The 115,343-nt window shown below is 71.0% G+C and carries 99 protein-coding genes and 1 pseudogene (2 of these 100 only partly in view); 46 read left to right on the forward strand and 54 right to left on the reverse strand.

Going from position 1 to position 115,343, the window contains the following annotated elements; genetic code table 11:
- Positions 1-57, reverse strand: the 5' end (the start) of a protein-coding gene (locus WME82_RS39155) for a CPBP family intramembrane glutamic endopeptidase (protein ID WP_438039490.1). It extends 552 nt beyond the left edge of the window; only the first 57 of its 609 coding nucleotides appear in the window; it begins with the start codon at positions 55-57; its stop codon lies off the left edge, out of view.
- Between the two features lie 93 nt (positions 58-150).
- On the opposite strand from WME82_RS39155, the gene purQ reads away from it, so the two are divergent.
- The 4 genes from purQ to WME82_RS39175 all read left to right on the forward strand — a co-directional run bounded on the left by purQ (position 151) and on the right by WME82_RS39175 (position 3,473).
- A complete protein-coding gene (gene purQ / locus WME82_RS39160; RefSeq protein WP_437741618.1) occupies positions 151-876 on the forward strand; it encodes a phosphoribosylformylglycinamidine synthase subunit PurQ in 726 nt (241 codons plus the stop codon).
- Positions 873-1,679, forward strand: a complete 807-nt coding sequence (locus WME82_RS39165) for a zinc ribbon domain-containing protein (RefSeq protein WP_438039491.1) — start codon at positions 873-875, stop codon at positions 1,677-1,679. The genes purQ and WME82_RS39165 overlap by 4 nt, the downstream gene beginning before the upstream one ends.
- Positions 1,657-2,958: a DNA methyltransferase gene (locus WME82_RS39170; RefSeq protein WP_437741620.1), complete on the forward strand. Its 1,302-nt coding sequence runs from the start codon at positions 1,657-1,659 to the stop codon at positions 2,956-2,958. Before WME82_RS39165 ends, WME82_RS39170 begins: the two co-directional genes overlap by 23 nt.
- Positions 2,959-3,161: 203 nt before the next feature.
- Positions 3,162-3,473, forward strand: a complete 312-nt coding sequence (locus WME82_RS39175) for a hypothetical protein (protein WP_438039492.1) — start codon at positions 3,162-3,164, stop codon at positions 3,471-3,473.
- A gap of 69 nt (positions 3,474-3,542) precedes the next feature.
- On the opposite strand, the gene WME82_RS39180 is transcribed toward WME82_RS39175, so the two are convergent.
- Positions 3,543-4,832 (reverse strand): NAD(P)/FAD-dependent oxidoreductase, encoded by a 1,290-nt coding sequence (locus WME82_RS39180; protein WP_438039493.1) that lies wholly within the window; start codon positions 4,830-4,832, stop codon positions 3,543-3,545.
- Positions 4,833-4,916: 84 nt separating this feature from the next.
- Between WME82_RS39180 and WME82_RS39185 the strand changes: the two genes are divergently transcribed.
- From WME82_RS39185 to WME82_RS39205, 5 genes are all read left to right on the forward strand, one after another.
- Positions 4,917-5,228 (forward strand): 2Fe-2S iron-sulfur cluster-binding protein, encoded by a 312-nt coding sequence (locus WME82_RS39185; protein ID WP_438039494.1) that lies wholly within the window; start codon positions 4,917-4,919, stop codon positions 5,226-5,228.
- Between the two features lie 335 nt (positions 5,229-5,563).
- Entirely contained in the window at positions 5,564-7,228 is a 1,665-nt protein-coding gene (locus tag WME82_RS39190) for an isocitrate lyase/phosphoenolpyruvate mutase family protein (RefSeq protein ID WP_437741624.1), read from the forward strand.
- 4 nt (positions 7,229-7,232) lie between these two features.
- Positions 7,233-7,745, forward strand: coding sequence for a thiamine pyrophosphate-binding protein (locus WME82_RS39195; protein WP_012239914.1), 513 nt, complete (start codon positions 7,233-7,235; stop codon positions 7,743-7,745).
- Entirely contained in the window at positions 7,742-8,305 is a 564-nt protein-coding gene (locus tag WME82_RS39200) for a thiamine pyrophosphate-dependent enzyme (RefSeq protein WP_437741625.1), read from the forward strand. The genes WME82_RS39195 and WME82_RS39200 overlap by 4 nt, the downstream gene beginning before the upstream one ends.
- Positions 8,302-9,009, forward strand: coding sequence for an NTP transferase domain-containing protein (locus tag WME82_RS39205; protein ID WP_437853111.1), 708 nt, complete (start codon positions 8,302-8,304; stop codon positions 9,007-9,009). Before WME82_RS39200 ends, WME82_RS39205 begins: the two co-directional genes overlap by 4 nt.
- A 60-nt stretch (positions 9,010-9,069) precedes the next feature.
- Here WME82_RS39205 and WME82_RS39210 read toward each other — a convergent pair whose 3' ends face one another.
- Positions 9,070-10,023: a CDP-alcohol phosphatidyltransferase family protein gene (locus tag WME82_RS39210; RefSeq protein WP_437741627.1), complete on the reverse strand. Its 954-nt coding sequence runs from the start codon at positions 10,021-10,023 to the stop codon at positions 9,070-9,072.
- Between the two features lie 405 nt (positions 10,024-10,428).
- On the opposite strand from WME82_RS39210, the gene WME82_RS39215 reads away from it, so the two are divergent.
- Positions 10,429-10,797 carry a PDZ domain-containing protein gene (locus WME82_RS39215; RefSeq protein ID WP_231864455.1) on the forward strand — a complete coding sequence of 123 codons (369 nt, stop codon included), beginning with the start codon at positions 10,429-10,431 and terminating at the stop codon, positions 10,795-10,797.
- An 18-nt stretch (positions 10,798-10,815) separates the two neighbouring features.
- Here WME82_RS39215 and WME82_RS39220 read toward each other — a convergent pair whose 3' ends face one another.
- Positions 10,816-11,211 (reverse strand): YbjN domain-containing protein, encoded by a 396-nt coding sequence (locus WME82_RS39220; RefSeq protein WP_437741628.1) that lies wholly within the window; start codon positions 11,209-11,211, stop codon positions 10,816-10,818.
- 229 nt (positions 11,212-11,440) lie between these two features.
- On the opposite strand from WME82_RS39220, the gene metK reads away from it, so the two are divergent.
- Both metK and WME82_RS39230 read left to right on the forward strand, forming a co-directional pair.
- Complete coding sequence (gene metK, locus WME82_RS39225; RefSeq protein WP_437741629.1) at positions 11,441-12,691, forward strand: methionine adenosyltransferase; 1,251 nt, start codon at positions 11,441-11,443, stop codon at positions 12,689-12,691.
- Between the two features lie 322 nt (positions 12,692-13,013).
- On the forward strand, positions 13,014-14,315 hold the full coding sequence (locus tag WME82_RS39230) for a hypothetical protein (RefSeq protein WP_438039495.1): 1,302 nt from the start codon (positions 13,014-13,016) through the stop codon (positions 14,313-14,315).
- Positions 14,316-14,379: 64 nt separating this feature from the next.
- Here the strand turns inward: WME82_RS39230 and WME82_RS39235 are convergent, their stop codons facing one another.
- Complete coding sequence (locus WME82_RS39235) at positions 14,380-15,015, reverse strand: phenylalanine--tRNA ligase beta subunit-related protein (RefSeq protein WP_438044974.1); 636 nt, start codon at positions 15,013-15,015, stop codon at positions 14,380-14,382.
- Positions 15,016-15,347: 332 nt separating this feature from the next.
- Here WME82_RS39235 and WME82_RS39240 point away from each other — a divergent pair, with 332 nt between their 5' ends.
- Together WME82_RS39240 and WME82_RS39245 are read left to right on the forward strand one after the other, a co-directional pair.
- Positions 15,348-18,026 (forward strand): O-antigen ligase family protein, encoded by a 2,679-nt coding sequence (locus tag WME82_RS39240; protein ID WP_438039496.1) that lies wholly within the window; start codon positions 15,348-15,350, stop codon positions 18,024-18,026.
- A 58-nt stretch (positions 18,027-18,084) separates the two neighbouring features.
- Positions 18,085-19,347, forward strand: a complete 1,263-nt coding sequence (locus WME82_RS39245) for a hypothetical protein (RefSeq protein ID WP_438039497.1) — start codon at positions 18,085-18,087, stop codon at positions 19,345-19,347.
- Here the strand turns inward: WME82_RS39245 and WME82_RS39250 are convergent.
- Positions 19,313-22,759 carry an FG-GAP repeat domain-containing protein gene (locus WME82_RS39250; RefSeq protein WP_438039498.1) on the reverse strand — a complete coding sequence of 1,149 codons (3,447 nt, stop codon included), beginning with the start codon at positions 22,757-22,759 and terminating at the stop codon, positions 19,313-19,315. The genes WME82_RS39245 and WME82_RS39250 overlap by 35 nt on opposite strands.
- 254 nt (positions 22,760-23,013) lie before the next feature.
- Here WME82_RS39250 and WME82_RS39255 point away from each other — a divergent pair, with 254 nt between their 5' ends.
- The 5 genes from WME82_RS39255 (at position 23,014) to WME82_RS39275 (ending at position 30,737) form a co-directional block, all read left to right on the forward strand.
- On the forward strand, positions 23,014-25,314 hold the full coding sequence (locus tag WME82_RS39255) for a GumC family protein (RefSeq protein ID WP_438039499.1): 2,301 nt from the start codon (positions 23,014-23,016) through the stop codon (positions 25,312-25,314).
- Between the two features lie 12 nt (positions 25,315-25,326).
- Positions 25,327-26,880: a hypothetical protein gene (locus WME82_RS39260; protein ID WP_438039500.1), complete on the forward strand. Its 1,554-nt coding sequence runs from the start codon at positions 25,327-25,329 to the stop codon at positions 26,878-26,880.
- Between the two features lie 169 nt (positions 26,881-27,049).
- Positions 27,050-27,859 carry a hypothetical protein gene (locus WME82_RS39265; RefSeq protein WP_438039501.1) on the forward strand — a complete coding sequence of 270 codons (810 nt, stop codon included), beginning with the start codon at positions 27,050-27,052 and terminating at the stop codon, positions 27,857-27,859.
- A gap of 59 nt (positions 27,860-27,918) precedes the next feature.
- Positions 27,919-29,184, forward strand: coding sequence for a glycosyltransferase family 4 protein (locus WME82_RS39270; RefSeq protein ID WP_438039502.1), 1,266 nt, complete (start codon positions 27,919-27,921; stop codon positions 29,182-29,184).
- Positions 29,181-30,737, forward strand: coding sequence for a heparinase II/III domain-containing protein (locus WME82_RS39275; protein WP_438039503.1), 1,557 nt, complete (start codon positions 29,181-29,183; stop codon positions 30,735-30,737). The genes WME82_RS39270 and WME82_RS39275 overlap by 4 nt, the downstream gene beginning before the upstream one ends.
- Positions 30,738-30,757: 20 nt before the next feature.
- Here WME82_RS39275 and WME82_RS39280 read toward each other — a convergent pair whose 3' ends face one another.
- The 5 genes from WME82_RS39280 to WME82_RS39300 form a co-directional block, all read right to left on the reverse strand.
- Entirely contained in the window at positions 30,758-31,504 is a 747-nt protein-coding gene (locus tag WME82_RS39280) for a class I SAM-dependent methyltransferase (RefSeq protein ID WP_437545233.1), read from the reverse strand.
- A gap of 55 nt (positions 31,505-31,559) precedes the next feature.
- Positions 31,560-33,125, reverse strand: coding sequence for a glycosyltransferase family 4 protein (locus WME82_RS39285; RefSeq protein ID WP_437853130.1), 1,566 nt, complete (start codon positions 33,123-33,125; stop codon positions 31,560-31,562).
- A gap of 405 nt (positions 33,126-33,530) precedes the next feature.
- On the reverse strand, positions 33,531-34,223 hold the full coding sequence (locus tag WME82_RS39290) for an SAM-dependent methyltransferase (RefSeq protein ID WP_438039504.1): 693 nt from the start codon (positions 34,221-34,223) through the stop codon (positions 33,531-33,533).
- A 376-nt stretch (positions 34,224-34,599) separates the two neighbouring features.
- A complete protein-coding gene (locus WME82_RS39295; RefSeq protein ID WP_437741642.1) occupies positions 34,600-35,064 on the reverse strand; it encodes a serine O-acetyltransferase in 465 nt (154 codons plus the stop codon).
- A complete protein-coding gene (locus WME82_RS39300; protein ID WP_437741643.1) occupies positions 35,061-36,167 on the reverse strand; it encodes a glycosyltransferase family 4 protein in 1,107 nt (368 codons plus the stop codon). Before WME82_RS39300 ends, WME82_RS39295 begins: the two co-directional genes overlap by 4 nt.
- 509 nt (positions 36,168-36,676) lie before the next feature.
- Between WME82_RS39300 and WME82_RS39305 the strand changes: the two genes are divergently transcribed.
- The 7 genes from WME82_RS39305 (at position 36,677) to WME82_RS39335 (ending at position 42,455) form a co-directional block, all read left to right on the forward strand.
- Positions 36,677-37,204: a MerR family transcriptional regulator gene (locus tag WME82_RS39305; protein WP_437741644.1), complete on the forward strand. Its 528-nt coding sequence runs from the start codon at positions 36,677-36,679 to the stop codon at positions 37,202-37,204.
- 18 nt (positions 37,205-37,222) lie between these two features.
- Positions 37,223-38,440, forward strand: coding sequence for an IscS subfamily cysteine desulfurase (locus WME82_RS39310; protein ID WP_437719628.1), 1,218 nt, complete (start codon positions 37,223-37,225; stop codon positions 38,438-38,440).
- Positions 38,441-38,512: 72 nt separating this feature from the next.
- Entirely contained in the window at positions 38,513-38,962 is a 450-nt protein-coding gene (gene iscU, locus WME82_RS39315; RefSeq protein WP_437741645.1) for a Fe-S cluster assembly scaffold IscU, read from the forward strand.
- A 67-nt stretch (positions 38,963-39,029) separates the two neighbouring features.
- Positions 39,030-39,506, forward strand: a complete 477-nt coding sequence (locus tag WME82_RS39320; RefSeq protein WP_437741646.1) for a HesB/IscA family protein — start codon at positions 39,030-39,032, stop codon at positions 39,504-39,506.
- Positions 39,507-39,560: 54 nt separating this feature from the next.
- Positions 39,561-40,091 (forward strand): Fe-S protein assembly co-chaperone HscB, encoded by a 531-nt coding sequence (hscB, locus tag WME82_RS39325; protein WP_438039505.1) that lies wholly within the window; start codon positions 39,561-39,563, stop codon positions 40,089-40,091.
- Position 40,092: 1 nt separating this feature from the next.
- Positions 40,093-42,099: a Fe-S protein assembly chaperone HscA gene (hscA, locus tag WME82_RS39330; RefSeq protein ID WP_437741648.1), complete on the forward strand. Its 2,007-nt coding sequence runs from the start codon at positions 40,093-40,095 to the stop codon at positions 42,097-42,099.
- Positions 42,099-42,455: a 2Fe-2S iron-sulfur cluster-binding protein gene (locus tag WME82_RS39335; protein WP_438039506.1), complete on the forward strand. Its 357-nt coding sequence runs from the start codon at positions 42,099-42,101 to the stop codon at positions 42,453-42,455. The genes hscA and WME82_RS39335 overlap by 1 nt, the downstream gene beginning before the upstream one ends.
- A gap of 67 nt (positions 42,456-42,522) precedes the next feature.
- On the opposite strand, the gene WME82_RS39340 is transcribed toward WME82_RS39335, so the two are convergent.
- Entirely contained in the window at positions 42,523-42,798 is a 276-nt protein-coding gene (locus WME82_RS39340) for a hypothetical protein (RefSeq protein ID WP_437741649.1), read from the reverse strand.
- A 231-nt stretch (positions 42,799-43,029) separates the two neighbouring features.
- Here WME82_RS39340 and WME82_RS39345 point away from each other — a divergent pair, with 231 nt between their 5' ends.
- A complete protein-coding gene (locus WME82_RS39345) occupies positions 43,030-43,578 on the forward strand; it encodes a DUF4142 domain-containing protein (RefSeq protein ID WP_438039507.1) in 549 nt (182 codons plus the stop codon).
- 61 nt (positions 43,579-43,639) lie between these two features.
- On the opposite strand, the gene WME82_RS39350 is transcribed toward WME82_RS39345, so the two are convergent.
- The 17 genes and pseudogenes from WME82_RS39350 to trxA all read right to left on the reverse strand — a co-directional run bounded on the left by WME82_RS39350 (position 43,640) and on the right by trxA (position 58,050).
- Positions 43,640-44,266 carry a hypothetical protein gene (locus tag WME82_RS39350; protein WP_437295126.1) on the reverse strand — a complete coding sequence of 209 codons (627 nt, stop codon included), beginning with the start codon at positions 44,264-44,266 and terminating at the stop codon, positions 43,640-43,642.
- Complete coding sequence (locus WME82_RS39355) at positions 44,263-44,901, reverse strand: hypothetical protein (RefSeq protein WP_437741652.1); 639 nt, start codon at positions 44,899-44,901, stop codon at positions 44,263-44,265. The genes WME82_RS39350 and WME82_RS39355 overlap by 4 nt, the downstream gene beginning before the upstream one ends.
- 161 nt (positions 44,902-45,062) lie before the next feature.
- Complete coding sequence (locus WME82_RS39360; protein WP_438039508.1) at positions 45,063-45,527, reverse strand: hypothetical protein; 465 nt, start codon at positions 45,525-45,527, stop codon at positions 45,063-45,065.
- A gap of 118 nt (positions 45,528-45,645) precedes the next feature.
- The gene (gene ychF / locus WME82_RS39365) at positions 45,646-46,737 is read right to left on the reverse strand and encodes a redox-regulated ATPase YchF (protein WP_437741654.1); all 1,092 of its coding nucleotides are present in this window, start codon (positions 46,735-46,737) and stop codon (positions 45,646-45,648) included.
- Positions 46,738-46,848: 111 nt separating this feature from the next.
- Positions 46,849-47,622 carry a LysR substrate-binding domain-containing protein gene (locus WME82_RS39370; RefSeq protein ID WP_438039509.1) on the reverse strand — a complete coding sequence of 258 codons (774 nt, stop codon included), beginning with the start codon at positions 47,620-47,622 and terminating at the stop codon, positions 46,849-46,851.
- A 13-nt stretch (positions 47,623-47,635) separates the two neighbouring features.
- Positions 47,636-47,827, reverse strand: a pseudogene (locus WME82_RS39375) (helix-turn-helix domain-containing protein); the annotation flags it as partial.
- A 129-nt stretch (positions 47,828-47,956) separates the two neighbouring features.
- Positions 47,957-48,721 carry a formyl transferase gene (locus WME82_RS39380; protein WP_438039510.1) on the reverse strand — a complete coding sequence of 255 codons (765 nt, stop codon included), beginning with the start codon at positions 48,719-48,721 and terminating at the stop codon, positions 47,957-47,959.
- A 17-nt stretch (positions 48,722-48,738) separates the two neighbouring features.
- Positions 48,739-49,296, reverse strand: coding sequence for a hypothetical protein (locus tag WME82_RS39385; protein WP_012239950.1), 558 nt, complete (start codon positions 49,294-49,296; stop codon positions 48,739-48,741).
- The gene (locus tag WME82_RS39390; RefSeq protein WP_438039511.1) at positions 49,293-50,423 is read right to left on the reverse strand and encodes a hypothetical protein; all 1,131 of its coding nucleotides are present in this window, start codon (positions 50,421-50,423) and stop codon (positions 49,293-49,295) included. Before WME82_RS39390 ends, WME82_RS39385 begins: the two co-directional genes overlap by 4 nt.
- Before the next feature lie 110 nt (positions 50,424-50,533).
- On the reverse strand, positions 50,534-51,652 hold the full coding sequence (locus tag WME82_RS39395; RefSeq protein WP_438039512.1) for a DegT/DnrJ/EryC1/StrS family aminotransferase: 1,119 nt from the start codon (positions 51,650-51,652) through the stop codon (positions 50,534-50,536).
- The gene (locus WME82_RS39400) at positions 51,649-52,323 is read right to left on the reverse strand and encodes an acyltransferase (RefSeq protein WP_438039513.1); all 675 of its coding nucleotides are present in this window, start codon (positions 52,321-52,323) and stop codon (positions 51,649-51,651) included. Before WME82_RS39400 ends, WME82_RS39395 begins: the two co-directional genes overlap by 4 nt.
- Complete coding sequence (locus WME82_RS39405) at positions 52,320-53,921, reverse strand: hypothetical protein (protein WP_438039514.1); 1,602 nt, start codon at positions 53,919-53,921, stop codon at positions 52,320-52,322. The genes WME82_RS39400 and WME82_RS39405 overlap by 4 nt, the downstream gene beginning before the upstream one ends.
- Positions 53,922-53,990: 69 nt before the next feature.
- The gene (gene secG, locus WME82_RS39410; protein ID WP_437545278.1) at positions 53,991-54,263 is read right to left on the reverse strand and encodes a preprotein translocase subunit SecG; all 273 of its coding nucleotides are present in this window, start codon (positions 54,261-54,263) and stop codon (positions 53,991-53,993) included.
- 98 nt (positions 54,264-54,361) lie between these two features.
- Positions 54,362-55,195 carry a triose-phosphate isomerase gene (gene tpiA, locus WME82_RS39415; protein ID WP_012239956.1) on the reverse strand — a complete coding sequence of 278 codons (834 nt, stop codon included), beginning with the start codon at positions 55,193-55,195 and terminating at the stop codon, positions 54,362-54,364.
- A gap of 5 nt (positions 55,196-55,200) precedes the next feature.
- Complete coding sequence (locus tag WME82_RS39420) at positions 55,201-56,436, reverse strand: phosphoglycerate kinase (RefSeq protein ID WP_438039515.1); 1,236 nt, start codon at positions 56,434-56,436, stop codon at positions 55,201-55,203.
- A gap of 4 nt (positions 56,437-56,440) precedes the next feature.
- The gene (gene gap / locus WME82_RS39425) at positions 56,441-57,466 is read right to left on the reverse strand and encodes a type I glyceraldehyde-3-phosphate dehydrogenase (RefSeq protein WP_272102749.1); all 1,026 of its coding nucleotides are present in this window, start codon (positions 57,464-57,466) and stop codon (positions 56,441-56,443) included.
- Positions 57,467-57,726: 260 nt separating this feature from the next.
- Complete coding sequence (gene trxA, locus WME82_RS39430; protein ID WP_272102748.1) at positions 57,727-58,050, reverse strand: thioredoxin; 324 nt, start codon at positions 58,048-58,050, stop codon at positions 57,727-57,729.
- 362 nt (positions 58,051-58,412) lie between these two features.
- Here trxA and WME82_RS39435 point away from each other — a divergent pair, with 362 nt between their 5' ends.
- Positions 58,413-59,135, forward strand: coding sequence for a polyprenol monophosphomannose synthase (locus tag WME82_RS39435; protein ID WP_438039516.1), 723 nt, complete (start codon positions 58,413-58,415; stop codon positions 59,133-59,135).
- A 37-nt stretch (positions 59,136-59,172) separates the two neighbouring features.
- On the opposite strand, the gene WME82_RS39440 is transcribed toward WME82_RS39435, so the two are convergent.
- Positions 59,173-60,570, reverse strand: coding sequence for a serine/threonine protein kinase (locus WME82_RS39440; RefSeq protein ID WP_438039517.1), 1,398 nt, complete (start codon positions 60,568-60,570; stop codon positions 59,173-59,175).
- A gap of 154 nt (positions 60,571-60,724) precedes the next feature.
- Here WME82_RS39440 and WME82_RS39445 point away from each other — a divergent pair, with 154 nt between their 5' ends.
- Positions 60,725-61,627: an SPFH domain-containing protein gene (locus tag WME82_RS39445; RefSeq protein ID WP_437741665.1), complete on the forward strand. Its 903-nt coding sequence runs from the start codon at positions 60,725-60,727 to the stop codon at positions 61,625-61,627.
- Positions 61,624-62,565, forward strand: coding sequence for a hypothetical protein (locus tag WME82_RS39450; protein WP_438039518.1), 942 nt, complete (start codon positions 61,624-61,626; stop codon positions 62,563-62,565). The genes WME82_RS39445 and WME82_RS39450 overlap by 4 nt, the downstream gene beginning before the upstream one ends.
- 10 nt (positions 62,566-62,575) lie before the next feature.
- Here the strand turns inward: WME82_RS39450 and WME82_RS39455 are convergent, their stop codons facing one another.
- The 4 genes from WME82_RS39455 to WME82_RS39470 all read right to left on the reverse strand — a co-directional run bounded on the left by WME82_RS39455 (position 62,576) and on the right by WME82_RS39470 (position 66,635).
- Complete coding sequence (locus tag WME82_RS39455; RefSeq protein ID WP_437741667.1) at positions 62,576-63,811, reverse strand: STAS domain-containing protein; 1,236 nt, start codon at positions 63,809-63,811, stop codon at positions 62,576-62,578.
- A 146-nt stretch (positions 63,812-63,957) separates the two neighbouring features.
- Positions 63,958-65,166 (reverse strand): STAS domain-containing protein, encoded by a 1,209-nt coding sequence (locus WME82_RS39460; RefSeq protein ID WP_438039519.1) that lies wholly within the window; start codon positions 65,164-65,166, stop codon positions 63,958-63,960.
- Positions 65,167-65,452: 286 nt separating this feature from the next.
- Positions 65,453-66,070, reverse strand: a complete 618-nt coding sequence (locus WME82_RS39465) for a hypothetical protein (protein ID WP_438039520.1) — start codon at positions 66,068-66,070, stop codon at positions 65,453-65,455.
- Between the two features lie 181 nt (positions 66,071-66,251).
- Complete coding sequence (locus WME82_RS39470; RefSeq protein ID WP_438039521.1) at positions 66,252-66,635, reverse strand: hypothetical protein; 384 nt, start codon at positions 66,633-66,635, stop codon at positions 66,252-66,254.
- A 462-nt stretch (positions 66,636-67,097) separates the two neighbouring features.
- Between WME82_RS39470 and WME82_RS39475 the strand changes: the two genes are divergently transcribed.
- Both WME82_RS39475 and WME82_RS39480 read left to right on the forward strand, forming a co-directional pair.
- Positions 67,098-68,615, forward strand: a complete 1,518-nt coding sequence (locus WME82_RS39475) for an APC family permease (protein WP_438039522.1) — start codon at positions 67,098-67,100, stop codon at positions 68,613-68,615.
- Positions 68,572-68,982 carry a hypothetical protein gene (locus WME82_RS39480; RefSeq protein ID WP_438039523.1) on the forward strand — a complete coding sequence of 137 codons (411 nt, stop codon included), beginning with the start codon at positions 68,572-68,574 and terminating at the stop codon, positions 68,980-68,982. Before WME82_RS39475 ends, WME82_RS39480 begins: the two co-directional genes overlap by 44 nt.
- Before the next feature lie 109 nt (positions 68,983-69,091).
- Here the strand turns inward: WME82_RS39480 and WME82_RS39485 are convergent, their stop codons facing one another.
- Positions 69,092-70,051 carry a gluconeogenesis factor YvcK family protein gene (locus WME82_RS39485; protein WP_437741672.1) on the reverse strand — a complete coding sequence of 320 codons (960 nt, stop codon included), beginning with the start codon at positions 70,049-70,051 and terminating at the stop codon, positions 69,092-69,094.
- 45 nt (positions 70,052-70,096) lie between these two features.
- The gene (locus WME82_RS39490) at positions 70,097-70,855 is read right to left on the reverse strand and encodes a DNA methyltransferase (RefSeq protein ID WP_437748092.1); all 759 of its coding nucleotides are present in this window, start codon (positions 70,853-70,855) and stop codon (positions 70,097-70,099) included.
- Between the two features lie 898 nt (positions 70,856-71,753).
- Between WME82_RS39490 and WME82_RS39495 the strand changes: the two genes are divergently transcribed.
- Positions 71,754-72,518 carry a hypothetical protein gene (locus tag WME82_RS39495; RefSeq protein WP_438039524.1) on the forward strand — a complete coding sequence of 255 codons (765 nt, stop codon included), beginning with the start codon at positions 71,754-71,756 and terminating at the stop codon, positions 72,516-72,518.
- Positions 72,519-72,708: 190 nt separating this feature from the next.
- Here WME82_RS39495 and WME82_RS39500 read toward each other — a convergent pair whose 3' ends face one another.
- Positions 72,709-73,629, reverse strand: coding sequence for a transposase (locus WME82_RS39500; protein ID WP_438039525.1), 921 nt, complete (start codon positions 73,627-73,629; stop codon positions 72,709-72,711).
- A gap of 421 nt (positions 73,630-74,050) precedes the next feature.
- Here WME82_RS39500 and WME82_RS39505 point away from each other — a divergent pair, with 421 nt between their 5' ends.
- Entirely contained in the window at positions 74,051-74,563 is a 513-nt protein-coding gene (locus tag WME82_RS39505; protein WP_437741674.1) for a hypothetical protein, read from the forward strand.
- Between the two features lie 206 nt (positions 74,564-74,769).
- A complete protein-coding gene (locus WME82_RS39510; RefSeq protein WP_438039526.1) occupies positions 74,770-76,620 on the forward strand; it encodes a hypothetical protein in 1,851 nt (616 codons plus the stop codon).
- A gap of 39 nt (positions 76,621-76,659) precedes the next feature.
- Here the strand turns inward: WME82_RS39510 and WME82_RS39515 are convergent, their stop codons facing one another.
- The 7 genes from WME82_RS39515 to WME82_RS39545 form a co-directional block, all read right to left on the reverse strand.
- Positions 76,660-77,520 (reverse strand): hypothetical protein, encoded by an 861-nt coding sequence (locus WME82_RS39515; RefSeq protein ID WP_438039527.1) that lies wholly within the window; start codon positions 77,518-77,520, stop codon positions 76,660-76,662.
- A 139-nt stretch (positions 77,521-77,659) separates the two neighbouring features.
- Positions 77,660-78,895 (reverse strand): hypothetical protein, encoded by a 1,236-nt coding sequence (locus WME82_RS39520; RefSeq protein WP_437741677.1) that lies wholly within the window; start codon positions 78,893-78,895, stop codon positions 77,660-77,662.
- 868 nt (positions 78,896-79,763) lie between these two features.
- On the reverse strand, positions 79,764-81,014 hold the full coding sequence (locus WME82_RS39525; RefSeq protein ID WP_438039528.1) for a serine/threonine-protein kinase: 1,251 nt from the start codon (positions 81,012-81,014) through the stop codon (positions 79,764-79,766).
- Positions 81,015-81,252: 238 nt separating this feature from the next.
- Positions 81,253-83,004, reverse strand: a complete 1,752-nt coding sequence (locus WME82_RS39530) for an ABC transporter permease (RefSeq protein WP_438039529.1) — start codon at positions 83,002-83,004, stop codon at positions 81,253-81,255.
- A complete protein-coding gene (locus WME82_RS39535; protein ID WP_437853182.1) occupies positions 83,001-84,239 on the reverse strand; it encodes an ATP-binding cassette domain-containing protein in 1,239 nt (412 codons plus the stop codon). The genes WME82_RS39530 and WME82_RS39535 overlap by 4 nt, the downstream gene beginning before the upstream one ends.
- Entirely contained in the window at positions 84,236-86,374 is a 2,139-nt protein-coding gene (locus WME82_RS39540; RefSeq protein ID WP_438039530.1) for a hypothetical protein, read from the reverse strand. Before WME82_RS39540 ends, WME82_RS39535 begins: the two co-directional genes overlap by 4 nt.
- Positions 86,371-87,435 carry an AAA family ATPase gene (locus tag WME82_RS39545; protein WP_438044975.1) on the reverse strand — a complete coding sequence of 355 codons (1,065 nt, stop codon included), beginning with the start codon at positions 87,433-87,435 and terminating at the stop codon, positions 86,371-86,373. Before WME82_RS39545 ends, WME82_RS39540 begins: the two co-directional genes overlap by 4 nt.
- A gap of 89 nt (positions 87,436-87,524) precedes the next feature.
- Between WME82_RS39545 and WME82_RS39550 the strand changes: the two genes are divergently transcribed.
- A complete protein-coding gene (locus WME82_RS39550; RefSeq protein WP_437741682.1) occupies positions 87,525-88,058 on the forward strand; it encodes a hypothetical protein in 534 nt (177 codons plus the stop codon).
- A 96-nt stretch (positions 88,059-88,154) separates the two neighbouring features.
- Here the strand turns inward: WME82_RS39550 and cysK are convergent, their stop codons facing one another.
- Complete coding sequence (gene cysK, locus WME82_RS39555) at positions 88,155-89,111, reverse strand: cysteine synthase A (RefSeq protein ID WP_438039531.1); 957 nt, start codon at positions 89,109-89,111, stop codon at positions 88,155-88,157.
- Positions 89,112-89,162: 51 nt separating this feature from the next.
- Positions 89,163-90,233, reverse strand: coding sequence for a sulfate/molybdate ABC transporter ATP-binding protein (locus WME82_RS39560; protein ID WP_437741684.1), 1,071 nt, complete (start codon positions 90,231-90,233; stop codon positions 89,163-89,165).
- 681 nt (positions 90,234-90,914) lie between these two features.
- Here WME82_RS39560 and WME82_RS39565 point away from each other — a divergent pair.
- The gene (locus WME82_RS39565) at positions 90,915-91,874 is read left to right on the forward strand and encodes an NAD-dependent epimerase/dehydratase family protein (RefSeq protein WP_438039532.1); all 960 of its coding nucleotides are present in this window, start codon (positions 90,915-90,917) and stop codon (positions 91,872-91,874) included.
- Between the two features lie 16 nt (positions 91,875-91,890).
- Here WME82_RS39565 and WME82_RS39570 read toward each other — a convergent pair whose 3' ends face one another.
- A complete protein-coding gene (locus WME82_RS39570) occupies positions 91,891-92,670 on the reverse strand; it encodes a DUF434 domain-containing protein (RefSeq protein WP_438039533.1) in 780 nt (259 codons plus the stop codon).
- 290 nt (positions 92,671-92,960) lie between these two features.
- On the opposite strand from WME82_RS39570, the gene WME82_RS39575 reads away from it, so the two are divergent.
- The 3 genes from WME82_RS39575 (at position 92,961) to WME82_RS39585 (ending at position 96,137) form a co-directional block, all read left to right on the forward strand.
- Complete coding sequence (locus WME82_RS39575; RefSeq protein WP_438039534.1) at positions 92,961-93,776, forward strand: hypothetical protein; 816 nt, start codon at positions 92,961-92,963, stop codon at positions 93,774-93,776.
- Positions 93,777-94,075: 299 nt separating this feature from the next.
- Complete coding sequence (locus WME82_RS39580; RefSeq protein WP_437748094.1) at positions 94,076-95,041, forward strand: glycosyltransferase family 2 protein; 966 nt, start codon at positions 94,076-94,078, stop codon at positions 95,039-95,041.
- 112 nt (positions 95,042-95,153) lie between these two features.
- Entirely contained in the window at positions 95,154-96,137 is a 984-nt protein-coding gene (locus tag WME82_RS39585; protein WP_438039535.1) for a lysylphosphatidylglycerol synthase transmembrane domain-containing protein, read from the forward strand.
- Between the two features lie 61 nt (positions 96,138-96,198).
- On the opposite strand, the gene WME82_RS39590 is transcribed toward WME82_RS39585, so the two are convergent.
- Positions 96,199-96,837: a hypothetical protein gene (locus WME82_RS39590; protein ID WP_438039536.1), complete on the reverse strand. Its 639-nt coding sequence runs from the start codon at positions 96,835-96,837 to the stop codon at positions 96,199-96,201.
- 147 nt (positions 96,838-96,984) lie between these two features.
- On the opposite strand from WME82_RS39590, the gene WME82_RS39595 reads away from it, so the two are divergent.
- The 4 genes from WME82_RS39595 (at position 96,985) to WME82_RS39610 (ending at position 101,997) form a co-directional block, all read left to right on the forward strand.
- Entirely contained in the window at positions 96,985-99,162 is a 2,178-nt protein-coding gene (locus WME82_RS39595; protein WP_438039537.1) for a DUF2079 domain-containing protein, read from the forward strand.
- On the forward strand, positions 99,137-99,583 hold the full coding sequence (locus WME82_RS39600; protein WP_437741707.1) for a universal stress protein: 447 nt from the start codon (positions 99,137-99,139) through the stop codon (positions 99,581-99,583). The genes WME82_RS39595 and WME82_RS39600 overlap by 26 nt, the downstream gene beginning before the upstream one ends.
- A gap of 141 nt (positions 99,584-99,724) precedes the next feature.
- Positions 99,725-100,939 carry an ammonium transporter gene (locus WME82_RS39605; RefSeq protein WP_437741708.1) on the forward strand — a complete coding sequence of 405 codons (1,215 nt, stop codon included), beginning with the start codon at positions 99,725-99,727 and terminating at the stop codon, positions 100,937-100,939.
- 308 nt (positions 100,940-101,247) lie between these two features.
- Positions 101,248-101,997, forward strand: a complete 750-nt coding sequence (locus tag WME82_RS39610) for a YebC/PmpR family DNA-binding transcriptional regulator (RefSeq protein ID WP_437295193.1) — start codon at positions 101,248-101,250, stop codon at positions 101,995-101,997.
- A gap of 22 nt (positions 101,998-102,019) precedes the next feature.
- Here the strand turns inward: WME82_RS39610 and WME82_RS39615 are convergent, their stop codons facing one another.
- Entirely contained in the window at positions 102,020-102,823 is an 804-nt protein-coding gene (locus WME82_RS39615) for a CPBP family intramembrane glutamic endopeptidase (RefSeq protein ID WP_438039538.1), read from the reverse strand.
- Positions 102,820-104,187: a bifunctional phosphopantothenoylcysteine decarboxylase/phosphopantothenate--cysteine ligase CoaBC gene (gene coaBC / locus WME82_RS39620; protein ID WP_438039539.1), complete on the reverse strand. Its 1,368-nt coding sequence runs from the start codon at positions 104,185-104,187 to the stop codon at positions 102,820-102,822. The genes WME82_RS39615 and coaBC overlap by 4 nt, the downstream gene beginning before the upstream one ends.
- Positions 104,188-104,480: 293 nt before the next feature.
- Between coaBC and WME82_RS39625 the strand changes: the two genes are divergently transcribed.
- Positions 104,481-105,509 carry a tryptophan--tRNA ligase gene (locus WME82_RS39625; protein ID WP_438039540.1) on the forward strand — a complete coding sequence of 343 codons (1,029 nt, stop codon included), beginning with the start codon at positions 104,481-104,483 and terminating at the stop codon, positions 105,507-105,509.
- Positions 105,510-105,605: 96 nt separating this feature from the next.
- Here the strand turns inward: WME82_RS39625 and WME82_RS39630 are convergent, their stop codons facing one another.
- The 3 genes from WME82_RS39630 to uvrC all read right to left on the reverse strand — a co-directional run bounded on the left by WME82_RS39630 (position 105,606) and on the right by uvrC (position 111,287).
- Complete coding sequence (locus WME82_RS39630) at positions 105,606-107,375, reverse strand: VanW family protein (protein ID WP_438039541.1); 1,770 nt, start codon at positions 107,373-107,375, stop codon at positions 105,606-105,608.
- A 64-nt stretch (positions 107,376-107,439) separates the two neighbouring features.
- Entirely contained in the window at positions 107,440-108,777 is a 1,338-nt protein-coding gene (locus WME82_RS39635; protein WP_438039542.1) for a serine/threonine-protein kinase, read from the reverse strand.
- Between the two features lie 281 nt (positions 108,778-109,058).
- Positions 109,059-111,287, reverse strand: coding sequence for an excinuclease ABC subunit UvrC (uvrC, locus tag WME82_RS39640; protein ID WP_438039543.1), 2,229 nt, complete (start codon positions 111,285-111,287; stop codon positions 109,059-109,061).
- Between the two features lie 2,357 nt (positions 111,288-113,644).
- Here uvrC and WME82_RS39645 point away from each other — a divergent pair.
- On the forward strand, positions 113,645-114,097 hold the full coding sequence (locus WME82_RS39645; RefSeq protein WP_272102708.1) for a DNA-binding protein: 453 nt from the start codon (positions 113,645-113,647) through the stop codon (positions 114,095-114,097).
- 1,227 nt (positions 114,098-115,324) lie between these two features.
- Here the strand turns inward: WME82_RS39645 and WME82_RS39650 are convergent.
- Positions 115,325-115,343, reverse strand: the 3' portion of a protein-coding gene (locus WME82_RS39650) for a DUF2062 domain-containing protein (RefSeq protein WP_438039544.1). The gene runs 1,238 nt beyond the window's last position; 19 of the gene's 1,257 nt are visible here — the last part of the coding sequence; its start codon lies off the right edge, out of view — the gene reads right to left on this strand; it ends in the stop codon at positions 115,325-115,327.

Genomic DNA, 115,343 nt, shown 5'->3' on the forward strand with positions numbered 1-115,343 from the left:
GGACGCCGCCTGCACCGTCGCGTCGGTTCGACCGGTCCGCGCCCATCGCGACGCCATGTCCCATCATGGCACGCCGAAAGAAGCCGGTGAAGCCGCGCGCGCCGTCAGGACCCCTGGCCGAGCGCCGGCAACCGGAGTACGTCGACGGCCATGCACGCGACCGTGGTCATCTTCCCGGGCTCCAACGCCGATGCCGAAATGATCCATACGCTCCGCGACGTGCTCCAGGTCCGCACGTCGACCGCCTGGCACCGCGACGCCGAGCTCCCCGCAGGCACCGATCTCGTCGCGATCCCCGGCGGGTTCTCCTACGGGGATTACCTGCGCTGCGGCGCCATCGCGCGCACGAGCCAGATCGTCCCCGCCATCCGGCGGCACGCGGAGCGCGGCGGCCTGGTGATCGGCGTCTGCAACGGCTTCCAGATCCTCACCGAGGCAGGGCTGCTCCCGGGCGCCCTCACCCGCAACGCGCACCTCCGCTTCGAGTGCCGCGACGTCTTCGTGACGCCGCGCGCGGAAGGGCCGTTCACGACCGGCCTGCCGCGGGTACTCCGCCTGCCGATCGCCCACGCCGAAGGGCGCTACCAGGCTGATCCGGAGACGCTCCGCAAGCTCGTCGACGAGCGCGCCATCGCGCTGCAGTACTGCGACCGGGAGGGGCTGGTCGGCGGCGACGCGAACCCCAACGGATCGGCGATGGACATCGCCGGCATCTACGGCGGGCCCCGGCGGAACGTGCTCGGGCTGATGCCGCACCCCGAGCGGATGAGCGAGCCCTTCCAGGGCCACGGCTGCGCGGACGGGCGCGCCCTGTTCGACGCCGTGCTGCGCAGCGTGGGCGGCGCCCGCTCGGCCCCATCCGCGAGCGCGCCGTGAGCGACGCGTCGCCCGGCGCCGCCCGCTGCCGCGTGTGCGACGCGGCGCTCGCGCCGGAGGGCGATCGCTGCCCGCAGTGCGGCGCGGCCGCGCGCGCCGAGGCCTGCCCGCACTGCGGCGGCGTGACCGGCGTCTCGGCGCACCTCGAGCTGCGCTTCGCGTGCGACGCCTGCGGCGGCCCGCGCGTCCCCGTCGTCGACGACCGCGTCGAGCGATCCGGCCGCGAGGTGCCGCTGCTCCAGAAGGCGCGCGCGGCGGCCTCGGCGCGCTCGGTCTGGCGCGCCGCGGGCGTCGCGGCCAGCGCGCTGCTCGGCTTCGAGCTGTTCCTGTTCGCCGTGCTGCTGCTCGTCCTCAGCGCGAGCGTCGGGCTCTTCACCGCCGGCCTCCTCACCATGGCGCCCGTCGGCGCCTTCGCCCTCTGGGCGCTCCGGCGGGCGAAGTCGCGGAGCCGGGACATCTCGCCCGCGCTCGACGCCGCCTGGGTCTCCGTCGCCTCCGACGTCGCCCGCCAGGCCGAGGGCCCGCTCACCGCCGGCGGGCTCGCCTCGACCCTCCGCATCGCCGAGTCCCAGGCCGAGGAGCTCCTCGCCCTGCTGGAGGTCAACGACGTCGTGCGCGGCGCGGTGAGCCCCGCGGGCGAGTTCGGCTATGCGCCGAAGCTGCGCGTCGGCGCGGCGCGCGACGAAGACCGGGGCGAGGCGGGGGCCGAGAGCGTGGCGCACGCCCTCGCCGCCGAAGAGGAAGCCTTCGCTGCCGAGCCCCTGACGCAACGGACCGCCCATGTCGACCCCGCGAAGCGCTGATCCCAAGCCGAAGCCAGGCCCGCCGCAGCAGAAGGCCCGCGCGAGCCGGCCCGCGCCCCAGGAGCGCCGCGCCCTGACCCACATCGGCGGCGCGACGGTGCTCGAGGGTGACCCCGAAAGCGCCGCGAAGCTCGCCCACGCGCTCGACGTGGCCAGCTCGAGCACGGCGGAGGAAGCGGCGCGCGCGCACGTGCACGGGTTCCACAGCTACCCGGCCCGGATGCACCCGGACACCGCCCGCCGGCTGATCGAGGGCCTCTCGAGGCCGGGCGAGCGGGTGCTCGACCCCTTCTGCGGCAGCGGCACCGTCCTCGTCGAGGCCCGGCTCTCGGGCCGGGCGGCGATCGGCGTCGACGCGAACCCGCTGGCCGTGCGCCTCGCCCGCCTCAAGGTGCAGGGCAGCACCCCCGGCGAGCGCGAGCGGCTCGTCGCCGCCGCCCGCGAGGTCGCGGCCGCGGCCGATGAGCGCCGCAAGGCGCGCGCCGGTCCGAGCCGCCGGTACGGCCCCGAGGACGTCGCCCTGTTCGAGCCGCACGTGCTCCTCGAGCTCGACGGGCTCCGCGTCGGCCTCGACCGCCTCGCGGGCCACGGCGCCGACGCGCTCCGCGCCGATCTCGAGCTCGTCCTCTCCGCCATCCTGACGAAGCTCAGCCGCCGCACGTCCGACACGTCGGAGCACGAGCTGCCGCGGCGGATCGCCGCCGGCTATCCGGCGCGGCTCTTCATCCGCAAGGCGGAGGAGCTCGCCCAGCGCCTCGCCGAGGTCGCCGCGCCGCTCGAAGCGAGCCCGCCCGCGCTCGTCGAGGAGGGAGACGCGCGCGTGCTCCGCGGCGTCGAGGCCGGCTCCGTCCACCTCGCGATCACGTCGCCGCCCTACCCGGGCGTGTACGACTACCTCGCCCACCACGAGGCGAGGCTGCGCTGGCTCCGGCTCCGCAGCGCCCGCTTCGAGCAGGACGAGATCGGGGCCCGCCGGCACCTCGACCCGCTCGGCCCCGAGGCGGGCCGCGCGCGCTGGCGCGACGAGCTCGGCGGCGTGCTCACCGCGCTCGCGCGCGTCCTCCGGAGCGGCGCGCCGCTCGTGCTGCTGATCGCCGACAGCGTGGTCGCCGGCGCGCCGGTCTACGCGGTCGACGTGGTCAGGGCCGCCGCGTCCGGCGCGCGCTTCGCGGTCCGCGCGGTCGCGTCGCAGCCGCGCCCCCACTTCCACCGCCCCACGGCGCGCGCCTTCCAGCGCCGCCCGCGCCACGAGCACGCCATCCTGCTGATCCGCGCCTGACCCGCCAGGCTCTCCCCGCGGCGCAGGCGCATGCGCAGGGCGCGCCGCCGCGCCTGAGCCACCGAAAATTGCCCCGCTGCGCGGGCTCATGGCAGGGTGCGCCGGCGTCGGGCAGCGCGCGAGGCGGCCAGCACCGGCCTCCTGCGGCGCGCGGCGCTCCGGCGCGCGCGACGATGGCGAGAGCTCACCTGGCACTTCTTCTCTTGGGCACCTTCGCCCTCGGCTGCGGCAAGGCAGGCGGCGATCCGGGAAAGGCCGACCTCGACAGCACGGGGGTCGACGCCTGCGACAGCACCCTGGCCACGATGACCACCTGCGCCAGCAAGCTGCCCGCGGAGAGCAGGAAGAGCCACGAGGCCGCGATCCGGATCGCGCGCGACGTGCTCGAGGCCAGGGCGGAGGCCGACGACGAGGCGCTGGAGGGCGACGCGAGGGCGGAGGCGCGCGTCGCGCTCGCGGCCGCCTGCAAGCAGATGAGCGACGCGGTCCTGGACCGCGAAGCGTGCGGCCGCTGAGCGCCGGACGGCCGAGCGCCCGGGCGAGCGTGCACGCGGCGAGGCACACGCTCGGCCGCCCGCCGCGCTTCACGCGAAAGCGGGCACCTCCGCCGGATACTGCTGCCGGAGGAACGAGGCCCACTGCGGCCGCCGCTCGGCGTGGAACACGTCGCCCGCGAGCATGCTCGTGATGAGCTTGCGCATCGTGGGCCGCTGGTTCGGCGCGAACAGCGTCTCCCGGAACTGGCCTTTGTAAAAGCCCTGAACGACCCCCAGGAAGAGATCGACGGCGTAGCGGATCTCCGCCTCGTAGGCCGCGAACGCGGCGCGCGAGGTGTCCCCGGCGTCGAGCGCGCGGTGGATGGCCGTGGCGGCCAGATCGGCGCCCTTGATGGCGAGGTGCGCGCCCGTCGAGAAGAGCGGGTCGAGGAACCCGCCCGCGTCGCCCACGAAGAGCCATCCATCTCCGGCGAGCTGGTCGATCCGGTACGAGAAATCGGCGAGCGCCCCCACCGGCCTGATGCGCCGCGCGCTCGCGAGGAATTCCCGCGCCCAGCCGCTCTGCGCGACGGTGCGATCGAAGAGCTCGTCGAGCCGCTCCCCCTTCGCCCGGCTCCGGATCCAGCTCGACGACACCACCGCGCCGACGCTCGTCACCTCGCCGCGGAACGGGATGAACCAGAACCACCCGTGCTCGAAGAGGACAATCTGGATGTCGCCCTGGTGGATCCCCTCCTCGCGGGGCACACCCTCGTAGTGGGTGAACAGCGCGGTCTTGTCGAGCTCGGCCAGCTGCGCCTTCCGCCGCATCCTCGACGCGAGCAGCGTGTCCCGCCCCGTCGCGTCCACGATCACCGGCGCCCGGAGCTCGACGACGTCGCTCGAGTCGGCGCGCGCGGCCGCGGCCTCCTCCGGCCCGGCGCCGTCGGGTCGAGCGCGGGGCCGCGCGCGCACCCCGACGGCGCGGGGGCCCTCGAACACCACCTCGACGGCCTCCCACGACTCGCGCACCTCCGCCCCGCGCTCCGCGGCGTGGCGGAGCAGCAGCTGGTCGAACGCGTCGCGCTGCACCTGGTAGGCGAACTCGAACCTCGGATCGAACGCGTCGGCGAAGCTGTACGTCCGCGTCCGCCCCGTCGACGAGCACAGGAACCGGGCGCCGTATTTGCGGAGGAAGCGCGCGTCCAGCTCCTCGTCCAGCCCGAGCCGCTCGAAGACCTCGCGGGACAGCGGCAGCAGCGACTCGCCGATGTGAAAGCGAGGGAACCTCTCGCGCTCGAGCACGAGGGCCCGGCGGCCGAGGCGGGCCAGCGATGCGGCGAGCGTCGACCCACCCGGCCCTCCGCCGAGGATGATTGCGTCCCAGCGATCCGTCATCGCTCGTCGTATAGTGCGTGCCGACGCCCGAGAAAATGCGCTCTCGGCGTCGCGCGCCAGGTAGGGAGGAGGGAGGGTTCGGCGGTGCCCACGGTCGTGTTCGAGGACGGCGCGCTCGGCCCCGCCGTCACCGCGGAGACGGGAGCCGGCAGGCTCATCGATGTCTGCGACGACGCGCGCGCTCCGATCGTGTTCTCGTGCCGCGACGCGCGCTGCGCCACGTGCCGCGTCGAGGTCGTCGAAGGGGAGCAGCTCCTCGAGCCGCCTGCGCGCGGCGAGCGCGATCTGCTCGAGCGCTTCGGCGCCCCGCCGCGGCTCCGGCTCGCGTGCCAGGTGGTGCTCCGCGCGGGCCCCGGGCTGGTCCGTTTGCGCGGCATCGTCGGCCGCGAGGGCTGAGCGGCCGGGGGAGCCCGCGGCGAGCATCGCGCGCGCCCGCCATCAGGCACCGCCGCAGCGCGCACGTCCCCACGCGGCGGAGCGCGCTCCGTCGCCCTCGCGATCGTCTGCTCCGGTCGTGCCCTGCCATTGGCGGCACTGGCGAACGGTGTTAAGGCAGCCCCCGTTCTGAGGCCCGGCTCCTCGGGGAGGAGAGCGAGATCAGGCGCCCCCCGGAGCTGCCCGCGCGCGGTGACGACGGGATGCCGCTCGCCGGGGACGCGCACCGCGGCGCATGCGGACGCGGTCGCCCGCCAGGCAGGGATGGAAACACCGCGCGAAGGAGTGGAGGAGACGTGACCAAAGCCAGGAAGCTGCGCGAACTCATGGCCCGCCCCGGGCCGATCGTCATCATCGGCGCGCACAACGGGCTCTCCGCAAAGATCGGTGAAGAGGCAGGGTTCGACGGGCTCTGGGCTTCCGGCTTCGAGATCTCCGCGAGCTACGCGGTGCCGGACGCGAACATCCTCACGATGGCGGAGAACCTCCAGGCCGCCAAGATGATGAACAGCACGTCGCTCCCGGTCGTCGCGGACTGCGACAACGGCTACGGCAACGCCGTCAACGTCGTCCGCTGCGTCGAGGAGTACGAGGCGGCGGGCATCGCGGCGATCTGCATGGAAGACAACATCTTCCCGAAGCGCTGCAGCTTCTACGCCGGCGTGAAGCGCGAGCTCGCGGACGTCGAGGAGCACGCGCTCAAGGTCCGCGCGGCGAAGGCGACGCAGAAGGATCGCGACTTCGTGGTCATCGCGCGGACCGAGGCGCTCATCGCCGGCTGGGGGATGGAGGAGGCGCTCCGCCGCGGCCGCGCCTACGCGGACGCGGGCGCCGACATGGTCCTCATCCACTCGAAGAGCAAGGACCCGGACGAGGTGCTCTCCTTCGCCCGCGCGTGGGACCGCCCGAACACGCCGCTCGTCTGCGTGCCGACGATCTACCGCACGACGAGCGTCGACACGCTGCACAAGGCCGGCTTCAAGCTGATCATCTTCGCGAACCACGCGATCCGCTCGTCGATCAAGGCGATGACGGAGACGCTCCAGACGCTGAAGCGCGAGATGTACACCGGCAGCGTCGACGACAAGGTCGTGCCGCTCGAGCGCGTCTACCAGCTCGTGGGCGTCGACAAGATGAAGCAGGAGGAGTCGAGCTTCCTGCCCTCCGGCAGCCCGGGCGTCACCGCCGTCATCCTCGCCGCCGGCCAGAGCCAGGGGCTCCTGCCGCTCACGGAGGAGCTGCCGAAGCCGATGCTCGACCTGAAGGGCAAGAGCATCCTCGAGCGGCAGATCGACGTGCTCAACGCGTGCGGCGTCAAGGACGTCGCCGTCGTGCGCGGGTACAAGAAGGAGGCGATCAAGGTCCCGAACGCCCGCTTCTACGACAACGACGAGTACGCGACGACGAACGAGGTGTTCTCGCTCTTCCGCGCCTCCAAGGAGCTGAGCGGGCCGTTCCTCTTCCTCTACGGCGACATCGTGTTCGAGCGCGGCCACCTCGAGAAGCTCCTCAAGAGCCCGGCGGACATCTCGATCGTCGTCGACCGCGCGTACGCCGAGGGCCAGCGGCCCAAGGACGCGCGCGGCGTGCCCGACCTCGTGGCCCTGAAGGATGCGCAGGAGGCCGGCTACCGCTTCGTCGGCGCCGAGGCGCCGCACCGGGTGGCCCGCGTCGGCCGCGCGATCCCCGCGGGCGAGGCGCACGGCGAGTTCGTGGGCATGGCCCTGTTCACCGCGAAGGGCGCGCGCCTGCTCACCGACTGCTACCACCAGCTGCAGGAGAGCCGCGCGAAGGGCGGCTTCCACGAGGCCGAGTCGCTCCGCAGCGCGACCTTCACCGACCTGCTCCAGGAGCTCGTCGACCGCGGCGCGGACGTGCAGGCGATCGACGTTTACAAGGGGTGGCTCGAGATCGACACGTTCGAGGACTACCGTCGCGCCTGGGCGCTCATCAAGGAGTGAGGCGATGTCCCACGGTTCAGGCAAATCGTATGCGCCCGAGTTCGTCGCCGCGCTCAAGGAGGCGGGGTTCGACTTCTTCGCGGGCGTGCCCTGCTCGCTGTTGAAGGGCCTGGTCTCGCTGCTCGACGCCGACGCGAGCGCCCGTTACATCTCGGCGACCCGCGAGGACAGCGCCATCGGGATGGCGTTCGGCGCCTGGCTCGGCGGCAGGCTGCCGATGGTCCTGATGCAGAACTCCGGGCTCGGCGTCTCCGTGAACGCGCTGGCCTCGCTCAGCACGATGTACGAGGTGCCCGCGCTGCTCGTCATCTCCTGGCGCGGCGAGGGCGGCAACGACGCCCCGGAGCACATCATGATGGGCGAGATCATGCTTCCCATCCTCGATCTGATGAAGATCCAGCACCGCGTCCTCCGCGCCGCCGAGCCGATGGGGCCCCAGGTGCAGTGGGCGAAGGACGTCATGCTCTCCACCAGGCAGCCGGCGGCGCTCATCGTGCCCGCGGGGGTGCTCGAATGAACAAGCTCGAAGCGCTGAAGGTGTTCACGGCGGCGGTCGGCAAGGACGACCTCGTCGTCTGCTGCAACGGCATGATCGGCCGCGAGCTCTACACGACGCAGGACCGGCCCTCGAACTTCTACATGATCGGCTCGATGGGGCTCGGCCTGTCGATCGGCCTGGGGCTCTCGCTCGCGCAGCCGCGCAAGCGGATCTTCGTGCTCGACGGCGACGGCAACGTCCTCATGGGCATGAACGCGCTCGCCAGCGTCGGCAGCGAGCGGCCGGCGAACCTCGTGCATGTCGTCCTCGACAACCGCTCCCACGCCTCGACGGGCGGGCAGCGGACGATCTCGGGCGACGTGAGGCTCGAGTCGGTCGCCAGCGCGGTCGGCTACCGCGCCACGCACCGCGCCGAGTCCGTCGAGTCCTTCGAGGCGTCGCTGCGCGTCGCGCTCGTGCAGCCGGGCCCGGTCATGGTCCTCGCCCTCGTCGACGGCGGCACCGTGAAGGGCATCGGCCGCGTCGCAGAGACCCCGCAGGAGCTGGCCTCCCGCTTCGCGGCCGAGGCGCGCCGATGAGGGCGATCCTGCTCGCCGCCGGCCGCGGCCGGCGCATCGGCCGGGACGCGCCCAAGTGCCTCATCTCGATCGAGGGCAAGACGCTGCTCGAGCGCCACCTCGTGAACCTCACCGAGAGCGGCGTCACCGATCTGACGATCGTCGTCGGCTTCCGGCACGAGATGATCGAGGACGCGCTCGCCTCGCTGCGCCCTTCGCTGAAGATCGAGCTCGTCAAGAACCCGCGGTTCACCCACGGCAGCATCGTCTCGCTCCACGTAGCGGCCGACCGGCTGTCAGGCGGCGGGCTGTGGATGGACGCCGACGTGCTGTATCCCGCCGCGCTGCTGCGGCGCCTCGTGAGCTCGCCCCACGAGAACTGCCTGCTGGTCGACGCGAGCTCGGAGGAGAGCGGCGAAGAGATGATGGTCGGCGTCCGCGCCGGCCGCGTCCTCAAGATCGCGCGCCGCGTGGGCAAGGACTGGGACATCGCCGGCGAGACCGTCGGCTTCGCCAAGGTCGGCCCGCAGGGCGGTCGCACGATGCAGCGCCTCCTCGAGGAGGAGGTCTCCGCCGGACGCCTCGACCAGGAGTACGAGGCCGCGATGGACCGCGCTTTCCAGGAGGTACCGTTCGGTATCGAGCGCGTCGACGACCTGCCCTGGACCGAGATCGACTTCGAAGAAGACGTGGAGAAAGCCCGCCGCCTGGCAAGCGCTCTCTAGGAGCGGGCTCTGAGGGGGACTACGCGGATCTGAGCTCGGCGGCGCAGCCGGGAGCCGAGCTCAGGCCACGGCCAGCTTCGCGCGCCGGGATGCGCCGCGGAGGAACCAGCCGTTCAGCCAGACGACCGCGACGATCCAGACGACCCCGCCCGTCGCGAAGAAGACCTGACCCAGCCAGAGCTGGTTCACGAGGAGCGTCAGCACCACCATCGACAGGAACGCGTCGCCGTTCGATATCGCCCAGAGCGCGCCGATGAGGCGCGTGAGCGGCGACGCCTCCTCCCGGATCAGCTGCTTTACCTGATCCGCGCTGGTCGAGGACTGGCTCCGCCGCGGGTCGAACCACTCGTGCTCGAACGCGAGGTGCCCCATGCGCCCGATGAAGACATCGAAATGGGCAAAGAACGAGGAGGAGGGGCCGAGCGCCTGGATCTTCCGGCGCAGCACGTCCGCCGTCTCGTCGGTGCCCGTCTCGAAGATCGAGCAGTACTTGAGCTTGAAGTAGTCCGCGGAGAAAGAGCGCAGCGCCCCCTGGAGCAGCGCGATCAGCAGGAGTGCGTTCGTGGACACGGTCGCGCTCCACGGGCCCTCCGGCGGCGGGTGAAGGTGAACGTGCCAGAAGATGCCGGCATAAAGAAAGACGACGCCCAGCCAGTCGGCCAGGCCGTCAATGGCGTGCCCGGCGGGGCTCACCATCCGCTTCGCCCGCGCCAGCGCGCCGTCCACGCAGTCCAGGATGGAGCGGAGCTCGAACACGAGCGCCCCGGCGATGAGGTGCCTCGGATCATCGAACGTCACCAGGTAACCGGCCAGCGCGGCGAAGAGCGGCTGAACCAGCGTCACCTGGTTCGGCGTGACCGGCGTCCTCATCAGCGCCCGCACGATCCAGCGCGCGATCGGGTACCGATAGTAGCGATTGAGCGGGTCCTCCATCCGCATCTTCCAGCCGCCGGGCACACCGCCGGACTGGGCGGCAGGTGTCGAGCTCTCGGCAGCAGCGCGCGGTTCAGGCATCGGCGATCCCGGCCCGGACTCTAGGGCAGCCGCCCCCGGAGACCAACTGGATTGCGACCTCTCGATGGACATGACGTGACAGATCGTTGCAAGCCCGCGTCCCGGCGCCACACCGCGCTTTCCAGGGGCGTATCCCGCGCCTCCGGCGACCAGCCGCGTAGTCGTTTGCGCTCCTGAAGCCCCACCGAGAACCGAGTTTCGCACCCCGCGTGCGGACGCGACAGGCACACTCGGGCGCTCCCTTCCTGTAAAATCGCATTCTCTCGCCTGCGGCGCTGCGACGTTCGACGAGCGCGCGCGTCCGCTGGAGCCGGTCTGACGTGGCGGCCGCGTCCCGCCGCGCGCTCCGGGAGCGCCCTGCGAGAATGGCGGCGCGCCGGGGCTCCTCGGCGCTATGGTGCCCCGGTGGCAAACAGGTCCTGGAGCGCGGCGCTCCTGCTCGTGGCCGCGGGGTGCACCGCGAGCGTGGGATCCATCGGGGCTGTCCTTGGGCGAGATAACGAGTCGCTGGCGCTCTACGTGCGCGACGTGCCGCCGGGCCTCGCCGCCGAGCGAGCGGGGCTGATCCCGGGCGACGAGATCATGATGATTGATGGCGTGTATGTCCGGGATCTCTCGTCGGCAGCGGTGCGCGATCGGCTCCGCGGCGCCGTCGGGAGCGCCGTCGAGCTCACCGTCGTCCGCGGGCGCGACGTGCGGCGCGTCCGGGTCGTGCGCACCGAGCTAAGGGCGCACGAGGGGCTCAAGCCCAGAGAAGAGCAGATCCTGCCTTGAAGCGGGGCCGGCGACCGCTCATTGCGCGGCGAGCGCCACGAGCTCGGCATAGTGCTTGTTCGCGTAGAAAGAGAGCACATCGACGGCGTCGCGCACCTCGCTCGGATCGAGGTCCTCGAGGCGGTACTCGACGCTGAGAATCACGTCGCCCTCCTCGTCGGCCGAGAGCTTGGCCATGTTGATCTCGCGGTTCAGCTGGAGCAGGCGCCGCACGATCCCGTCGCCCTCCTCGAGCTCCATCGGGAGCCGCACGAACGGGATCACCGCGAAGACGACGAAGGGGGGCGAGAGCCGCACGAACAGCGGGAAGAGCCGCTCGGCCCCCTGGAAGTCGCTGCGCATGGTGTCGCTGGATACGACCTCCACAGCCCAGCCCTCGCGCTCGAGGCACGCCTTGATCTCGTCGAACGTCATGCGCGGCATCATAGCCTCTGACGGCGCGCCTCCGGGAGCGCGCCGGATCGACGGCCCGACGCCCCCCGCTCGTCCGGTCTCGCGTCCACCTCGCGTCCACACCGACAGCCCGGAGGCAGCTCGTCCGGCCGGCGCTTTTGTCCGCGGAAGGCCGCGGCTCGCGTTGACGGTGCCCCGCGCTCGAACTATGCGTAGAGGTCCGATTTCGAGTCCGCCGAAGGAGCGATTCATGCGCCGTTACCAGTTCACATCCGAGTCCGTCACCGAAGGACACCCCGACAAGGTGTGCGACCAGATCTCCGACGCCATTCTCGACGGGATCCTCGAGAAGGATCCGACGGCCCGCGTCGCGTGCGAGACCCTGGTGAAGACGGGGATGGCCGTCGTGGCCGGCGAGATCACCACCTCGGCGTGGGTCGACATGCCGGTCGTCGTGCGCAACACCATCAAGGACATCGGCTACACCGACGCCGCGATGGGCTTCGACTACGAGACGTGCGCGGTGCTCACGGCGATCGAGAAGCAGTCGCCCGACATCTCCCGCGGCGTCACCGAGGGCGAGGGCCTCTTCAAGGAGCAGGGGGCAGGCGACCAGGGGCTCATGTTCGGATATGCGACGGACGAGACGTCGGAGCTGATGCCCTCCCCCATCAGCTATGCCCACCGCCTCGCCCGGAAGCTCGCCGATCTCCGCAAATCCAAGAAGCTCGACTGGCTGCGCCCCGACGGCAAGACCCAGGTCACGATCGAGTACGAGGATCAGACGCCCGTGCGCGTGAGCGCCGTCGTCGTGTCGACGCAGCACGGCCCCGAGGTCAAGCACAAGACGATCGTCGACGCGGTGCGGAGCCTGATCATCGAGAAGTGCATCCCGGCCAAGCTGATGGATCGGAGCACGAAGATCTACGTGAACCCCACCGGCCGCTTCGTGGTCGGCGGCCCCTTCGGCGACGCCGGCCTCACCGGCCGCAAGATCATCGTCGACACCTACGGCGGCATGGGCCGGCACGGCGGCGGCGCCTTCAGCGGCAAGGACCCGACGAAGGTCGACCGCTCCGCCTGCTACTACGCGCGCTACGTCGCGAAGAACGTCGTCGCGTCCAAGCTCGCGGCGCGCTGCGAGGTGCAGATCGCCTACGCCATCGGCGTCGCCCAGCCGGTCGGCGTCCACGTGAACACCTTCGGCACGGGCCGCGTAGGTGAGGACGTGCTCGAGAAGTACATCATGCAGAACTTCGACATGCGGCCGAAGGCGATCATCGAGCAGCTCGATCTGCTGAAGCCCATCTACCGAAAGACGGCCGCGTACGGCCACTTCGGGCGTGACGAGTTCACCTGGGAGAAGACGGACCGCGCGGCCAAGCTGGCCGAGGACCTGCTGCGCCCGACGCTCGCCGCGGTCCCCGCGACCACGAACGGCTCCGGGAGCAAGAAGGAGCCGAAGCGCAAGGGCAAGAAGGAAGTGGGCGCCCAGGCCTGATCGTTCAGAGCGCTCCGCCCACTGCGTGTGAGCGGGGCGAACCGTGGACGGCCCCTCGGAGAGGCCGAGAGCGCCGGCGCTGTGGAAGCGCCGGCGTTCTGCGTTTTGTCGCCACGACCCGCGTCTCCTGGAACGCGCGTGACGATGGCGCCTGGGTCGGATACGGGTGCCACGATGTGGGCATTCACCTCACAAAAAAGCACCAGCCTTTGCCGGGATGAGCTGACTGCTGCGGCCGCTTCTGCTGATAAAATCATCGACGACTCCCGTATCGCCGGATCGACCGAACCTCCCTGGTTCCATGCGACCTCGAGGAGCACCGATGAAACCTTGGTTGAATTTCTTGAGCCTCATCACTGCGGCAGGGTGTCTGGGCACGGCCTGCACCGGGAACATCGGACCGGTAGGCGGCCTTGATGTCGGGGAGGGCGGCGCCGCGAGCGCCTCCAGCACCGGCGGGATACCGACCACGACAGCCGAAACGACGGCCGACGCGACGACCGTCGCCACGTCCGCGGGGGTGGGTGCGGGGGGCGCGGGCTGCAGCGGCTCGCCGGACGCCGACGACGACGGCGACGGCTTCACGGAGCTCGAAGGCGACTGCGACGATTGCAACGCGCTGATCAATCCGCGAGCGCTCGAGCTCCCGACGGTCGGTGGAGAAGGGGGAGCCTCGCCGCAGCCCGTGGACGACGACTGCGACGGCATCGCCGACAACGTGCCCGAGCCGTGCGACGACGGGATCCCGCTCGACGACCTGGATCCGCTCAACGCTGCGAGGGCGGTCGAGCTGTGCAAGATGTCGTCCGGGCCCCGCGACTGGGGCGTGGTCTCCGCCGCCTGGGTCATGGTCGACGGCGCGCCGCCGCCGCAGGAAGCCGAGCTGCTCGCCAACTTCCACCTCGGGCACGGCATCCTCCCCGCGTTCGGGCGCAACGTCCCGCCGAGGGCGGGCGCGCGGCTGCTCGCCCTCTCGAGCGGCACGGCGCGGCAGGACGGCGACGAGGGGTTCGAGAGCCCGCAAGGCTTCGACAAGAAGTACGAAGGTGATTTCCCCGAAGACTTCCCGAAGGACCCCCGCGGCTGTGACGATCTGGTGCTCGCGAAGCCGTCCGACCCGACCGCCGTCGAGATCACCCTCCGGGTCCCGTCGAACGTCCGCGGCTTCGCGTTCAACGTCAATTACGTCACGTTCGACTGGCCCGTCGTCTGCGACAGCTTCAACGACTACTTCGTCGCGTTCCTCTCGCCGCGGCCGGCCAACCTCCTCGATGGTCACATCCTCTTCGACAGCCAGTGGAACGCGATGAGCGTCAACAGCACCTTCATCGACGTCTGCGCTTGCGAGAGCGGCCCTCCCTGCGATCTCGACGGCAGGGTGTACGCGTGCACCCGCGGGATCCGGGAGCTGCTCGGGACGGGGTTCGAGGGCCGCGCGGGTACGAGCTGGCTGGTCACGTCGGTGCCCGTGGAGCCGAACACGGAGATCAAGATCCGATGGGGGGCGTACGACGCCGGAGACCATCAGCTCGATTCGACCGGGCTCGTCGACAACTGGCGGTGGCTCACCGACAAGGACGAGAGCGTGATCACGCTGCCCGATCCCCCTGCGCCGGCGCCGTAGGGCGCATGGCGGCAGCGGCGGCGCGCCGGCGTGCGTGGGAGGCGATGGCCCGCGCGCCGGGCGCTCAGGCCGCGATCGGCGCGTCCGAGGTCGCCGCGCCGACGCCGGCGAGCAGCTCCTTGTACCAGGCGGCCGCTCCCGCCGCGCGGCCCGGAAGCGCGCGGCTGCCCCAGAGGACCGAGAGCGCGCGCGTCGTCCCCGCGTGCGTCTTCGTCCGCTGCGCGTCCTTCACGGCGTTCGCGCACGGGCCGTCCGCGTCGAAGACGCAGAGGAGCCCCTCGAGGTCGATCTCCTGCCCCGAGGCGTTGAACACGTAGCGGGAGCCAGCGGGCGCGACCTCGATGCGGAGCGGCGGGCGGGCGCGATCGAGATCGAGCACGCTGATGGGCAGGCCCGTGTGCAGCGACACGGCGTTGCACGCGTCCACGGCCGCGTTGATGGCCGCGAGCGATCCCCCCTCGGCGGCGCGGATGAGGTACTCGGAGGCCGGCTTGCCCCGGCCTGTCGGCTTGTAGCCGCCGTGCCGGAGCAGATCGCGGACCGCCGACCGCACGGCGTCGTCCGAGCGGAACGGGGCCGAGGCCTTGTCGGACAGGAGGCCGCGGAGCGCGTCGCTCCCCTGCAGCTCGCCGAGCGGCGCGGGGAACGTCGTGACGAAGGCGGCGACTTCGAGCAGAGGATGCGCCGAGAGCGTGAGCACGCGGCGCACTCTACACGAGCGGCGAGGCTGCGCGAGCGCCTCCTCGGCGCAGGTCGTATCGGCGAGCTGCTCGCCAGAGGCGTGGTTGGGCGCGAGCTCGATCAGCGCCTTGGACGACCCCTTCGTGATCAACCGCTCGGCGTTGAACGCGAAGGAAGGCCCATTGATGCGCGGCGGCGCGCGCCGCCGTGCGCCGCCGCGCGACAGCGCTCCTGGATGGATGCTCGTCATCTCACACTCTCTCGGTCAATCCCGCGAGTGCGCAGGTCGACTCGATGGTGCGGTGAGCGATCCCGTCCCTCTGCGGCGCAGATCGACTACCCTGGCCGGCCGTGACGACGGACTCCACACGCCCGAAGCTGAGGTCGCCCGCCGAGCTCCGGCGCTCGATGGGCGCCGCGGCACGGAGCCGCCCGGGAGGCGCCGCACCACCGCTCGCCGAGCGCATGATCCCGTGGCTGCTCGGGGCCATCGTCGCCGGGTCCGTGCTCGCCATCGGCGCTGTCCATGCGCCGACGCTGGCCCTGGTGTCCGCGGTCGTGGCGATCGCCGCCGCGCTCTCGCTCCGCGCCAGCGCGCTCGCCGGCGAGCCGTCTCCCGTGAAGACGCTGCCGGCGCTCACGCTGCTCGGCTTGACCGCGTACACGCTGCTGCAGGCCGCGCCGCTGCCGCTCGCGTGGCTCGAGCGGCTCTCGCCGGCGAGCGCCGACATCTGGTCGCGCTCCCTGATGCCGCTCGGCGAGGCGGCGCCGCGGTACGCCAGCGTCTCGCTCGACCCCGGCGCCACGCTGGTGGAGGCCGTGAAATGGCTGACCTATACCGGCGTCTTCCTCACGGCCGCGTTCGTCGGCGCGCGGCGCGGCGCGAAGCTCGGGATCACCCTGGTCTTCGGCAGCGCGTTCCTCGCCGCGCTCACGACGATCGCCCACGGGCTGCTCGGCGCGACGACCGTCTTCGGCCTGTATCAACCGCGGTTCTCGGTGGCGTCATGGCACGTCGGGCCGCTGCTCAACCCGAACAACCTCGCCGGTTACCTGAACCTCGGCATCCTCTCGGGGGTCGGGCTGCTGCTCACGAGCAGGCCGCTCCTGCCGCCCTGGGTCGCCGGCGTCGGACTCACCACGATCGTCGGGGTCGGCATCATCGCGTCGTCCCGCGGAGGGCTGCTCGTGCTGCCGCTCGGCCTCGCCCTCTTCGCGTTGCTCTCTCGGCGGCGGCGCGGCAGGCACCGCTCCGGCGCCCGCGGCCGGGGCGCGGCGGCGTGGCTGTTGAGCGTGGCCATCGGCGGCGGCGCGCTGCTGGCCGCGCTCGCCGCGACGAACCGCACGCTCGCGGAGATGGCGGACGACAACCTCGACAAGCTGTCGCTCTTTCGCTCGACGCTCCCGCTGCTCGCGGATCACTGGCTCCTCGGCATCGGGCGCGGCGCGTTCGAGACGGTGTTCCCGGCGTATCGACAGTCGCCGGGGAACATCGTGTTCACACACGCCGAGAACGTCGTGATCCAGTGGGCTGCGGAGTGGGGTGCTCCGGTCGCGGCGGCCTCGCTCGTCGCGTTCGGCGTCGCGTTTCGCCCGGGCAAGATCGCCTTGCGCGCGAGCACGGCGGCGCTGGGCGCCTGGGTCGGCTGCGCGGCGCTCGTCCTCCAGAACCTGTTCGATCTCGGGCTCGAGGTGCCAGGCGTCAGCATCGCGCTCGCGGCGACCCTGGGCTCGCTCTGGGGTGAGGCCCATGGCGAGCGGCCGCGGCACCAGGCTCCGGCAGGCGCGCCCGGCCCGGAGCGGTGGCGGCCGTGGCAGGCGGCGGCTTGCGCCGCGGCCTCCGCGCTCGCGCTCGTCTCCCTGATGGTGCGCTTCGGCTGGCGCGACGTCGACCACGACCGCCGGTCGCTGCGCGCGCAGAGCGACGCCGGCGCGGCGAGCGGCGCCGGCTGGCCACCCTTCCGCGAGGAGCTCCGCGCGGCGATCCTCCGCCACCCCGCGGAGCCGTACTTCCCGCTGCTCGGCGCGGTCGCCGCGCTCCGGGGCAGCGGCGAGAGCCCCATCCCATGGCTCCAGCGCACGCTCGAGCGCTCACGCCGCCACGGGCGCGCCCACCTCCTGCTCGCGGAGGTGCTCGCGTCGCGCGGCGCCAAGGAGCAGGCGCTCCTGAGCCTGCGGCTCGCCGTGGAGGACGACCCCCGCGTGACCGACACGGCCGCGGGGCTCGCCCGGCAGTGGACCCACACGTGGGAGGAGCTGCTGCGGGCCGTGCCGGAAGGCAAGGCCGGGGTCGAGGTGCTCGAGCGCATGGCCACCACGGGCGACCGCCGGGAAGAGGTCGACCTGCGCCTGCGCTGCGCGGAGGAGGCGATCGCGCGCGACCGCGCGCGGGTCGGAGCGCACTGGGCTGCCGGCGATGCGCTGCTCGCGATGCTGGAGGCCCCGGGCTCCGCCCGCTGCGGCGGTGACGACGGGCGGAGGGCCGCCTGCGAGCGGGAGATCGAGGCGCACGCGGCGGCGGTGCAGGGCCTCGACGACGACTCGTTCTTCGCGGTCCAGCTGAGGGCGCGGCTCCTCCTCCTGGGCAAGAAGAGCGCGGAGGCGGAGCAGCTGCTCTCGGGGAGCTGCGAGCGGCTGGACAACCGGGCCGGCTGTCTTCGCCTGCGGGTCGTCGCGGCGGCGCAGATGGCCTCGTCCGAGAAGCTCCTCCCCGCGCTCCGCGAGCTGCTCTCCGCGTCGTGCACCACGCTCGCGGCGTGCGCGGCGACGTCGACCTGGGCCGGCGACCTGCTCGCGGCGCGTGAAGACCATCCGTCGGCCGTGACCTACTACGCGCGGGCAGCGCAGGACGAGCCGACGGAGGAGCGCCTCCTCAAGCTGGCCGACGCCGCCAGCCGCGCGGGCGCGCACATCGAGGCGTCGAAGGCGCTGGAGCGCCTGCTGCAGCGGCGCGGGGGGCAGGACCCTGCGCTGCGCAAGCGGGTCCTCGAGGAGAAAGCGAAGGCGCTGGCGCCTTCGCTCAGCCCGTAGGTAGATTGCGCACGATCGTGGCCATCCTCGCCTTCCTCCCTCTCCTTCGAATCGCCCTGTGAAGCTGTCGTCGCTGCTGCGCGCTGGGATGCACGGCGGCGCCGGGGTCGCCTTCGCGGTCATCCTGCCTCGCGCCGTCTCGCTCGCGGCCCAGTGGGTGCTTGCGCTGTCGGCCGACCCCGCGGCGCTCGCCGCGCTCGCCAACTACACGTCGCGCGGGATGGTCGTCGTCGCGCTGGTCTCCGCCGGCCTCGCGCCGACCCTCGCGCGCCGGGCGCGCGCCTTCGCGACCAGGGGGGGCCGCGCGCTCGTGGGCGGCGCCCTCGCGCTCGTCGCCGTGTTCGCCTTCAGCTGCACGCTCGCCCATGAGCTGACCACCGGGCTGGGCGGGACGGCGGGTCTGGTCACCGCGCTCTTCAGCGCGTGCTCGCTGCTCGCCGCCGCCGCGCCGAGCATCTGGCCGAGCTGGCAGCTCCAGGGGCGGTATCTGCGCGCGCTCGCGGTGCTCCTCGTCTTCTCCCCGGGCGCTTCCATGCTGGCCGCGCTTGCGGGGCGCCCCGATGCCGTCGCCGTCGCGATCGGGATCGCCGGCGCCTCGCCTGCGCTGCTCCTCCTGCGCCCGACCCGGCTCCGGCGCGCCGCGCGTTACGCGATGCTCGTCGTCCGGCGCGCGGTCCCGTACTCCATCGCGAACTTCTCGACCGTCATCGTTTACCCGATCTCGCTCAGCGCCAACCTGAAGCTCATCGGCGACCATCGCGTGGGGCAGCAGGTGCTCTACTGGTCGTTCGCCGCGGTGCTCTCCCAGGCGTCGCAGGCGTTCGCGGCGCGCGCGGTCGCGGGCGCGAGCAGGTCGGGAGACGAGGCGACCTGGCAGGCGCGCGCCGTGCGCGCCTGGCTGCCTCCGGCCGCCCTGCTCTCGCTCCTCGGCGCGGCCATCTATGTGATCTTCACGGTCCGGATCCCCGGCCTGCCGCACTCGGGTGCCGCCCGCGACGCCATGACGATGACGATGCTGGTCTCTGCGGTGGCTCCGCTCGTCACGGACGCCATGTGCATTTACTTCTCCGGCCCGGGTTCGCGCCGCGTGCTCGCGGCGGGCAGCGTGCTGAGCAGCGCGTGCGTGGCCGGATGGCTCCTGCTGGCGCCGGCGCCCCTGGTCCGCCATTTCGGTGTGTTCGGCCCCTCGGTGCTTGTCGGCGTGGCGCGCCTCGCCTTCGTGATCGACGCGCCTGTGCGGCGGTACACGCTCGGCGCGATGCTCCTGCTGATCGCAGCGTTCGCGCTCACGCTGGCGCTCGGCGGGGGCGTGAGCTTCTAACGCGCCGGCCGCACGTCGCGCGGGCCCTGCCGAGCGCGACGAGCGCCAGGGCGATAGCGCCGAGGCCGGCCGTCCACGAGGCCGGGCGCTGCCCCGGCGCCTCGGTGCACACGCAACCACGGCCGTACAGGAGCGTGTCGTCCCATCCGGCCGCGCCGGCTCCGCCAGGACCTGCGCTGCCGGTGCCCCCTGCGCCATCGCCGCCGCCCCCTGCTCCGCCGCCGGCGCCTCCTGCTCCGCCGCCGCCAGCGCCTCCGGCTCCACCGCCGCCTCCCCCTTCGCCCTGCGGCATCCTCACGATCACACCGTCCGACCCTCGGTCCGGCGAGAGCCCGGCGGCAGAGACCGCGCGCACGCCGACGTAGTACTTCGCCCCGTCGAGGAGCGGCAGCCCGCCGACCGAGGCTTCGACGACGTCGCCCACGTCCTGCCACGCAGGCGAGCTCAGGTAATCGCCTTGCCCGCCCACGACCGTCACCTGATACGACGTCGCGCCATCGACCTTCGACCACCTCATGTGGAGCGTGTCCCTGGTCTCGATCTCGTCGATGTCCTCGTCCCGCTCGCCGCTGCCCGGATCGACATCCCAGACGAACTCGGGGGCCGGCAGGATCTCGTGTCGCATGTTGTAGAGGTAGCCATCTGCCACGCTCACGAGGATGTCGTCGTGGCCGTCACCGTCGGTGTCCGCGAGGCTCGGTGAGCCGACGGGGCTGCCGAAAGCATAAGACCACACGAGGCGCGCCGAGCACGCGTCGACCGCATAAAGGAAGCCGTTCGTGGAGCCGACGAGGGCGGTCGGACCGGCGGACGCGCGCCCGGTCAGGTTCCGCGAGATGGCCACATCTCCGAGCTGGCCCATCGGGGCGCCCGCCTGTGCTGCGGCGTCCTCCGCGTCGAACGCGCCGTCGCCCGCGAGGACGATGAAGCTCGATTGCCCACCGCTCGCGGCGTCCAGCACGGAGAACGTCAGCCGCGCCGGATTCATGAACGACCCCTCGACGAGGACGGTCTTGCCGTCGCAGCTCGCGATCGCGCCGTGCGGGTAGGGACGGATGTCCTCCGCGCCCCTCCACAGCGCGGCGCTCAGGTCGTGCGGCAGCGCCCGCGCGGGGGCATACCCCCCCTGCAGGGTCATCTCGAGCCGATGATCTCCCGACACATCGGCGAGGATGGGCATGAAATAGAGCAGCGTCTCCGGGTTCTCGCCGAGGGGGCTGCCGTTCCGACCCGAGAGCACCTTGGCCCTGTTGATCGCGACCGCCACGTCCTCCGCGCCGTCGCCGTTCCAGTCGGCGATCGCGACGGCCTGGGTGCCGGCGGAGGCGTCGATACGGTGTTTCCACCGCTCTCCGCCGCCCCCATCGATCGCGACGACCTCGGTGTGCAGGCTCGGATCCACCGTGACCGCCACGAGCTCGCGCGCGCCGTCTCCGTCGAGATCCCCGTGCAGCACGTCCCACGCGGGGGGCTTCTCGAGCGGAGTTTCGCTCGTTTGCCTGCCGTTCGCGTCGAGCGTCGTGACGGCGTACTTCACCGGGTCGGTGAGCGGGTGCAGCCGCCTGAAGCACGCGAGCGTCGCGGGCGAGCTCCCCTCGGCGGGGGCGATGGACGCGCCAAACGCGTCCCTCACGCGCCAGGCGGGCTTGGCCGGCGCCACGTTGCTCGCGCCGTCGGACGCGACCCGGACGAGGTCGCCCCGGCTGTCGACGACCACGACGCTGGCGGCGGCGTCCTCCGGGGAGAACCTCGCGGCGAGCGGGGCGCGGCCAAAATTGACGAAGGCGCCCGGGCCTGTGTAGAAGCCGCCGACGCGCATCCCGGGCAGGACGTCGCGCCCCTCCCGCACGAGGTTCGAGGGCTCGAACGACGCGTCGAGCAGCGTGAGGAACCCATCGGCCCGGGAGACCACCAGCCGCGGCCACGACGGAGCGCTCGCGACGGGCAGCTCGAGCGCCGCGATGCCGCTTCCGGGCTCGACGGAGTAGACGGCCGCGACCGTCGTCCCGCCCCCCTGCATGTCGACCGCGGTGAGCCCGACGGGCTCCGACGTCGACTCGAGCACGAGCTCGCCGCGTCCGTCGCCCGTGAGATCCGGAGTCACCAGCGAGAAGGCGAGGTTCGTCCTGCGGGATCTCGCCCAGTCGAGCCGCGTGCGCACCCGCTCGCCGTCCAGCGACCAGAGCCGCTCCAGCGAGCCTCCGGCGGCGCGGCTGAACCGGTACGCCGACACGCGCTCTTCGCGCGACGTGACGATCCATTGCTCGGAGCCGGCGTCTCCCTGGACCGCGCCCTGCGCTATCGCGTCGGGAATGGTGGCGAGCGCGGCGCCCGTGGCGGCATCGAGCACGAAGGACGTCCAGGTTTCGCCCACCTTGCCGCTCGCCAGCACCTCGAGCGCGCCGTCTCCGTCGAGATCCCACGCGAGGCGCGTCGGGGCGCGGGCGTCGCCGCCGTCATTGGGGCTGAGGGTCTTTCGCCAGACCACAGCGAGCGACGGGCTCTCGTCCGGCCTGTACGCGAGCAGGGTGACCTCGCGCGCGCCCTGGTTGCCGCGGACCCGATTCTGGAAGCAGAGCGCGTGCTGACCGGGGCTCGCCCGATCGCCCATGGTCACCGCCTCGCAGACGGCCCCGCCGAGGTGGACGCCGATGCTGGCCGACTCCGCGAAGACGTCCCCCGATCCCGAGACGAGGAATAGCTGGTCATAGGAGGACACGAGGAGATCGTCCGCGCCGTCTCCGTTCCAGTCGCCCACCGTGTCGATCGTCGCGTTGCAATGCACGCGCCGCGGAGGAGGAGGCAACCGCTCGACAGCGCCGAACCCCCCCGCGAAGCTGTAGATGACACCCGGGCTGTCCGTGCGCACGGTGCAACAGCCACACTCGTCCAGGAAGAGATCGAGATAACCGTCGCCGTTGAAATCGGCGAGGCGCGCGGCCCCGAGCGTTCCGAGCTCAGAGGCGTCCTCGCGCCACAGGATGGCTCCGCTCGATCCATCGATGACCGCCGCGCCCGCGCCGCTCAGCGCGACGATCTCGACCCGCCCGTCTCCGTCGAGATCGTCGACGGAGTGCAGCGTCTGCATTCCCAGCGATGGGGTGCTCCAGCGGACGAATCCCAGCGGATCGGAGAGGACGACGCGGCCGCCGGACACAAAGAGCAGGTCGATATCGCCGTCCTGGTTCGCGTCCCCAGCGAGCACCCGGCCTGTCGAGAGGACACCGCCGAGGTACGCCCGCCAGTAGGGCGCCGGCTTCACGATATTGCTCGTGGACGACGTGGCGCCCGTGCGCTGCGCGTCGTGACGGGCAGATGGCCAGTCAGCGAAGGCCGAGGCCCCCTCGAGGAGGAGCGCAGAGCAAACCGCGCTCGCGACCGCGCCGCGCGCCATGAAGGACGATCGTTCCATTCTGACTGCCTGAGCGCGTTTTCCGCTTCCGAACGCGCGGCCGGAGTGTACTCCATCGGCGCGAGCGTCGCACCGCGCGAGAATGTGCCGCACCCCGCCTCCCCGCCGCCAGGCCGCGCATTGTCACGATGCGCACATTATGCTACATCGTCCCCCTGTTGAGAACCCCGGCTTGAATTTTGGAGACACCGCGGGCACCTTAGCCCTCCGCGCGGACCTCTACCCTCCACGAAGGCGCTTCGAGCGCATGACTTATGGCCGACGAATCCAGAGCCCCCTCCACGACCGCTCTCCGCGACGACACCGCAGGCGAGCGCGCGTTCGACCTCGTCGTCACCTGGCGAACGGTCAGCAAGCACTGGGCCATCGCGCTGACCACCCTGCTCCTGGTCGCGCTCAGCGTCACGTTCTATACGCTCGGGCAGAAGAAGATCTATCAATCCGCGGCGACGGTGCAGTTCGATCCGAACCCTCCTCGGCCGCTCGGCCGCGGGGTCGACACCGTGGTCGACATGGGCGCCGGCTCGTACTGGAATAACCGCGAGTACTATGAAACCCAGTACAAGGTCATCCGGTCCATCCGGGTGGCGCTGGCGGTCGTCGCCCAGCTCAACCTGCAGAACGATGCCTATTTTCTGAAGGACCTCCCGAAGGACGCGGCCTCGCCCGGGCCGATGTCCGTGACCCCGGAGGAGGCCGCGGAGCTCCTGCGCGAGCGGCTCGTTGTCGAGCCCGTGAAGGACAGCCGCCTCGCGGTGATCCGCTACAACGACGCGGATCGCGAGCGGGCTCAGCGCATCCTCACCACGTTGATGGACATCTACATCGAGCAGAACCTCGATGACGCGGTCGCCTCGACGAACTCAGCAGTCGATTGGCTCCGGGCGCAGCTCGACAAGCTGAAGAACGATCTCGAGACGAGCGAGACGTCGCTCCACGAATACAAGCTCAGCAAGAACATCCTCGACGTCGATTTCGAGGACAAGACGAACCTGCTGCGCGAGGAGATGAAGCAGATCAACGACGCTCTCACGTCCGTGCGCACGAAACGTGAAGAGTTCGCGGCCCGGAGCCACGAGCTGTCGAAGCTCGACCCGAACACCCCGCTCGACCTCCCCGCCTCCGAGCTCATCCAGAGCCCGGTCCTCCAGATGCTGCGCGCGCGCCAGGAGGAGTGCGTCCGTGAGCGCGACGCGCTCATCGGCTCCGGCAAGGGTGAAAACCACCCCGACGTCCGCGCCGCGACCGAGCGGGTCGCCGCCAACAGGAGCGCGCTGGTCGCCGAGATCAAGAACGTTCAGGGCGCGGTCAACCGCGATCTCGCCATCGTGAAGCGCCAGGAGGGGGGCCTCGTGGGGCTGCTCGAGGACGCGAAGAAGCAGGCGTTCGAGCTGAACTCACTCAAGATCGAGTACGATCGACTCCGCAGGACGAAGGACAACACAGAGAAGCTGTACCAGCTCGTCCTGGAGCGCACGAAGGAGAGCGATCTCCAGCGAATGCTGCGGGTGAACAACATCCACGTCCTCGATCGGCCGAACTTCCCGCTCACCGCGCTGCGGCCGCGCGTCGGCGTCAACATCGGGATAGGCATCCTCGCCGGGCTGCTCCTCGGGATCGGCGCCGCGCTGGCGCGGGCGATGCTCGATCGCACGCTGCGGACGCCGGATGAGGTCGAGCGGGAGCTCGGGCTGCCCTTCCTCGGGCTCCTCCCGGAGTTCGACAAGCGGGACCAGAAGGACGCCCAGCGCCGCAGGGCGCGCCACCGCGGCAAGGCCGCGCCCCCGCTGGGCCGGCGCGAGCTCGTCGTGCACGATCAGCCGACGAGCGGGATCGCCGAGGCGGCGCGCGCGATCCGGACCAACCTGCTCTTCATGTCGCCCGACCGGCCTTACAAGACGCTCCTCATCACCAGCGCCGGCCCCAGCGAGGGCAAGACGACCGTGTGCTGCTGCATCGCGGTCGCCATGGCGCAGGCCGGACAGAAGGTCGTCCTCATCGATTGCGATCTCCGCAAGCCGCGCATCCACCAGATCTTCGGCAAGAGCCCGGAGCTCGGCGTCACCAGCGCGTTGCTCGACGACTCCGTGGTGGACGACGAGAGCGCGCTCAAGACCGAGGTGGAGAACCTCTACGTCATCCCGGCAGGCCCGATCCCGCCGAACCCGGCGGAGCTCTTGCACAGCGCTCGCTTCCAGGCGCTGCTCCAGAAGCTCCAGAGCCGCTTCGACCGGGTCATCATCGACAGCCCTCCCATCGTCGCGGTCACCGACGGCGCCGTGCTGTCGACGCTGGTCGACGGCACGGTCCTCGTCGTGCGCGCCTCCTCGACGAGGCACGACTTCGCGCGCTATGGGATCCGCGCGCTGCTCGACGTCGGCGGCAAGACCGTGGGCGTCGTGCTGAACGCCGTCGATCTGAAGCGCCAAGAGTACGGGGTTTACCACTACTATGGCGACAGGAAGGACGGCTATTACCACGCGCCCTCCGAGCCGGCGCCCCCGGCCCCGACGGACGCTCCTCCGCCCCCCTCTCCACCCCCCTTGCCGAACTGAGGAGCGCCGCCGTTGCCCTCGCTGAGACTCCCCCGCGCGCGCGGCGCTGCGCGCCCCCCCGGCGCGGCGCCCGCGCGGCGGGCGAAGACGCCCCTCGGCCGGATGACCGCGACGCTCCTCGTCGGGACGCTGGCGGCCCTCGGCCCGATCCTCGAGGGAGCGCTCGGCGACGGCCGCGGATGGACGATCGGCCTCTTGCTCTTGCTGGCCGCCCCGTCGTTCGCCCGCGCCAGCGGCCCCCGGTTCCATCCGCTGGATCCAGAGACCTACATACCAGCCGCCTATTTCCTCAGCGTCGCCTACTCACCCATCCTGCGCCTCCTCATCTCCCGCGAGTTCTCCCTGTCGAGCCATGAGACGGCAGCCATGCGGGTGGCCTATGCCGGCGCGGTCGGGTGCGCCCTCGCCTGCACCGCGCTGAGCCGGCCCCAGGAAGCACCCGACCTGCAGCGCCTGGTCCCGGCGCACAGGCCCAAGGCGACGCTGGACCAGGACTGGGCCACGATCCTCGTCGGCATGGTGGGCCTGGGGCTCGTGGTCACGTGGATCGCCACGATCGGCGTGGGGCGGTTCTTCTCGATGAACTACGCCTCCAATCACCTCGAGGCGGATGGCAAAGGGCTGCTCACCGGCGGCTGGCATCTCATCGGGGTGGCCGTCGTTTACCTCCTCCTCCGGGTCGTATCGCTCCGCAAGGCGGGGCTGGCCGTGCCGAGGGTGGTCTCGCTCGCGGGGTTCTGCTTCTTCGTGAGCTTCCTGCTCAACACGATCATGGGCCGGCGTGGCCCCCTCGTCTGGACGGTCCTCTCCGTCGCGCTCGCCGTGCATGCCTTCGGCATCCAGATCCGACGCGTATGGCTGGCCATCGGAATGGTGGGCGTCCTCTTCTACGGCATCGTCGTGGAAGGCGCCCGCGCCGAGCAGGGCAGCGGGCTCGACGCGCAGATATCGTCGGCCAGCGCGTACCTCGAGCGGATCGAGAACCCGCTGGAGATCGGAGAGCTCCAGCGCGTCTACGCCAACCTCGTCAGCGTCGTGAACGAGCAGCCGCCCATCATCAGCTACCCAGGCGAGAGCTGGGTGAACGCGTTCCTCATCCTGGTGCCCAAGCCGCTCTGGAGCGAGCGACCGCTCGGCCTCGCGCAGCGATATGCCATGTGGACGGCCCCCGACCTCGCGCGCCGCGGCGCCGGCTTCGCGATGGGCGCCGCCGCCGAAGGGTACCTGAACTTCGGGCTCGCCGGCACGGCCATCGAGATCGCGGTCTTCAGCTCGCTCTTCTTCATGATGCCGCTCCTCGTGGCCGGCGCGCGCGGCTCGCCCCTGCTCGCCCGCGCCGCGGCGGTGAACCTCGCCTCGTTCGCGTACAACCAGTTTCGCGGCGAGCTGACCGCGCTGCTCAAGATCACGGTGTCGCTGGGGATCGCGCTGCTCGCGGCGGTCGTGCTCACCTCGGTGGTCGCGCACCTGCGGCGCGGGCTGGCCGCCCTGGGCCCGACACGCCGGAGCTCCGGGCAGCGCCCGCGCGATCCGCGCCTCGGGCCCTCGTCGGCGCTGGGGCGGTAGCCGCGCCGACCGGGGTTGGCCGGCGCGAGGACAACGCGGGACCGCGCGCCCGCAAGCCGCAGGATGGACCGCGCGGCGCGCGGCGTCGGAACATGAAGAGCGGAGAAGCCAGGTCCCTATCGTCATGAGATTTCCCTTTCGTTTGAACCGTTCAGGCTGGCCGGCGCGCATGCTGCCTCGCAGGGTCTGCTTCCCGGACCCGCGGGCCCTTCTCCGGCCCGAGGAGATCACGTCGCCCGAGGTGTTCTCGGAGCGGATCTCCGTCCTCTTGCTGGGCGGCACCTACAAGACGACGCGGCCGGGCAGGCACCGGCAGAGCGACGCCCTCCTCGTGGGAGCGCTCCGCCAGAAGAGCCCCGTCGTCCTCGATGTCGGTGCCTCCGACGGGAGCACGGCGCTCGATCTGATCACCGCGCTCGGCGACGCCTTCGAGGCGTACTATGTGACGGACAGGGCGCTCTCGCTCCGGGTGCGCGCCGACGACCGCGGGCGCGCGTTCTTCTATGATGCGGACGGCGCCTGCGTCCTCGCCGCCACCCCGCGCTTGCTGTTCTATCCCGTAGCGGCGGGCTCGCGCCGCTGGCCGCGCTGGGTGCTCCCCGGGTGGCGCGGCGCCATCCCGCCGTTCGACCCGGCCTATCCGGAGGTATCGCTCGTCCAGCCGCGGCTCCGCGAGATCGCGCGCCGTGACGCGCGCGTGCGCCTCAGGCCCCACGACATCTTCCAGCCGTGGGACGGCCCCGCGCCGACGGTCGTCAAGGCAGCGAACATCCTGAACCGCGCCTATTTCTCCGACGATCAGATCCGCCGAGCCGCGCGCAATTTCTGGCGCGCGCTCGCGCCTGACGGGCTGCTCCTTGTGATCGACAACCGCGACGCCGAGAAGGCCTCGCTGTTCGCGCGAACGGAGGGCGGCTTCGGGCACATCGACAGCATCCATGGCGGAACCGAGATCAAGGAGCTCATCCTGAGCTGCTGAAGCCCCTCGTTCATCGGCAGCGAAGCTCGCTTCCCACGCACGGACCTCCTGAAGCCCTCATGCGCATCCTCTACGTCTCTCCCTACTTTCCCCCCGAGTCCGGGGCCCCCGCCGCGCGTGTCTCCGAGCTCGCCCGGGCCTGGCGGCGTGCCGGACACGAGGTCACGGTCCTGACGGGCATGCCGAACCACCCGACAGGCGTGATCCCGGCTGCCTATCGAGGTCGGCTCCGCGTGGAGGAGGACTTCCACGGGGTCCGGGTCCTCCGCACCTGGATCTACGCCGCCGCCAACCGGGGCAAGGTGCGCCGCTCGCTCGCGTATGGGTCCTTCGCCCTGTCTGCGCTCTCGCTCGCGCAGCTCGGTTTACCGCAGGCCGACATCCTCATCGCGACGAGCCCCCAGTTCCTCGCGGCCGTGGCCGGCTACGGGCTCTCAAGGCTCCGCGGGCTGCCGTTCGTGTTCGAGGTGCGCGACCTCTGGCCCGAGTCGATCGTGGCCGTGGGCGCGCTGTCGGCCGGGCACGCGGTCGTGCGCGGGCTCACGCGCGTCGAGGAGCACCTCTACGAGGCGTCCGACGGGATCGTGGTCGTCACGCAGAGCTTCCGGGAGCGGCTCATCCAGCGAGGAGTCCGCGCCGACAAGATCGACGTCATCAGGAACGGCGTGGACCTCGGGCGCTTCACCCCCGCCTCGCGCGACACGCCGCTCCGGGAGAAGCTCGGCTTCGGCGACCGCCTCGTCGTGGCGTACGTCGGAACGCACGGCATGGCGCACGGCCTCTCCGCCGTGCTCGATGTGGCGCGCGGCCTGCGCGCCCGCGACGACATTCGCTTCCTGTTCGTCGGCGAGGGGGCGGAGCGGGCCAGCCTGGAGGCGCGCGCCCGGGAGCTCGGGCTCTCCAACGTGACGTTCCTCGGCCCCCTCCCGCGCGATGCGGTCACCGAGGTGTATGCGACCGCCGATATCTGCCTCGTTCCCCTGCGCAAGACCGAGCTCTTTCACACGGTCATCCCGTCCAAGATCTTCGAGATCCTCGCCATGGAGCGGCCCATCGTGATCTCGGTCGACGGAGAAGCGCGGTCCATCGTCGAGGAGGCGAGCGCCGGCGTCTTCGCTCCCCCGGAAGACGTACCGGCCATGACCCGGGCGATCGTCGAGCTCGCCTCTGATCCCGAGCGGCGAAGGCGCATGGGGCCGGCAGGGCGGGCCTACGTGATGCGCTCGTTCGAGCGCGACATGCTCGCGCGCGAGTATGTCGATGTGCTGGAGCGCGTGCTCTCCCGCTCGCGCTCTCGTGAAGGCCGGAGCAGGAGCAAGCGATGAACCTCCCGCGGATCGCCCGCACCCTCGTCCAGCTCCATCCACTGCAGGTCCTCGCCCGCCCGATCGCGCTCGGCCACCGCGCGCTCGGCGGGGGGCCGAGCGCGGCGCTGGCGCCTCGCCTCCGGCCGGGCTTTGCCCCGTCGAGCCCGCGGTTCGCGGCCTTCGCCGACGCGGAGAAGGAGCGCGGGCGCGCGCGGCTGGCCGCCATTCCCGAAGGGTCGCTCCTGCACGCCTACGAGCGCGCCTACGGCTATGAGCTCGGTGCCGAGCCGACCCTCCCCGCCCCTAGCGCGTGGGACGATCCGATCGCGTCACACCCGTTTCCCGCGTCGGTGCGCGCCCGCCGGCTCGCGGCGGCGGCGCGCCTCGGCCGCCCCGGGCTCTCTGCCGAGCTGGCGCGCGCGTGTCGGGCCATCGCGCTTGGCCTCGAGCTTCACCTGCTCGCCAATCACCTCCTGGAGAACGCGATCGGGCTCGTGTGCGGCGGCGCCGTAGCCCAGGGGCCCGAGGCCGAGGCGTGGTGGCGGCTCGGCTCCGCGATCCTGGCGTGGCAGCTGCCGGAGCAATTCCTCGCGGACGGCGGCCATTTCGAGCTCTCCGCGTCGTACCACCTCGCGCTGACGGCCGGGCTGCTCGAAGCCATCGAGCTCGCGCAGGCGGCCGGCCGCGAGGTGCCCGAGCGCTGGAGGACCACGGCGGAGAGGGCGCTCGAGTGGGCCGCCGCCGTGCGCGCGCCGGACGGCTCGTACCCGCTCTTCAACGATGCGTCGCTCGACGCCGCGCCGGAGCTCGACCACGTCCTCGCCCTCGGCGAGGACCTCGGCCTCTTCACGCCGGGCAGGGCCTCCGGTGGCGGGCGGGGAGCGCCCGGCGCGCCGCCGGACGACACGCCGTCGCTCGACCACCTCGCGGCCACCGGCTGGGTGATCCTGCGGTTCGGCGACCGGGCCTGGCTCGCGCTCGACGCGGGGATGGATGGAGCCTCCTATCAGCCCGGGCACGTGCACGCGGACGCGCTCACCTTCGAGCTATGGCTCCGCGGAGAGCGCGCTGTCGTCGACTACGGGGTCTCCAGCTACAAGACCGACGGCGACCGGCAGACCACCCGCTCCACGCGCGTCCACAACACGGTGGAGCTCGGCGACGTGGATTCGAGCGAGGTGTGGAGCGCCTTCCGCGTCGGCCGCCGGGCGCGCGCCGGGGTGCGCAGGCTCGAGCGCGCCTCGGCGCACGTCGCCGTCGAGGCTGAGCACGACGGGTATCGAGCTCTCCCCGGAGCCCCCCGGCATCGCCGGACGGTGGAGCTGTCCGCTCGGGAGCTCGTGGTCCTCGACGACATCCTGGGCGGCAGGACGAGCGCCTGCTCCCGGCTCAGGCTCGACGAGGCCGTCTTGCGACGCCAGCCCATCGAGATCGAGGGCATCCAGCTCACGCCCGAGCGGAGCCCGGGCGTGTGGCACTCCTGCTTTCGGAAGCCCCAGGCGGCCACGGTGTTCTCCGGGCGCGGTGACGTGCGCGACGCCTGGCGCGCCGGCTTTCGCATCCGCTTTTAGACCGGGCGCGTCTTCGTGCGCTACTCGCGGACGAGGCTGCCTGTGAGCGTGATGCGAAAAGGGGCGAGCGCCTCGACCTTGTCGAGCACGAGGTGCAGCGCCAGCGCAGCCTGGTGGAGCCCGGGGATCAACACCGTGTAGCTCGGGTGGTCGACCCCGGTAGCGAGCTTGTCGACGCGGAAGCCCGCGGCCTTCGCGAGGCGCTTCACGGCCCAGACCGTGTTCATGCGGAAGTACGTCGGGTACGGCTTGGCATTGTCGCTGCCGCTCGTCCCGCGCAGCAGCCCGACGTAGAGCGTATGAAACCAGTGCGGCGTGAGGTGGGTCGCGAGGCCCGAATAGGAGAGGAGGTTCGGCGCCGTGAACACGAACCGCCCTCCCGGCCGCAGCAGGCGGTGCGCCTCGCGCAGCACCGCCTCGGGCCGCTCGAGGTGCTCGAGCAGGTGGTCCGCGGCGATCACGTCCGCGCAGCCGTCGGGCAGCGGGATCGACTCGCCGTACGCGCAGATATGCCGCTGCGCCGGGTTGCGCGCGAGCGCCTCCTCATCCGGATCGACCGCGTAGATGGTCTTGCCGTCGAGAGGCACCGTCGCGACCTTGCCGAACCACAGCGGCCCGCAGCCGAGGTGGATGATGTCCGTCGCCGGCGCGACCGCCTCGTCCACGATGCCCTGGTAGACCTTCCAGTAATGCGCATGATCGCTGAAACGATAATAGAGCTCGTTCGTCTTGCAGTTGAGACCAACGATCTTGCGGGCAATATCCACGATATCTCCTCAATCAGTCCGGCGGCACGAACACATCAGCGCGGGATAGCGGCCCTCACACCACCGAGAAGCGCCCGTGCGGGCGCGAATCCCGCGTGCGGGGCGGCGGCCGGCGCAGCAGCAGGCGCTCTGCAGAGTCCACGACGAGCTGCAGCAGCATGTCGGCCTGCGGATTGACCGCGCACTCCTCGCTGTCCCAGCGGAAGCGCAGCTCGACGGTCTCGCCCTCGAGCTGGATCGGGAACACCGCGACCACCGCCTCGCGGAGCTGCTGCGCCGTCGCCGCGTCCTGCTCCCAGCTCCAGGGCTTCACGCGCGCGCTGCCGTTGGCCCCGGCGGAGCTCACCTCGAGCGCGACGAGCTTCGCCTCCTCGGCAAAGCGCTCGAGCACCGGGCGCAGCTTGTCCACGCCGCTCGCGGCCTCGATCTCCATCAGCGCCCACGGCACAGCGCGGCGCAGCGCCTCCACGGTGGCCTCGCGGGCGCGCCGGGGGTCCTGCGGCTGCGCCCCGAAGAGCGGGAGCGAGCCCGCCGTGCGCACCACGATGAAGAGCACCACGCTGCAGGCGACGAGGGCGAACCCGATCTCGAGCGAGCGGCCGACATACGCCACCAGCGCGACAACGGTGAACAGCAGGCTGAGCCCATACAGGATCAGCACCGCGCTGCGATGGGAGTGGCCCTTGTCGAGCAGCTTGTGGTGGATGTGCGAACGATCGGCGGAGAAGATCGGCCGGCGAGCGACATAACGCCGCACCATCGCCGAGATCATGTCGAAGATCGGCAGGCCCAGCGCGAGCAGCGGCACCATGACGGCGAGCGCAGTGCCGCCCTTGTGCGTGCCCACGCCGAAGAGAGGGATCGCGGCCAGCATGAACCCAAGGAACATGCTCCCGGTGTCCCCCATGAAGATCGTCGCGGGGTGAAAGTTGTGAAACAGGAACCCCACGATCGCGCCCGCGAGCGTCGCCGCGAGCAGGCAGATCACCATGTTGCCGGGGTAGCCGCCGAGGTACGCGGTGATGAAGTTCGCGACGCAGGCGAAGAAGCCGACGCCCGCCGCGAGCCCGTCGAGCCCGTCGATCAGGTTGACCGCGTTGATGATGGCGACGAACCACGGAATCGTCACCAGGAACGAGAGCGGCCAGAACGATACATGCCCGAAGTACGGCAGCGTCACGCACTCGAGGCGGAGCCCGAAGGCCCAGGCGATCGACGCGACGAGGACCTGCGCGGCCAGCTTGTGCCGCGCGCGCATTCCCTTCGTATCGTCCCAGGCGCCGACCGCGGCGATCGCCAGCCCTCCAGCCAGCAGCCCCACTACCAGCGAGTGCTGCGAGAACCACATCAGCCCGATTTGCGTCCTCAGCGCGACCAGGATGAACAGCGGCAGCACGAAACCCGCCACGATCGCGAGCCCGCCCAGGCGCGGGACGCGCCGCGTGTGTACGCGTCGCGCGGTCGGTTCATCCACTGCCCCCACCGTCACCGCCAAGCGGCGCGCGAGCGGCGTCGCTGCCCACGAGAGCACCAGCGCCAGAATGACCGCCGTGAGCGTACTTACCATCGCTCGCTCCTCTGGAAATCCCGCACCCCTAAGGTGCGGCGCGGCGGGCGACATTCATAGCTCATCACCATGGCGGACAGCCCGTTGTTGGTGCGCACCTAGTACCCCAAGTCAGCACACGGAACAACCCAGGAGCAGGCTTTGGAATGCGGCGAGCATCTGGAATGTTCCGCTGCCGCTTACAATTTACAGTCACATCGAACAATTTTACCTGTGAGTGTCTACCATGGTGCGTCGACCTGGTGACAATGTCGTTATGCCGGACTCGGCCGTGGCGGGGCTTGCCGTGAAAGCGGAAACGCCTTCATCGGGACAGAGACGTGGCCTCGGCGGGCCCTTTTCGTCCCCGCAGGGCTTGGAGCCCCTCGCGAGGCGCGTGGCGCTCCATAACAGCGATGGAGCCCGCGCCTGGTGTGCGCTTTCTGGCCCGAGACTCCATGGTGTGATGGAGTCGGGCCATCAGCTCTTTTCGGCGACGCAGAAGATGTACGGGGACGTGACGGCGTTCGGTCGGGGAGCCAGGCCGCGTGCGTCGAGCGCCCAGACGAGCTCAGCAACGGCGGAGGCAGCGCCGACCGCCGGCAGGCGGAGCCAGCGTGACCCGATGCTGCCCACGCCGAAGAGGCTGACGTCCAGCGGAAGGATGTAGTCGCTCCGCAGCACATGGAGGCCCGCGTCGCGATGCGCCTTCACCAGCGCCTCGCGATCCAGCGGAACATGAACGTCGTAGGTGGGCCTGTCGGTGACCTTGGCCACCCACCCCACGAGCCCGCGCATGTTCGGGATCTCCGTGACGATGCGCCCGCCTGGGCGCAGGTAGCGCGCGCACGCGCGGAGGCAGCCCGCCGTGTCCTCGAAGTGCTCGACAACGCCGAGCGACACCACCGCGTCGAAGGCGCCCACGAAGCGCTCCGGAGGCTCGAACAGATCGGCGCACACGATCTCGCCAGGGACGCCGGCGCTCGCGAGGATGTCCCGCTCCTGCGCGCAGCCAATCTCGGTATAGTCGAGCCCGCTGACCTGAAAGCCAAACTCACGCGCGAGGTAGGGGAGCCAGGCGGAACGACCACAGCCGATCTCCAGCAGGCGTTGCCCCTTCGTGTCCATGCCCTCGAACGCGCGGACGAACTCCCGATGAAATGCCTGGCGCACGTATTGCCGAAGCCCACGCGCGTGCGGATCCACCGGCTTCGGGAGCGACCGGTTCGACCACACTTGATTCCAATGCGCTTTTCCTGCCTTGTCTCCGGCCGACGACGCCGCGTTGCTCATCACGTCCTCGCTAGGGCAGGGCCGCCGGCGGGGCGGGTGCCTCGCGAAAGGAATCACGGTTTCCCAGCTCGGTCCAGGACAAATCTGGACGGATGTCGCAGCGCGTCGCCCCGGGCGCTCCCCGGCCCGGCGAAGCCAGGGCGCCCGTGGCGATGCAGGCGCGCGCGGGCCACGCGCGCCATGGACGCGCGCCATGGAACAGGGCGCGCGTGGAGATGCGCCCGGTCACGCGGTCCGGCCGACCCGATCCTGCGGATCAGGCGCTCGGGTTATCCAGCTCGTAGTACTTGAGCTTCCTGTCGGACGCGATGATCCTGAACGGATTCCCGGCGACGACGGAGTTGGACGGCACGTCCTTGTTCACGACGCTGTTGGCTCCGATGATCACGTTATCCCCGATGGCGATGTCGCCGAAGATCGCGCTCCCCGCTCCGACATAGACGTCGTTGCCCAGGCGCGGGACGCCCTGGCTGCCGAAGTTTCTCCCTATCGTGACGTTCTGGCAGACGAGGCAGTTGTCGCCGATGACCGTCCTCGTGTGGATCACGACCCCGAGCCCCCAGTAAGCGAGCCTGAAATTCGCCCCGATCGTGGCCGAGGAGGGAACGAAGACCGCGAACACGAACCTGTTCAACCACGTGATGAGCGTGGCGACGAAGGTCAGGTTGTTTCGATAAAAGAAGTTTCCCAGCCGATACAGCAGCACAGAAGGGTTCTTCATAGCGTCGATAACAGGTCTCTGAACTTGGTCACGGCATGACCCATCCTGTTGGTCTGCCTCACCCTCTCGAGCGAGCGCCGCGAGAACTCCTCCAGCAGCGCCGGCTCGCGGAGGACGGTCAGGACCGCCTCGGCGATCTGGCCCGGGCTCCCGACGTCCACCAGGAGCCCATTTCTCCCGGACACCACGAGATCGTTCACGGCGCCCACCCTGCTGGACACGACGGGGACCCCGAGGGCCATGACCTCGAGCAAGGCGTTCGGGAACCCTTCGCTGTGCGAGGTGAACACGCACAGATCGAAAGACGAGATGACCTCGTTCTTGTCCGTCGAGAGCCAGCCCATGTACTCGGTGTTCGCGAGCTGGTTCTCGGCAATGAACCTGCGCACGTTGTCCAGCTCGCTTCCGTCTCCGTAGATCTTGGCGCTGACCGAGGCGTTCGCCCGCTGTAAGAGGAGCATGGCCTCGAGGAAATCGTAAATACCCTTCTGCCGCTCGATCCGGTTGAAATAGAGCAGCCTCAAGGGCCTGTCCATGGCCCGAGGGTATGCCTTGTGTCCCACGTCGCCGAAGCTGGAGTCGGGCAGCCAGTTCTCGATGACGACGAGTTTGTCCCCGTACGCCTCGGGGACCAGGCTCTGGAAGAAGCTCCGCCAGGTTTCGCTCTGGCATATCACGACATCGCAGGATCTCACGACGGCGCTCAGGTACGACCTGTACAGCCTGCTCCTGGCGACGTTGTCGACGATCGGCCCCGAGCGAGGGAAGATGACGACCTTCTTGCCGAGCAGCTTGCCGAGGAGCCCGATCGATCCCTTCTCGACGAAGCTCAGCCCCGAGCTCGAGAACAAGAGGACCGCATCCACCCTAGAGAAGAGCAGCGCCCTGACGCACCTCAGCACCCTCGGCGCGATCCTGTGCAGCCTGCGGCGCGCCGATTGCACCCGGATGCTGTCGAGGGTGGAGTCGACGAGGAGGAAATCGAAATCGTCTTTCAGATCGCTCTCGATCAGAGAGCGACAAGCAAAGTACTGCCCACCCATCTTCCCGTCAGCCGGGGGATTGAACGAGCCCACGAACAGGATTCGTTTCTTGTCTGCCATCGCGTCGCTATCGTCGCGGAGGTGATACCATACCTGTGCGGCGATGGATGGCGGGAACGCCCGTTCGCGGAGCGCCGGGCCGACAGCGCCGGATCGGCGCCGAACGGCCCGCGACCCCAGGAAAGCAGCCAGCCTGCCTCGGCACAGGGCGATGGAGGCGGGCTCTGCAGGCGCGCCCTCCCGCCCCGACCAGCCGCGGCGCAGCCGCCTCTCGCGGCCGCGGCCGGTGGCCCGTGACATTGCCCTCCGGCACCTCGAGCGGCCACCGATTCCGCCTCCTTCCGCTGTTTCACGCTGGCCCCGTACGACCCGGTTGACAGTCTTGGCGCTCCGACCTACAAGGTCCCCAACCCTCACGCGCACGTAAGGGTCATGGTTTCAACCGAGCACGGTTTCGAGCGCGACGGGCCGATGACCATCCGATGACCACCCGCCACCACCTTCCGCTAGCCCACGAGCAAAGCATCGCGGGGCCCGTCACGTCCGGCACGTCCCGAACGGACGACCTGGTGGGGGCTCTCGGTGGCGCCGAGGAGGAGGAGCGCCTCCTTCAGGTGGGGGACATCGCCAAGGCAACCGGGAAAACCGTGCGGGCGATCCACCACTACGAAGAGGTGGGCTTGCTCACGCCGCACGCCCGCTCCAAGGGGCGCTACCGGCTCTACGATCACGCGGCCCTGACCCGCGTCCGGTGGATCGGCAAGCTCCACGACCTCGGCCTGTCGCTGAGCCAGATCCAGCAGATCGTCTCGACCTGGGAGTCGTCCCCCTCGGCCCCCGGCGCGATGGCGCAGATCCGCCACGTCTACCAGCAGAAGCTCGAAGAGGTGCGGGAGCAGGTCGCGCACCTCAAGACCCTCGAGCACGAGCTCGTGGCGAGCCTCGCCTACCTCGACACCTGCGAGGCGTGCGACCCGGCAGAGCTCGTCGCCGCCTGTACGAACTGTAACCTCCACGACAAGAGCACGGCTGAGCCCGAGCTCGTCGCCGGGATCCGCGGCAATGGGCATTGCCGCCACGGCTCGAATCACCGCTGAGCGAGAAACATCATGGCTATCCAGCTTCCGATCTACATGGACTACCACGCGACGACGCCCGTCGATCAGCGTGTCCTCGACGCGATGTTGCCGTATTTCAACGGCAAATTCGGCAACGCCGCGAGCCGGAGCCACGTCTTCGGCTGGACGGCCGAGGAGGCGGTCGGCCACGCTCGCGAGACGCTCGCCAGGTTCATCGGCGCCTCGAACCCCAAGGAGATCGTCTTCACCTCCGGCGCGACCGAGAGCGACAACATCGCCATCAAGGGGGTCGCCGAGTTCTACAAGGACAAGGGCAACCACATCATCACGAGCGTCATCGAGCACAAGGCGGTGCTCGACACCTGCAAGCGGCTCGAGAAGCAGGGCTACGAGGTCACCTACCTCAAGGTCGACAAGTACGGGATGGTCGACCCGGACGACGTCGCCCGGGCGATCACCGACAAGACGATCCTTGTCTCGATCATGCTGGCCAACAACGAGGTCGGCACGGTCCAGCCCATCGCCGAGATCGGAAAGATCACGAAATCGAAGGGCATCCTCCTCCACTCCGACGCGGTGCAGGGGGTCGGGAAGGTCCCGTTCAACGTCGAGCAGATGGGGGTCGACCTCGCGTCGGTGACGGCCCACAAGATCTACGGCCCGAAGGGCATCGGCTTCCTGTACGTGCGCAGGTCGAAGCCGCGCGTCCGCATCACCGCGCAGATGGACGGCGGCGGCCACGAGTTCGGCATGCGGTCCGGCACGCTCAACGTGCCCGGCATCGTCGGGTTCGCCAGGGCAGCCGAGATCCTCATGGAGGAGGGCGAGGCGGAGTCGGCGCGCATCCTGTCGCTGCGCGAGCGGCTCAGGAACCGGCTCTGGAAGGAGCTCGACGCCATCCAGCTGAACGGCTCGCCCGATCGGCGGCTGCCGGGCAACCTCAACGTGTCGTTCAGCTTCGTCGAGGGCGAGGCCATGATGATGGCGATCAAGGACGTGGCGGTCTCGAGCGGCTCGGCGTGCACGAGCGCCAGCCTGGAGCCCTCCTACGTCCTCCACGCGATGGGCATCGGCGACGACCTCGCCCACTCGTCCATCCGGTTCGGGCTCGGGCGCTTCACCACCGAGGAGGAGGTCGACTACGTGGCTGACCTCGTGATCCGGAAGGTGAACAAGCTGCGCGACATGTCGCCCCTCTACGAGATGCACAAAGAGGGGATCGACCTGAACACCGTGCAGTGGGCGGCCCATTGACGAGCGGCGCGGGCGCCGCCGGCCCGACAGAGCAAGGTTTCGAGACGAAAGGAAACGGTCGAGGAGAGAGCCATGGCATACAGCGATAAGGTCATCGAGCACTACGAGAACCCCCATAACGTCGGCACGCTCGACAAGAATGACGAGAGCGTCGGCACCGGGCTCGTCGGCGCTCCGGCCTGCGGCGACGTCATGCGCTTGCAGATCAAGGTCGGCGAGGGCGGCGTCATCGAGGACGCGAAGTTCAAGACGTTCGGCTGCGGGTCGGCCATCGCGTCGTCGTCGCTCGCCACCGAGTGGCTGAAGGGCAAGACGATCGACGAGGCCGAGACGATCAAGAACAGCATGATCGCCGAGGAGCTCCACCTGCCTCCGGTGAAGATCCATTGCTCGGTCCTCGCCGAGGACGCGATCAAGAGCGCCATCGCCGATTTCCGCGCCAAGCAGCAGGCGAAGAGGGAGCTCGCGGGCGCGGCGCCTTCGGTCCCCGCCGCGGCCGCCGCGACGGCGAGCGCGGAGTAACAGCGCCGGGGCTTCGGGGCGGAGGCGGCCCACAGCACCGGAACCGGAACCGGAGAAGGAACGACGCATGCAGAGCAGTGAGCAGACCACGACCAAGGCGGCGGACACCGGGCCGCACGCCGCGCCCGCCGCGACGGCCGACGGCGCGCCCGCGCGCAGCGACGGGGCCTCGGGCGAGCCGGAGGCAAAGTCGAAGCGGACGCTCTCGGTGAGCGACGCCGCGGTGCAGGCCATCCGGGCGCAGCTCGCCAAGCGCGGCACGCCCGAGGGCGCCATCCGGGTCGGGATCCGCGGCGGCGGCTGCTCCGGGTTCTCCTACGTCATCGAGTTCGAGGACAAGCCGCCCCGGTCCGGCGACCTCGTCCTGGAGTTCGCCGAGCCGGACAAGGCGACCGTGCGCGTCTTCTGCGACAAGAAGAGCATCCTCTACCTGGGCGGCTCGGTGCTCGACTGGGAGAAGACGCTCATGTTCCAGGGCTTCAAGTTCAAGAACCCGCACGAGGCGACGCGCTGCGGCTGCGGACACTCGTTCACGGTGGCCTGAGCCGCCGCAGGGAGCGCCCGCCCCGTCTCCGAGGCGCCTTCCCCAGAGCACGCCATGACCGATCCCTTCGATACCCTGGGCGTCGAGCCGCGGTTCGACCTCGACCTGCGCGCGCTGGAGCAGCGCCACCGCGATCTCTCCCGCGCGCTCCACCCCGATCGCTACGCGGGCGCCCCAGCGGCCGAGCGCCGGCTCGCGCTCGGCCGCGCGATCGAGGCGAACGACGCCCTGCGCGTCCTCAAGGATCCGATCCGCCGGGCCGAGGCGCTGCTCCAGCGCGCCGGGGTCGCGCGGGGCGAGGAGGGCGAGCAGAAGGCCTCCCCCGCCCTGCTCATGGAGATGATGGAATCGCGCGAAGAGCTCGCCGAGGCGGCGAAGGGGCACGATCCCGCGCGGATCGCGCGGCTAGGCGAGGCGATGCTCGCGCGCGAGCAGGCGACCCTCACGGCGATCCAGGGCGCCTTCGCCGCCGCAGGGAATGATCCGGAGCAGCTGCAGGGCGTGCTCGCCTTGCTCAGCGAGCTCCGCTACATCCGGCGGTTCCTCGAAGAAGTGAGCGCCATCGAAGAAGAGCTCGCAGATTGAAATGACCCTCCTCGAAATTTTCGACCCCAAGGCAAGGCCCAGCCCGATCGGCATCGATCTCGGGACGACGAACTCGCTCGTCGCCCGCGTGCGCGACGGCCGCCCGGTGGTCATCGACGACTGCAATGGAGAGCGGCTGGTGCCGTCGGTCGTGCACTACGACGAGCGCGGCCGCGCGGTCGTGGGCGACAGCGCGCGGCGGCTCGCGCAGAGCCACCCCCGCGAGACCATCGTCAGCGTGAAGCGCTTCATGGGCCGCGGCGCGAACGATCCGGAGACGCGGCGGCTCGGGCCGTACGAGTTCGCGGAGCCGAAGGGCCCCGACGACGCGAAGAGCGTGCGCTTCAAGGTGCGGGACGCGGTCGTGACGCCCGTCGAGGTGTCGGCGGAGATCTTGAAGGAGCTCCGCACCTCGGCGGAGCGCGAGCTCCGCTCCGTGGGCGGCGCGGTGATCACGGTGCCGGCGTACTTCGACGACGCCCAGCGGCAGGCGACCAAGGACGCCGGCAGGCTGGCCGGGCTGGAGGTGCTGCGCCTGCTCAACGAGCCGACCGCCGCGGCGCTGGCGTACGGGCTCGACAAGCAGCAGAACGGCCTGTTCGCGGTGTACGACCTCGGCGGCGGGACGTTCGACGTCACCGTCCTCCTGCTCGACAACGGGGTCTTCCAGGTGAAGTCCACGGGGGGCGACAGCTCGCTCGGCGGCGACGACATGGACAGGGCGCTCGCGGAGCGGCTGCTCGAGGAGATGGGCGCGACGCGGCGCACGCCCGAGGTGGTGCGGCTCGCGCTCGACACCGCCCGCAGCATCAAGCACGCGCTGACCGACGCGACGCAGATCGAGATCGAGCTGCCCGTGCAGGCGGCCGAGGCGACGGGCGGCCCGGCGTCGAAGCTGGTCACCGTGACCCGCGACGAGCTGAACGCGCTCATCACGCCGCTCCTGGAGCGCACCGGCGTCGCGTGCCGCCGCGCGCTCCGCGACGCGGGCGTCCAGGCCGCGGACCTCGACGGCGTGATCCTCGTGGGCGGCGCGACGCGCGTGCCCCACGTGCGCGACTACGTGGCGCGCCTCTTCGGCAAGGAGCCGCTCAAGGACATCGATCCGGAGGAGGTCGTCGCGCTGGGCGCGGCCATCCAGGCCGACATCCTGGCCGGCTCGATGGATCGCGCGGACGAGGTGCTCCTGCTCGACGTGCTGCCGCTGTCGCTCGGCATCGAGACGATGGGCGGCGTCGCCGAGAAGATCCTGCCGAGGAACACGACGATCCCGGCGGGGGCGCGGCAGGTCTTCACGACCTACGCGGACAACCAGACCGGGTTCGATCTGCACATCGTGCAGGGCGAGCGGGAGCTCGCCGCCGACTGCCGTTCGCTCGCGCGCTTCGTGCTGAAGGGGATCCCGCCGATGCCCGCGGGCATGGCGCGACTCGAGGTGACGTTCCGCGTGGACGCCGACGGCCTGCTCGGCGTGACCGCGCGCGAGCAGACGACGGGGGTCGAGCAGAAGGTCGAGGTCAAGCCGAGCTACGGGCTGACGGACGAGGAGGTCGAGACCATGCTCCTCGCGGCGCTGGACCACGGGGAGGAGGACCTTCTCAAGCGCCGGCTGGTCGAGGCGCGGGTCGAGGGCGAGCGCGTGGCGATGGCGACGCGCAAGGCGCTCTCCGCGGACGCCGATCTGCTGGATCCCGGTGAGCGCGAGGCGATCGAGGGCGCGCTGAAGGGCCTCGACGCGGCGATCCGCGGGGACAAGCCGGGGCTGATCCTGGCGCGCACGGAGGCGCTCGACGAGGCGACGCACGGGTGGGCAGGGCGGCGGATGGACCGCGCCGTGGCCAGGGCGATCGCGGGCAAGCAGGTCGAGGACGTCGAGGCGAAGGTCGCCGCGGCGAAGGGCGTGGACGCGCACCTGGCCGAGCACGGCGGGGACGACGCGAGCCACGCGCAGGTCGAGGCGGGCGGCGCTGGCGCGGCGAAGGCCGGCGTCGAGGCGAGGAGGAGCTGATGGCCAAGGTCCGATTTCTGGCGCACGGACGCGCGTGGGAGGTCGAGGCCCCGGTGGGCTCGTCCGTCCTCCAGGCGTCGAAGTCCGTGGGCGCGCCCGAGGGCGACGCATGCGGCGGCGTCTGCGCGTGCTCCACCTGCCACGTCTACGTCACGAAGGGGCGCGAGCTCCTCAGCGAGGCCGAGGAGGACGAGGAGGACATCCTCGACAAGGCCTTCGACGTCCGGTCGACGAGCCGCCTCGGCTGTCAGGCGAAGATCTTGAGAGACGGCGATATCGAGGCGGAGATCTCCCGCGAGAGCCTCGACGCTTTCTACAACGAGCACCCGAACGTGAAGGATCCGCGCAAGGGCTGAGCCCCCGGCGCGGGCCGAGCAGCGCGAGCCGCCCGGCGCGATCAACCCGCAACGACGGCGGGGACGGCTACGGCGGCGGCCTCACCTTCGCGGTCGCCGGCTTCGGCTCGCGCTGCGAGGGCGGCGGGCGGCGGAGCTTGTCCAGCTCGGTGCTCGCCTCGGTGGCGATGCGCCGAGCGATGTGGGCGAAGGCCGAGGCGGCCTCCCTGGCCGGCGGTGTCGAGACGATCGCGACGAGGTGCTGCGCGGCCGTCTTCCTGCCGATGGGGACGAGGAAGAAGGTCAGGGCGGCGAGGAGGAAGACGACGCCGTTCGTGAGGCGCTTGAAGAACTCGCCGACCACAGGCGCCAACCGTAGATGGAGCGATCGGCCGGGGCCCAGTTCTCGGGAGCCTTTTGCCCTTCCAGTCGGAGGCGATCACCTGCTCGCTGCGCCCCTTGCCAGAGCGCCCCGACCTCACGACAAACGGCGGGCGGCTCGACCGGAGGCGCCGAGCCGTGGAGCGCGGCCGTCGCGGGACGATGGATCGCTCGGCGCGGTCGTGGACGACCGCCAGGACAAGGAGGGAAGGAGATGCTCAAGCCGGTTCTATTCACCATCATGATGGCGGCAGCGTCCTTGCCGGTCTCCACAGCTGCAGAGGGGCAGCGCCCGGCAAGGGAGCAAGCCCGAGCCAACCAGACCAAGCTCAACGAATCGGATCGGGAGTTCGTGGAGGAGGCCGGCCAGGGAGGGCTGCTGGAGGTGCGGCTCGGGCAGCTCGCGCAGCAGCGCGCCGCGAGCCCGGACGTGAAGCGCTTCGCGCAGCGGATGATCGACGACCACGCGGCGATGAACAAGCGGCTCGCGGCGCTCGCGCAGCAGAAGGGCGTGCCCGTGCCGCAGGAGCTCTCTCAGGAACAGCGCGAGGAGGTCGACGAGCTGTCCAGGAAGACAGGGGCCGAGTTCGACCGGAAGTACATGAGCGAGATGGTCGACGACCACGAGGACGACGTCGAGGAGTTCGAGGAGGCCACGAAGGAGGCGAAGGACGCCGACGTGAGGCGCTTCGCCGCCACGGGGCTGCCGCTGCTCCGGGAGCACCTCGCGATGGCGAGGCAGGTCTATGACAAGGTGAAGTAGACGTGGCTGCGCGAGCGCGCCGGCCCTGCGCGGCGTGGCCGGCGCACGGCGGCCGGCGCGCTCAGGCGACGACGCGCGCCGCGCGCTCGGGCCTCTCCGCTGGCGGCGGGGTCGTCCTCGACCTCGCCGCGCCGCGGACGGGCGCGAGCTTGCCCCGGAGCTTCTGATACGCGGCCGTGTCGACGGGCTCGCCCCGGACCCAGGTGCGGATGAACGGCGCCACCCCGGACTCCCAGGCGGCGCCGAGGCGGAGCGCGAGGAACTCGCCGTAGAGCGCGGTGAAGAGCGTCTCGAGCTCCTCGATGAGGTACATGCGCTCGTAGAACTGCTCGTCCGCGGCGTCCTTGACGACGCTCGGGATCTTCACGCCCGAGAGCGAGAACGCGTCGGCGTTGAACAGGAAGGCATACTCGAGCTCTCCGCGCGTGACGCGGACGCGCGCGTGCGACGGGAGCTTGCCCTGGCGCAGCGCCTCGTGGGCCTCGGGGGCGCTGCTCGGCGCCGCGCCCTTGAGCCGGCTCTGCTCCTTCTCCTGGACGAGCGTGATCTGCCCCTCGAGCCAGAGCTCGCAGACGCCGAGGGCGTCCAGGGAGAAGCGGCCCTCGAAGAGCTCGCTCTCGAACCAGAGCCAGACAAGGAATTCGCGGCCGACGAACCGGCGCTGCTCGATCAGCTCAGCGAGGCTCACAGGGCACCTCCAAGGGTCGATTCAGCGTGGAAGACCGTGGGTTTGAGCAGCTCGAACGCGGCCAGCTGCTCGGCCGACAAGCCGAGCTCACGGGCGGCGGTATACGGGCTCTCCGGCACGAGATCGAGCTCGAAGGTCTCTTCGAAGAGCTCCGAGAGCCCCTCGTGCGCGCGCGGTGACTGGTTCCAGAACCGGACGACGCCGGCCTCCAGGTTCCAGGACAGATCCACGACCTTCATCACCGGCATGAGCTGCGCGCGGAGCTTCCTCGACACGACGGCCCGGAGCTCCTCCTTCTCGCGCCGCCCGAGCTTTTCGCGCCCGCGCTTCGCGAGGTGCTCCCGCTCCGCCTCGGCGAAATGCGCCTTGAAGAGCGCCGAGGGCACCTGCCAGCGATCGGTCCTGAGCCCGAGGTTGATGTACGAGTTGAAGAAGATCTTGCCGTGATCGAGCTCGCAATCGAGCGGGTTCTCGATGGAGCACCACCCGGCGCGCTGCTCCGCGTCCTCTTCGACCGTGAGCGGCCGGAACGCGCGGAGCTGGATTCGCTCGACGAACCTGTCGCGGAACCCCTCGGTGAGCTCGCCGCGGACATAGAACTTCGAGAATGAGATGGATCCTTTGAGTGCGCCCAAATGATCGTCCTTTCGTCCCGTGAAGGCGAAGGAGGTAGCCGAGCGGATCCAGGGGGTCAAAAAACCGGACGGGGCGCCGCGGCCATCGGCGCGATCGTCCAAAGAACGGCGACGAACGGCGACGGCTCCGGCCGCCAGGCGGGCTGGGCAGTGGGGCGCGGTCAGAGCGGCTGGACCAGCGGCGGGCGCAGCCATCGGCCCGAGAACGGGCCAGTGAGGTAAAAGCGATAGTGAAGGAAATACGGCTGCTCGTCGGGCCCACAGAAGACGACGGTGGATCGCAGGAAGCGGCCGAAGACGTCGTCGCCGGGCTCCGCAAATGGCCTGTGGCCGATGGCCGGCGCGGGCACCGCTGGAAAGCGGGGCGGCGCGCCCTCCGAGAACCCGCGCGGCAAATCGCATAGCGCGGGCGGAACAGGCGCCCGCGCCGCGCCGCCGCCCGGGTCCGGGGCGCCCGCCTCCTCGGGCGGGACGTCGGTGGCATCCGCGACGCAGCCCGCCGCGGCGCTCCCCCACGAGGAGAGGAGAACCAGCACACACCACGCGCCGACGCTCGCCCTGGGCACCGTCCTGCCTCCGTCCGAGAAGCGCGAGGTCCGCGGAGCGCCGGCGGTCGTGGCCGGCACACCGCGCCTGCGCGAACGCCGGAGGAGCAACGGCGGTGCCGCGCCGCCCGCGAAGCAGGGGCGCACCGGGCGCGCTCAGGGAGAGCGACGGCGGCGGGCGCGCTCGTGGGACGGACGGTCAGACGTTGAAGAGGAAGTGCGCGACGTCGGCGTCCTGGAAGACGTACGTCTTGCCCTCGACGCGCAGCTTGCCAGCGGCGCGGATGGCGGCCTCGGTCCTGTGCTCGACGAGGTCGTCCACCTTGTAGACCTCCGCCCGGATGAAGCCCTTCTCGAAATCGGTGTGGATGACCCCCGCGGCCTGCGGCGCCGTACACCCGATCGGGATCGTCCAGGCGCGGATCTCCTTGGGACCGGCTGTGAAGTAGCTCTGGAGGCCGAGCAGCCGGTAGGCCTCGCGCGCGAGCGTCGAGAGCGCGGGCTCCTTCATGCCGAGGCTCTCGAGCATCTCCTTGCGCTCGTCGGGCGCGAGCTCGTTCAGCTCCGCCTCGAGCTTGCTGCAGACCGGCACGACGCCGCTGCCCTCGGAGGCGGCCCGCTCGCGCACCTTCGTCGCGAGCGGGCCCGTGCCGGAGACGTCGGACTCGTCGACGTTCGCCACGTAGAGGACCTTCTTCGCCGTGATCAGGCCGAACGTCTTCACGACCTTCCGCTGCTCGTCGTCGAAGGAGAGCCCGCGGACGGGCTTGCCGGCCTGGAGCGCCTCGAGGCACTTCTCCATGAGCGCGATCTTCGGGAGGAGCTCCTTGTCGCCCTTGGCCTGCTTCCGCGTGCGCTCCAGCATCCCCTCGAGGGAGCCGAGGTCGGCCAGCATCAGCTCCGTCTCGATCGTGTCGATGTCGCGGAGCGGGTCGACCCCGCCGTCGACGTGCACGACGTCCGCGAGCGTGAAGCAGCGGACCACGTGGAGGATGGCATCTACCTCACGGATATGACTCAGGAATTTGTTCCCTAGCCCCTCGCCCGTGCTCGCGCCGCGCACGAGCCCGGCGATGTCGACCACCTGCACCATGGCAGGGATGATCTTCTCGGTCTTGATGAACTTCGCGAGCGTCGTGAGCCGGTCGTCAGGGACAGGGACGGCGCCGACGTTGGGCTCGATCGTGCAGAAGGGGTAATTCTGCGCCTCGGCCTTGGCGGCCGTCAGCGCGTTGAACAGGGTGCTCTTGCCCACATTGGGCAGTCCGACGATGCCAACCTCGACGCTCATGGCGCGCACGTCTAGCACAGGCAGGGTCGCGCGGCCCGGCCCCGTGGGCAGCACCGCCGCAGCGCCAAACGCCAAACGAGATTCCCGGTTTGCCCGCGCCGCCGTCCGCCGTCAGCGCCGCGCGCGGCCGGGCGCGCGGAGGGCGCCGACGAGGTGGTCGACGAACGCGCGCACCCGCGCGGGCAGGAAGCGCGACGGGAGGTACACCGCGACGACCTGGCGGCGCACCGGGAGCCACCCGGCGAGCACCTCGCGCAGCCTGCCCGCGGCGACGTCGGGCGCGGCGAGGTACGCGGGCAGCTCGGCCAGGCCGAGGCCGGCGCGCGTCGCCTCGAGCACGGCGAGGACGCTGTCGCTCGAGAAGACCGCGGGCAAGCGCGCCGTCGCCGCGGCGCCGCCGGGCTCGACGAGGCGAAACGCGACGTGCGACGCGCCGCCCGCGCCGTAGCGGAGCCCGGCGTGTGATCCGAGCTCCGCCGCGCCGCGCGGCGCGCGGTGGCGGCGGAGGTAGCCCGGGCTCGCGTAGAGCCCGCGCCGGTCGTCCTCGAGCGGCCGCGCGACGAGCTCGGCCGGGAGCGCGGAGAGCATGCGCACCGCGACGTCGATGCGCTCCTCGACCAGATCGGCGAGCCGATCGCCGCAGCGGAGATCCACGGTGACGCCCGGGTGCTCGGCCTGGAAGCGCGCGCAGAGCGGGGCGACGCGGCACGCGCCGTAGACCGCGGGCGCCGCGACGCGCAGCGGACCGCGCACCGCCTGGTCGCGCGCGGCGATGTCGCGCTCGAGCGACTCGACGTCGGCGAGGAGCTGCCGGCCTCGCGCGACGTACGCTTCGCCGAGATCGGTCAGCGAGACCCGGCGCGTCGTGCGCTGCACGAGCTGCACGCCGAGCCTCGGCGCGGGAGACGGCCTTGCTCACCGCCGAAGGCGTGAGGCCCAGCCGCTCGGCCGCCGCGGAGAACGAGCGCAGATCCGCGATCGCGACCAGGAGCCGCAGGGCGTGCGCGGCCTCGGACGGGTCGATCGATGAACCGAGCTCATGAATCCTCGCCTTCACGCGCCGATTGTACGCTCCGGGGCTCAGGTTCACCGGTCGCGAAGCGCCGCGCGAAGGAGCCGCCGGATGAGGGCGCGCGGCGGGTCGTCGACCCGGGGCCCCGGCGAGGAGAGCCTCTCGCAGCCGAGGAGCCGGCGGTGCGCGTGCGATGCGGGGGCGTGATCAGCCGGCGAGCGCCCGGAGCCGCCGCGCCGCGATCGCCGCGATCGCAGGGTGCAGCACGAAATGCTGGCGCCCCGCGTCGGCGGCCTGGGGGGCAGGCGTCAAGGTCCCGTCGCGCAGGCCGCGCACCGCGCGACACATGAGCTCGAGCCCGACGCGCTCGACGCGCCTCATCACGGCCGGGTGGTCGTCTCCGGGCTCGAGCGCGAACCGCTCGACCAGCAGGACGGGCCCTGTGTCTACGCCCGTGTCGATGAGGTGCACGGTGACCCCGAGCTCGGGCGGGCCGTCCTCGAGGAAGGGCCACAGCGCGACGTCCATGCCACGGTACCTGGGCAAGACGCCCGCATGGGCATTGAGGACACCGATCCTGGGAATCGCCAGCAGCGGAGCGCGAAGCAGGCCGCCGCCCGCGAACACGATCAGGTCGGGCGCGGCGGCCCGGAGCGCGGCGAGCGACCGGTCGTCGTTGTGGTTCTGGACCACGTGGAACCGCGCGCCGATCGCCGCAGCGACGTCTCGCAGGGACGCCCCCGGGAGCCCCTCCTCGGCGGCGATGTCCCGCACCGATCGCTCCCCCTCGCGAGGGGACGAGAGGCTGCCGACCAGGACCTTGCCGGTGACCTTGGCGAGCACGCGGCCGGGCGTGGTGAGGCGAAGCTCGTCGCGGAGCCGGTCGAGCTGGTAAGGCGCTCGCAGCAGGACGTCGGTCAGCTCGATGCCGTCGGTGCGACCGAGCCGCCACGCGAGCAGGCGCGCGTACATGCTTGTATGCACGGGCGCTAGGAGCGCGATGCGCATTGCGCCTCCAGCTCCGCAAGGGCGGATTCGACGTCGCGGAGCGCCGCAGCCCAGTCCGCGGCGACCTCGGGTCCGACCCGCCGCGACATCCCCGGCGCGAACCGATCCGCGAGCTTGAGGGCGGCGTTGAGCAGCCGCCAGTCGCGGCGCGCTGGCGCCTGCCGCGCGAGCAGCGAGCAGACCGCGGCGCGCTCACGCGCGACGCCGGCGCGATCCTGCGGCGGCTCGATCTCCGCCAAGGCGTCGCCGCGACGCAGCTCGACATGACGAAGCAGCCGCTCGAGCTCCTCGGCTCCCCGAGCGTCGCCTGCGGCGAGCGCCGCCTCGATGTCGGCGCACGCGCCAGCGCGCCACCGGCGCTGCTCCAGCGCCGGGCGAAGGGCGCCCTCGGCGCGCGCCGGCGCGGCGCGGGTCACCCCGGACGCCGCCCGTCGCAGCGCGGCCTCGAGGCGGCTCCGGCGCTCGCGCCCCCGGGCGGGATCATCGAGCCACACCGCGGCGGCGCGGACGCCCGCCAGCACGCGATCGCGCAGGGTCACGGCAAACCCCCGTCGATCGCGATACGCACGCTGCTCCCGTCCAGCCCCACGAGCGCCTCTCCGCTCAACCAGAGATCGTCCTGACGCAGATGTCCAGACGGCAGCGTGAGGACACCGTTCTTGAACAACCAGTAAGGACTCCATCGATCCTTGCGGAAGCAGGCGAGCTCCCGCCAGGTGATCCCGTCGCGGCTCGCGAGGACGGCCGCCGTGTCGCGGTGAACCCCGGCGCCGCGCTCGACGACCGTGAGCGCGATGAGCACCGGACCTGGGAGCTGGGCCCCGTGCCACGCCGAGGCGGGGATCGCACAGCCCACCTCGAGGGCGAGCGAGCGTCGATCGGCGCGGCATGCATGGTTCTGCGTCACCTCGGAGTCGGTCAACCAGCACACGTGGTCCGCGGTGAAGAACAGCTGCACGGCGCGCCAGCGCTGCGTGCCGTCCCCGAACCTCTCGATCGTGCGGAACCAGTCGCGCGTTCGCCACAGGTAGCACTCGCCGTCGAGATCACCGGTGGTCACCCACGCCGCGCCGACGTCGAACGGGTCGGCGAAGATGCCATGAACATGCCGCACCGACCCCGCGGAGAACTCGTGGGCTACATCGACGCGGTCGCCGTCAGGGGCGACCCGGTGAACGCGCACCGGACCACGGCGCTCGTTCCTCGTGTACTCGCCGAGGTACGCGGCGCCGAGAGGGTCCTCCGCGATCCCGCGGTGCAGGACGCAGTCGCCAGCGATCGCGCCCAGCGGCGCCGGATCGCGCCCCTCCTCGAGCCGGTAAATCGTCCCCGCGCGAACCCCGATGACGACTCCGCGCGACGTGCGGTACACATTGCACTTGTCGGCGCGCGCCGCCCGGACGAGCAGGCGCTGGAACGCCATGGCGTCACGCGGCATCGCCGCGGGAAACCGACAAAACGGCTCGAACGCGCCGACGCCGCGGGCGCGGCGCAGCACGACGCGCCCATGGCTCGCCCAGACCGTGCCGTCGGCGTCGAGGTGGTGCACGGTCGAGACCGCCGGAGCCCGCTCCCGTACAGAGACCCCCAGCGCGAGGTGATCGCTGGAAGGAGTCGGGGTGATGGCGCGAGCCGGCAGCATCGTCAGCGCGGCGCACGCTAGCACCCGCTCGCGCGATCCGGCAAGCCGAAGCCCGGCGCCGTGGCGCACGCGCGCCGCTCTCGACGCGAGGTGCAGCCGAGGTGCCTTGACGCCGCTGCGCCGAGGCGCCCGGCTCAACCGAAGAACGAGGCGATAGCGGCCGCCACGCGGGCGACCTCCTCGCCCGTGAGCTCGGGAAAGATGGGGAGCGCGAGCGTGTCGCGCGCCGCCGCCTCGGCGACCGGAAGGGAGCCCTCCGGCGGGCCAAGGCGCGCGAAGCAGGGCTGGAGGTGGAGCGGCGCGGGATAATAGATCTCGGTGCCGATGCCCTGCTCCGCAAGCGAGCTCCGCAGCGGATCGCGCAGAGAGGCATCCTTCAGGCGAATCACATACTGATTGAACGTACGCCCCGCAGCGCCGGCGTCCGGCAGCGCGAGGGGCAGATCTCGCCCGCCGAGCAGCGCGGCATACCGCGCGGCGTGCTCGCGCCGCCGCTCGAGGAGCGCGTCGAGCCGCGGGAGCTTGCGCCGGAGGAGCGCCGCCTGGAGCGCGTCGAGCCGGAAGTTGCCGCCGATGCGGGTGTGATGGTGCTTCTTCCGAGCGCCCTGCGCCCTGAGCGTCCGGACGCGCTCGGCGAGCTCGTCGTGATCGGTGGTCACGAGCCCGCCATCGCCGAAACCGCCGAGGTTCTTGGTCGGGAAGAACGAGAAGCACCCCATGAGCCCGAGCGCCCCGGCGCGGCGGCCGCCGCGCTCGGCGCCGAACGCCTGGGCCGCGTCCTCGATGACCGGCAGGCCGCGGCCGCCCGCGATCGCGAGGAGCTCGTCCATGGGCGCGCAGCCGCCGAAGAGGTGGACGGCGAGGATCGCCCGGGTGCGCTCCGTCACGGCGCGCGCCGTGGAGGCGGGGTCGAGGTTCAACGAGCCAGGGAGCACGTCCGCGAAGACCGGCGTGGCGCCGGTGCGATGGATGGCGCCCGCGGTCGCGAAGAACGTGTAGGCGGGGCACACGACCTCGTCGCCCGCGCCGACGCCGAGCGCCATCAGCGCGACGAGCAGCGCGTCGGTGCCGGAAGAGACGCCGATCGCGTGCCGGACGCCGAGGTACGCGGCGCACTCCGACTCGAAGGCCTCGACCTCCGGACCGAGGATGTAGTGGCCGCTCCGGAGGACCGACTGGAACACGGCGGAGAGCTCGTCCTGCATGGCGAGATCGCCGCGGACCCGATCGAAGAAGGGAACAGGCGCGGTCATCCGTCGGTGTCCTCCGCGGAGAGGGGATCGCGGTAATGGCGCGTGGCCGCGGCGCGGGGCCGGGCGAGCGGCGCGTCCTCGTCGAGGTCGAGACACCGGACGATGTCGCCGCGGCGCTCGTAGCGATAGCCGCTCTCGGGGCAGCGCAGGAGGCCGTCGCGCGAGGCGACGAGCTTGTGACCGTGGCGGCTCATCCAGCCGGTACGCCGGGCCGGCACGCCGGTGACGAGCGCATAGTCGGGCACGTCGCGCGTGACGACCGCGCCGGCGCCGACGAACGCATGGCGCCCTATCGTGACGCCGCAGACGATGGTGGCATTGGCGCCCACGGTGGCGCCGCGACGGATGCGCGTCGTATCGAGGAACGCGCGTCGGTCGATCGGGGCACGCGGGTTGACGACGTTGGTGAGCACCGCGGACGGGCCGAGAAACACGTCGTCCTCGACCAGCGTGCCGTCATAAAGAGACACGTTGTTCTGGATCCGGACGCCATCGCCGATGACGGCGGTGCCCGCGACGAAGACGTTCTGGCCAAGGACGCAGGCGCGGCCGATCCGCGCCCCCGCCGAGACATGGCAGAAGTGCCACACCTTCGTCCCCTCGCCGATGTCGCAGGGCTCGTCGATGCACGCAGACGGGTGCGCGAAGAAGGGCTTTGCGGGCTCGCTCATGGCTCCCTGTCCGCCGGGTGCGCGGGGCCCCTGGAGCCACCCTCCGGCAAGGCCCCGAGCGCGCCGCCTGCCGGAGGCACCGGCCAGATCCCCCACGCGCCGCGCGTCGCGAGCGGCGGGCCGGCGAAATCGATGACGGGCGGCCTGACGCGCCCGATGAGGTAGGCGGCGCCCAGGCCGGCGGCGCGGCGCGCGAGCGAGGCGGGGTCCTCGAAGCTCGAGCGGACAGGCGGCTCACGGGGATCGATCGAGCGATCGGGGTGCACCCCCTCGGGACGCCCCAGGGCGGCGAGCGCCGCGAGGTGGCCATAGTCGACGACCTCGAGGAGGAGGGGCGCGGAAGGAGGCGTGAGCTCCGCGGCGGCGCGGCCGATGGCGACCTCGTCCCTCCGCGGATTGAAGTGCTCGCGGCGCAGGTGCGGGCGGAAGAGGGCGCCGAGAGCCAGCACCACCAGCAGCGCGCCGCCGAGGGCGCGCCGCGCGCCGGCCGAGGCGCCCCGGAAGGCGCGCGCCGAGAGATCTCCGACGGCGAGGGCGAGCAAGAGCAACGCGAGGAGGGTCGCTCGCTCGGGGTGGTGGGTGGGCGCGCCGTCGCGCACGAGGGCGAGCGAGAGCGCCGCGATCTGGAAGGCGGCGACGGCGCCGGGGAGCGCGTACGGACGGGCCGCGCGAAGGAGCGGTGGAAGCGGTCGGGCCGCCCCCGGCGCAGCGCCGCGGCGGGCACGCCATGCGACGAGGGCGATGGCGATGGGCCACACGAAGAGCTCCGGCTCCTCGCGGACCATCGCGGCAGGGTACGCGAAGAGCCGCAGCAGCGAGCCGTCGCCGCCCGGGCCGATCGCGTTGCGGTAGGAGGCGACGCGGGCCAGGAAATGCAGCGCGTCGCCGTGAGCGACGCGGTTCCACGCGATCCACGCGGCGGGCCCGGCGAGCGCGACGAGCGCGGCGAGCGCGAGCTTCGCCTGCGCGCCGCGGCCCTGGCCGAGGCGGGCGGCAGCGAGCAGCGCCATCGCCGCGAAGGCGACGGCGACGGACCAGGGTTCGTAGCGGGAGAGCGTCGCGAGCACGAGCGCGAACGCGCCGAGGAGGGCGCGCCCAGCCGGGGGCGCAGGCCCGGCCGGCGGCGTGACGAGCGACGCCACCGCGAACAGCGAGAGGGCGGCGGTCGGCAGCTCGGGGACCGTCGCCACGCCGAGGCAAGCGCTCCAGGGGAAGGCGCCGGCGAGCAGCGCGCCGGCGAGCGCGGCGCGGCGGTCACCCGTGATCCAGCGGGCGGCGAGGTGGACGAGCGCGGCCGAAGCCAGGCCGAGGGCGAACGCGATGGCGCGGGCGACCTCGAGGGTCGGCGCGAAGAGGCGCCCAAGAACGCAGAAGAGCGCGCCGTTGAGCCAGAAAGGGACAGGCAGCCAGCTCGTCCCCGTCGGGTCGAGCCGGGGCGCGTGGGCCCACGCCTGCGCGAGGACCACGCGCGCGAAGTCGTCATCGCTCACCGCCCGGAAGCCGAGCGCGAGGACCAAGGCGGAAACGACCGCCTTGGCGAGCGCGACGAGGGCAAGGTCGCGCGCGAAAGGGACGGAGACGGCCGACGCCGCCTCCACGGACGGCCTCGCGTCGAGCGCCCTACCCGCTTCCCTCCCAGGCGCGGAGGCGGGCCCTAGCACGCGAGCCTACTTTTCCTGGGATTTCTCGAACTCGCGCAGCTCGCGGTCGCCTGCCGACGAGAGGTAGGCGAGCGACACGCTCGTCGCCATGAAGACGACGGCGCAGATGGCCGTGAGGCGGGTCATGAAGTTGCCCGCACCGCGGCCGCCGAACACCTGCGCCGTCGCGCCGCCCATGGCCGAGCCCATCCCGCCCCCGCGGCCCTGCTGGAGGAGCACGACGAGGATCAGGAACAGACAGACGAACACGTGCACGATGTTGAGGAACGTGTGAAGCATCGGCGTCTTTCAGCTGGGTGAGTCTGGACCGCGCGAGGGGCCCAAGGGGCAAGTGGGCAGGCCGGCGCTCCCGCGGCGAGACGGGAGCGGCCTGCGATCTACCCCTGTTCCGCGCGCTCCGCCAGTCGGTGAGCGGCGTCGACGATCTTGGCGAAGCCAGCGGCGTCGAGCGAAGCCCCGCCGACCAGCGCGCCGTCGATATCGTCCTGGGCGAGCAGCGCCTCGGCGTTGTCGGCCTTGACGCTGCCGCCGTAGAGGATGCGCGTGACGCCCGCGAGGTCCTCCGAGGCCTTCGCGAGCAGGCCGCGGATGAACGCGTGCACCTCCTGGGCGTCCTCGGCGCGCGCGACCTTGCCGGTCCCGATCGCCCAGACCGGCTCATAGGCGATGACGCCGAAGCCGGGCTGCTTCGCGAGCTCGTCGAGGACGGCGCGGACCTGCCGCTCGACCACGGCGAGCGTCTCACCCGCCTCGCGCTGCTCGAGCGTCTCGCCGACGCAGACGATGGGGCGCAGCTCGGCGGCCATCGCCGAGGCGACCTTCCGGGCGACCGACTCGTCGGTCTCGGCGAACAGCTGCCGCCGCTCGCTGTGCCCGAGGATCACCCAGGTCGCGCCCGCGTCCTTGAGCATGCCCGAGGAGACCTCGCCGGTGAACGCCCCGGAGACCTCGGCGCTCATGTTCTGCGCGGCGATGCCGACCTCGCTCTTCGCCTCCGCGAGCTCGTGGGCCACGGCGGCGATCGCCGTGAACGGCGGAGCGACAACCACCTCGGCCCGGGTGAGCTCGCGCGTCGCCTTGGCGACGGCCGCCGAGAGAGGACATGCGTCCTGGCCCCCGGCGTTCATCTTCCAGTTGCCGGCGATGAGCGGACGACGCGAGGCCGCCCGCGGGGCGGCGCCCGCCTCCGCGGACGTGCCGCCATCGTTCACGGCCTTCACTCGCTCACCTCGACCGACCGGAGCGCCTCGACGCCCGGGAGACGCTTGCCCTCGATGAGCTCGAGCGAAGCGCCGCCGCCGGTCGAGATGTGATCGAAGCCCTTGGCGATGTGCTCGCCGGCCTGCTTGACCGCCGCCGCGCTGTCGCCGCCGCCGACCACCGTGAAGCCGGAGGCGCCGCTCATGATGCGCGCGACGTCGAACGTGCCCTTGGAGAAGGCCGGCGTCTCGAAGAGGCCCATCGGGCCGTTCCAGAACACCGTCTTCGCCCGCTCGATCGCCTGGCCGAACTGCTCGATCGAGCGGGGGCCGATGTCGAGCGCCATCGTGCCCTCGGGGATCGCGTCGACGGACGCGGGCTCGCCCTGCGTCGCGTCGATGCTCGAGGCGACGACGGCATCGACGGGCAGGAGGAGCTGGATGCCCCGATCGCGCGCCTTGCTCATGATCGTGCGCGCCAGCGGGAGCTTGTCCTCCTCGATCCGGCTCTTCTGAAGGTTCTTGCCCTGCGCGGCGAGGAAGGTGTTCGCCATCGCGCCGCCGATGCACAGGGTGTCGACCACGTTGAGGAGCGCCTCGACGACGTCGATCTTGTCGGAGACCTTGGCGCCGCCGAGGACGGCGACGTAAGGCTTCTCCGGGCGATCGACGAGCCGGGTCAGCGCCTTGAGCTCCTTCTGGAGGAGGAGGCCGGCGGCGCGCTCGCGCATGAGGCGCGGCAGCGCGTGCACCGACGCGTGGGCGCGGTGCACGGCGCCGAAGGCGTCGTCGACGTAGACGTCGCAGAGCTCGGCGAGCTGGCGCGCGAACCCCTCGTCGTCCTTCTCCTCCTCCTCGTGGAAGCGGAGGTTCTCGAGGAGGCAGATCTGGCCCGCCCTGAGGTCGTAGATGACCTTCTTGGGCGAGTCGCCGACACAGTCGTCCGGCAGGTGGACCTCGTAGCCCGTGAGCTCACTGAGCCGCCCCCCGCACGGCTCCAGCGAGAGCCCCTCGGTCTTGCCCGGCTTCGGGCGGCCGAGGTGCGACGCGAGGATCACCTTCGCGCCCGCCTCCATGACGAGCTTGATCGTCGGGATCGCCTCGCGGATGCGCGAGTCGTCCGTGATCTTGCCCGTCTTCTTGTCGAGCGGGACGTTGAAGTCGACGCGGATGAAGACGCGCTTGCCGCTGAGGCCAGCAGCGTCCCCGGCGGCGGCGAGGTCTTCGACGGAGCGGATTCCGGTGAGCTTCACGGCGCTAGACGCCCTTCCTCGCCACGAGCTGCGCGAGGTCGATCATGCGGTTCGAGAAGCCCCACTCGTTGTCGTACCACGAGAAGATCTTCGCGAAGCGATCGCCGAGGACCGACGTCATGGTCGAGTCGAAGGTGCTGGACGCGGGCGAGCCGATGAAGTCGCCCGAGACGAGCTCCCGATCGGTGTAGTTGAGGACGTCCTTCATCGGCCCCTGCTCGGCGGCCTGCTTCATCGCGGCGTGGATGCTCTCCTTCGTGATCGGCTTCTCGGTCTCGAGGGTGAGGTCCACGAGCGAGACGTCGACCGTGGGGACGCGGATCGCGAGCCCGTCGAACTTGCCCTTGAGCGCCGGGATGACCTCGGACAGCGCCTTCGCGGCGCCGGTGCTCGAGGGGATCATGTTGACCGCGGCGGCGCGCGCGCGGCGCAGGTCGCCCTTGCGGTGCGGGATGTCGAGCAGGTGCTGGTCGTTCGTGTACGAGTGGACCGTCGTCATCAGGCCGCGGACGATGCCGAAGTTGTCGAGCATCACCTTGGCGATGGGGGCGAGGCAGTTCGTCGTGCAGGAGCCGCACGAGATGACCGTGTGCTTCTGCGCGTCGTAGAGCTCGTCGTTCACGCCCATCACGACCGTGAGGTCGTGGCCCTTGGCCGGCGCGCTGATGATCACGCGCTTGGCGCCCGCGTTGATGTGGCCGGCGGCCTTCGCCTTGTCCGTGAAGAGGCCCGTGCACTCGAGGACGATGTCGACGCCGAGGCTCTTCCACGGCAGCTCGGCCGGATCCTTCAGCGCGAGGACCTCGATCTTCCGATCGCCGATGCTGATGTGCTTGTCGCCGTGACCGACCTTCGCCGCCTTGAACTCGCGGTGGATCGAGTCGTACTGGAAGAGGTGGGCGAGCGTCGCCGGATCCGTCAGGTCGTTGATGGCGACCAGCTCGATATCCTTCACGCCGCGCTCGTAAAGCGCGCGGACAATGCAGCGTCCGATGCGCCCAAAACCGTTAATTGCGATCTTCGTCGCCATCGCGAACTCCTGGGAAAGTGGCCGGCGCGAGTCGTAGTCACCTCGCGCGCGACGGTCAAGCAAAGCCTCAGCCACGGGGCGCCGGCGACGTGGAGCGCCGGCGGCGGCGGGGCCGCGGCCGGCTGGCCGGAGCGGCGCCTCGCCGGGAGGGCTTTCGGTCGGTATTTGGGGTGGTTTCGGTCTGTGGGAAGGGGAGCGCCGGCGCGCTCGGGCTCTGTCGCGCCGGGCGCTGTCACGCCGGCGTCACGCGCGGCCGCGGATCAGACGCCGAGCTCCCGGAGGAGCTTTTCCTTGCTCGCGACGCCGGTGTACGAGCCCGCCTTCTCGCCGCCCCGGAACAGGATGCACGTCGGAACGGCGCGGACGTTGTATTTCTGGGCGAGCTTGGGCGCCGCGTCGATGTCGAGCTTGCCGACCTTCAGCGTGCCCTGGGACTCCTTGGCGATCGTCTCGACGATCGGCGCGAGCTGCTTGCAGGGTCCGCACCAGGTGGCCGTGAAGTCCACGAGCACCGGGATCGGGGAGTTGATGACCTCGGACTCGAAATTCTCGTTGGTGAAGGTGACGACGTGCTCGCCTGCCATGATTGTCTCCGTCGGTGCCGCGCTGTTCATGTTCGGGGCCGCGCCTGTCGTGCGCGGAGCGCGCCCCGTGAGTTGACCGAGGCCGCGCCGGCCTGTCGGCCCGATGCAGAGCGGACCGCCCTGTCGGGAAAGGAAAGTACCCGGCGCGCACGCCTCCGGCAACCCACAAGGCGCTCGCGGCGCACCCGCGGAACCTTCCGCCTGCGCCGTCGTTTTGGTAGATCGCCCGGCGCCGGAGCGCCCGTGCTGGCCAACGCAGCGGAGGCCTGAGCGCGAGCGGACGCCCGCGGACCTGGCGCGCGACGCTGCACGGCGCGCACGATCCCGCGTGCGAGCGCCCCCTCGCGCGGCGCCGAGCCAGGATGGCCCCCCGAACCCTCATCATCACGCCGACGTACAACGAGCGAGACAACCTCGCCGAGTTCGTGAGCTCCGTCCTCGCGGCGGCCCCGGAGGCGCACGTGCTCGTCGTCGACGACGCGTCGCCCGACGGGACAGGCGCCCTCGGCGACGAGCTCGCCGCGCGCGACGGGCGCGTCCGCGTGCTCCACCGGGCGGCGAAGCGCGGGCTCGGCACGGCCTACCTGGAGGGCTTCCAGCGCGCCCTGGACGGCGGCTACGACGTCGCGTTCGAGATGGACGCCGACCTCTCGCACGACCCGCGCCACCTGCCGGCGTTCCTCGACGCGATCGCGCAAGGCGCCGACGTCGTGCTCGGCTCGCGCAACATGCCGGGTGGCGGCGTCGAGGGCTGGGGCCTCGGGCGGCACGTGCTCTCGAAGGGCGGCTCCCTCTACGCGCGGACCATCCTGGGCGTCGGCATCCGCGACCTCACGACCGGCTACAAGGCGTTCACGCGGCGCGCGCTCCAATCGCTCGATCTCGGCAGCGTGCGCTCGAACGGCTACGCCTTCCAGATCGAGACGACCTACCGCGCGCTGCGCAAAGGGCTGCGCGTGGTCGAGGTGCCGATCGTGTTCGTCGACCGCCGCGCAGGCCGCTCGAAGATGAGCCGCCGGATCTTCGCCGAGGCGATCGTCGAGGTCTTCCGCCTGAAGCTCGACGCCGCGCGCGGTCGCATCTGATCGCGCGGCCCCGCCGGAGCGCGAGCGCGCGCTGCGCTCAGCGCTCCCCCGCGCGAGGCGGCCGCGAGGCGGCGTGCGTGCGGCCCGGCTCGTCGATCTCCAGCTCGTCGAGCTCCTCGTCCAGCGCGACGTCGCCGTCGTGGATGCGCGATCGACCGGGGGCCTCCTGCTCCTCGAAGCGCACGCGCGCCGCCGCGGCCTGGCCGCGCTGGGCAGCGTCCTCTGGCGCCGGGTGCCCGCGGACGACGCGTGTGGCGCGGCGCAGCGCGAGATCGGCGACCCGCCCGGCCCTGCGCACGTTCGGCGCGGCCTTCTCGCGCAGCACGCGGCCGAACACCAGGGACAGCAGCGTCAGCACCGTCGGGACGATCACCCCGAGCGCGAGGCCGACGGCGATGCGCGCGACGGTGAGGCCGAACAGCGCGGCCACGAGCGGGAGGCCCACCAGGCCGCGATCGAGCGACGGGCGCCCCTCGTGCCGGCGCGCGCGTCGCTCCTCCTTGCGCGCGCGCTTCTCTTCCTTGCGCTCGTCCTTGCGCGCGCGCTTCTCGTCCTTGCGCGTGCGCCGCTCCTCCTTGCGCGCCCCGCGCTCCGCGGAGCCCTCCGCGGGCTCGCCAGCGCGCGGCGTACGGGGGGGCGCGCCGCCCGCTTCGAGCCCCGAAAGGAGCGGAGCGATGCGCGCGGCGCGGCGGTCCGGGTCGGGCTCCAGCATCGCGGAGAGCGCCCGGACGAGGCGCGGATCGGCTCGATCGCCGAGGGCAGCGGGCACGTCGATCGCGAGCCCTCGGTGCGGCAGGTTCTCCGGCTCCTCGCCGGTGAGCAGGCAGAGCGCGGTCGCGCCGACCGCATAGACGTCCGACGCGGGCAGCGCGCGGCCCTGGAACTGCTCCGGCGCCATGTACCCGAACGTGCCGACCACGGTGCTCCCGCCCTCGGGACGCATGCGATCGCGGACCGCGCCGAAGTCGACGATCGCGAAGGAGCCGTCGGGCCGGCGGATCACGTTGTTCGGCTTGATGTCGCGGTGGATGACCGGCGGCGCGCGGCCGTGCAGGTAGTCGAGCACGGCCGAGGCGTCCCGCAGGAAGCGGAGGATGTCGTCCCGCCCGAGCACCGCGCGGCGACGGCGCATCGCGCCCAGGCTCTCGCCCTCGATCTTTTCCATCACCAGGAAGAGAGCTCCGTCCTCCTCGAAATGATCGAGGTAGCCTGGCAGGCTCGGGTGCGAGAGCGACGCGAGCACCCGGGCCTCGCGCTCGGCGAGCTCCACGCTCTTCCAGCTCGAGGCGCCGCGGATCTGGAACCGCTTGATCGCGACGAGCTTGCCGAGCCGCTTGTCGACCGCCTCGAGCGTGTGCCCCTGAGCCCCTTCGCCGAGGGCGCGCGTGATCACGTAGCGGCCGTCGCGCAACGCCTGGCTCGGCTCGGCACCCATCGAGGGAGCGAGAGTACACCGCCGGGGCAACGACACCAGGTCGAAGCCGCGCCTGGGCGCCCGCGAGCGCGCGCGAACGTCCGGACGTCCGGACGCCCGCCGACGCGCACCGCTCACGCGGCCCGCGCCATCCGCTCTGCTAGAGTCGCGAGCGATGTCGCTGATCCTCACCGTGCTCGGGCTGTTTGCCGTGCTCTACCTGCTGTCGGGGCTGCGGCAGATCAACCAGTGGGAAGCCGCGCTGCGCTTCACGCTCGGCAAGCTGACCGGCCGCGTATCCCCCGGGGTGACGCTGTTCCTCCCGGGGATCCAGGAGCTGCGGCGCATCGACACGCGGATGAAGAACCGCGATCTCCTCCAGCAGATGGTGATCACCCGCGACAACGTGACCACGATGGTCGATGCGGTCGTCTATTACCGCGTCGTCGATCCGGAGAAGGCCACGTTGGCCGTCGAGAACTACGAGAACGCGATGAAGGATCGCGCGAAGGTCGTGCTGCGCGACGTGGTGGGCGAGACGCGGCTCGACGAGCTGCTCGCGCACCGCGAGGAGGTCGCCGCCAAGGTGCGCGCGCAGGTCGAGGCGGTGGCGGCCGCGTGGGGCCTGCACGTGGAGATGATCGGCCTCCAGGACATCGCGCTGCCGCCCCAGATGCAGGAGGTGCTCGCGAAGGGCGCGATCGCCGAGCGCGATCGGCGCTACGTGGTCATCAAGAGCGAGGCCGACGTGGAGAGCGCGAAGAACTTCGCGGAGGCGGCGGGCATCCTCGCGCGCTCGCCCGGGGCGATGGAGCTGCGCCGCTTCGAGGCGCTGGCGAACCTGAGCCAGGGCAACACCAAGGTGATCTTCGACCTCGCGAAGCCGTACGACGACGTGCGGCACGCGGCGGTCGCGATGGCCGAGGCGGCGGTCACCGAGGCGAAGCCCGTGCGCGTCCAGCAGGGGCAACGCGCGGTCGACGCCGAGGCGCAGCGCGAGGCCGAGGCGGCCCTCGAGGAGGAGGCGGCGCTCGAGGAGCAGCGGACGGCGCGGCGCGGGCGCATGGGCGGGGCGTGATCCCGGCGCTGACCGCGCTCAAGGCCGCGGTCGCGGCGCTGCTCGAGGCGCGGGGCGAGCGCGGGCTCTCCGCCCTCGTCGCCGGCGGGGAGCTCGCGCTCGCCGCCCCGCCCCAGCGGTGGACGCTGGGGTCGCGCGAGGTGAGCGCGTCGCGCCTCTCGCTGGCCGTCGACGCGCCCGAGTTCGCGGCGCTCACCGCGGATCCGAGCCGCCTCGCGGCGGTGAAGGAGGCGTTCGCGAGCGCGGTCCGCACGCCGGAGACGGAGCTTGCCGATCTGTCGCTGGTGCTGCGCCTGCCCGGCGTCGGGCGCGGGTGGAGCCAGATCTACCGGGAGGCCGCCCTCCCGGCGGCGCCCGAGCGGCCGGCTCCGGACGCGGTGCTCGGCGGCGCGGCGGCCCTGCTCGAGGCGTCGGGCGACGCGCGGGGCGCGGCGATGCTCCGCCGCGCGCGGCTCGAGGCGGCGCAGGTCGCGAGCGGGGGCGCCGCGCTGGTGCGCTGCGTGGTGCGGCTCGATCCAGCGGATCGCGCGGCGCTCGACCGCGACGGCGAGCGCGCGGAGCGGCTGCGGCGGGCGGTGCGCGACGCGGGGACGCGCGCCTCCGAGGCGATCGCGTCCGTGGAGCTCGCCACGGCGCTCTACCCGCTCGGCGGAGCGGCGGCGCCGGAGGCCCGGCTCGCGCGGGCGCTCGCGGCGCGCGGCGCGGTGGCGGTGACCATCCGCCGCGGTGACGGGCCGGAGGGCGAAGGCGTGGAGCTCGCGGTCGTGGCGTCCGGCGAGCTCATGCGCGTCCGGATCACGGCGGCCCTGGAGCGCGAGCACGGCGGCTGGAGAGCCGAGGGGATCCGCGCGATCACCGTCACAGCCGGGGACCTCGCGACGCCGGAGCGGACGGAGGAGCTCGCCGCGCTGCTCTGCGGCGGCGGCGAGCTCCCGTGACGCGCAGCGGTCAGCCCCGCGCCAGCAGGCCGGGCGTCGCGGCGCCGGCGCCGGCGCCGGCCGTCGCGGCGCCGTTGCGCGGGGGGTTCTCCGGGCGGGTCATGCTCCGGATCGCATGCTGGAGCGCCGCGCGGAGGTTGCGTTGCGTGATGAGCTGCGAGAGGTCGAGCCCGAGCGCGACCATCGTCTGGGCGACGTTCGGTTTGATGCCTGCGACGATCCCGTCGGCCCCGAGCAGCCGTATCGCGGTGACGAGCTCGATCAGGTGGCTCGCGACCTTCGTGTCGACCACCTCGACGCCGGTCAGGTCGAGGATCGCGAAGCGCGCCTGCTTCTCCACGATCTTCGAGAGCAGGCTATCCATCACGTCCGCGGTGCGCACGCTGTCGACCGTCCCCACCATCGGCAGCGTGAGCACGCCGTCCCAGACCTCGATGATCGGCGTCGAGAGATCGCGAATGACCTTCTGCTGCGCCTCGATCTGCTGCAGCTGGGCGCGCAGCTCCTGCTCCGTGCGCTTGGACTCCGAGATGTCGAGCGCCACCCCGAGCACGCCGTACACGGGCCCTCCGCGCTCGTCTTGGAGCGGGGTGATCCAGTTGTCCCAGTGGACGCCGAGCAAGTGGCTGCGAAAGCAGCGCGCCGACCCGTCGAACCATTGGCGCATATCATCGTCGGAGATATCGACGCCAGTCGTTTCTGGCTGGTTCGCATACATTTGGATCCAGTTGGCCCCGATGAGCTGCCCGGGCTTGAGCCCGATGTTCGCGAGCCCCTTGCCGTCGTGATAGAAAACGACTCCATCCCTGTCGATCGCCCAGAGTATCATGTTGTCCACGTGCTCGGCGATGCTGTCCAGGATGCGCGCCTTGCTGCGGAAGGTCGCCAGCTCCTTGTCATCGATCTCGGAGATTGGCCGGAGCGACCCGAAGACGGCGCTGCGATCGGGCGAACGCTTCGCGTTGCACGACAGCGGACGGTACGCCCCGCGCGCGTCGCGAAGGCGGACGCGGAACGAGACGGGTTCACCGGTCTGCTCGAGCTTCGCCCACGCCGCGAGCAGCGCTGCGCGATCCTCCGGGTGAGCGAGCTCTGCGAGCGTCGCGCCTCCCTCGCTCGCAGGGCCGATGACCTCCCGCAGGGCATCGTTCTCGTGGAGCAGGCCGCCCGCCGCCGAGGCGACGAAGAGCAGCTCAGGACAGCCGGCGAAGAACTCCGCGAACAGCGCGCTCGAAGTAACACTCATCACACAAGCCTCTTCCCTGGGGCATGAGAAGTACACGAGGGTATCGCACGCGAAGCCCTCGCGGGAAGGGCCCATTGCACGGCTGCCGTTTCCAGCTCAGGTGCTTGCTCTGCTGCGGCAGCGAGCTCCCGTGACGCGCGGCGCGATCAGCCCCGCGCCGGCCGGCCGGGCGTCGCGGCGCCGTTACGCGGGGGGTTCTCCGGGCGGGTCATGCTCCGGATCGCATGCTGGAGCGCCGCGCGGAGATTACGTTGTGTGTTGAGCTGCGAGAGGTCGAGCCCCAGCGCGACCATCGTCTGGGCGACGGTCGGTTTGATGCCCGCGACGATGCCGTCGGCCCCGAGCAGCCGTATCGCGGTGATGAGCTCGATCAGGTGGCTCGCGACCTTCGTGTCGACCACCTCGACACCGGTCAGGTCGAGGATCGCGAAGCGCGCCTGCTTCTCCACGATCTTCGAGAGCAGGCTATCCATCACGTCCGCGGTGCGCACGCTGTCGACCGTCCCCACCATCGGCAGCGTGAGCACGCCGTCCCAGACCTCGATGATCGGCGTCGAGAGATCGCGAATGACCTTCTGCTGCGCCTCGATCTGCTGCAGCTGGGCGCGCAGCTCCTGCTCCGTGCGCTTGGACTCCGAGATGTCGAACGCCAGCCCGAGCACGCCGCACACGGGCCCGCCGCGCTCGTCTTGGAGCGGGGTGATCCAGTTGTCCCAGTAGACACCGAACGCGTCGGTGCGAAAGGCGCGCACCGCCCCGTCGAACCATTGGCGCATATCGTCGACGGAGATATTGACGCCAGTCGTTTCTGGCTGGTTCGCATAGATGTGGAACCAGTTGGCCCCGACGAGCTGCCCGGGCTTGAGCCCGACGTTCGCGAGCCCCTTGCCGTGGTGATAGAAACAGACTCCATCCATGTCGATCGCCCAGAGTATCATGTTGTCCACGTGCTCGGCGATGCTGTCCAGGATGCGCGCCTTGCTGCGGAGGGTCGCCAGCTCCTTGTCATCGATCTCGGAGATTGGCCGGAGCGACCCGAAGACGGCGCTGCGATCGGGCGAACGCTTCGCGTTGCACGACAGCGGACGGTACGCCCCGCGCGCGTCGCGAAGGCGGACGCGAAAAGAGACGGGTTCACCGGTCTGCTCGAGCTTCGCCCACGCCGCGAGCAGCGCTGCGCGATCCTCCGGGTGAGCGAGCTCTGCGAGCGTCGCGCCTCCCTCGCTCGCAGGGCCGATGACCTCCCGCAGGGCATCGCTCTCGTGGAGCAGTCCGCCCGCGGCCGAGGCGACGAAGAGCAGCTCAGGACAGCGGGCGAAAAATTCCGCAAACAGGGCGTCCGAAGTTACATTCATCACACGAGCACTTTCCCTGGGTATCAGAAAGGCAGCAGGGTATCGCACGCGACGCTCTCGAGGGAAGGCACTCGGCCGCAGCGGCTCATGGCGGCGGGGCACGTACGACGACATATACAACGACGTATGAGAGAGGACGACGATACGCGCAGCGCAGGCGACTGGGGGCGTGAGAACACCCACGCTTTCCTGGGCTACGGTCGCGACTTCGTCCCCGATCGCGACGAACCGACGGCGCTCATCTGCCGGCTTATGCCACGGAGCCCCGGTTACGACGCGATTGCGCTCACCGCTCCGCCGACCGCTCGGCGAGCCACGCCGGATACCCCTTCGATTCAACGGACGTGAGGCCGAGGTCGGGCACCTCCACGAACACCGCGCGGCCCACGGCGTAGAGCGCTTCGAGGAGGATCTCTGGCGGACCGAACGCTTCGAGGCCCAGCGACCAGGCCGCCGGAGCAGCCGCGCCCTCGCCTTCCGCCACGGCGACGCGCGTCAGCTCGACAGCACACCCGGCTCCGGGGTGCGCGCCGTCCATCACCTCGACGGCGCGTCCGCCCACCAGCCCGAACACCCGCACGCGGCGCTCCTTCGTGAGGGTCGTCCACCCGCTGTCATCGGCGTCCGTCGACGAGAGCGTGAGCTTCGTCCACCGCTCCAGCTCACCCAGCACCGTGGGAGAGAGATGGATGGATCCGAAGGCGCAGACCCGAAACTTGACCTCCAGGCCCTTCGACCGCCCGCCACGCTTCTTGATCCCGAGATCGGCGCGCCGGAGGCGCCGATAGCGATCATGCCGGGGCGCCTCGGAGAACGCACGCGAGAACCACGACACGAGCCGCGCCGCCCGAGCGTCGTCCGCAGGCAGAAACCAGCGGACTTCGATGCTCTCCCGGATGTCCATGGCGTCCTCCCGGCCGCGCGCCGGCGGCGCGTCCGCACCACCGCCTCCATGATGCCAGAAACGGGGCACGTGTGCCGCCGGCGCGGCGAAGGTAGGATCTCAGGTCGGGCTGCCTTCCGCTGGAGCACGCACGGCTGCAGGCGGGCGAGCGCCCCTGCGCGCGCCGCAGCGAGTCTCCGGCTCAGGCCCTCGACGACGCCCGGTACGAGTCGGACACGACCTTCTTTGCAAAGTCGATGATCGGCTCCCTGGGGACGTTCTGGATCGCGTACTTGACCGCGTAGCCGCCGGCGAGGAGGGTGAGCTGGCGCAGGATCTTCGAGCTGGCGAGCACGCCAATCGCAAATGCCGCTCCGCCGATCGCGATCGGGACGATGTACGGGACGTCCTGGACCTTGGTCTGGATGTCCTTGGCGAACTTCAGCAGCATGTCGAGGCTCACCGCGCCCTCGCCGCCCTGCGTCTGCGGCGCGCCAGGCTCGTGCGAGCCGGACTCCTGCGAGCCGCCCTCGTAAATCCCGTTCTTGTACCCGCCCGAAGTGTACTGGTCGTTACTGATGCTCATAGCGCTCTACCTCGTCCTGAGATGATCAGCCACGGAAGTGGCGATAGCTCCCCGGCGCCATGCGAAGCACATACCAGCAGCAAGCGCCGGAGCGGCCGACGCGCAGCCACGCGTGAGCCCGCGCGGCTCGCGCGGCAGCGGGCGAGCCGCTTGCTCCAGCGGCGAGCGCGCTCGCAGGCGAGGGCGCCCGCCTGCGATGAGGCAACTTGGCCGGGCGTGGCAAATGATCCCACCTCGATCGGCTCACACGGTATCGGCTCGCATCGGAGGAGAGGACGGCCGTGCAAACCTCGAATGCGGCGGGCTGCACCCACGCTCATACAGGCGACGCTCGTGCTCGATCAGCACCGCTGACGAGCGCTCGGCGCGAGCTTGGAGCACCGGTTGCACGACGCGGCTCCGACCGACGCGCGCGCGACGGAGCTCGCTCCCGGCACATGCCTTGCGTGAGTTGCCTCACCCATGTCGCTCACGACGGTGCTGTTCGTCCGGCGGCTGGCCTCGGATGAAGAGGAGAAGGAACAGATCGGCCCGCTCTCCGGCATCCCGGTCCTGGGCCTCGACGCGCTCGCTTCCGCGTCGTACGGCCCCGAGGCCGCGCTCACCGTGCTCCTCCCCCTCGGCGCGCTCGGCGTCCACTACATCGTGCCGCTCAGCGCCTTGGTCATCGGGCTGCTCGCGATCGTCTACGTCTCGTACCGCCAGACGATCGCAGCGTACCCGAGCGGCGGCGGCTCGTACATCGTCGCGAAGGAGAACCTCGGCACGCGCGCCGGCCTCGTCGCGGCGGCGGCGCTGCTCATCGACTACGTGCTCAACGTGGCGGTCGCCGTCTCCGCGGGGGTGGGCGCAATGGTCTCCGCGGTGCCCGCGCTCCTGCCCCACACCCTGGGCCTCTGCCTCGCCGTCCTCGTCGTGCTCACCGCAGCCAACCTGCGCGGGCTCCGCACCGCAGGCCTCGTGTTCCTGGTGCCGACGTACGCGTTCCTCGGCTGTCTCTTCGCGGTGATCGGGATCGGGATCGGGAAGACGATCCTCCACGGAGGGCACCCGCCGCCCGTGGTCGCGCCGCCCTCGCTGCCCGTCGCGCTCGGGACCGCGAGCCTGGCGCTCCTCTGCCACTCTTTCGCGAGCGGGTGCACCGCGATGACCGGCGTGGAGGCGGTGAGCAACGGCGTCCCTGCCTTTCGCAAGCCGAGCAGCGAGCAGGCGCGCCGGACGCTCTCGTACATCGTCGCCTCGCTCGGCATCCTGCTCGCCGGGATCGCGATCCTCGCACGGGCATACGGCATCACCGCCACCGAGCCCGGCAAGAGCGGCTACCAGAGCATCGTCTCGCAGATCGTGGGCGCGGTCGTGGGGCGCGGCGCGTTCTACTACGTGACCCTGGCCGCCGTGGTGGCGGTGCTCATGCTCTCGGCCAACACCAGCTTCGCCGACTTCCCCCGCCTCTGTCGGCTCCTCGCGCTCGATCGCTTTCTGCCCGAGCCCTTCATCCACCGCGGCAGGCCTCGCCTTCTCCTACGGCATCGGCGTCCTCGCCGGACTCTCGGCCCTCCTGCTCGTCGTCTTCCAGGGCATCACCGACGCCCTCATCCCGCTCTTCGCGGTGGGCGCGTTCCTCGCCTTCACGATGTCGCAGGCGGGGATGACCGCGCACTGGCGCAGGGTCGGCGGCGCGCGCTCCCGGCTCCACCTCGCCGTCAACGCGACCGGCGCCACGGCCACGGCCGCCACGCTCGTCGTCATCATCATCTCGAAGTTCACCGAGGGGGCGTGGATCTCGACCCTGCTCCTGCTCGGGGCCTTTCTCATCTTCTGCAATGTGCGACGCCACTACGAGCACATCGACGAGGTGGTTCGCGCCCGCGCGCCGCTCGACCTCACCCCGCCTCCGCCGCCGATCGTGGTGGTCCCCATCAGGCGCTGGGACCTCGTGGCGCAGAAGGGGCTCCGCTTCGCGCTCCGCCTCTCGCCTGAGGTCTACGCGCTCCAGGTGCTCCTCGACGATCCTCGCGTCGAGGACCTGAGCGGCGAATGGCACCATCTGGTGGAGGAGCCCGCGAAGGAGAAGGGGGTACCGGCGCCGCGGCTTTCGGTGGTGCGGTCCCGCTACCGGCGGCTCTTCAGGCCGTTGCTCCGCTTCGTCACCACCCTCGCGCGCGCCCACCCGGACCGGCAGGTGGCGGTCGTCGTACCCGAGGTGGTCGAGTCACGCTGGTACCATTACCTGCTCCACAACCACACGGCGTCGATCCTCAAATGGCTCCTTCTCTTCCGGGGCGGGAAGGGCATCGTGATCGTCAACACGCCTTTTTATCTGCCCGACGAACCGGAGACCGCCTGATCGTCGTGCGCGGCCGCGCCGGCCCGAGGCCGCCCGGCCGACGCGGCAGCGCCGCGCCCCGGGTGGCCGTCGAGCGTAGGGCCAGGCGCAGCGGAGCCGGGCCCGGGCCTCACCACCACGAGCGCTGGCGGGCGAGCGAGACGATCGCGGCGGAGAGCTTGCGCGGGTCGTGGCGAATCAGCTTGCCGCCGAACAGCAGGTCGGCAGGGACGAGGAGGTCGGAGGCGAGCGGTTTGTCCGGCGAGGTCACGACCGGGTCAGAGCCGGCGGAGGCGTACTCCTCGAGGCCCTCGGAGGGCCAGACGTCGTTGACCAGCACCGCGTCGAGCCGGGCCTCGCCGAGGTACATGGCGATGGTCCCCACGAAGTCCTCGACCGTGTAGCCGGGGGTCTCGTTGGGCTTCGTCATCAGGTTGCACACGAACATCGCGCGGGCGCGGCTCGCCGCGATGGCCTCGCGCACACCCTTGACCAGGAGGTTCGGCACGAGGCTCGTGTAAAGATCTCCCGGCCCGAGGATGATGAGATCGGCTTCCGCGATCGCGTCGAGCGCCGCTGGATACGCCTGGGCCTCAGGATCCAGATAGACCGAGAGCACCGGCGCATCGAGCATGTCGGAGAGGTTGTCAATCGACGCTTCGCCGCGGATGGTCCGGTCGTTCTCGAGGTGCATCACGAGATCGACGTGATCCATCGTGACCGGGAGGACGCGGTTCTTGACGGAGAAGATCTCGTGCAGGCGCTCGACCGTGAGGGGGAGCGAGCCGGTGATCTCCTGCACCGCGGTGAATATCAGGTTGCGCAGGGTGTGCCCGCCGAGGCTCCCCGAGCGGAAGCGGTGGCCGAGCAGCTCCTTCAGCGCTTCCGGGTGCTCGGACAGGGCGACGAGGCAACGCGTGAAGTCGCCTGGGGGCAGGAGGCCGTACTCGTCCCGGAGCCTCCCGGAGCTTCCGCCCGAGTCCATCATGGTCACGATCGCGGTGATGCGGACGCTCAGGTCACGCAGGCCGGTGAGGAGCGTGTAATGGCCCGTCCCCCCTCCCACGGTCACGATCTTCGGCGTCGCCATGGGGGAGCAGGCTACCATGCGGACGAGCGGGGCCGATACCGACCGTCAGGCCGCCGAGATCTCGACGCGCGGCTGCGGCGCGCACTTCGCGAGGCGGCGCGACGCGACGGCGTGGTACGTGGGCGCGATCTCGGCGCTGTAGCAGCGCCTCCCTGCGGTGAAGGCCGCCACGGCGACCGAGCAGAGCCCCCCGAATGGCTCCCAGACGACATCGCCTGGATCGGACGATGCGCGGATGATGCGATCGAGCAGCTTGAGGGGCTTCTGGTTGCCGTGGATCGACCGGGTGTCCTCCTTGAAGCGTTCGGGGCCGCGGACCGCCGGTTCGTGCCAGACGTTGGTCACGCCGACCTCGCAATGGAATTTGGCTCTCAGGGTAGCCCACTCCTCGCCCGTCAACGGCCGCTTGCCATCGACCGAGAAGTAGGGTCGCCCCTCGGGGCGGCCGTGCGCGTTCGCGAAGGCGGCGATCTGCTCGAACGCCGAGGCCGGAGGGTAATACCAGAGGTGGCAGCGGGTGAAGTACTTCCTCGTGGCCGCGTTCTTCACGCCGCACGCCTCGTTCGTCTGGCGCAGGGGGAGGCCCGAGCGCTCCCATTCATGCCGCAGCCAGGTCTTGAGGGGCAGCCGCACGCCGGCGCTCTCCAGGAGGACCTTGCGCACGTACTGCACGCACACCTCGCTCACCACGGGGAACTTGCGCAGCGTCCGGGTGTTCGCGTTGCCCGCGATGTGGGCGATTCCCTTGTCCCAGACGTGGCAGGTCCGGTACTCCCAGCCGTGCTGCTCGAGCAGGGGGTGCACCGTCGCCCAGCCGATCTCCGTCCCCCAGAACCAGAGGGTGGCGGACGGCAAGGCGCGCTCCGACCAGACGGCGACGTGGGGCGCGTACCACGCGGCGAGCCCGTCGTGCGTCGGGGGATCGCCGGGAAAACCGGAGACGCCATAAGCACCGTCGGAGACAATCACGGTGGGTCTCGGCCAGGAGGCGTAGTGCTCCAGCGCGTCGCCGAGCGTCAGGGTGGGGTGGAGGGTGGTCGAGGCGCGCTTCACGGGGGACACGCGGCCATCCAATCGAACTGCGCGGATCTGTCAACAAAACGGCGGAGCTCGGCCCCCGCGAGCCGCCTGGACTCGCGCGCCAGGCGGCGCGGGCGGGGCGCGCTTCGCCAGCGCGTCGGGCTTTCGCCGAGCGCGAGCCCCAAGCGCCCGGGATCGGCCGATCCGTACGACATCGCCGCCCTCCAGTCGACGTGGGGCGCAACGTCGGTCGCGACGGTCGGCGTCGGGCGCAACGTCGGTCGCGACGGCCGCGTCGGGCGCAACGTCGGTCGCGACGGCCGCGCCCTCTCCGGCCGCGCCCTCTCCGTACCGGCCGTGATCCCCGCGCCACCGCCGCGCCGCCCCTGCGGTGGGCATCGACGCGCGGATCTACGAAGACGTGCACGGAGGTCGCCCCGAGGAGACAGCCTGTGGAAATGAGGGGAACACTATCCGCGCAGGATCGCGCACGCCCCGTGTACCGCCTTCGTGCCGGTGATTGAAGAGATCGTTCGTTCGGCGTATGTTCGATGGCTTGGTGCGCAACTTCGCTTTGCCGGCGCTCCGCGGCGATGCCCGCGATGAGGCCGACACCGGTGTGACCAGCCTACGCGGGGCCATCGATTCCACACGGGAGGAAATCATGAATGCATTGAAGCGCATGAGCTCGAGAGCCGCTGTTCGCGCGCTCCCGGCCGTCGTTCTGGCCGGGGTGAGCCTGCTCGCGCCGCGCCCGGCAGAGGGCCAGACGGCCGGAGAGCCGGGCCATCTCTACTGGGCCGACACGCTCGTGACCCACATCGCACCGGTAAATAACGAATATGGAAATGGAACGACCTATGTTTATTGGGCCGGCGTCGGAGGAGCCACGGATTACCGGAGCCGCAGCCTGTGCGCATCGTTCGTCACGAACGTCCTCAAGCAGGCCTATCAGCTGTCCGTCTACGACATCAACACATGGTTCGGCAGCATGAGCCCGAACGCCGCGCTTTACCACGACAGGATCATCGAGGAGGTCGGCTTCGAGCAGATCGTGACGGTGAGCGAGATCGAGGCCGGCGATATCGTCGCGATCGAGTATCCGGCGGGGAGCACGGCGAGCGGGCACGTCGCCATCGCGGCAGGCGCTGCGGTGCCACGCCTGGCGACCTATCCGTTCGTCACGGGGACAATCCAGTACTCGCTCCTCGTCCTCGACTCGAGCACCACGGGCCACGGGACAACCGACACCCGGCGCAAGGCGGACGGATCCTGGCACGCGGGTGTTGGCAGGGGCGTCATGCGCCTCTATGCCAACAGCAACGGGACGATCGTGGGACACGCCTGGAGCACGCAATCGGGATCGACCTACTATGGGACGCAGGTGCGCGATATCGTCGTCGGCCGGATCACGGAGCCGTATATCGAGCTCCCCCTACCATTGTAGCGACGCGCAGGGACCGCCCGCGCCTCCTCGACCACGAGGCGGATTCACGCAATCCCGGCGCCCTTGACGTGTAGTTTCACACGAAAACCAGGTGCGCGTTCATGCACGCGAACGGAGGGCGTCTGCCGTTCACTCGCCCTCGTTCAGCAGCCCAGGTGCCGCGTCGGCATCCCGATCGTTCCTTTTACGATTACGACACGAGCGGATCATCGTTCACCGCCACGCCATGGAATACGCGCATCCACCACGTTTGCGCCGGAAACACCACGCTGCGCAGCCCTGCACGCCATCGTTGAAGCGCCTCTCGGTACGCTGCGCGAAATGCCCGGACAGCGGCAACCGCGGTCCTTCGTGCGTCTGCATGTCCTCTCCCCACCGCAAACGTCGGATTGAGGCCGCGAGGCGCCTCGAAGCTCGTCGCGCGAGCGTCGGGCGATACCGTGCGTGCTCGCTCGGGGCCGAGAAAACCGCGGCCAGTTCGATGCATCGCGGCGTGCGCCTCGGCTTCCTTCCGCTCCAGCTCCGCCGCCACCTCGCGCCGAAAGGCGTCAGCGTCATCATCCGCCACAGCTGGCGGAAGCGAGATCGCAATGGCAGCGTCTTCGGGCCATGCAGGATTGCTCGGAGCAAAGTAGACGTCAGGACGCCTCGCCCGCAGCTCACCGCGGCCGATTTCGTTGACGAGCACCTTCGCTCCCGGCCATTCCTTCGCACGTCGCACCAATCCCGCCTCGACCGGGTTCGCCAGTGAATATGAAATCTTTTCCACCACGGCCGCCCGCGTCAAGAGGCGAACAACGCTGGTCGCTTCGTGGCCCCAGACCGGCCCCTCCCAGGTTCGGAGCACCTTGGTCCCCAACGCCACGAGGCGATGAAACAGCTGCAGGAATTGCGGAAGCACGCCTTCGACGTCAGTGACGACGATGTGCAGGTGCGTGGACATGGCACACAACGCATGCAGGCGAATGCCGTAGCGCCTGGTCGAAACCGCGAGCGCATAGATGATCAGCTGAGTCATCGCGGCATCCGGTCGGAAGAGGAGGTGTCGCCGCAACGCGCGTCGTGTGAGGAGATAGGTGGCACCTGCAACGATAGCGCGAGGCTGGCTCATCGCTGCCGACTATGCCAAACGCGTGCCGTGGCTTACGGCCAATGATTTCGCATACTTGAATCTTCGAGATCCTGGCGGTTTCTGTTTTCCGCCGGCGCCCGCCATGGCCTATGCCTGGGACCGCCTCATAGACAACACGTATCGGGTCTCACCACCAAGGCACCACCAAGGCAACGTCGGTCAGACCGGCCGGCCGGGCCGGCAGACCGGCAACGTCGGTCAGGTCGACAGTCAACGGCAACGTCGGTCAGCCCGGCAACGGCAACGTCGGTCAGTCCGGCAGTCAGCTCGGCACGGGCCCAACAGCGGCCTCCGTTTCCGGTTGACATCTGGCACGGCGCATGGATCAACCACATTGCGCGCGTTCATGGTTGTCGACCTCGTGCGATGCTCTCGCCCGCCATGCTGCTGGAGAACTCCCATGCACCGACCCCTCCTCGCCCAAGGCCTCGTGCTGTCGCTCTCGCCGTTCGGGTGCTCTACTAGCCCGGAAATTCCTGAAGCGTACGGCATGGCGGTCATGACCGTGAACGGGGAGAGCTTGGTGCTTGACACGGGGGATAGCGGCAAGCTGCCTGTCGCCGGATTCGACGACAGCTGGGACGTTGACTGCTCCCGCCTCAATGGCGAAACCAATCTGGAGCTGGTGGATCACTCGAAGGACAGGAGGGGCTTCTACTACCTCGATCTCCATCTGCTCGGCAGCGAGCGCAAGGGCGGCGACGCTGCTGTCGTGAACATGCGAATGTACGTCGACGATGCGCTTTTCTATGGCTCTTGCCACGCGACGCTCCGGACATCGTCCGAGGACTCGCACGAATGCAAGTTCTCTTTCGCTGACTGTGGCCTGAACTTGCTCGGCGCTGCCCAGGACGTTGTCCCAGCGCGCCTCGAGTTCGCGTCATTCCACTTGAAAGGGTGCTTCGTCCCCTGAGGGGGGCGGAGCGCGATATGTCCAAGGACAGCTCCTCCGCGGCGCGTCGTGGCGCACATGACCGACGCCACTCCACAGGGCGTCCCGATAGCGCGCGAGGCGCTCGCACCGGGCGCGACGTCGGGCACGGCGTGCCGTAATGAGGTTTGGAGGAGTGCCCGAAGCAGCTCTGGCCGGCGCGTCGGCCCGCAGGTACACCTCGATCCATGGTCGATGCGTCTCCCCGGCGGAGGTTCAGCGCCGCGTTCGTTCGGTGGTCTCGCCGCGTCCGACGGCGGCTCGCGCTCGATCTCGTCCTCACCGGCGCCGCCGCTGGGATGATGCTCGGCGCGGTAGGCGCGGCGGGCGCCTGGCACATGCGGCAAGGCGCGCTGCGCCCCTGGATGGCCGCGGGCGGCCTGCTCGGCGCCGTGGCTGGCGCAGCGGTGGCGCGCCGGCGCCGGTGGACTGACCCGAACGTCGCGTTGTTTCTCGACGGCAAGCTCGGCTCCGCCGAGTCGGTCTCCACGGCCGTTGAGCTCGCAGCAGCCGAGGACGCCGCGCCCGGTGCCAGCGCATCCGCGGCCCGCGAGGTGGTGTTCGCCCACGCGACCGCGGCCCTCGATGCCGCAACCGCCCGGCAGGTCCGCACGCCCCTGGGGCGACGCTGGCATGCAGGAGCGCCCCTCGCGGCAGCGGCCATTGGCTATCTCAGCTGGCTTCCCCTGCCACCAGCGCCCGCGGCAGCAGCGCCCCCACCCGGGGCCGAGCAGGTACGCGTCGCCGAGATCGCCGGCCTCGGGCGGGTGGTCCAGCTTTCCGAGATCGACGCTCGGGACGCGGAGCAACACGATCGGCTGAAAAAGCTCTCCGACGACGCGAAGAGGCTCCGCGAAAAGCTGAAGAGCGGCGTCGAGCGCCGCGAAGCGCAGGCCGAGCTCGGCAGGCTCCGCGACGCGATCACGGCCGAGCGGCTATCGCTCGGCGAGGGCGAGCAGCGTCATGGGATGGAGTCGGCGCTCGGCAAGCTCGGAGAAGACCCTCAGCTGAAGCGGGCTGCGAAGGCGCTCGGCGATCGCGACCTCGTGGCGTTCGACGAGGAGATGGCGCGGCTCGCGAACAAGCTCGAACGGGACGACCGCGAACGGGCCAGGAAGGTGCTCGAGGAGGCCGCCGAAGCCGCCAAGAGGGCCGGCGCCCCCGGCGTGGCGAAGGCGCTCGAGGAACAGCGCAAGCTGCTGGATCAGCGCGGCGAGCAGGCCGACGCGTTGAGGGAGCTGGCGGAGGCGCTCGGCGACGGGCTCGGCGACGAGGGGCGCGACGCGCTCCGCGAGCTCGCCCGGACCGGCAGCGACCGCGACGCGCGGCGGCTTGCTGGCAGCCTCGAGAAGGCGCTCGAAAAATTGAGCCCCGAGGAGCGCAAGCGGCTCGCCGACCGCTTGAAGCAGCGGATGGCGCAGTCGCCCGAGAGCGCGCTCGGAGAGACCATGTCAAAGGAACAGATGCGCGAGCTCGCACGGCAGCTCGAGACGCCGGACGGACAGCAGCAGCTCGAGGAACAGCTGCGCCAGATGGCCCAGGAGGGGAGCCCGAGCAGCGAGGAATCGAAGCGCCAACGAGCGCTCGACGATGCACAGCGCGGGGCGGGCGCGGCCGAGGGGCAGCTCGGGGGGACGCCGCTCCCGATGCCGATCGCAGGCGGGTCAGGCCAACCGGGGTTGGGCGGCCAGGAGCGCGGACAGGGCGGGCAGCAGGGCTCGTCGGGGGGCGGGGCCGGCAAGCAGGGGTCGGCGCAGCCAGGTCACTCGGAGGGCGGCGGCTCGGGCAGCCACGAAGGGCAGACCGGCGCGATCGCCGGGGCTGAGCTGCGCTCACGGGCCAGCGCGAGGCTCAACCCGGGTAGGCCGATGCCGGGGATCGTGACGGGCCGAGCAGCCGGGCGCGCCGGAGACACCGCCAACGTGCGCGGCGAGAGCGCGCTCGGGGTCGTGGGTCCCCAGGAGGTCGGCGGTGTCGAGCGCAGCGACGTCCCCGAGGAGTACCGCGAGCAGGTAGGCCGTTACTTCCAGCCGCGCTGAGTCCGGGGACGAGACGTGGAGCGCGCAGCGCCCACCGGCCTAGAAGCTCGCGCCCAGCAGCAGGCCGTTCGCCTCCGCGCTCACGAAAGGCGCGGCATACAGCCGGGGGAGCCCGGCCTTCGTGACCGGCGTGCGGCTCGACGTGGAGAGCGCGTACAAGGCCGTCCCCGCGAGCACCACGCCGCCGCCGAGGAAGCTCCAGAACGAGACGTTGGCGAGCGTGGTCTGGGCGTCGCGCAGGTCGGTGCGCCTCGCGCTGCCGAACGGCTCCGTCGCTGCGGACTCGCCCTTTGCCGTGGAGAGGATCGCGAAGGTCACGCCCGACGCGAGCCCGAGCAGCCCGACGGCCCCGCCCGCGACCACCAGCGGAATGTTCGGGCCCGAATCGAGGCTGAGGGCGATGCTCTGGTCCGAGCCCCTCGCCACGAGCAGCGACGTCGACGTCCTGGCGCCAGCGCGGCGTGCCTCGATCCTGCGCTTGCCGGGATCGACGAACACCTCGGCGTCGAGGGGCGAATGCCCGACGACCTTGCCGTCGACGAGCACCTCGGCGTCGTCGACGTTCACGCTGATGCGAAGCGCGCCGACCTGCGACCTGGCGACGGCGAGGCGCTTCTGCAGGAAGCTCTTCTTCTCGGCCTTCTCGCCGAGCGGAAAGGTATTGAGCGCGTACAGGAGGTGCTCGGCCGCCTCGCGGGGCTGGTTCACCTCCAGCTCGACGTTCCCGAGGTTGCCGGCCACGTCAAAGCTCTGCTGGAGATCCCACGCCGCCTGATAACGCGCCTCGGCCTCGGCGAATCGCGCTTCATCGTAGAACCTGTTCCCCTCCCGGTAGAGCTGCGCGGCGCGCTCGCCCGCGCGCGACGTCGCAGGCGGGGCGTCGGTCGGAGAGTTCGGCATCAGCCGAGCCTCTCCGGTCGCGCTCGCGATGCTCGGCCCCAGAAGAACCGCCGCGCACGGGAGGAATAGAGACAGGTATTTCAAGAATGGCTTTCGCATGGTGGCTGGCGGGAGGAATGCAATCCGGAGAGGCGACGCCTCAGGGGAACGGACGCGGGGGAGCGGTCGTCCCCGGGGGCGTTGTGGGCGACGCAGAGGGCGCGGACGGCGGGACCGAGGGGGGGATCGGAGGGCTCACAGCCGAGTCGTAGAAGTCGTCCACCGCCGTCGAAGGCTTGACCGGGCGCCTCACCTGCACAGCAGGGCGCGGTGATGACGGACGGGCGGCGACCGTGGCCGCGGAGTGAGCGGGCGGCGAGCTCGGCTCCGCCGTGGGCGACGCTGTCGGAACCTCGGGCGCGGCGGGAACGGGTCGCTCTGCGGTGGGCGGCGGCTCGATCGCCACCGGGGGCGGATGTTCGGGCTGCGCGCTCGGGGTGGGCGTCGCGAGGCCAGCGGGATCGGGCGTGGGAGCGCGGCCGCCCTCGGCCAGCGCCGGATCCTGCTCGCTCGTCGGATTGGCGGCGCGCCACAGCACCCAGAAGCCTGCGACCGTCGCGCTCCCCAGAAACACGAGCAACGCGAAGAGCGCCAGCGGGGCCCTGCGGCGGCGCGCCGCGAGCACCGCCGCGGCGGCCGCTGCGGTCACCGCGGTGTCGTCGGGCCGCGCCGCGGTCGGCTGCAGCCCCGCTCGAGGCGCGCCGGCTGCTGGCGGGGGAGCGGCCGCTGCAATCGGCCGCTGCTTCCGGGACGACTGCCCGCGCGAGCCGGACGACTCGTCTTCGGGCGGCGGCCAGACGCCGCTGCCCACACCGACGCGGGCCGTGCGGACGCCACCGGGACGCGCGCCGCCCTGCCCATCGGGAGCACCCGTCGGCGGACCCGGCATGCCCTGCACAGGGATCCTGCGCATCGTCGGCCGGTTCCGTTCGTCGACGCCCTTCAACAGCGACGGCGCTACCTGGATCTTCTGCTGATCCATCGCCTGGTGCTCTCGGTTCGGAGGCAGCGTGACCGGAGGAACATACACTTGCTTGTCGCTCGGTCCCGCCTCGCGATCCTGGCGGCGCCGCGGCCTGGGCTCACCCCACTGCACCATCCGCTCCGCGGGCGGCGCTGCGGGGCCGGTGTTCCCTTCTTCAGGTCTGCGGCGCGGCTCCTGCGTAAGCGCTCGCTGTTGCGCCGGTGAGGGGTGCTCTTGCGATGCAAAATTCGGCGTGTCGTACCCGCGCGGCGGCTGCTGCGGCAGCGTCGGTTGCTGCGGCGCGGCGTCGCCCGCAGCGCCCTGAGCCGCCGGCTGGCCTGGCGAGCTCTTGTTCGCGTTCCTGTTGGTCATGCCTGCCCCTCTCGCCACGCGCAAAAGGCGCGCTGCTGCCCCACGTGAGCAGCAGCGCATCGAGCCCCCGGTACAAGATGCCGCGCTGTCATGGGCGCGCTCCCGAGGTGATCTGCCTCGACCGCTGCACCGCAGACGGCGTGGCGGGTGCCGCGGCAGCGCTCCGACAAGCCCGGGGGCGCCGGAGGCCAGCGTCGAACGTGCGCTGGTCCGCGCACGGTACCTCGGAGCTCGCTCGGGGACAGGGCCACGGCATGGACCCGAAGATACTCCACCCGGCCGCCACCACCACGCACCCAAGCGTGACCACCCCCTCCGGAGCGATGCCAAGGTCGCTCCATGGCAGGGCGCAGGCATCGGGAGCCGCCGCGGTCACGTCCCTGACGGCGGCGGCTCCCGATGCTCGAAGGCGCCGGTGTCGCGGACCATGACGTCGCGCAAGGCGCGGCTCCGCGGTTCGACGGCGCGCAAAGTTGCCCCTGGCCACTTTTTTGCTTCCTCACCGAATCACGCGCGTGTTGTCCAATACTCCGCTGCCAAAATTCCCGTGTGCCACGACATCGATTTTTTGCACCCATCCAGCATCCACGGTCCACGGTCCGCACCCAGGTTGCCTTCTGGCCCGCACCCAGGTTGAGCTGCCTCGTGGCCCGCACCCAGGTTGACCTCCGGTTGACCTCCACCGCGCGCCTGAGGTTGACCAGGTTGACCCCTCCGAGGTTGGAGGTTGACCCCTCCGAGGTTGACCCTTCCGACCCAGGTTGCCCCTCTCAGCGCCGGCGCTCCCATTCCGCAGCCCGCATCGTAGCGGGTTCGTCACACCGGGTGACGTTCCTGGCATCCGCGGCGACGACGCCGTACCCGCCTGTCAACCCAGGAAGCTCACCAGAAGCGCCAGGGTGAAGCCGAAGAGCACCACGCTCACCACCAGCAATCCCATGGCCGCCCAGCTGGCCTGAGCGCGCGCGGGCCGTCGCGCGCGCCGCGGCCGGCTTCTGTGCGCCTCCGAGGCCCGCTGCAGCGCAGACCCTGGGGCGGGCCGCGCTGCCATGTACGGCGCCGTGAGGCCGAACGCCTTCACGGTCGCGCTCAACGTCGGTGGGAGCACCGGCGCCCGGACCGGCGGCAGCGTCAGCGGCGCCGTACGCTGCCAGTACGACCCGGACGGTATGACCGACCCACCATCCACCCCTCCGGAAAGCCCCGCGGCGATGCGCGACAGCTCCGCCGCGAACGCCGCTGCGTCCGGAAAACGGAGCTCCGGGCTCTTCTCCAGCGCCCTCATGATCGCGCGGTCGAGCTCCGGCGGCACCGCTCGTGGCGCGTGGCTCGACGGCGGCGCGGGGACCTCGCTCGCATGGGCGCGCACGAGCTCGTGGACGCGCCTCACATGCTCGAACGGATCGCGACCGGCGACCAGCGTGTAGAGCACCACGCCGGCCGCATACACGTCGGTGCGCGCATCGACGGCGAGCCCGCAAGCCTGCTCGGGCGAGAGATAGCGCGGCGTACCGACGAGAACCCCCTCCTCCGTCTGATAGAGCGACGGCGCCGGCGCGCGCCCATCGCCGCGCGGAGCGACCACCTTGGCGATCCCGAAGTCGAGCACCTTCACCACGCGCCGACCCTGCGCATCCGCGTCGCACACGAAGAGGTTCTCGAGCTTCACGTCGCGGTGAACGATGCCCGCGCCGTGCGCCGCGGCGAGGCCCGCCAGCGTCTGCGTCACGAGATCGAGCGCCTCCATCGCAGGCAGAGCGCCGCGCGCCGCGAGCTCCTCGCGCATCGTCCGGCCGTAGAGCCGCTCCATGACGAGGAACGTCCTCCCCTCGGCGGTCCGCCCGAAATCGGTGACGGTCACCAGGTTCGGGTGGGCGAGCCGCGCCAGCGACTGCGCCTCGACGCGCATCCGCTCCACGAGCCGCGGCTCGCGGTTCAGGTCGCGGTGCAAGAGCTTCACCACCACCGGCTTGTCGAGGCCCACGTGCGCCGCCTCGATCACCTCGCCCATTCCCCCTCGGCCGAGCCGGCGCACGGGCCGGTACGGCGTTCCATCCAGCAAGGTATCGCTCAGCTCAGGCGCCGCGCATCGGCAGTCTTCGTGCGAAGGCAAGGCCATCCTCTGCGGGTCGAGGTGGTGCCGCCGTCGTCACACGACGCGAGGAATCGAGATCCCCTCTCGCTCCCGGACCTCGAGCGCGCGAGCGCTCTTCTCACACGCTCGCCACGGGGCGCCCAAGATTTCGACAGATCCGCGCGCAGCGCATCCTGACGCATTCCCCGGACGCGTTCCAAATTTCCACACAAAGAGACGTGCGCGTACGATTTCTGAGCGCGTCGCGATCATGCCCCCGTGATCAGGCGGCGGTGCCCGCGGCGCTCCCTGGCTCCGCGTGCTCGGGCCTGGCCGCGTGCGGCGGCGCTGCCTGCTCCGCCGCGAGCGCCGCCTCGTCTTCCCGGGCGAGGAGCGCGTCCGTCTCGGCGAAGGCTGCCTCGCGTTGCGCGATGACGGCAGCGCAGCGCGCGCGGGCCGCGGAGAGCAGGCCGAGCCCGATGGCGACCCAGCCAGCTGCGGCCGTGTACCCGGCGGCGATGACAGGCGACCCCGCGTCGCCCTGATCAGCCTTGGAGAGCATCACGAACGCATAGAACGGCGACGGGGCCGCGACGAGGAGAGCGCTCTCGCTCGTGTCGAGCTCCGCGACGAGGCCGGCGATGGCGGCGACGATCCATGGGCCGACCGCGATCGTGAAGAGCAGCGTCAGGAGCAGCGCCCGCGTGACCAGGGGCGAGGCAATCCGCGCGCGAAGGAACGCGTTGAGCCCGACGAGGAACACGTAGACGGCGAGCGCGTAGACGGCGACGTGCTGGACCTGCTGCGCATGGATCTCCGGCGTCGGGACGGGCGCGCCGAGGCTCAGCCGGTGCCCGACGACCCAGAGCGCGGTGATGGCGGGGACCCCCACCGCGAGGAGGAGGTACGCCGAGCGCATCACGCCGGGGCCGAAGAAGCGACGCAGCCGGCTGGCGCGGCTCCGAGCCCAGTGAACCTCGACGCGGCGCGATGGGCCGATCGGCTCTCCGGCAAAGAGGAACACGCAGAAGATCAGAAACGAGAGCGCCGCGCACACGCCCGCGACGATCGCGGGCAGGCGATCGGAGGCGTCCACCGAGAACGCCGGCACCGCGACGGCGGCGGTCGTCACGGGCGCGCAGACCGTGAACCACGTCTTCAACCCGGAGGAGCGATCGTCGCTCTCGCTCGTGAGGTTCGCGACGGTCACCTGGTACAGGAACCACGCGGGCATGCCGATCGCCACGAGCGGCAGGAGGATCAGGAAGAGCACGTAATCGAGGCCGAGCGGCGCGCGCTGGTAGGCGATCGGGAGCCAGATGGGCGGCCCCTCGGGAACCTCCGGCCAGGCCAGGTGGGCCGCGTACGAGAGCCCCGAGCCACCCGCCGAGAACAGGCCGATCGACAGCGGGAACGCGAGCAGCAGCGTGACCAGGATCGCCGCGCGCAGGCTCCCCATCTTCGAGCTGATCGCCAGGCCGAAGGCCACGCTGAGCAGCGCGATCAAGAAGAGGAACAGGAAGGCGATCACCACCTCCATCGCGGTGATCCCGCCGAACAGGAACGGCAGCGCCCCGACCGGCGCGAGCATCACCACGTACATCGAGATCGCCGTGTAAGCCGCGAGGAACTTGCCTCGCGCGATCTCACCGGGCGGGATGCCCGTCAGGAGCACCGCCTCCCAGGTGCGCCCCTCGCGCTCCGAAGCGATGCTGTTCGCGGCGACCGCCGGCCCGACCAGCGCCACCACGAAGTACGCGAGCGAGAAGAAGACCTGGAACAGGATCACGCCCGTCTTCGCAGGCGCGATTTCCTTCGCCGCGATGCCGCCGATGGCCGCCACGAGCAGCGCCATCAGCACGGCCAGCACGAGCAGGATGATCGGCGTGCGGGCGAGGCGCGCCGCCTGCTTGAGCTCGCGGATCCAGATCGGGTTCGGTTCGCCCAGGATGCGCCCCACGCGATGCCGCGCCCGATCGACGAGCCGCTGCGACGCCGGCCCGGCGGGCGGCGATGTGCCAGTCTGCACGCTCACTGCACCTCTCCTTGCGTGACCTCCAGGAAGATCCTCTCGAGCTCATTGCGCTCTGGCTCGACGCCGATCACGCCGACGCCGCTGCGCACGAGGTGCTGGACGATCTCGGCGATCTTCACGTCGGTGCCCACGTAACCGACGTGCACGGCTCCGGCGACGATGTCGACGTCGGTGATCCCCGGCCCGCCCCTGACCAGGAAGGCCGCGGCCTCGGGATCGCCGAGGACCCGCACCTTGACCTTGCGCCGGGAGATCGGCGAGAGCGCCGGATAGGCCGCCTGCCCCGCGCTCGCCGGCGCAGCGGCGTGCGGCGGGTGCTGGCCGTATCCGGGCGGCGGACCGCCGGCCTGCGAGCGATCGACGGCGGCCGGATCCACCGGCGCGCCGTCGGGCGTGGCCGCCTCGGGTCCGTGCCGCGGCGGCGCGTGTCCATGCGCCTGCGCCCCGTACGCGCCCGGCGCGGCGCCATGGCGCGGCGGCGCGTGCCCGTGCGCCTGCGCCGCGCGCACCGCCTCGAGGCGCGCGGCGATCTCCCCGATCGGCCCGGCGACGACGAGGCGGCCCTTCTCGAGGATGCCGATCGACGTGCACACGTCGGAGAGCTCCGTGAGGATGTGCGACGAGAGGAAGATCGTCTTCCCCAGGCTCCGGAGCTCGAGCAAGAGATCGCGGATCTCGATGCGCGCGCGCGGATCGAGATCGCTCGCCGGCTCGTCCAGGATAAGGACCTTCGGATCGTGCAGCAGGATCCTCCCGAGCTGGAGGCGCTGCTTCATCCCCTTCGACATCGTGGCGACGATCCGGTCCTGGATCTTGCCGAGGTCGGTCAGCTCCAGGACGGCGTCGACCACGTCGAGCGACGGCACCCGGAAGGCGTCCGCGAAGAACTCGAGGTACTCGCGCACCGTGATCCTGTCGTAGACGCCGGCGTGATCCGGCATGTACCCGATGCTTCGGCGGACAGCCGCGGGGTCGATCGTCACGTCGACGCCGTCGATCTCGACCCGCCCCGCCATGGGCTCCAGCAAGGTCGCCATGACCCGGATCGTCGTCGTCTTGCCCGCGCCGTTCGGCCCGATGAAGCCGAAGATCTCGCCGGGGCCCACGTCGAAGGTGACGTCCTTCAGCACGTCGAGCGCGCCGAAGCGGTGCGAGAGGTGCCGGACGCGGATCGTCGGCCGAGGCCGCTCGATCTGCGCCCCGGAGGGCGGAGCGCCGCCGAGCGCCGCGCTCACGGCCGGCCTCCGTAGCCCACGATCCGCACGAGCACGCGATCGCTGTCGATCCGCAGCCCGGAGTCGCTCGCGCGCCCCTCGCCGCCGTCGAGCTGGCCGAACAGCACAGGCACGCCGGCCGGGAACCAGTCGACCGATCCGCCGGCCGCCTCCTCGATCGCCAGCCACGCAGCGCCTAGCCCCGGCGCGTCGGGCTCGAGGAGCGGAGCCAGCAGCCTCCCGCCGAGGTCGTGGACGTCCATGCCGCCGACCCGCCGCCCGAAGCCCGCGTGCGAGAGCCAGCCCTGCCCCTCGCTCCGCGCCGCGAGATCGATCCCCGCGCGCGACGAGACCCTCTCCCCGTCGCCGATGCGGGCGAAGTAGCGGGCCGCGCCCTCCGGTAGCCACAGGACGCCGCCCCGGAGATCGCGGCCGCTCCGGTTGCTCACCACGACGTCGCCGCTCGGATCGGCGACGATCGCGATGCCGTCCCCGAGCGACGCGGCCCCGTCCTCACGCACGATGACCGTCTGCCAGGGGAGCGCCGCGACCTTCGTCAGCCGCGCCCCGTCGCGGTCCACGAGCAGCCTGTCGCGCCGCTCCGAGAGCTCGGCGACCACCGCCGTGCTGATCACGCCGCTCGCGTCGGTCGTGCGGACCGTGAGCTCCTCCGCGCTGGCGACGAAGAAGCCCCGGAACCGGCGCACCGCCCCCTTCGTCATGCCGGCCCCCGCCTCGATCAGCGTGAGGTGGCGCGCCCGGCCGCGCACCCCCTTCGCGAGCAAGCCCACGCCGACGATCATCGCGAACGTGACCGCAGAGAGCGCCGGCAAGTGCCACAGCGCGCGGAGCGGCCTCCCCTGCCGCGCGGCGCGCGAGAAATTGATCGGACCGGCGAGCACCGCGTAGATGCAGAGCAGCAGCGCGGAGACCCCGATCGCCCAGCGGGAGCTCTCGTTCGGATCGAGCTCCCGCCGCACCGGATCGAGGTCGACGCCCATCGCATCCTCCCCCGGGCGGAAGGCGACCGTGGAGCGACGGTCGTAGGCTCGGCGAGCGAGATCGGCCACCCGGATCTTCACCCACGGGTCGCTGGCCGCGGGCGAGCGCGTGGGGTCGAAGGCGAGCAGGTGCACCTCGCCGAGGCCGTAGAACGCCGAGCTGCCATACGCGCTCCCGCGCAGGTTGCCGCCCGACCAGCCGCAGAGCGACTCGGCCACCGCGGGGGTCGCGCTCGGCGCGGGCAGGAGCACGTTGCCCTGCTTGCCAAAGCCGCCGGAGCCGCCGGGCGGCGCGATCTCCGCGAGGGTGGGCGGCGCGACGGCGGCCCTCGCGACCTCACCGCCGACGAACGCCGCGAGCGTCGGGTGCCGCAGATCCTCGGGGCGGGCGACGGACAGCGCCAGCGTGCCGCCGGAGAGGACGAAGCCGGCGAGCGCCTCGAGCTCGGAGCCGCCCAGCCTGGACAGCGTGTCGGTGTGCATGAGCACGGCGTCCGCCGCGTTGTACAGGGCCGCCCGGTCGGGCAGCAGCGGGTCGCCGGTCGCGCTGTCGAAGCGAGGTTGCCCGACCCAGAGGACAGGGCTCGGCGTCCCCCCGGGCGCGCGGCTGGTCGATATGTACAGCGGCGCGATCGGCGCGTCGTGGAGGCCCCCGCGGAGCAGCGACCTCTCGCTGACGTCGAAGAGCACCACCGCGTGTTGCGAGGTCGACGAGAGCCCCTGCGACGACACCTGGGCTCCGCCCTCATCGAGCGCCCGCACCTGCACGTCGCCGAAAGGCGATACGTGCACCGGCACGCGCACGTCGACCGACGCGCCAGCCCCGACGGCGTACGGCGCCGACGCGACGAAGACGCGGTCATCGGAGTAGCGCTTCGACTCGACCTCGACCTCGCCCCTGGCCGCCCGGCCGCCGTTGTTCTGGATGCGCACGACGACCTGGTTCCAGCCCCAGGGCATCCCGCCGCTCGTCCCGAGCACGGGCGCCACGTCGACGACGAGCGCCGTCGCGGTCGACAGGGGCGGCGCCTGCCCGAACGCGGGCCCCGCCGAGAAGAGCGCCGCGAGCGACGCCGCCCCCGCAAGGCCCTTCGCGCCTCTCCTCAGCGACCCGCTCCGGATCGCCTGCCCCCGCGGCTCCTGCACGCGCCTCATCGCCGGATCGCCTGCGCCACGGGCTCGGGCCGCGCCTCGATCGCGGAGAGGAGCGCCGCGATCACCTGATCCGTCGTGATCCCCTCCGCCTCGCCCTCGAAGGACCGGATCATCCGGTGGCGGAGCACCGGCTTGGCGACCCACTGCACGTCGGCGAAGGCGACGTGCGCCCTTCCCTGGAGCAGCGCCACGGCCTTCGCGGCCAGCACCAGCGACTGCGCGCCGCGCACGCCGGCGCCGAACCGGAGCGACCTCCGCACGATCTCGGGCGCCCCCTCGGCGGCCGGATCGCTCGCCCGGGTGAGCCGCGACGCGTACCGCATGACGGGCTCGGCGACCGCGATGTCGCGGCAGAGCGATCGCAGCGAGAGCACGTCGTCGCGGGTGAGCACCCGCGGCGGCGGCCCGCGATCGTGGCCCGTCGTCCGGGCGAGGATCTCGGTCATTTCATCCTCGGTCGGGCTCGGCACGAGCACCTTGAGCAAGAACCGATCGAGCTGCGCCTCCGGCAGCGGGTAAGTCCCTTCCATCTCGATCGGGTTCTCGGTGGCCAGCACGAAGAACGGCTCCTCCATCGCGTACCGCGTGCCCGCGATGGTGCACGCGTGCTCCTGCATGGCCTCGAGCAGCGCGCTCTGCGTCTTCGGCGTCGCCCGGTTGATCTCGTCGGCCAGGATCACCTGCCCGAAGATCGGCCCCTTGTGCAGCGAGAAGTGGCGCGAGCCGTCCGCCGACGCGACGAGCACGTTCGTGCCGGTCACGTCGCTCGGCATGAGATCCGGGGTGAACTGGATGCGCGAGAACGCGAGATCCAGGCAGCCGGCGATGGTCCTGACGAGGAGCGTCTTGCCCAGCCCGGGCGCCCCCTCGAGGAGGACGTGCCCTCCCGCGAGGATCCCCCAGAGCGTCTGCTCGATGACGTCGTCCTGCCCGACCACGGCCTGCCCGATCGCCTCTCGCAGCCGCGCGCTCGTCCGCTGGGCGAGCTCGAGCCTCGCCTCGAAGGACGCAGGGGCCGTGCCCTGCCCGCCGTCAATACCCGCGCCTGATTCCGCCGCCATCTGGTCGCCCTCGGCCGACGACGATAGCCGGCCGCGCCCCGCGCGTCGATCGGAGCTCGCCATGCTATGTCTTGCGAATGAGGATGCTTATGTTGACCTGTCGCCGTGGGCTCGCTTCGCTCTGCCTTGCCGCGCGCAGCGGCGCGGCGCTCACCGTGGTGCTGTCGCTCGGCGCGAGCGCCTGTGCCTCGGTCGTCGGTGAGCATGAGGTGGAGACCAAGTTCCTCGTGAAGCCCACCTCGCAGTCGACCTTCTCCGGATGGAGCGAGCTCTCCGTCTCGGAGGACCCGAGCTCCGTCGACAGGGCCGAGCTCATGTACATCCGGCTGGAAGCACGCGACGACAACGTGCCGGATCTCACCTTCCTCAAGAGCGTCTCCGCCTCGGCCGTCGTCGACGGCAAGTCGACCGTCGTCGCCAAGAAGGCGCCGATGCCTACCGGGGAGCGCATCGTCCCGCTCGATCGGGTCTATCACGACGACATCCGGCCCTTCTTCTACAAGAACGACGAGAGCGGCGATTACACGGTGCACGTCGACTGGGAAGGCAAGGTCGATCTGACGAAGACGATCCCGCCCGAAGGGGTGTGGATGAAGGTCCTCGTCGCCGTCCGCATCGAGTGATCGAGGCCGCGAGGCCGGCGGCGCCGCAAGCGCCCAGGAAGACGGAGTGCTTCTGCAGGGAAGGCGACCCGATGTGCGGCTGCCTTCCCTAGCGGTTCAGCGGGGCACGGCCGCGCGAGCGCAGCCGACGAGCTCCTTGAAGAGCGGCGAGGTGACGTACCGCTCCCCGCCGTCGGGAAGGATCACCACGATCTTCTTTCCCTGCATCTCGTCGCGCGCCGCGATCGACAGCGCCGCCGCCATCGCCGCCCCGCCGGAGATGCCGACGAGGATGCCCTCGGTCTTGGCGAGCCGGCGCGCGGCGTCGAACGACTCGTCCTCGGACACGGGCACCACCTCGTCGATGAGCTCGCGCCTGAGGATCTTCGGGACGAAGCCGGCGCCGATGCCCTGGATCAGGTGCGCGCCCACGCGGCCGCCGCTCAGCACGGCCGCGTTCCTGGGCTCGACCGCGATCATCTTCACGCCCGGCTTCTTCTGCTTGAGCACCTCGCCCACGCCGGTGATCGTCCCGCCGGTCCCCACGCCGGCGACCACGACGTCGACCGTCCCGTCCGTGTCCTCCCAGATCTCGCGCGCGGTCGTCACGCGGTGCGCGGCGGGGTTCGCCGGGTTCTCGAACTGCTGGAGCATCACCGCGCCGGGCGTCTCTTCCACGATCTGGCGCGCCCGCGCGACGGCCTGCACCATGAGCGACCCGGGCGTCAGCAGCACCTCGACCCCGAAGGCCCGGAGCAGCGCGATCCGCTCCGGGCTCATCGACTCGGGCATCGTGAGGATCAGCCGGTAGCCCTTGGCCGCCGCGATCATCGCCAGCGCGAGGCCCGTGTTGCCGCTCGTCGGCTCGACGAGGACGCTCCCGGTCTTCAGCTTGCCCTGCCGCTCCGCGTCCTCGACCATCGCGAGGCCGATACGATCCTTGACGCTGCCGCCGGGGTTCCGGCTCTCGACCTTGCCGATCAGCTCGGCGCGCAGCCCCTTGCCCGCAGAGCTCAGGCGGACGAGGGGGGTGCGCCCGATCGTCGCCGCGATGTCGTCGAAGATTGAAGCCACGTGCCGCCTCCCGTGATGGCCGTTGGCCAGACGGGAGCGCCGGCCAGCGGGCTAGATGGAGTAATCTTGCACGAAGATCTTGGCGTCTCGGAGATTTACCAGCACCCTGTCCCCCTCGGACAGGCCGAGCTCGGCGACGCGATCCTTGGTCAGCTCGACGGAGAGCGGCTGGCCGTCGGAGAGGCGGAGCTCCGCCTTGACCATCCACCCGACCCGCGACAGCCGCTCGACGCGCGCGACGCTGGCGTCGTCGGCGGCGGGCGTCTTCGAGGAGTCGATCCGGGTGTGGACCTCGATGTCGTGCGGACGTACGAAGGCGTGCACGCTCGCGCCGTCGCCGGTCCCGGGGGGGGCGTGCACCGCGAGGGTGCCGAGCGCCGCTTGGCCGTCGCGCACCTCCCCCTTGAGCACGTTGATCGACCCGACGAAGCTCGCGACGAACTCGGTCGCCGGCCGGTCGTAAATCTCCTCCGGCGTGCCGATCTGTTCGACCCGCCCCTTGTGCAGCACGATGACCCGATCGGCGAGGTCCATCGCCTCTTCCTGGTCGTGGGTCACGAAGACGCTCGTGATCCCTCGCTCCTTGTGGAGCCTCCGGATCCACTCGCGCAGCTCGAGGCGGACCTTGGCGTCGAGCGCCCCGAACGGCTCGTCGAGCAGGAGCAGCGACGAGCCTGGCGCGAGCGCGCGCGCCAGAGCGACGCGCTGCCGTTGGCCGCCCGACAGCTCGTGCGGGAACCTGCCGCCGAGCCCGTCGAGCTGCACGAGGCTGAGGAGCTCGTCGACGGTGGTCGCGATCTCCTTCCGTGGCCGCTTCCGAATGCTGAGGCCGAAGCCGATGTTGTCGCGCACGCTCATGTGCCTGAACAGCGCGTAGTTCTGGAAGACGAAGCCGATATTCCGGTCCTGGACGCGGGTGGTGGTCGCGTTCTTCCCATTCAGGACGACCTCGCCGGAGTCGGGGCTCTCGAGCCCGGCGATGATGCGCAGGACGGTGCTCTTGCCACCTCCGCTCGGCCCGAGGAGCGCGACCAGCGCGCCGCTCTCGATCTCGAACGAGACGTCATCGACCACCTTGTTCGGACCGAACCGCTTCGTGAGCCGCTCGACAACAATTCCCATAAGCAACAGCTAGCCTTCCGACCCGTCTCGATCGCTCCTCGGGCAGAAAAAGCGAGGGGCCCGAGCGCGCACCAGCGTCGCCTGCCGGGCAGGTAGGCGCAACCAGATTCAGAAATACACATCGGAAAGGTGGGCGTATTTGCAAGAAAGGGGGCGTGCTGATGCAAGAAGGCTGACAGAGGGCAGGAAGCGCGGAGCCGGTGCTCAGGCCGACCTTTCCCGTGTCGGTCGGTCCTCAACCTCGGTCAGTCCTCAACCTCGGTCGGTCCCAACCTCGGTCGGTCCGCCACTGTCGGTCCGCTGGTCCACAACCTCGGTCGGTCCCGGTCCTGAGCCGATCGGTCGGTCCTCAACCTCGGTCGATCCACAACCTCGGTCGATCCACAACCTCGGTCGGTCCTCAACCTCGGTCGGTCCTCAACCTCGGTCGGTCCTCAACCTCGGTCGGTCCACGGTCGGTCCACGATCTCCAACCCCGGTCGGTCCCCAGTCGGTTCCCGAACCCCAGAGCGAGCTCAGCGGCGCGGCGGGCTTCGCGCGGCCGGCTGCTGCCCGACTCAACGGACGGCCCGAGGTGCTAGCATCGCCGCGCCGCGACGCGGCAGGCCCGGGACCGGAGGCCGCGGCGCGGCTGGACGAGGACGCGAGGCCGCGACGCGGCAGGACCAGGACGGAAGGCGGATGCGTTGTCTGGTGACGGGGGTGGCCGGATTCATCGGCTCCCACCTGGCGGAGCGGTTGATCGAGCTCGGGCACGAGGTGCTCGGGGTAGACCGCTTCACCGACTACTACGCCCGCGAGCTCAAGGAGGGGAACCTGGCACGGCTGCGCGGCGAACCGCGCTTCTCGCTCTCGACGGCCGACCTCGCGACAGACGATCTCCGCCCGCTGCTCTCGGGCCGCGAGGTCGTCTTCCACCAGGCGGCGCAGGCGGGCGTGCGCCCGAGCTGGGGACAGAGCTTCGAGGTCTACCTGCGCGACAACGTGCTCGCGACGCAGCGGCTGCTGGAGGCAGCCAGGGCGCATGGCCAGGTGCGCAAGCTCGTCTATGCCTCGTCCTCCTCCGTGTACGGCGACCCCTCCGGCGACACGGGGGATGTACCCATGCACGAATCCAGCCGGACCGCCCCCCACTCACCCTACGGGGTGACGAAGCTCGCCGCCGAGCAGCTCTGCGAGCTGTACCGGCGCAACTTCGGCCTGCCCACGATCTCGCTCCGGTACTTCACGGTGTACGGCCCCAGGCAGCGCCCCGACATGGCGTTTCACCGGTTCATCGCCGCCGTGCTGAAGGGCGAGCCGGTCCGCGTGTACGGCGACGGCGAGCAGACGCGCGATTTCACGTACGTGAGCGACGTGGTGCAGGCCAACGTCGACGCCATGGAGGGCGGCGCGGTGGGCGTGTTCAACATCGGCGGTGGCTCGCGGGTGAGCCTCAACGACGCGCTCGGGCTGCTGGGGGAGCTCGCAGGACCCGTGCGCGTCGAGCGGGGAGAGCCGCAGCCCGGCGACGTCCGGCGCACCTGGGCGGACACCGCGGCCGCGCAGGCGGCGCTCCGGTACGTGCCCCGGGTGCCCCTGCGCGAGGGGCTCGCGGCGCAGGTCGCCTGGCAAACGAGGCGGCTCGGGCTCTGCCGGTGACGGGCGCTCCGCGCCCTCAAGCGCCGGCATCACCTCCGCGAGGGACGAGCTCGACCACGCGCGCCGCCGGCACGCGCGCGCCCACGATCTCGTCCGCGAGGTTGACCCAGCGCACGCAGCGATCGAGGACGACGCTGTCGGACGAGATCACGCCCGCCGCCCCCGCGAGGAGGCGGTCGGGATCGGGGACGAGCGTCGCCTCGATCGAGAGGGGCGCGCCCCCGAGCCGCTCCATGATCCGCGCGCGCAGCCGCCCGGAGCTGGGGATGGCCGCGTCGAGGAGGAAGCGCGCGCGCGCCGCGCCGGCGCCGGACAGCGCGTCGCCGATCCGATCGATGGCCGCGTCGGTCTCCGCGATCGGCGCGTAGCTGCCGCGCAGCCCCGCGAGATCGCGCAGCGCCCCCTCCGGCCCGCGCACGAGCAGCCCGCCCGCGAGGGCCACCTCCAGGGTGATGATCAGGTTGAAGCCGTCGATGTTCGCCTCCGCGCCCTGGAGCGACGAGGACGGCGCGCAGCGCGCGAGGCGCGACGCCCGCTGCGCGTCCGAACAAGCGGCCCGCTGCAGCGCGAGGCGCTGGCGTGCGGCCAGCTGGTGGTGGTCGCCGGCGGTCCGGATCGCGGTGCGCAGCGGATAGCCGCGGCCGAGGAGCCACGTCACCTCCTCGAAGGCCACGCGCAGCGTCCGGACGGCATCGGGGCCGAACAGCCGCTCATCGTCCGGGTGTCCGCCGCGCGGCGCGCCGCTGTGCTCGCCCGCCACGTCACCCGCCTCCGCGGCGCACCAGCACGCCGTCACGCCGTCGGCTCCCCACACGACTCGATTACCACACCCGGGTCGTCTCCGAGCGCTCGTATCACGGAGGTCGCCTGGTCGGTACGCGCGTCGATCGCCGCGAGCGAGCAGACTCCGCCCAAGGAGCAGCTCCTCCAGCAGCGTGCGCTCCTGCACGGGACACACCTCGACGCCCCGCTCGCCCGGCACGCACCGAGCAAGGTCCCGACCGAGCGCCAGGAGAAAAGCGCTTGCGGCAGAGCGCGCGCGCCTCGCTAAATTGCCCCGTTTCTGGGAGCAGCGGAGAGAGAGCGATGGCAGCCCACGGATACAGCTTCGTCACGGACAAGGCGTTCAGCGCGTTCGCGCGGGATCTCGAGCACGGCGCGTGGAAGGGCGTCTCGATCGGCAGGTACGATGTCCCGAGCCGCATCCCGACGGCGTTGCTCTTGGAGGCGCCGAGGCCGGTGGTCTGGAAGGTGCGCGCGCTCTGGAGCATCGCGGCGCTCGATGAGGCGCTCGGGGTGGCGTCGGCCACGGCGCTCGCCGAGCTCGACGCGGAGTGGGACGCTGCCCAGCGAGCGCTGCACCTGTTCCTGGCGTCGGCGGCCGAGGGCAGGGATCCGGCCCACCGCGACGCGGCGATCCGGCTGCGCGGCGCGCTGCTCGCGGGGGCTGGCACCGCGCAGACCCAGTACGGGTACGACGCCGAGGTCGACTTCGGCTGGCACCAGGTCGCCATCGCGAGCAAGGCGCCGCGCTCCGCCGACGTGAAGAAGATCGGCGCCGGCGCGTACCTGAAGCGCATCGAGGAGGCGACCACGGCGCTCGCCAGGGGCCTCGGCCGGAGCTCCGGCCAGACGCGCGCGATCGACCGCTCGAAGCGCATCCGCGAGGCGATGACCGCGTGTACGTCGGCGTTCAACGCCATCCACGACGAGATCAGCTGGCTGATCGAGCACACGCCGAGCGGCAAGCAGCGCGAGCTCCTCGAGGCGCTTCACGCGCCCTTCCTCGCGCTGCTCGAGCGGAGCCCACAGCGCGCCCTCACGGCCGACGAGAAGGGCGACACGGCCACCGTGGAACCACCGTTGCCACGGCTCGGCAGGCCGGAGAGCACCCCCGCCTGAGGCGTCCGACACCTGAAGACGCGCGCCTCGCCCCGCGCCAGCCCCCGGCAGCGCTTCCCTCTCCCCCCTGCCAGCACCCGGCAGCGCTTCCCTCTCCCCTGCCGGTGACCGGCAGCACGTCCTGCCCTCGTTGCCGTCGCGCTTGCAGCGCGTTCTCGGACGGAACCGCGCCTTCTCGTGACGTTCTGCTATCCTCCGCCGCCGTGATTGTGGACCAACCCCCCACACCTGCCCCTCACGAGGCTCCGGAGGACCGGGCCACGTTCGGGCTCTCCGCCTTCGATCCTCGCCCGAGCCTCATGGCGCCTTCCATCGCGCCGGCCGCCTCGGCGGCGCCGCACGTCTCGGTGGTCGTCCCGGGGCTGAACGAGGCGGAGAGCCTGACGGAGCTCGCGCAGCGGGTGGATCAGGCCTTGAAAGGGCGCTTCTCCTACGAGCTCATCTTCGTGGACGACGGCAGCACGGACGACAGCTGGGGCGTCATCTCCAGGATCCGCGCGGAGAACCCGGTCGTGAAGGGGATCCGGCTGCGGAAGAACTTCGGCAAGGCGACGGCGCTCACGGCCGGGTTCCGCAAGGCGAGGGGCGCCGTGGTCGTCACGATGGACGCCGATCTCCAGGACGACCCGGCCGATCTGCCGAGCTTCATCGCCAAGGTCGAGGAGGGCCTCGACGTCGTGGTGGGCTGGAAGGTCAACCGCCTCGACCCCGCCAATCGCCTCGTCCTGTCCCGGATCTTCAACGGGACCGTCCGCGCGGTCACGGGCGTGAAGCTCCATGACATGAACTGTGGCTTCAAGGCCTACCGTCGCGAGGTGCTGCGCACCATCCCGATCTACGGAGATCTCTTCCGGTACATCCCGGCGCTCGCCGCCTGGCAAGGCTTCCGCGTCACGGAGATCCCGGTGCGCCACCACGCTCGCAAGTACGGCGCCTCGCGCTACGGACTGGAGCGCATCCTGCGGGGCTTCTTCGACCTGCTCAGCGTCATGTTCCTGACGCGCTACTCGAAGAAGCCGATGCACCTCTTCGGCCTCATCGGCCTGGTCTTCGCTGCGACCGGCGTGACCATCAACGCGTATTTGACGTTCCTCTGGCTGCTCGGCCACAAGATCGGAGACCGGCCGCTGCTCCTCCTCGGCGTGCTGATGATCCTCCTCGGCATCCAGTTCTTCTCGATGGGTTTCATCGGCGAGTTCCTCACCTTCCAGATGCAGCAGCGCCACCTGGCAGACGAGCCGCCCATCCGCGAGGAGTTCGAGTGATCTCCGAGCCTCGCCTCGATCGGTCCCGGGTCCCCGCGTCCGGGCGCCTCCCCTCTCTTCAGGCCCTCTGCTCCACGGCGCCGCGCTGAGCGCGCGGCCGGGGTTCGCCGTCGTGAGCCGCACCGCCCTGCGCGCCCTCGTCCGCCTGATTGGCCCGCTCTTGCTCGTCCTCGTGGTCGTGCGCATGGACGACCGGGACGCGGTGCTCGGCGCGGTCGTATCGGCCTCGGCTGGCCCGCTCGCGCTCGCGGCGGCGCTGAACGTCCTCAACATCCACCTCAAGGTGGTCCGCTGGGACGCGCTGCTGCGCGCCCGGGGCATCGTCTATCCGCTTCGGCGTGCGTGGAGCGCCTACGCGACGTCGCTCTACGTTGGCATGCTGACCCCCGGGCGGGTCGGCGACCTGCTCCGGATCCGCTACCTGCGCCACGACCTCGGCGTCCCTTACGCGGAGGGGCTGGCCACCGTCGTGATGGACAGGCTGTGTGATCTCTACGTGCTCGCCGCGTTCGTCGCGGTCGGCGTCGCCCGTTACAGCGCGGTGATCGCCGGCCGCCTGGCCTGGCTGACGTGGGGTGGAATCGCCCTCACGGTCCTGGCGCCCCTCGTGTTGCTCATCCCCGGGCTGGCCGAGCGGCTGCTGCTCGCCTTCTCGCGCAAGCTCGCGAAGGATCCGTCGGAGAGAGCGGAGCCCGGCGCGGCGAGCCGCTTCCTGGTCGCGCTGCGCGCTCATGTCGGGCGCGGGCTCCTCTTCACGCTCCCGGTCACGGTGGCGACGTTCGTCGTCAACTTCGCGCAGGGCTACCTCATCGCGCGCGCCCTTGGCGTGCCGCTCTCGCTCTTCGACGTCACCTGCTTGCTCGCCATCGCGAACCTGCTCGGTCTCTTGCCGATCTCGATCGCCGGCGTAGGTGTCCGAGAGCTCTTCTTCTCCCTCGTATTCCCTTCGCTCGGCTTCACCGCCGAGCACGGCGTCAGCTTCGGCCTGCTGATCTTCGCCGTCATCTACCTCATCGTCGTCGCCGTCGGTTTCGTGAGCTGGCAGCTGGCCCCCCCGCCCACCTCCCCGGCCCCATCCACCCCCCGATCCGGCTAGCGCCCCGAGCTCCTCGGTCGCCCGCAGGGGCGAGCGCGAGCGACGATCTCCTTCGATCGACTCAGAGCGAGATCGGGGTCGTGAGCCGAAGAGGCTCCCCCTCGAAGGCCGGCACCCGCGCCGCGGCGGCTCGGAACGCGTCGACCACGCACGCGCCGACCTCGGTCCCGGCGAAGGGCGCCCCGTCCAGCGCCACGTGGGCCTCGCCGCTCGGCGCGAAGGTCACGGTCACGCTCCCCTCCCCGCTCGGCCCGCCCGGCTGCCAGCAGCGCTTCGCCCGGACACGGCCGTGCTCAAGCGCCGCGCCCGCGGCCTTGCCCACCCGGACGCGCGCCCCGTCGACCCGGCTCGACCAGGTGTCGTACCCCTCGTGAGAGCGCAGCGACACCTCGGCAGAGGGGGGGTACGCCCCGCCGCGCTGCAGGCAGTGCGAGGGGCGCACCATCGCATAGCCCGTCGCGGTGGCGAAGCTGCACACCGCGAGCGCCACCAGCAGGGCCCGCTGCCCACCGCCCCGCCCGAGCGGCCCGTCGGGCGGCCCATCATCGTTCGATCCGTCACGCAACCGCTCGACCTCCGCACGGATCTCCGCGATCTCCGCGTCCCGGGCGGCGAGCGCCGCATCCCGCTCCTTCAGCTTGGCTTCGAGGGTTTCGATGCGCGCGCGAGCCGCATCGAGATGATCCCGGTAGTGCGACATGGCGCCATTCTACCGCGGGCCGCGCGTGGCGCCCTGCCCTTCCCGCGCCCTCGCGTCGTTACACGCCCTTCCGCGTCCTTTCGCGATGTTCCCCCCGCTCCTTGACAGCGGGGGGTGGGGTCAAGTAGCCGAGGACCCGCCTCACCTATGCTAGAGAACCACCGCACCAGGCTGAACAGCGCGCTCGCCAAGCTCGACGGCGCCCTCGAGCGGCTCGCACGCGCCGCCTTGACGCTGGCGCCGTGGCCGATCCTCTACGGCATGAGCATCGCCGTGACGGCCTGGGTCTTCACCCACCCGAGCCGGCACGCGCAGCTCGACACGAACAAGCTGACCGAGGTGGAGCGCCGCTGGATGGCCGGCGGCGCCGTCGCCGCCATCGTGGGGGTCGGGCTCGTCTACTTCCTCGTGATGCTGGCGCGGCGGGCCCGCACCCGCTCGTGGGACTTCATGAGCACCGTGGGCCGCCTCAACCGCGCCCTGATCCCCCTGCTCGCGCTCCCGTTCGTCGCCGCGCTCAAGCTCCCGAACATCGAGAAGGACAGCCCGAAGAGCACGATCTTCTTCGCCGCCCTCGCCGCTGTGGCCACGGGCGCCGGCGTCTACGCCTGGGGCCGCCGCGCGCGGCTCTCGCCCGGGCTCGACGATGCGTCCGAGCTCGATGGCGCGCCCGCTCGCGGAGGCCGCGCGCTCGCGACGGTCGCGCGGTGGCTCCCGCCGCTGGCCCTGCTCGCGATGTGGACGGGCTACACGCTCTTCTTCTCCCGGCTCGCGATCACCAACCACCACGCGCTGCACACCAGGACGCCCGACCTCGGGTACTACGACAACATCTTCTACCAGACGATCCACGGACGGCCGCTCGGCTGCTCCTGGCTCAAGGCCGGTTACCACGGCTCCGCGCACTTCGACCCGATCCTCATCCTGCTCTCGCCGCTCTACCTCATCTACCCGAGGGCGGAGTTCCTCCTCATCCTCCAGTCCGCGTGGCTCGGCGCCGGCGTCGTGCCCGTGTACCTGCTCGCGCGCGACAAGCTCGATCACCGCGGCAAGGCGCTCCTGCTCGCCGCCGTGTGGGCCATCTATCCGGCCCTGCACGGCGCGAACATGTACGAGTTCCACTCGCTCGCGCTGATCTCGCCGCTCGTCGTCTGGCTCCTCTACTTCTACGAGACCGGCAGGGACAGGCTGTACTGGGTCACCCTCGCCGTGCTGCTGCTCTGCCGGGAGGACGTCTCCCTGCTGATGTGCTTCATCGGGCTCTACGCCATCTTCGACCGGCGCCCGGGCAGGACCCGCCTCGGCTGGGTGACCATCGCGACGAGCCTCGTCTACTTCGTCATCGTGAAGCTGTTCTTCATGACGTCGGCGGGCATCATCATGTCCGGCAAGGACGCTTATTCGTTCGCCTATTACTACGAGGAGCTCATGCCGAACCGGAGCGGGCTCGGCGGCATGCTCGTCTCCCTCCTCACGAACCCTGTCTTCGCGCTCAAGGTCCTGCTGGAGGAGCCGAAGATCATCTTCCTGCTCCAGCTCTTCGTCCCCCTCTGCTTCCTGCCCTTCCTCGCCAAGCCCGGGCGCTGGATGCTGGCCTACGGGCTCCTGTTCTGCCTGCTCGCCTCGCGCGACGCGGTGTTCTCGATCCACTTCCAGTACTCGTCGATCCTCTTCCCCATCGCGTTCGTGCTGACGCCGATCGCGCTCAAGCGGATCGAGGGCTCCGGGCCGGCCGCGTACTACGGGCTCGACGGGCGGCGCCTGTCGCGCGCGCTGCTCGCCGCCATGATCGTGGCGGCCGCGCTGATGTCGTGGAAGTTCGGCGGCCTCGTCGAGAACGCGTCGTTCAGGGGCGGCTTCTCCCGCGTGGCGCGCAAGCTGACGCCCGACCAGGAGGCGACCTACGCCTGGGTCCGGAAGCAGGTGGAAGCGATCCCGAAGAGCGCCATCGTCGGCGCGACGAGCAAGATGGGACCGCACGTGTCGAACCGGAAGGAGGCCTATTTCTATCCGGGCGACCGCGCCGCGACCGTCCAGTACGTGCTGCTCGACGAGGGGGAGCTCAAGGGCAAGGACCTGGAGCGCCACAACGCGGCGGTGAAGCGCGGCGAGCTCGAGGAGCTCAGCCGGCTGAAGAAGCTGGCGCTGTTCAAGCGGGTGAAGCCGCCGTCGAAGGCGCAGCCGCCGGCCCCGGCGGCCTCCGACGAGCCCCCTACCGGAGACCCGCCCCCGGAGCTACGAAAGCCGGACCGAAAGGGCGGCGGCGCGCCGCCTGCGCCCTCCACCACCGCGGAGCAAGATGAAGACCCTCCTCCTGGCCCATGACTTCAACGCGACCTCCGAGATCGCCCTCGACACGGCGATCGAGCTCGCCCGCAAGCTGTCCGCGAAGATCGTCGTCGCGCACGTGTACAGCGTGCCCGTCTACAGCTTCCCGGAAGGCTCGTCCCTGATCCCCTCGGCCGAGGACGCCGCCCGCATCGCCGATGCGGCGCAGCGGAGCCTCGATCAGGTGCTCGAGCGCCGGCGCGCCGCGCCGGGCGTCGAGATCTCGGGCGTGCTGCGCGCCGGCGTCCCCGACGAGGAGATCTGCCGCCTCGCGGACGAGATCGGCGCCGACATGATCGTGATCGGGACGCACGCGCGCGGGGCGGTCGCGCGGGCGCTGCTCGGCAGCGTGGCGCAGCGGGTGGTGAGATCGGCAAAGGTCCCGGTCCTGTCGATACGGGGACCACAACCGGCCTGATGTATGTGACATCACGAAACCATCACTTCCAGTGTCCAGGGCCGCCGAACCGGGCGTTAGAAATTTCCCGACTTCCTGTCAAATGCGTCCTGCCGCGACGACGAAACCTCGTTGAAACATTGGGCACGTTACGCCCGTGCCATGAAGATCGACACTGGGGATACGGCCTGGCTCCTCGCATCGACAGCCCTCGTCCTTTTCATGACGCCGGGCCTCGCCCTGTTCTACGGCGGCATGGTGCGCCGCAAGAACGTGCTCGCGACGCTCATGCACTCGTTCGCCGCGCTCGCGGTGATCTCGGTGCAGTGGGTGGCCGTCGGGTACTCGCTCGCGTTCGGGACCTCGCACGGTGGGCTCATCGGCGGGTTCGACTTTGTCGGTCTGCACGGGATCGCGACGGTGGAGCGCGGCACGGTGCCGCACATCGCGTTCGCGGCGTTCCAGATGATGTTCGCGGTGATCACGCCCGCGCTCATCGCGGGGGCGTTCGCCGAGCGGATGCGGTTCTCGGCGTACCTGGTCTTCATCCTGCTCTGGTCCACGCTCGTCTATGACCCGGTGGCGCACTGGGTGTGGGCGGAGAAGGGCTGGCTCTTCGAGATGGGCGCGCTCGACTTCGCGGGCGGCACCGTGGTTCACCTCGCGGCGGGCATCTCGGCGCTGATCTGCGCGCTCGTGCTGGGCAAGCGCACGGGATATCCGCACGAGCGGCACGTGCCGCACAACCTGACGATGACCCTGACGGGCACGGGCATCCTGTGGTTCGGGTGGTTCGGCTTCAACGCCGGCAGCGCGCTGACGTCGGGCGGGCTCGCGGCGCTGGCGCTGCTCGACACGCACCTCGCGGCGGCGGCGGGCGGCGCGGCGTGGCTCCTCGTCGAGTGGGCGCAGCGAGGCAAGCCGACCGCGCTCGGCGTGGCGTCCGGCATCGTGGCCGGGCTCGTCGGGATCACGCCCGCGGCCGGGTTCGTGGCGCCGTGGGCCGCCGTCGTGATCGGCCTGCTCGCGGGCGTGGTGTGTTATGCGGCGGTCGTCTCGAAGGAGCGCCTGCGCTACGACGACTCGCTCGACGCGTTCGGCGTCCACGGCGTGGGCGGCCTCCTCGGCGCGGTCCTCACCGGCGTCTTCGCCGAGAAGGCCCTGAACGAGGCCGGCCGTGACGGCGTGATCGCCGGCAACCCGGGGCAGATGGTCCCGCAGCTGGTCGGCATCGCGGCCGTCGGCCTGTACGCCGCGATCGTGACCTTCGTGCTCCTCAAGCTGGTCGACAAGCTGATCGGCCTGCGCGTGCCCGAGAGCGACGAGCGCGAGGGCCTCGACGCAACCGAGCACGGCGAGACCGGTTACGCGCTGTAGCGACACAGAGGGGGCAGCCACAGACCCAGGTCGACAAGGGCTCCCGGCCGCGCTCGTCCTCCCGGTGAGGAGGGAACCGCGCGGCCGGGGGTGCCGTCGCTGTTGCCTCCCCCGGGGCGCACCGCTAGAGCGACGGACGGTTCGAACCGAAAGGCGCCGAGAGCGCCAAGAGAGCTCGACAATCTCTTGGCGCTCCCGGCGCCCTGACGGTTTCTACGCTCGAACCGAACGGTGCTCCATCTTGCGCCGAACCTTCCCCCTGGGCGCGCGCCGCGAGCGGGCGCCCCGTCATCACGGAGCAGACAGGCATGAGCGGCCATTCCAAGTGGGCCACCATCAAGCGCAAGAAGGGCGCGCTCGACGCGAAGCGCGGCAAGCTCTTCACGAAGCTGATCAAGGAGATCACCGTCGCCTCGCGCATGGGCGGCGGAGACCCGAACGGCAACCCGCGGCTCCGTAAGGCGATCAACGACGCCAAGGGCCAGGCGATGCCCGCCGACACGATCAAGCGCGCCATCCAGCGCGGCACCGGCGAGATCGAGGGCGCGAACTACGAGGAGATCCTCTACGAAGGGACAGGGCCCGGCGGGACGCTGTTCCTCTGCGAGGCGATGACCGACAACCGGAACCGCACCGTCGCCGAGATCCGGAAGATCTTCGAGAAGAACAACGGGCAGCTCGGCGCCGGCGGCTCCGCGCAGTGGGCCTTCGAGAGGAAGGGGATCATCCTCCTCGCGAAGGACGCGGCGACGGAGGATCAGCTGATGGACACCGCCGTGGGCGCGGGCGCCGACGACTACAGCGACCAGGGAGAGGAGTGGCAGGTGCTCTCCAGCGTCGACGTGATGGACACCGTCGTGAAGGCGCTCGAGGACGCGAAGATCGCGGTGAAGTCGAACTCCGCGGGCTACGTCCCCAAGAACAAGAAAGAGGTCGCGGGCCGCGACGCCGAGGTCTGCCTGAACCTCGTCGACTCGCTCGACGACCACGACGACGTGCAGAACGTCTACGCCGATTTCGACGTCCCCGACGAGGAGCTCGCGAAGCTCGAGGGCTGATCCCGCGGCAGGCGCGAGCCCGTCACGGCCGCCAGATCGGGAAGCTCACGATCGCCCACGAGAAGAACGCGTGGGCGAAGACGGCCGGCGCCAGGCGCCCGGTCCGGTGCACCACGCGACCCCACACGATCGAGCAGCCGAAGCCCGCCGCGACGAGCAGCGGGTTCGGCCCGGCCACCGGATCGCCGAGCAGGAACAGCGTGGGGGCGTGCGCGGCGGCGAACAGCGCGCTCGACAGCAGCCACGCGGCGCCCCGGTCGAGCGGCCCCTCCAGGGCGCGCAGGACGAGCCCGCGCCAGACGATCTCCTCCAGCGCGGCGATGACGAAGACGAGCGCGCCGACGAACACGCGCGCGTCGGCCGAGGGGTCGCCGAGCTGGAGGTACAGGCGAAGGACCCACGCCTCGCGAGGCGAGCCCCGCGGGGCGAGCAGCAGCTGCACCGCCATGGCGAGCCCGTAGAGCCCCGCCGCGACCAGGGCGCCGCGCGCGAGATCGCCGGACAGGGGGCGGAGCGCCGCGCGGAGCTCGCCGCGCCGGCGGAGCCACATCACGGTGATCGCCGTGAGGACGGCGTAGAGCGCGCCGAGCGCCGCGAGCATGGCAGGCGCGCCCGCGCGACCGGGATCGAACGCGAACGAGACGGCGAGCGCGACGCAGGCGGTGACGGACGCGGCGATGAGCGCGGCCTCGCGGCGCGAAGAGCGCGGCGGATCGCGCGGATCGATCGCCCGCGGACCGCGCGACGAGGCCGGGGCGGCCGAGCCAGAGGCAGCCGGAGGAGCCGCGGCGGAAGGAGCCGCGGCGCGGCCTTCGCCCGGGATCATCGCGCGCTCGCCTGACCCGTCGGACTCGTCCGACTCGTCCGACTCGTCCGACTCGTCCGACACAGTTGCAAGACCCGGTCGAGGATGCGGTCCGCAAGCGCCGGCTTGGGCAACACGCCGAGCGCGTCGGCGGCGTCGCGGGTCACGATCGTGGCGCGGTTGTCGTCCCGGCCGAACGAGTCCGCCGCGTGGTTGGCGACGATCATGTCGACGCGCTTGCTCGCGAGCTTGTGCCGCGCATAGGCGATGACCCCCTCGTCCGTGGCGGTCTCGACCGCGAACCCGACGAGCACCGGCGAGCGCGCTCCGTCGGCGCCGGCAGCGTCCGCCAGGCCGCCTCGCGCCGCGCCGATCTCCGCGAGCAAATCAGGGTTCGGCACGAGCGGGAGCGACGCGAGGTCGGGCGTCCGCTTCAGCTTGGTCGCGTGCTGCTCGGCCGGGCGGTAGTCGGACACGGCGGCCGTCATGATGAGCGCGTCGGCGCCGCGCAGGTCCTCGCCGAGCGCCTGCCAGAGCGCGCCGCGCATCGAGAGCGCGCCGCGCACGTCGACCCGGCGCGCGCCCGGCGGCGTGGAGAGCGATACGGGGCCGGCGATGAGCGTGACCTGCGCGCCCCGCGCCGCGGCCCGCTCCGCCACGGCGAAGCCCATCTTGCCGGTCGACCGGTTGCCGAGGAAGCGCACGGGATCGAGGTCCTCGAGCGTTGGGCCCGCGGTGACGACGACGCGGAGACCCGCGAGGTCGCGCGGGGCGAGCCGCGAGAACGCCGCGGCCGCGATCGCCGCGGGCTCGGCCATGCGCCCGAGGCCGCGCTCGCCCGAGGCGACCTCGCCGAAGACCGGGCCGACGAGCTGCACGCGCCCGTCGGCCTCGAGCGTGGCGACGTTCCGCGCCGTCGCGGGGTGAGCCCACATGCGGGGGTGCATCGCCGGCGCGGCGAGCACCGGCCCCCGCGCGCACAGGGCGAGCGCCGTCACGAGGTCGTCGGCGCGCCCCGCGGCGAGGCGGGCGATCACGTCGGCGGTCGCGGGCGCGAGCAGCACGAGATCGGCCTCGGCGGCGAGCGCGACGTGCAGCTCGCCCGCGAAGCCGGGATCCCACATGGTGTCGCGCACCGGCTCGCCGCAGAGCCCGCTCAGCGTCATGGGCCCGAGGAACTGTTGCGCCGCGCGCGTCATGATCGGGAGCACGCGCGCGCCGCCCTGGATCAACAGCCGGGCCACCTCGGCGGCCTTGTACGCGGCGATGCTGCCCGAGACGGCGAGCGCGACGGTCGGCCGCGCGCCCTCGGGGGCTTGGCCAGCGGGCGACGGGGCGGAGGCCTCGGGGCGAGGTGCGGGAGATGACGGCGTTCGGCCAGACATGGCGCAGGTGCCAGCGTGGGTCGGGGGGTCGGTCCGGCGTGCACCGTGGCACGAAAATCGCCGATCGTACACGGCCACGACACGGGACACGCTGCGCCGCGGGCGGACGATCCGGGGCCGCGCTGCAGGCAGCGAGCTCGCGCTGGCGCGCACGCGCGCACCACCGCGCGCGCGCCGACACGCGCCAACGCGCCCGCGCAGCAAGAAACCCCGCTGGTTTTTGGGGCGTGGCAGTGGCATCACCCGCCGGGAGCGCGTAATGGGATGAGCTCCCTCAGAGGAATACGACAACGATGGCAAGCACCGTCCTCACCGGCATCAAGCCCACCGGAACGCCGCACCTCGGCAACTTCGTAGGGGCGATCAAGCCGGCGCTCGCGCTCGCAGGAACCGCGTCGAACGCGCTCTACTTCGTCGCGGACTATCACGCGCTCAACGTCATCCACGACGCGCAGAAGCTCCGGAGCCTGGTCCACGAGGTCGCCGCGACGTGGCTCGCGCTCGGCCTCGATCCAGAGAAGGTCATCTTCTACAGGCAATCCGACGTTCCGGAGATCTTCGAGCTCAGCTGGATCCTCTCCTGCTTCACGGCGAAGGGGCTCATGAACCGCGCCCACGCCTACAAGGCCGCTGTCGCCAAGAACATGGAGTCCCGGGCCGGGGCGTCGAGCGCCGCGGGCGCCGAGGACAGCGACGACCTCGACGCCGGGATCAACATGGGCCTCTATGGCTATCCGGTGCTGATGGCGGCCGACATCCTCCTGTTCAAGACGAATGTCGTGCCGGTGGGCAAAGACCAGGTCCAGCACATCGAGATCGCCCGCGATATCGCGCAGCGCTTCAACGCGATCTACGGCCCGACCCTCGTCCTGCCCGAGGCGCGCATCAGCGCCGAGACGGCGGTGATCCCGGGCCTCGACGGCCGCAAGATGAGCAAGAGCTACGACAACACCATCGCGCTCTTCCTGCCGCCGGAGAAGCTGCGCAAGACGATCTTCAAGTACAAGACGGACTCGTCGCCCCCGAGCGAGCCGAAGGATCCGAACACCTCGCCGCTCTTCCACCTCTACAGGGAGTTCGCCACGCCCGAAGAGGCGGAGGCGCTCCGCGGCCGCTACCAGGGCGGCATCGGCTGGGGCGAGGCGAAAGAGGCCGTGTTCGAGGTGCTGAACCGCGCGCTCGAGGAGCCGCGGCGCCGCTACGCCGATCTCATGGCCAACCCGGCCCGCGTCGACGCCCTGCTTTCGGAAGGCGCCCAGCGCGCGCGGGCGCTCGCGGGCCCGACGCTCCACGAGGTGCGCCGGGCGATCGGCGCGCGCTGAAGGCCGCGGCGGCGGAGGACGAGCGGAGCTCGCCGCGGCCAGCGCGCGGCGAGCGCCGCCGAGCAGCCGCCGCCGGCTCCGTTCGAGGCCGCCCGCTCAGCCGCCGTCGCTCGTTGTCGTCTTCTTCTGGTTCTGGCGTCGCTTCTTGCCCTTGCCGCCCTTCGCCTCGTCCGCCGCGGGGTCCCGCTGGCCACGGGCCTCCGGCGCCGACGCGCCCGGGGCCTGCGCGACGGCGATCCCCTCGGCGGGCGGCGCGTCCTCGCCGCGCGCGCGGCCGCCTTCCCCTTCGGCGCGCTCCTCCCCCTTCGCGCGGAACGTGCCGAACCCCGCGCGCTCGGTCCAGCCGCGCTCGCCCGTGAGCCCGGGCTCGCGGCTCTCGACGGTGCCGCCGCCCGGCTCCGGGCCGGTCACGCCTGGCGTGCGGACGTCCGGCCCCTGCGTCACAACGAGGTACTCGTCCGCCACGTACTCGGGGTGATTGTCGTCGGCCGTCTTGGCCTCGGGGTCGCGCGGGCCGCTCCCGACATGGACGATCTGCGCGGTCGGCGGGTAGCTGTCGCTCCACTTCTCCCGCACCGCGTAGGCGCCGTCGCGGACGACCCGCGAGCTCGTCGTCTTGAAGCCGGGGATGCCGCGCTGTGCGAGCGCCCGCGTCCCTTCGGGCAGCTTCGGCGTCGGGCGCTCCAGCTCCTCGAACGGGACGACCTCGTCGATGCGACGGAAGTACGTGACCGTGAGCTTGCGCGAGGGCCCGAGGATCTCGGCGCGCACGACGCCGCCGGCCACCGTCTCGTGGAGCACGATCGGGAAGTCGAACGGGTTCCTGAAGCGGTAGTTGATCGTCGGGTAGACGACGGTCGCGTCGAGGCCGAGCTTGATGTAGTAGCTCGGGCGGGAGTGCGGGTAGCGCTCGACGATCTCGAGCCCCGCGAAGAACGCGGCGCCGTGGAGCGTGCCCGAGATCTGGCAGGTCCCGCCGCCGAGCCCGTCGACGAGCTCTCCCTGGGCGATGACCGGAGCGACGCGGTACCCGTGCGCCTCGTCGCGCGGGCCGACCGTCTCGTTGAAGTCGAAGATCTCGCCCGGCATGACGACCACGCCGTCGAGCTTGGACGCCGCGAGCCTGAGGTTGTACGTCCTCTCCTTGGATCTCGCGCCGGTCGCGTAGCGCGTCTCGAAGTAGCCGAGCACCTGATCGAACTTGACGTTGCCGAGCTGCTCGGCGACGAGCTTCGGCGCGATCGTCTCGACGCTGGCCTGCGCGGTGTCCTCGCCCGCCCGGAGGGCGGCGTCGATGCGCGCGAGCGTGCCGTAGACGTCCAGCCGATACCCGATCTTCTCGGGCTTGAGCTGCTTCCCCTCGAGGTCGACATACGCGTCGACCGCGGGCGCGTCGAGCTCGACCTTCAGGTCGAGCAGCTTGCTGATCGCCCGCTCGGAGTCGAGGAGGAGCGGGATCGGGATGTCGAGCGGCGCGTCCTCGTCGCTCTTGTCGCCATCGCCGGCCCGCTCGTGCGCGCGGCGGAGCGCGCTCTCGGGGCGGAGCGCCTCGCGCACGAACTCGGCGAGGCGGACCCGGTTGATCTCGACGCCGAGATCGTTGCGGCGGAGCGCGCGCGCGGAGCCGTCGGGGAGCACGATCCGGATCTCCCCGGTGGCGTAGCGGCGCACGAGGTCGAGCGCGTTCGCCACCACGTCGCCGCCCGTCGGCACCGGCACCTGCGCCACGCGGAGGACCGGCGGGGGCTTGGGGCCGTCGTCCGGCGGGGGCGGCAGCACGAGGTAGGTGATGGCCAGGCCGCTCGTGACGAAGATCGCCACCAGCGCGGCGAACCGCCAGAGCTCCGGCGAGCGGCGAAGATCCATGCGAGGGCGGCCATCTTGAGAAGCGTTGCCCGAACCGTCAAGCGAACGCGGGCGCGCGGCGCGGCTACGGTGCGGCCCGCGTCACATCGGAGCCGCCGCGCGGCGCCTTCGATGCGGCGCGCGCGGCCCTGAGGAGCGGCTCCTTGATCGAGCCCGCCCCGGGCACGAGCAGAGAGCCCCGCTGGCGCGGCGGGCCGCCGTGCGGCGAGGAGCGCAGGAGGAGCGCGCCCGCGAGCACCACGAGGACCACGAGGCCGACGGTCGCGGGGACGAGCCAGCGCCGCGCGCGGCCCTCGTCGGACGTCGGCGGCGCCGGCCGAGCGCCCTGCGGTGGGCCGGCGCCGCGCTCTGCGCTCGCGCGCCCGGGCTGAGCGGCGGCTTGCGGCGAGCTCTGCTGTGACTGCGGATAGTCGAAGTCGATCGCGCGCTCGCGCGCGATCTGCATGGCCTCCTGGATCGCGGCGCGCCGCCGCTCACCGCGCGGGCCGAGCATCTGCTGCATCAGCACAGCGAGCTCATCCGAGGTGGCGATGGGCGTCGCTGGCGACAGCTGCTCGATGGACTGGCGCAGCTCGGCCATCGTGGCGAAGCGCTCGTCCCTCGGCTTCGCGAGCATCCTCATGATGATGCGCCCGACGTCCTCCGGGAGCGACGGGACGAGGGTCCGCGGCGGCTCGGCTGCCGCCTTGTCGCAGATGCGGCGCACCGTCGCAGGATCGTTCTCGGCGTGGAAGGGGTGCTTGCCCGTCACGAGCTGATAGAAGACGATCCCGAGCGTGAACACGTCGGTGCGCCGATCGATGGGCTCGCTGCCCGCCTGCTCCGGCGACATGTACGCATACTTGCCCTTCAGCTGGCCGACCTGGGTTCGCTGCAGGTTCGAGGCGGCCTTGGCGACGCCGAAGTCGAGGATCTTCACCGACCCGTCGTATCCGACCAGGATGTTTTGCGGCGAGACGTCGCGGTGGACGAGGCCGACGGGCTTGCCGTCGCGGCCGCGCAGCTCGTGCGCGGCGTGCAGGCCGAGGGCCGCCTCGGCCACGATGCGGAGCGCGAAGGGGAGCGGCAGACCGCCGCGCGCCTTGCTCTCGCGGAGAACCAGGTTGAGCGGCTCGCCGTCGATGAGCTCCATCACCTGGTAGAGGACGCCGTCCTCCTCGCCCACATCGATGGTCTCCGCGACGTTCGGGTGATGGATCTGCGAGACCAGGGTGGCCTCGTCGAGGAACATCGCCTCGAAGTCGGGATCGTCGCTCAGCTCGGCGCGCAGCAGCTTGACGGCGACGATCCTGGGGAGCTGGCCGCCCGTTCGAGCGGCCCACACCGAGGCCATGCCCCCGAGCGCGATGGGGACGAGGAGCTCATAGCGACCGAGCGTGTGGCCAGCGCGTACTTCTCCCATGGTGCTCACGTGCCGCGTAACCCCGGAGCGAGGCAGCGCCCGCCGGGAATCGAGCCCCCCGAGCGCGGCCCGCCGCGGCCCGCCCACGAAGTCGGGTCCGCAAGAAGCGCTCGGTGTGCCAGGTGGTGCTCTTGATCGAAAAATGACCGCGTGCGTCCGGAATGCGACCGGGCGCCTGGTGTTCGGATCGTCGCAGAGAACGCCTTGGCGCTCAACCCGGAACGCCGTTCAGGTCGCAGCGTGATCTTTCACCGATCCATCGCGGAACGGGCCGGTCGCGCTCAGCGCGTGAGCCCCCGTGCCTTGGATAGATCACCGGTGTCCTCGGGCGGCGCGTCGGGCTGCGAGGACTCGGGAGACGGGATGACCTTGCGCAGCGCTGACAGGTGTCGCTTGGTGACCCCTGTCACCGCCAGGATCTGAGCGTCGGTCGCGCGACGAACTCCTTCCATGGAACCGAGCTCCCGGAGGAGCGCCGTCCTCACCGCGCTGCCAAGCCCTGGGATGTCCTCGATCTCGGACCGGAGGCGCCGCGCCTTGCCGAGCCGCTTGCGTGCGTGGTTTGCGAAGCGGTGCGCCTCGTCGCGCGCGCGCGCCAGGAAGAAGAGGGCGGAGCTCGTGGATCGGAGCGGGATACCGTTCTTCTGGCCAGGCAGGTAGACGCGGTCGACGAGCTTCTCCCCGGTCTGCGTCTCCCGCTCCTTCGCCAGACCGACGATCGGGAGACCGTGCAGGCCGAGATCGCGCGCCGCCGACAGCGCCACCTGAAGCTGGCCGCGCCCACCATCGACGACGAACAGATCTGGAAGATCCCACTCGCCTCCGCCGGCCTCGGCGCGCCTCGACACATCACCCCCCGAGGCGGCGCTCTCTCGCTCCGCGGCAGCGGACACCGGCGTCCCTTCCGTCTCCGGCGGAGCGTCGCTCGCTGTTGCCGAGCCGATGTCCTCGTCAGCCAGGTCGCCCTCCGTCGCATCGCTCTCGAGCGCGTCGCTCTCCGCCGGATCGCCCTCCATCACGTCGCTCTCGGTGACGCCCTCCATCACGTCGCTCTCGGGCGCGCCTTCGGCGCCGAGGGCGGCCTCGCTGTCTGCGATGGACGCGGGGCTCGCCTGCCGGGCGGCCTTTCCGCGGCGGAAGCGCCGTGAGAGCACCTCGTACATCGCGGCGTAGTCGTCGCCGTCGGCCACGCTCTTCACGTTGAAGCTGCGGTAGCGCTTCTTGTCCGGCTGACCATCGAGGAGCGCCACGATCGATCCCACCGTGTCCCCGCCGCCGAGATGCGAGATGTCGCAGCACTCGATGCGACGCGGGAGCGTCGGGAGACGAAGGCGCTCCCTGATCTCCTCGAGCCGGGCCTCGAGATCGTCGGAGCTCCGCTGCTTCTCCCGGAACGCGTGAGCCGCGTTCTCGCTCGCCATCTTGAGCAGATCGACGCGGGGCCCGCGCTGAGGCACGAAGAGCGCCACCTTGCGGCCGCGCCGATCGCCGAGCCACTCCGCAACACCCTCCGCGCCGTCGGGCAACACCGGCACGAGGACCTCATCGGGGATCGTGGTGGACGCGACGCCATAGTACTCGTTCAAAAAGCCGCCGAGCACCTCGTCGTCCGGCAGCTCCATGTTGCGGAGCGAGAAGGACAGCGTGTCTGTCACGCGCCCCCTCCGCACCAAGATCACTTCGACCTCCACGAGCGTCCCCTCGCGGTAGATGCCCACCACGTCTTGATCGACGTCCTTCACGTAGACGACGCGCTGGGCCTCGCGGACGGCCTCGACCGCCCGGAGCTGATCGCGGTAGATGGCAGCGCGCTCGAACTCGAGCTCCCGCGACGCGTCCCGCATTCGCGTGGTGAGCTCGCCCGTGAGCTCGTCGTGGCGCCCTTCGAGGAAGAGCGCGACCGAGCGGACCATCTCCGAATAGAGCTCCCGGTCCACATCCATCACGCAGGGCGCGAGGCAACGCTTGATCTGGTACTGCAGGCAGGGACGCCGGCGCGACGCCATCTCGGTATCGGAGCAGGTGCGGAGCTGGAAGTGCTTGTTGACCAGGTGGAGCGTCCGCCGCGCGCTCGTCGCCGAGTGGTAGGGCCCGAAATAGCGCGCCTTGTCCGGGGCGGGACGGCGGACCGTCTCGAGCATCGGCCACGCCTTCTGCGTGTCGAGCTTGAGGCAAAGGAAGTCCTTGTCGTCACGCAGCTTGACGTTGAACCGCGGCTTGTGCTGCTTGACGAGCTCGTTCTCCAGTACGGCCGCTTCCTTCTCGGTGGCGGTCACCACCGTCTCCAGATCGGCCACGATCTTCCGGAGTATCGGGATGAAGTACCTGGCGTCGCTCCCGCTCTCCTGAAAGTAGCTGCGGACGCGCGAGCGCAGGCTCTTCGCCTTGCCGACGTAGACGACGGCGCCGGCCTTGTCGATGAACAGATAGCAGCCCGGCGTCGTCGGGAGCGACGCGAGCTTGGCGGCGAGGAGGGCTTCGGGATCCTGCTTGGCGCTCGGGTTGACCACGGCCGGAACGATCTAGAAGTCGCGCGCGCCGGCAGCAAGCGCCGCGATCACGGCTGCTCCCGTGGAGAGCGGCCGACGCGGCGCGCGCCGGTTCTCCTTTACATCTAGAAAAACGCCGTCATGTGACGCGGCGCCGCTCGCCTCGGTGCGACGGGGCAGAACGCCCAGGTCGAGATGTCGGGCGAGTCGCCCGACCCGACCGCGACGTTCGCGAGGACAGGTTCGAGCCGAAGCGAAGGCGACACGAACGCGCCGGCCGGACTGCGGGCGATCACCGCCGCGCGGCGCGGCGGAGTCCGTCGCGCACCGCGTTGCCGTCGGCGCGCGCACGCGGGCGTCGTGATCACGTGAGCCGCGCGAGGCGCATGCGGGCGGGCTGATCACGTGAGCCACGCAGCGCGCGCGAGCGCCCTGATCACGTGAGCCGCGCAGCGCGCGCGAGCGCCCTGATCACGTGAGCCGCGCAGCGCGCGCGAGCGCCCTGATCACGTGAGCCGCGCAGCGCGCGCGAGCGCCCTGATCACGTGAGCCGCGCGCGCCGCGTGTTGACGCGTCGCTCTCGTGAGGCCACCCGATCATGGTGCGCCGCCGTCACACGTCGCGCGATCGCCCGTGTAGGAGGCGGCGCTGGCGACTGCGGTGATGGCGCGCCGCGCCCACGTCGACGCGAGACACGCCCTCGAGCAGGCAGTAGGCTCGACGGCAGGATCTTCGCGGGAGGAGGTCTCGGGTGTCGAGCGCTCCTGCCTCGTGGCCTGGCGGACGACGGCGTCTTCGCCTCGGTCGCAATCCGGCGCGACTCCCGGTCGCTCCATCGCGCCCAGTCCGTCTGGAGCTTCCTGGCCTTGAGAGAGGTCGCCCGCTGGAGAGCGAGGTTGCCCGTACCGGCCATCGGTGCCCGCTTGTCCCCGCCGTAGCTGCGCTTCGGGCTCTCCCCGCAAGCCACTTTCAGCCCGCCGGGCGCCACGGTGGCGAGCGTCTGGGAAGCATCTGGCAGGAATCAGGGAGGAACCTGGGAGGGGCGATGGGACGGCTGATGCCCGGTCGGAGCTCCATCGTTACCGCGCACCCTCTAATCAGGTTGCCTGAACCCGAAAGGACTTGTATGGTCGTAACACCACCAGCGACTGCCCGTTCGATACCCGGGTCCTGGGGCCAGAAGGCATCGGCGGACTGAGCCTGCGGCGCCACCGGCCCCGTGTCTGGTTTTCGTTCGCTGCCGTCCAGGTGCGCCGCCGCGCCTGGTATCGGGCGGCCCCCGAGGTGGGAGTGCGCGTCGAACAGCCGAGGAGTGACGAACTGTCCACCAGCGTCCATCACCACCGCCCCGCTCGGGGGATCGATGTCGCCCTCGGCGGCGACGGTGCGCTTTGCCCCCTCGCACGGGGGCGAGCCGCGGGCGAGCGTCACCCTGGTGCCCAGCACGAGTGTCACCCCCTGAATCAGGATGAGCGGCTGAGCAGGAGCGGCGGCCTCGTGGCCTCCCGCAGGACGACTTCCGGCTTGCCGGGGCGGCCGTCGGAGCTCGGGCACGGCGAGCGGTTTGGGAGACTCGGCCGGAGGCTGGGCAGCTCCAGCACAGCCGCAAAAAGACGCAGCCAGACCGGAGGCGACATGGCCTGGGGGCTGCAACGTGGGTGGGAGCAACCGCGTCGGGCCGCCGCGCCGATCAGCCAGGGGATGTCCTGGCAGGTGGGTGGGGTAGCCCTCATGACGTCGACACCGCCGGAGGGCGGCTCGGTGGCCGACACGTTGCGGTCGATCCCGGAGAGCGGCTCGGTCGGGAGACGAGAGCTCGGGGCATACGGTTACGCCGCCGGAGCAGGGTGGGGTGCAGAAGTGAAAGGCTGCCGCTCCAGCTCACCGGGGTCGCCTGGAACGGCGACCTCGGCCATGACACCTTTCCTTATCGCGGGCGCTCCACCCGGGGGGTCGGGCTCCTCCACGGTCCCTCGGTCAGGCGCCCGCTTCGGCCGCTGCGCGGTGGGGCGCGTGTGTCCGGAGCACAGGAAAGCAGATCTTCATGGGAATGTCGCTGGCTCCCCTCGGTTACGGGGCTGCCCACGGCACGCGCGCTGCGGCATCCAAAGCGGGAGCGCGGTGCAGAGAGGAGCACGGCGCTGTCCATCGCACCCTCTTGGGTTGGGGCGAAGCCTGGCTTCGCGGCGCGACGTCGCCAGGGAGACGAGGTGGCTGGAGTCCGGCTCGACCGGTCGCCCCCAGCATCCGATGACCCGACGGGGAGGTGGCGAGCGCGGGTTCTTGACGCACGTTGAGGGGACACCTCTCGAATTATTTTCAAGCAAGGTGCTGTTCAGCAGTTGACAACTCTAGCTATTCATGGGACGCGAGATCCAATGAACAACGTCGAAACCGAGATCAAAAGCCACGTTGATGCATTCGTCTCTCAGCTGAGCGGACTTGTCCGCAAAGCGGCTCTCGAGGCCGTCGCCAACGCCCTGCGAGGCGAGGGCCAGCCGGTCGCTGCGGCCGCCGCGCCGCGCAAGGTGGGTCGGGCCAAGGCCGCTCCCCAGCAGCCTGCGGAGGTCAAGAAGGCGGTCGGTCGCCCCGCTCGCGCTGCGAAGCCCACCCGCAAGAAGGGCGAGAAGCGCTCGAAGGAAGAGCTCGCCGCCATGACGCAGAAGGTCCTGGAGCACATCCGGAGCAACAGCGGCCAGGGCGTCGAGCAGATCGCCAAGGATCTGGGCACCACCACGAAGGAGCTGACCCTCCCGATTCGGAAGCTGCTCGTCGAGAAGAAGATCACGTCGAAAGGAGAGAAGCGGGCTACCAAGTACTTTTCCCGCTGAAGCCGGCATCGACGCTCTCCAAAAGGGTCCGGCCAAACCGACCGAGGTCGACGTCCCGCCTTCCCGCAAGCCCAGCAGGGGAAATCGCGGCGAGCCGGGAGCTGTCCCGGCAGGCGCGGAGACGTCGCACCTCGGAGCGGAGCAAGCTCCGCAGCCGTACACGCCGCTGGATGCCCCTCAGGAAGTCCCGCCAAGCCATGTCGTCTCCTCGTAGGACGACGGAGAAATCCGGGCGTAAGGCGCGTCAACTGCCGCCCGACCGCTGCTGAGCGGATCCGCCTGGTGACACGACACAGGCGGCGGCGCTCCGCGATCGCGTCTGTGCACACATGTCCGCTCTGGTGCCCAGGACGCTGGGTTACCGAGCCGCCATGCCCGTGCTCTTGTCGACCTCGGATCGGGAGAGACCACCACGTCATGCCCCCCTGAGCCCCCAACATATCGTGGGGCATCATCGAAGGACCACCACATCTAGTTTCGTGCATCAGCGATCGCGTCGGGTCTCCTGTCGCGTGGCGATGACGCGGCCTCGAAACGGACGCTGGGGCGTGAAGCGGGGCGGAGCTCCAAGGAAACGAAAGGGAGCGTCACCGGCGCGACGCGGCGCAGGAGTCCGGTCATCCAGGGCCGGACTCCCGCCGGGCGGTGCTCGCTCCGTGGGGCCGTGAGCGTGGCCGGGACTGCCGACATGGCAGAGCACGATCGGCGCCGCGCAAGCGTCGTTGCTGTGAACGCCTGACCCGCTCCGCCCATCCGGCGCCCTTCTCGACGATCACGCGGCGCCCTCGGAGCCCCACTGGACCTGGCCGGCCCGGAGCTCAACGCACCTTCACGGACACCTGGACAGGACGCCCCAGGCGGATAATGCGGGCTTGCAATGTGGGCGAGCCGGACGCCTGGCAAGGAGGAGCCACCGGAGGCCTATCGGCCTCTAGCGATCAGGAAGGGACATGGACAGCGCGCTCCGCCGCCAAGCCCGTGGGACAAGCATGGTCTGTGCCATCAGGGCGGTCGCTCCACCCGACAGCGCGGCTCATGGTCCGAAAGGAGCCGCGAGACCAACGCGTCAACCGACTGGACAGGTTCTAACCATCCGCGGTGATCGAGAAACTGGGCGATGCACAAGAGGCCGCACGCCGGATCGGACACCCCGGCAACGACCGCTGACGCTCGGGGCGCGGTGACGGCGGTGGGAGGATGAGAGCTCCGGGGAAGGGCGACTCGGGCTCAGCGCTGGGCTCGGCTC

Origin of the sequence: Sorangium sp. So ce128 (genome assembly GCF_051525245.1) — a bacterium.
Lineage (GTDB): Bacteria > Myxococcota_A > Polyangia > Polyangiales > Polyangiaceae > Sorangium > Sorangium cellulosum_B.

Coding starts and splice junctions, on each gene's coding strand:
- purQ (WP_437741618.1), top strand. CDS start 151: ATGCACGCGACCGTGGTCATCTTCCCGGGCTCCAACGCCGATGCCGAA.
- WME82_RS39170 (WP_437741620.1), top strand. CDS start 1,657: ATGTCGACCCCGCGAAGCGCTGATCCCAAGCCGAAGCCAGGCCCGCCG.
- WME82_RS39180 (WP_438039493.1), bottom strand. CDS start 4,832: ATGACGGATCGCTGGGACGCAATCATCCTCGGCGGAGGGCCGGGTGGG.
- WME82_RS39195 (WP_012239914.1), top strand. CDS start 7,233: ATGTCCCACGGTTCAGGCAAATCGTATGCGCCCGAGTTCGTCGCCGCG.
- WME82_RS39200 (WP_437741625.1), top strand. CDS start 7,742: ATGAACAAGCTCGAAGCGCTGAAGGTGTTCACGGCGGCGGTCGGCAAG.
- WME82_RS39205 (WP_437853111.1), top strand. CDS start 8,302: ATGAGGGCGATCCTGCTCGCCGCCGGCCGCGGCCGGCGCATCGGCCGG.
- WME82_RS39210 (WP_437741627.1), bottom strand. CDS start 10,023: ATGCCTGAACCGCGCGCTGCTGCCGAGAGCTCGACACCTGCCGCCCAG.
- WME82_RS39220 (WP_437741628.1), bottom strand. CDS start 11,211: ATGACGTTCGACGAGATCAAGGCGTGCCTCGAGCGCGAGGGCTGGGCT.
- metK (WP_437741629.1), top strand. CDS start 11,441: ATGCGCCGTTACCAGTTCACATCCGAGTCCGTCACCGAAGGACACCCC.
- WME82_RS39230 (WP_438039495.1), top strand. CDS start 13,014: ATGAAACCTTGGTTGAATTTCTTGAGCCTCATCACTGCGGCAGGGTGT.
- WME82_RS39250 (WP_438039498.1), bottom strand. CDS start 22,759: ATGGAACGATCGTCCTTCATGGCGCGCGGCGCGGTCGCGAGCGCGGTT.
- WME82_RS39255 (WP_438039499.1), top strand. CDS start 23,014: ATGGCCGACGAATCCAGAGCCCCCTCCACGACCGCTCTCCGCGACGAC.
- WME82_RS39265 (WP_438039501.1), top strand. CDS start 27,050: ATGCTGCCTCGCAGGGTCTGCTTCCCGGACCCGCGGGCCCTTCTCCGG.
- WME82_RS39270 (WP_438039502.1), top strand. CDS start 27,919: ATGCGCATCCTCTACGTCTCTCCCTACTTTCCCCCCGAGTCCGGGGCC.
- WME82_RS39275 (WP_438039503.1), top strand. CDS start 29,181: ATGAACCTCCCGCGGATCGCCCGCACCCTCGTCCAGCTCCATCCACTG.
- WME82_RS39285 (WP_437853130.1), bottom strand. CDS start 33,125: ATGTCGCCCGCCGCGCCGCACCTTAGGGGTGCGGGATTTCCAGAGGAG.
- WME82_RS39295 (WP_437741642.1), bottom strand. CDS start 35,064: ATGAAGAACCCTTCTGTGCTGCTGTATCGGCTGGGAAACTTCTTTTAT.
- WME82_RS39300 (WP_437741643.1), bottom strand. CDS start 36,167: ATGGCAGACAAGAAACGAATCCTGTTCGTGGGCTCGTTCAATCCCCCG.
- iscU (WP_437741645.1), top strand. CDS start 38,513: ATGGCATACAGCGATAAGGTCATCGAGCACTACGAGAACCCCCATAAC.
- WME82_RS39320 (WP_437741646.1), top strand. CDS start 39,030: ATGCAGAGCAGTGAGCAGACCACGACCAAGGCGGCGGACACCGGGCCG.
- hscB (WP_438039505.1), top strand. CDS start 39,561: ATGACCGATCCCTTCGATACCCTGGGCGTCGAGCCGCGGTTCGACCTC.
- hscA (WP_437741648.1), top strand. CDS start 40,093: ATGACCCTCCTCGAAATTTTCGACCCCAAGGCAAGGCCCAGCCCGATC.
- WME82_RS39335 (WP_438039506.1), top strand. CDS start 42,099: ATGGCCAAGGTCCGATTTCTGGCGCACGGACGCGCGTGGGAGGTCGAG.
- WME82_RS39345 (WP_438039507.1), top strand. CDS start 43,030: ATGCTCAAGCCGGTTCTATTCACCATCATGATGGCGGCAGCGTCCTTG.
- ychF (WP_437741654.1), bottom strand. CDS start 46,737: ATGAGCGTCGAGGTTGGCATCGTCGGACTGCCCAATGTGGGCAAGAGC.
- WME82_RS39380 (WP_438039510.1), bottom strand. CDS start 48,721: ATGTACGCGCGCCTGCTCGCGTGGCGGCTCGGTCGCACCGACGGCATC.
- WME82_RS39395 (WP_438039512.1), bottom strand. CDS start 51,652: ATGACCGCGCCTGTTCCCTTCTTCGATCGGGTCCGCGGCGATCTCGCC.
- WME82_RS39400 (WP_438039513.1), bottom strand. CDS start 52,323: ATGAGCGAGCCCGCAAAGCCCTTCTTCGCGCACCCGTCTGCGTGCATC.
- secG (WP_437545278.1), bottom strand. CDS start 54,263: ATGCTTCACACGTTCCTCAACATCGTGCACGTGTTCGTCTGTCTGTTC.
- gap (WP_272102749.1), bottom strand. CDS start 57,466: ATGGCGACGAAGATCGCAATTAACGGTTTTGGGCGCATCGGACGCTGC.
- trxA (WP_272102748.1), bottom strand. CDS start 58,050: ATGGCAGGCGAGCACGTCGTCACCTTCACCAACGAGAATTTCGAGTCC.
- WME82_RS39435 (WP_438039516.1), top strand. CDS start 58,413: ATGGCCCCCCGAACCCTCATCATCACGCCGACGTACAACGAGCGAGAC.
- WME82_RS39440 (WP_438039517.1), bottom strand. CDS start 60,570: ATGGGTGCCGAGCCGAGCCAGGCGTTGCGCGACGGCCGCTACGTGATC.
- WME82_RS39445 (WP_437741665.1), top strand. CDS start 60,725: ATGTCGCTGATCCTCACCGTGCTCGGGCTGTTTGCCGTGCTCTACCTG.
- WME82_RS39455 (WP_437741667.1), bottom strand. CDS start 63,811: ATGAGTGTTACTTCGAGCGCGCTGTTCGCGGAGTTCTTCGCCGGCTGT.
- WME82_RS39460 (WP_438039519.1), bottom strand. CDS start 65,166: ATGAATGTAACTTCGGACGCCCTGTTTGCGGAATTTTTCGCCCGCTGT.
- WME82_RS39465 (WP_438039520.1), bottom strand. CDS start 66,070: ATGGACATCCGGGAGAGCATCGAAGTCCGCTGGTTTCTGCCTGCGGAC.
- WME82_RS39470 (WP_438039521.1), bottom strand. CDS start 66,635: ATGAGCATCAGTAACGACCAGTACACTTCGGGCGGGTACAAGAACGGG.
- WME82_RS39475 (WP_438039522.1), top strand. CDS start 67,098: ATGTCGCTCACGACGGTGCTGTTCGTCCGGCGGCTGGCCTCGGATGAA.
- WME82_RS39485 (WP_437741672.1), bottom strand. CDS start 70,051: ATGGCGACGCCGAAGATCGTGACCGTGGGAGGGGGGACGGGCCATTAC.
- WME82_RS39495 (WP_438039524.1), top strand. CDS start 71,754: ATGAGCTCGAGAGCCGCTGTTCGCGCGCTCCCGGCCGTCGTTCTGGCC.
- WME82_RS39500 (WP_438039525.1), bottom strand. CDS start 73,629: ATGAGCCAGCCTCGCGCTATCGTTGCAGGTGCCACCTATCTCCTCACA.
- WME82_RS39505 (WP_437741674.1), top strand. CDS start 74,051: ATGCACCGACCCCTCCTCGCCCAAGGCCTCGTGCTGTCGCTCTCGCCG.
- WME82_RS39510 (WP_438039526.1), top strand. CDS start 74,770: ATGGTCGATGCGTCTCCCCGGCGGAGGTTCAGCGCCGCGTTCGTTCGG.
- WME82_RS39515 (WP_438039527.1), bottom strand. CDS start 77,520: ATGCCGAACTCTCCGACCGACGCCCCGCCTGCGACGTCGCGCGCGGGC.
- WME82_RS39520 (WP_437741677.1), bottom strand. CDS start 78,895: ATGACCAACAGGAACGCGAACAAGAGCTCGCCAGGCCAGCCGGCGGCT.
- WME82_RS39525 (WP_438039528.1), bottom strand. CDS start 81,014: ATGGCCTTGCCTTCGCACGAAGACTGCCGATGCGCGGCGCCTGAGCTG.
- WME82_RS39540 (WP_438039530.1), bottom strand. CDS start 86,374: ATGAGGCGCGTGCAGGAGCCGCGGGGGCAGGCGATCCGGAGCGGGTCG.
- WME82_RS39545 (WP_438044975.1), bottom strand. CDS start 87,435: ATGGCGGCGGAATCAGGCGCGGGTATTGACGGCGGGCAGGGCACGGCC.
- WME82_RS39550 (WP_437741682.1), top strand. CDS start 87,525: ATGTTGACCTGTCGCCGTGGGCTCGCTTCGCTCTGCCTTGCCGCGCGC.
- WME82_RS39560 (WP_437741684.1), bottom strand. CDS start 90,233: ATGGGAATTGTTGTCGAGCGGCTCACGAAGCGGTTCGGTCCGAACAAG.
- WME82_RS39565 (WP_438039532.1), top strand. CDS start 90,915: ATGCGTTGTCTGGTGACGGGGGTGGCCGGATTCATCGGCTCCCACCTG.
- WME82_RS39575 (WP_438039534.1), top strand. CDS start 92,961: ATGGCAGCCCACGGATACAGCTTCGTCACGGACAAGGCGTTCAGCGCG.
- WME82_RS39580 (WP_437748094.1), top strand. CDS start 94,076: ATGGCGCCTTCCATCGCGCCGGCCGCCTCGGCGGCGCCGCACGTCTCG.
- WME82_RS39590 (WP_438039536.1), bottom strand. CDS start 96,837: ATGTCGCACTACCGGGATCATCTCGATGCGGCTCGCGCGCGCATCGAA.
- WME82_RS39595 (WP_438039537.1), top strand. CDS start 96,985: ATGCTAGAGAACCACCGCACCAGGCTGAACAGCGCGCTCGCCAAGCTC.
- WME82_RS39600 (WP_437741707.1), top strand. CDS start 99,137: ATGAAGACCCTCCTCCTGGCCCATGACTTCAACGCGACCTCCGAGATC.
- WME82_RS39605 (WP_437741708.1), top strand. CDS start 99,725: ATGAAGATCGACACTGGGGATACGGCCTGGCTCCTCGCATCGACAGCC.
- WME82_RS39610 (WP_437295193.1), top strand. CDS start 101,248: ATGAGCGGCCATTCCAAGTGGGCCACCATCAAGCGCAAGAAGGGCGCG.
- WME82_RS39615 (WP_438039538.1), bottom strand. CDS start 102,823: ATGATCCCGGGCGAAGGCCGCGCCGCGGCTCCTTCCGCCGCGGCTCCT.
- coaBC (WP_438039539.1), bottom strand. CDS start 104,187: ATGTCTGGCCGAACGCCGTCATCTCCCGCACCTCGCCCCGAGGCCTCC.
- WME82_RS39625 (WP_438039540.1), top strand. CDS start 104,481: ATGGCAAGCACCGTCCTCACCGGCATCAAGCCCACCGGAACGCCGCAC.
- WME82_RS39630 (WP_438039541.1), bottom strand. CDS start 107,375: ATGGATCTTCGCCGCTCGCCGGAGCTCTGGCGGTTCGCCGCGCTGGTG.
- WME82_RS39635 (WP_438039542.1), bottom strand. CDS start 108,777: ATGGGAGAAGTACGCGCTGGCCACACGCTCGGTCGCTATGAGCTCCTC.
- WME82_RS39645 (WP_272102708.1), top strand. CDS start 113,645: ATGAACAACGTCGAAACCGAGATCAAAAGCCACGTTGATGCATTCGTC.